This window comes from Cellulomonas terrae, assembly GCF_007990265.1.
GTDB classification, from domain to species: Bacteria; Actinomycetota; Actinomycetes; order Actinomycetales; family Cellulomonadaceae; genus Cellulomonas; species Cellulomonas terrae.
This window is the reverse complement of record NZ_BJWH01000003.1, coordinates 55659-169183: the sequence shown is the minus strand read 5'-3', so window position 1 is coordinate 169183 and position 113525 is coordinate 55659. Positions and strand designations below refer to the sequence as shown.

The 113525-nt window shown below is 71.1% G+C and carries 108 protein-coding genes, 1 tRNA gene, 1 pseudogene and 1 riboswitch (2 of these 111 cut by a window edge); of the genes and pseudogenes, 67 read left to right on the top strand and 43 right to left on the bottom strand.

All coding sequences use genetic code 11. The features are described 5' to 3' along the window. Window positions 1–440 carry the 3' portion of an ANTAR domain-containing response regulator gene (locus CTE05_RS04735; RefSeq protein ID WP_146844960.1) on the top strand. 250 nt of this gene lie to the left of the window's left edge, so 440 of the gene's 690 nt are visible here — the last part of the coding sequence; its start codon lies beyond the left edge, outside the window; its stop codon occupies window positions 438–440. Window positions 441–680: 240 nt separating this feature from the next. After that, complete coding sequence (locus CTE05_RS04730; protein WP_146844959.1) at window positions 681–1946, top strand: ABC transporter substrate-binding protein; 1266 nt, start codon at window positions 681–683, stop codon at window positions 1944–1946. A gap of 65 nt (window positions 1947–2011) precedes the next feature. Here the strand turns inward: CTE05_RS04730 and CTE05_RS04725 are convergent, their stop codons facing one another. Beyond that, window positions 2012–2773, bottom strand: coding sequence for an endonuclease/exonuclease/phosphatase family protein (locus tag CTE05_RS04725; RefSeq protein ID WP_146844958.1), 762 nt, complete (start codon window positions 2771–2773; stop codon window positions 2012–2014). A 59-nt stretch (window positions 2774–2832) separates the two neighbouring features. Here CTE05_RS04725 and CTE05_RS04720 point away from each other — a divergent pair, with 59 nt between their 5' ends. After that, complete coding sequence (locus tag CTE05_RS04720) at window positions 2833–3477, top strand: nucleotidyltransferase family protein (RefSeq protein ID WP_146844957.1); 645 nt, start codon at window positions 2833–2835, stop codon at window positions 3475–3477. Here CTE05_RS04720 and CTE05_RS04715 read toward each other — a convergent pair. From CTE05_RS04715 to CTE05_RS04700, 4 genes are read right to left on the bottom strand one after another with little or no spacing between them, the layout of a single operon-like run. Continuing rightward, a complete protein-coding gene (locus CTE05_RS04715) occupies window positions 3474–4358 on the bottom strand; it encodes an ABC transporter ATP-binding protein (protein ID WP_146844956.1) in 885 nt (294 codons plus the stop codon). The two genes, CTE05_RS04720 and CTE05_RS04715, sit on opposite strands and share 4 nt — an antisense overlap. Continuing rightward, window positions 4355–5287, bottom strand: a complete 933-nt coding sequence (locus tag CTE05_RS04710) for an ABC transporter ATP-binding protein (protein WP_146844955.1) — start codon at window positions 5285–5287, stop codon at window positions 4355–4357. The genes CTE05_RS04715 and CTE05_RS04710 overlap by 4 nt, the downstream gene beginning before the upstream one ends. Beyond that, entirely contained in the window at window positions 5277–6263 is a 987-nt protein-coding gene (locus CTE05_RS04705; RefSeq protein ID WP_146844954.1) for a branched-chain amino acid ABC transporter permease, read from the bottom strand. Before CTE05_RS04705 ends, CTE05_RS04710 begins: the two co-directional genes overlap by 11 nt. 12 nt (window positions 6264–6275) lie before the next feature. Next, window positions 6276–7721, bottom strand: coding sequence for a branched-chain amino acid ABC transporter permease (locus tag CTE05_RS04700; RefSeq protein ID WP_186814736.1), 1446 nt, complete (start codon window positions 7719–7721; stop codon window positions 6276–6278). Between the two features lie 329 nt (window positions 7722–8050). On the opposite strand from CTE05_RS04700, the gene CTE05_RS04695 reads away from it, so the two are divergent. After that, window positions 8051–8767, top strand: a complete 717-nt coding sequence (locus CTE05_RS04695) for a GNAT family N-acetyltransferase (RefSeq protein ID WP_246123266.1) — start codon at window positions 8051–8053, stop codon at window positions 8765–8767. Here CTE05_RS04695 and CTE05_RS04690 read toward each other — a convergent pair. Then, window positions 8683–9087 carry a PaaI family thioesterase gene (locus CTE05_RS04690; protein ID WP_146844952.1) on the bottom strand — a complete coding sequence of 135 codons (405 nt, stop codon included), beginning with the start codon at window positions 9085–9087 and terminating at the stop codon, window positions 8683–8685. The two genes, CTE05_RS04695 and CTE05_RS04690, sit on opposite strands and share 85 nt — an antisense overlap. Here CTE05_RS04690 and polA point away from each other — a divergent pair. The 3 genes from polA (at window position 9086) to CTE05_RS04675 (ending at window position 13988) form a co-directional block, all read left to right on the top strand. Then, window positions 9086–11845 carry a DNA polymerase I gene (gene polA, locus CTE05_RS04685; RefSeq protein ID WP_146844951.1) on the top strand — a complete coding sequence of 920 codons (2760 nt, stop codon included), beginning with the start codon at window positions 9086–9088 and terminating at the stop codon, window positions 11843–11845. The genes CTE05_RS04690 and polA overlap by 2 nt on opposite strands. Before the next feature lie 140 nt (window positions 11846–11985). Then, window positions 11986–12336 carry a DUF485 domain-containing protein gene (locus CTE05_RS04680; RefSeq protein ID WP_186814735.1) on the top strand — a complete coding sequence of 117 codons (351 nt, stop codon included), beginning with the start codon at window positions 11986–11988 and terminating at the stop codon, window positions 12334–12336. Next, complete coding sequence (locus tag CTE05_RS04675; RefSeq protein WP_146844950.1) at window positions 12333–13988, top strand: monocarboxylic acid transporter; 1656 nt, start codon at window positions 12333–12335, stop codon at window positions 13986–13988. Before CTE05_RS04680 ends, CTE05_RS04675 begins: the two co-directional genes overlap by 4 nt. A 41-nt stretch (window positions 13989–14029) precedes the next feature. Here the strand turns inward: CTE05_RS04675 and CTE05_RS04670 are convergent, their stop codons facing one another. Beyond that, entirely contained in the window at window positions 14030–14848 is an 819-nt protein-coding gene (locus CTE05_RS04670) for a class I SAM-dependent methyltransferase (RefSeq protein ID WP_146844949.1), read from the bottom strand. A gap of 105 nt (window positions 14849–14953) precedes the next feature. Between CTE05_RS04670 and CTE05_RS04665 the strand changes: the two genes are divergently transcribed. The 7 genes from CTE05_RS04665 to CTE05_RS04635 all read left to right on the top strand — a co-directional run bounded on the left by CTE05_RS04665 (window position 14954) and on the right by CTE05_RS04635 (window position 23553). Continuing rightward, window positions 14954–15979: a 6-phosphofructokinase gene (locus tag CTE05_RS04665; protein ID WP_146844948.1), complete on the top strand. Its 1026-nt coding sequence runs from the start codon at window positions 14954–14956 to the stop codon at window positions 15977–15979. A gap of 228 nt (window positions 15980–16207) precedes the next feature. After that, window positions 16208–17713: a 30S ribosomal protein S1 gene (gene rpsA, locus CTE05_RS04660; RefSeq protein ID WP_146844947.1), complete on the top strand. Its 1506-nt coding sequence runs from the start codon at window positions 16208–16210 to the stop codon at window positions 17711–17713. A 96-nt stretch (window positions 17714–17809) separates the two neighbouring features. Continuing rightward, complete coding sequence (gene coaE, locus CTE05_RS04655) at window positions 17810–18439, top strand: dephospho-CoA kinase (RefSeq protein WP_146844946.1); 630 nt, start codon at window positions 17810–17812, stop codon at window positions 18437–18439. Continuing rightward, on the top strand, window positions 18436–19074 hold the full coding sequence (pcp, locus tag CTE05_RS04650; protein ID WP_146844945.1) for a pyroglutamyl-peptidase I: 639 nt from the start codon (window positions 18436–18438) through the stop codon (window positions 19072–19074). The genes coaE and pcp overlap by 4 nt, the downstream gene beginning before the upstream one ends. Window positions 19075–19110: 36 nt before the next feature. Next, window positions 19111–21219 carry an excinuclease ABC subunit UvrB gene (gene uvrB, locus CTE05_RS04645; protein ID WP_146844944.1) on the top strand — a complete coding sequence of 703 codons (2109 nt, stop codon included), beginning with the start codon at window positions 19111–19113 and terminating at the stop codon, window positions 21217–21219. 203 nt (window positions 21220–21422) lie between these two features. Further along, window positions 21423–22433: a TerC family protein gene (locus tag CTE05_RS04640; protein WP_146844943.1), complete on the top strand. Its 1011-nt coding sequence runs from the start codon at window positions 21423–21425 to the stop codon at window positions 22431–22433. Window positions 22434–22443: 10 nt separating this feature from the next. Next, window positions 22444–23553 carry a TerC family protein gene (locus tag CTE05_RS04635; RefSeq protein ID WP_146844942.1) on the top strand — a complete coding sequence of 370 codons (1110 nt, stop codon included), beginning with the start codon at window positions 22444–22446 and terminating at the stop codon, window positions 23551–23553. On the opposite strand, the gene CTE05_RS04630 is transcribed toward CTE05_RS04635, so the two are convergent. Further along, on the bottom strand, window positions 23440–23724 hold the full coding sequence (locus CTE05_RS04630; RefSeq protein ID WP_146844941.1) for a YciI family protein: 285 nt from the start codon (window positions 23722–23724) through the stop codon (window positions 23440–23442). The two genes, CTE05_RS04635 and CTE05_RS04630, sit on opposite strands and share 114 nt — an antisense overlap. A gap of 37 nt (window positions 23725–23761) precedes the next feature. Between CTE05_RS04630 and CTE05_RS04625 the strand changes: the two genes are divergently transcribed. Genes CTE05_RS04625 through CTE05_RS04615 form a run of 3 tightly spaced genes read left to right on the top strand, consistent with a single transcriptional unit; the run spans window position 23762 to window position 27157 of the window. Continuing rightward, window positions 23762–24925, top strand: a complete 1164-nt coding sequence (locus tag CTE05_RS04625; RefSeq protein WP_146844940.1) for an acyl-CoA dehydrogenase family protein — start codon at window positions 23762–23764, stop codon at window positions 24923–24925. A 1-nt stretch (window position 24926) separates the two neighbouring features. Then, on the top strand, window positions 24927–25439 hold the full coding sequence (locus CTE05_RS04620; protein ID WP_146844939.1) for a GNAT family N-acetyltransferase: 513 nt from the start codon (window positions 24927–24929) through the stop codon (window positions 25437–25439). 29 nt (window positions 25440–25468) lie between these two features. Beyond that, on the top strand, window positions 25469–27157 hold the full coding sequence (locus CTE05_RS04615; protein WP_146844938.1) for an AMP-binding protein: 1689 nt from the start codon (window positions 25469–25471) through the stop codon (window positions 27155–27157). Between the two features lie 4 nt (window positions 27158–27161). On the opposite strand, the gene CTE05_RS04610 is transcribed toward CTE05_RS04615, so the two are convergent. Both CTE05_RS04610 and CTE05_RS04605 read right to left on the bottom strand, forming a co-directional pair. Beyond that, a complete protein-coding gene (locus tag CTE05_RS04610) occupies window positions 27162–27833 on the bottom strand; it encodes an MBL fold metallo-hydrolase (protein ID WP_146844937.1) in 672 nt (223 codons plus the stop codon). Further along, on the bottom strand, window positions 27830–29653 hold the full coding sequence (locus tag CTE05_RS04605) for a glycoside hydrolase family 15 protein (RefSeq protein WP_146844936.1): 1824 nt from the start codon (window positions 29651–29653) through the stop codon (window positions 27830–27832). Before CTE05_RS04605 ends, CTE05_RS04610 begins: the two co-directional genes overlap by 4 nt. A 107-nt stretch (window positions 29654–29760) precedes the next feature. On the opposite strand from CTE05_RS04605, the gene uvrA reads away from it, so the two are divergent. Beyond that, a complete protein-coding gene (gene uvrA / locus CTE05_RS04600) occupies window positions 29761–32652 on the top strand; it encodes an excinuclease ABC subunit UvrA (protein WP_146844935.1) in 2892 nt (963 codons plus the stop codon). Between the two features lie 45 nt (window positions 32653–32697). Here the strand turns inward: uvrA and CTE05_RS04595 are convergent, their stop codons facing one another. After that, window positions 32698–33210: an OsmC family protein gene (locus CTE05_RS04595; protein ID WP_146844934.1), complete on the bottom strand. Its 513-nt coding sequence runs from the start codon at window positions 33208–33210 to the stop codon at window positions 32698–32700. 73 nt (window positions 33211–33283) lie between these two features. On the opposite strand from CTE05_RS04595, the gene uvrC reads away from it, so the two are divergent. The 9 genes from uvrC (at window position 33284) to CTE05_RS04550 (ending at window position 42341) form a co-directional block, all read left to right on the top strand. After that, the gene (uvrC, locus tag CTE05_RS04590; protein WP_146844933.1) at window positions 33284–35302 is read left to right on the top strand and encodes an excinuclease ABC subunit UvrC; all 2019 of its coding nucleotides are present in this window, start codon (window positions 33284–33286) and stop codon (window positions 35300–35302) included. Then, the gene (gene rapZ, locus CTE05_RS04585; protein WP_146844932.1) at window positions 35299–36243 is read left to right on the top strand and encodes an RNase adapter RapZ; all 945 of its coding nucleotides are present in this window, start codon (window positions 35299–35301) and stop codon (window positions 36241–36243) included. The genes uvrC and rapZ overlap by 4 nt, the downstream gene beginning before the upstream one ends. After that, window positions 36240–37217 carry a gluconeogenesis factor YvcK family protein gene (locus CTE05_RS04580; protein ID WP_146844931.1) on the top strand — a complete coding sequence of 326 codons (978 nt, stop codon included), beginning with the start codon at window positions 36240–36242 and terminating at the stop codon, window positions 37215–37217. Before rapZ ends, CTE05_RS04580 begins: the two co-directional genes overlap by 4 nt. Before the next feature lie 50 nt (window positions 37218–37267). Continuing rightward, the gene (gene whiA / locus CTE05_RS04575; RefSeq protein ID WP_055914830.1) at window positions 37268–38248 is read left to right on the top strand and encodes a DNA-binding protein WhiA; all 981 of its coding nucleotides are present in this window, start codon (window positions 37268–37270) and stop codon (window positions 38246–38248) included. A 206-nt stretch (window positions 38249–38454) separates the two neighbouring features. Continuing rightward, complete coding sequence (gene gap, locus CTE05_RS04570) at window positions 38455–39459, top strand: type I glyceraldehyde-3-phosphate dehydrogenase (protein ID WP_146844930.1); 1005 nt, start codon at window positions 38455–38457, stop codon at window positions 39457–39459. Window positions 39460–39576: 117 nt separating this feature from the next. Further along, a complete protein-coding gene (locus CTE05_RS04565; protein ID WP_146844929.1) occupies window positions 39577–40776 on the top strand; it encodes a phosphoglycerate kinase in 1200 nt (399 codons plus the stop codon). Window positions 40777–40779: 3 nt separating this feature from the next. Then, window positions 40780–41574, top strand: coding sequence for a triose-phosphate isomerase (gene tpiA / locus CTE05_RS04560; RefSeq protein WP_146844928.1), 795 nt, complete (start codon window positions 40780–40782; stop codon window positions 41572–41574). Between the two features lie 165 nt (window positions 41575–41739). Beyond that, entirely contained in the window at window positions 41740–41982 is a 243-nt protein-coding gene (gene secG / locus CTE05_RS04555; RefSeq protein ID WP_056587873.1) for a preprotein translocase subunit SecG, read from the top strand. Window positions 41983–41993: 11 nt separating this feature from the next. Continuing rightward, window positions 41994–42341, top strand: a complete 348-nt coding sequence (locus CTE05_RS04550; protein ID WP_055914815.1) for an RNA polymerase-binding protein RbpA — start codon at window positions 41994–41996, stop codon at window positions 42339–42341. A gap of 97 nt (window positions 42342–42438) precedes the next feature. Here the strand turns inward: CTE05_RS04550 and pgl are convergent, their stop codons facing one another. The 5 genes from pgl to tkt form a co-directional block, all read right to left on the bottom strand. Then, a complete protein-coding gene (gene pgl / locus CTE05_RS20790) occupies window positions 42439–43887 on the bottom strand; it encodes a 6-phosphogluconolactonase (RefSeq protein WP_146844927.1) in 1449 nt (482 codons plus the stop codon). Further along, complete coding sequence (locus CTE05_RS04540; protein ID WP_146844926.1) at window positions 43884–44801, bottom strand: glucose-6-phosphate dehydrogenase assembly protein OpcA; 918 nt, start codon at window positions 44799–44801, stop codon at window positions 43884–43886. Before CTE05_RS04540 ends, pgl begins: the two co-directional genes overlap by 4 nt. Next, window positions 44798–46339 carry a glucose-6-phosphate dehydrogenase gene (gene zwf / locus CTE05_RS04535; RefSeq protein ID WP_146844925.1) on the bottom strand — a complete coding sequence of 514 codons (1542 nt, stop codon included), beginning with the start codon at window positions 46337–46339 and terminating at the stop codon, window positions 44798–44800. The genes CTE05_RS04540 and zwf overlap by 4 nt, the downstream gene beginning before the upstream one ends. Beyond that, entirely contained in the window at window positions 46336–47478 is a 1143-nt protein-coding gene (gene tal, locus CTE05_RS04530) for a transaldolase (protein ID WP_146844924.1), read from the bottom strand. The genes zwf and tal overlap by 4 nt, the downstream gene beginning before the upstream one ends. A gap of 63 nt (window positions 47479–47541) precedes the next feature. Next, the gene (gene tkt, locus CTE05_RS04525) at window positions 47542–49713 is read right to left on the bottom strand and encodes a transketolase (protein WP_146844923.1); all 2172 of its coding nucleotides are present in this window, start codon (window positions 49711–49713) and stop codon (window positions 47542–47544) included. 306 nt (window positions 49714–50019) lie between these two features. Here tkt and CTE05_RS04520 point away from each other — a divergent pair, with 306 nt between their 5' ends. The 13 genes from CTE05_RS04520 (at window position 50020) to CTE05_RS04460 (ending at window position 61771) form a co-directional block, all read left to right on the top strand. Then, window positions 50020–51012 carry a heme o synthase gene (locus tag CTE05_RS04520; RefSeq protein ID WP_371863347.1) on the top strand — a complete coding sequence of 331 codons (993 nt, stop codon included), beginning with the start codon at window positions 50020–50022 and terminating at the stop codon, window positions 51010–51012. A gap of 2 nt (window positions 51013–51014) precedes the next feature. Next, on the top strand, window positions 51015–51956 hold the full coding sequence (locus CTE05_RS04515) for a site-specific tyrosine recombinase XerD (protein WP_186814734.1): 942 nt from the start codon (window positions 51015–51017) through the stop codon (window positions 51954–51956). 115 nt (window positions 51957–52071) lie between these two features. After that, complete coding sequence (locus CTE05_RS04510; RefSeq protein WP_246123291.1) at window positions 52072–52887, top strand: ParA family protein; 816 nt, start codon at window positions 52072–52074, stop codon at window positions 52885–52887. After that, the gene (locus CTE05_RS04505; RefSeq protein ID WP_146845116.1) at window positions 52871–53779 is read left to right on the top strand and encodes a segregation and condensation protein A; all 909 of its coding nucleotides are present in this window, start codon (window positions 52871–52873) and stop codon (window positions 53777–53779) included. Before CTE05_RS04510 ends, CTE05_RS04505 begins: the two co-directional genes overlap by 17 nt. Further along, window positions 53776–54435: an SMC-Scp complex subunit ScpB gene (gene scpB / locus CTE05_RS04500; protein ID WP_146844920.1), complete on the top strand. Its 660-nt coding sequence runs from the start codon at window positions 53776–53778 to the stop codon at window positions 54433–54435. Before CTE05_RS04505 ends, scpB begins: the two co-directional genes overlap by 4 nt. 629 nt (window positions 54436–55064) lie before the next feature. After that, on the top strand, window positions 55065–55811 hold the full coding sequence (locus tag CTE05_RS04495) for a pseudouridine synthase (RefSeq protein WP_146844919.1): 747 nt from the start codon (window positions 55065–55067) through the stop codon (window positions 55809–55811). After that, complete coding sequence (locus CTE05_RS04490) at window positions 55808–56917, top strand: prephenate dehydrogenase (protein ID WP_146844918.1); 1110 nt, start codon at window positions 55808–55810, stop codon at window positions 56915–56917. Before CTE05_RS04495 ends, CTE05_RS04490 begins: the two co-directional genes overlap by 4 nt. Beyond that, on the top strand, window positions 56899–57609 hold the full coding sequence (cmk, locus tag CTE05_RS04485) for a (d)CMP kinase (RefSeq protein ID WP_146844917.1): 711 nt from the start codon (window positions 56899–56901) through the stop codon (window positions 57607–57609). The genes CTE05_RS04490 and cmk overlap by 19 nt, the downstream gene beginning before the upstream one ends. Continuing rightward, window positions 57606–58292: a lysophospholipid acyltransferase family protein gene (locus tag CTE05_RS04480; protein ID WP_146844916.1), complete on the top strand. Its 687-nt coding sequence runs from the start codon at window positions 57606–57608 to the stop codon at window positions 58290–58292. The genes cmk and CTE05_RS04480 overlap by 4 nt, the downstream gene beginning before the upstream one ends. Continuing rightward, on the top strand, window positions 58292–59107 hold the full coding sequence (locus tag CTE05_RS04475) for a class I SAM-dependent methyltransferase (RefSeq protein ID WP_146844915.1): 816 nt from the start codon (window positions 58292–58294) through the stop codon (window positions 59105–59107). Before CTE05_RS04480 ends, CTE05_RS04475 begins: the two co-directional genes overlap by 1 nt. A gap of 56 nt (window positions 59108–59163) precedes the next feature. Next, the gene (gene der, locus CTE05_RS04470) at window positions 59164–60639 is read left to right on the top strand and encodes a ribosome biogenesis GTPase Der (RefSeq protein WP_146844914.1); all 1476 of its coding nucleotides are present in this window, start codon (window positions 59164–59166) and stop codon (window positions 60637–60639) included. Then, window positions 60639–61670, top strand: coding sequence for a hypothetical protein (locus tag CTE05_RS04465; RefSeq protein ID WP_146845115.1), 1032 nt, complete (start codon window positions 60639–60641; stop codon window positions 61668–61670). The genes der and CTE05_RS04465 overlap by 1 nt, the downstream gene beginning before the upstream one ends. 27 nt (window positions 61671–61697) lie before the next feature. Further along, window positions 61698–61771 (top strand) — tRNA-Pro (locus CTE05_RS04460). Window positions 61772–62293: 522 nt separating this feature from the next. Here CTE05_RS04460 and CTE05_RS04450 read toward each other — a convergent pair. After that, window positions 62294–62596, bottom strand: coding sequence for a thioredoxin family protein (locus CTE05_RS04450; RefSeq protein ID WP_146844912.1), 303 nt, complete (start codon window positions 62594–62596; stop codon window positions 62294–62296). 693 nt (window positions 62597–63289) lie between these two features. Here CTE05_RS04450 and CTE05_RS04445 point away from each other — a divergent pair. Genes CTE05_RS04445 through CTE05_RS04435 form a run of 3 tightly spaced genes read left to right on the top strand, consistent with a single transcriptional unit; the run spans window position 63290 to window position 66682 of the window. Further along, window positions 63290–63769 (top strand): hypothetical protein, encoded by a 480-nt coding sequence (locus CTE05_RS04445; RefSeq protein WP_146844911.1) that lies wholly within the window; start codon window positions 63290–63292, stop codon window positions 63767–63769. A gap of 20 nt (window positions 63770–63789) precedes the next feature. Then, window positions 63790–65217: a 4Fe-4S binding protein gene (locus CTE05_RS04440; protein WP_146844910.1), complete on the top strand. Its 1428-nt coding sequence runs from the start codon at window positions 63790–63792 to the stop codon at window positions 65215–65217. Window positions 65218–65275: 58 nt separating this feature from the next. Further along, on the top strand, window positions 65276–66682 hold the full coding sequence (locus tag CTE05_RS04435; RefSeq protein WP_146844909.1) for an FAD-dependent oxidoreductase: 1407 nt from the start codon (window positions 65276–65278) through the stop codon (window positions 66680–66682). On the opposite strand, the gene CTE05_RS04430 is transcribed toward CTE05_RS04435, so the two are convergent. Both CTE05_RS04430 and CTE05_RS04425 read right to left on the bottom strand, forming a co-directional pair. Next, window positions 66673–68220 carry an ABC transporter permease gene (locus tag CTE05_RS04430; protein WP_146844908.1) on the bottom strand — a complete coding sequence of 516 codons (1548 nt, stop codon included), beginning with the start codon at window positions 68218–68220 and terminating at the stop codon, window positions 66673–66675. The two genes, CTE05_RS04435 and CTE05_RS04430, sit on opposite strands and share 10 nt — an antisense overlap. Then, complete coding sequence (locus tag CTE05_RS04425) at window positions 68217–68882, bottom strand: ATP-binding cassette domain-containing protein (protein WP_146844907.1); 666 nt, start codon at window positions 68880–68882, stop codon at window positions 68217–68219. The genes CTE05_RS04430 and CTE05_RS04425 overlap by 4 nt, the downstream gene beginning before the upstream one ends. 283 nt (window positions 68883–69165) lie before the next feature. On the opposite strand from CTE05_RS04425, the gene CTE05_RS04420 reads away from it, so the two are divergent. Then, window positions 69166–69543, top strand: coding sequence for a hypothetical protein (locus CTE05_RS04420; protein WP_246123262.1), 378 nt, complete (start codon window positions 69166–69168; stop codon window positions 69541–69543). A gap of 47 nt (window positions 69544–69590) precedes the next feature. Here CTE05_RS04420 and CTE05_RS04415 read toward each other — a convergent pair whose 3' ends face one another. From CTE05_RS04415 to merA, 6 genes are all read right to left on the bottom strand, one after another. Further along, a complete protein-coding gene (locus CTE05_RS04415; protein ID WP_371863346.1) occupies window positions 69591–71888 on the bottom strand; it encodes a heavy metal translocating P-type ATPase in 2298 nt (765 codons plus the stop codon). A gap of 20 nt (window positions 71889–71908) precedes the next feature. Continuing rightward, window positions 71909–72064: a hypothetical protein gene (locus CTE05_RS20145; protein ID WP_186814733.1), complete on the bottom strand. Its 156-nt coding sequence runs from the start codon at window positions 72062–72064 to the stop codon at window positions 71909–71911. After that, entirely contained in the window at window positions 72061–72285 is a 225-nt protein-coding gene (locus CTE05_RS04410; protein WP_146844905.1) for a heavy-metal-associated domain-containing protein, read from the bottom strand. Before CTE05_RS04410 ends, CTE05_RS20145 begins: the two co-directional genes overlap by 4 nt. Before the next feature lie 127 nt (window positions 72286–72412). Beyond that, window positions 72413–72670, bottom strand: coding sequence for a DUF2933 domain-containing protein (locus CTE05_RS04405; protein WP_146844904.1), 258 nt, complete (start codon window positions 72668–72670; stop codon window positions 72413–72415). A 133-nt stretch (window positions 72671–72803) separates the two neighbouring features. Continuing rightward, complete coding sequence (locus CTE05_RS04400; protein ID WP_246123260.1) at window positions 72804–73598, bottom strand: prolipoprotein diacylglyceryl transferase; 795 nt, start codon at window positions 73596–73598, stop codon at window positions 72804–72806. A 317-nt stretch (window positions 73599–73915) separates the two neighbouring features. Further along, window positions 73916–75289, bottom strand: coding sequence for a mercury(II) reductase (gene merA, locus CTE05_RS04395; RefSeq protein WP_146844902.1), 1374 nt, complete (start codon window positions 75287–75289; stop codon window positions 73916–73918). 55 nt (window positions 75290–75344) lie between these two features. On the opposite strand from merA, the gene CTE05_RS04390 reads away from it, so the two are divergent. The 3 genes from CTE05_RS04390 to CTE05_RS04380 all read left to right on the top strand — a co-directional run bounded on the left by CTE05_RS04390 (window position 75345) and on the right by CTE05_RS04380 (window position 76719). After that, the gene (locus tag CTE05_RS04390) at window positions 75345–75743 is read left to right on the top strand and encodes a heavy metal-responsive transcriptional regulator (RefSeq protein ID WP_186814732.1); all 399 of its coding nucleotides are present in this window, start codon (window positions 75345–75347) and stop codon (window positions 75741–75743) included. 494 nt (window positions 75744–76237) lie between these two features. Continuing rightward, complete coding sequence (locus tag CTE05_RS04385; RefSeq protein ID WP_246123258.1) at window positions 76238–76459, top strand: hypothetical protein; 222 nt, start codon at window positions 76238–76240, stop codon at window positions 76457–76459. Next, window positions 76456–76719, top strand: coding sequence for a hypothetical protein (locus tag CTE05_RS04380; protein ID WP_146844900.1), 264 nt, complete (start codon window positions 76456–76458; stop codon window positions 76717–76719). Before CTE05_RS04385 ends, CTE05_RS04380 begins: the two co-directional genes overlap by 4 nt. Before the next feature lie 70 nt (window positions 76720–76789). On the opposite strand, the gene CTE05_RS04375 is transcribed toward CTE05_RS04380, so the two are convergent. Then, a complete protein-coding gene (locus CTE05_RS04375) occupies window positions 76790–77863 on the bottom strand; it encodes a sensor histidine kinase (RefSeq protein ID WP_246123256.1) in 1074 nt (357 codons plus the stop codon). Window positions 77864–77904: 41 nt separating this feature from the next. Beyond that, a complete protein-coding gene (locus CTE05_RS04370) occupies window positions 77905–78630 on the bottom strand; it encodes a response regulator (protein ID WP_146845112.1) in 726 nt (241 codons plus the stop codon). Between the two features lie 146 nt (window positions 78631–78776). On the opposite strand from CTE05_RS04370, the gene CTE05_RS04365 reads away from it, so the two are divergent. From CTE05_RS04365 to CTE05_RS04350, 4 genes are all read left to right on the top strand, one after another. Continuing rightward, entirely contained in the window at window positions 78777–79088 is a 312-nt protein-coding gene (locus CTE05_RS04365) for a glutaredoxin (RefSeq protein WP_146844898.1), read from the top strand. Between the two features lies 1 nt (window position 79089). Beyond that, window positions 79090–80100: a cytochrome c biogenesis CcdA family protein gene (locus CTE05_RS04360; RefSeq protein WP_146844897.1), complete on the top strand. Its 1011-nt coding sequence runs from the start codon at window positions 79090–79092 to the stop codon at window positions 80098–80100. Continuing rightward, entirely contained in the window at window positions 80097–80723 is a 627-nt protein-coding gene (locus CTE05_RS04355; protein ID WP_146844896.1) for a peroxiredoxin family protein, read from the top strand. Before CTE05_RS04360 ends, CTE05_RS04355 begins: the two co-directional genes overlap by 4 nt. A gap of 383 nt (window positions 80724–81106) precedes the next feature. Further along, window positions 81107–83557, top strand: coding sequence for a heavy metal translocating P-type ATPase (locus CTE05_RS04350; protein ID WP_146844895.1), 2451 nt, complete (start codon window positions 81107–81109; stop codon window positions 83555–83557). Here the strand turns inward: CTE05_RS04350 and CTE05_RS04345 are convergent. Together CTE05_RS04345 and CTE05_RS04340 are read right to left on the bottom strand one after the other, a co-directional pair. Then, a complete protein-coding gene (locus CTE05_RS04345) occupies window positions 83535–84653 on the bottom strand; it encodes a sensor histidine kinase (protein ID WP_146844894.1) in 1119 nt (372 codons plus the stop codon). The two genes, CTE05_RS04350 and CTE05_RS04345, sit on opposite strands and share 23 nt — an antisense overlap. After that, window positions 84650–85381: a response regulator gene (locus CTE05_RS04340; RefSeq protein WP_146844893.1), complete on the bottom strand. Its 732-nt coding sequence runs from the start codon at window positions 85379–85381 to the stop codon at window positions 84650–84652. The genes CTE05_RS04345 and CTE05_RS04340 overlap by 4 nt, the downstream gene beginning before the upstream one ends. Before the next feature lie 132 nt (window positions 85382–85513). Between CTE05_RS04340 and CTE05_RS04335 the strand changes: the two genes are divergently transcribed. From CTE05_RS04335 to CTE05_RS20820, 7 genes are all read left to right on the top strand, one after another. After that, window positions 85514–86122, top strand: a complete 609-nt coding sequence (locus CTE05_RS04335) for a DUF305 domain-containing protein (protein WP_222595409.1) — start codon at window positions 85514–85516, stop codon at window positions 86120–86122. A gap of 106 nt (window positions 86123–86228) precedes the next feature. Then, on the top strand, window positions 86229–86507 hold the full coding sequence (locus CTE05_RS04330; RefSeq protein ID WP_146844892.1) for an SHOCT domain-containing protein: 279 nt from the start codon (window positions 86229–86231) through the stop codon (window positions 86505–86507). Window positions 86508–86679: 172 nt separating this feature from the next. Continuing rightward, a riboswitch (cyclic di-AMP (ydaO/yuaA leader) is annotated at window positions 86680–86830 on the top strand. Next, window positions 86831–87595, top strand: coding sequence for a C40 family peptidase (locus tag CTE05_RS04325; protein ID WP_146844891.1), 765 nt, complete (start codon window positions 86831–86833; stop codon window positions 87593–87595). A 1107-nt stretch (window positions 87596–88702) separates the two neighbouring features. Then, window positions 88703–89167: a M15 family metallopeptidase gene (locus CTE05_RS04315; protein WP_186814731.1), complete on the top strand. Its 465-nt coding sequence runs from the start codon at window positions 88703–88705 to the stop codon at window positions 89165–89167. 262 nt (window positions 89168–89429) lie between these two features. After that, window positions 89430–90134 (top strand): thioredoxin-like domain-containing protein, encoded by a 705-nt coding sequence (locus CTE05_RS04310; RefSeq protein WP_222595408.1) that lies wholly within the window; start codon window positions 89430–89432, stop codon window positions 90132–90134. A 535-nt stretch (window positions 90135–90669) separates the two neighbouring features. Beyond that, window positions 90670–91788 carry a M23 family metallopeptidase gene (locus tag CTE05_RS04305; protein ID WP_146844889.1) on the top strand — a complete coding sequence of 373 codons (1119 nt, stop codon included), beginning with the start codon at window positions 90670–90672 and terminating at the stop codon, window positions 91786–91788. A 548-nt stretch (window positions 91789–92336) separates the two neighbouring features. Beyond that, complete coding sequence (locus CTE05_RS20820; protein ID WP_146844887.1) at window positions 92337–92525, top strand: DUF1059 domain-containing protein; 189 nt, start codon at window positions 92337–92339, stop codon at window positions 92523–92525. Between the two features lie 76 nt (window positions 92526–92601). Here the strand turns inward: CTE05_RS20820 and CTE05_RS04290 are convergent, their stop codons facing one another. Further along, entirely contained in the window at window positions 92602–93951 is a 1350-nt protein-coding gene (locus tag CTE05_RS04290) for an alpha/beta hydrolase (protein ID WP_146844886.1), read from the bottom strand. Between the two features lie 185 nt (window positions 93952–94136). Between CTE05_RS04290 and CTE05_RS04285 the strand changes: the two genes are divergently transcribed. Beyond that, window positions 94137–95162, top strand: coding sequence for a GlxA family transcriptional regulator (locus CTE05_RS04285; RefSeq protein WP_146844885.1), 1026 nt, complete (start codon window positions 94137–94139; stop codon window positions 95160–95162). Window positions 95163–95474: 312 nt separating this feature from the next. Continuing rightward, window positions 95475–97013, top strand: coding sequence for a molybdopterin-dependent oxidoreductase (locus CTE05_RS04280; RefSeq protein WP_246123255.1), 1539 nt, complete (start codon window positions 95475–95477; stop codon window positions 97011–97013). A 272-nt stretch (window positions 97014–97285) separates the two neighbouring features. Here CTE05_RS04280 and CTE05_RS04275 read toward each other — a convergent pair. Further along, window positions 97286–97679 (bottom strand): annotated as a pseudogene (locus tag CTE05_RS04275) (transposase); the annotation flags it as partial. Window positions 97680–97798: 119 nt separating this feature from the next. Further along, entirely contained in the window at window positions 97799–99007 is a 1209-nt protein-coding gene (locus tag CTE05_RS04270) for a vanadium-dependent haloperoxidase (RefSeq protein ID WP_146844882.1), read from the bottom strand. A 171-nt stretch (window positions 99008–99178) separates the two neighbouring features. Here CTE05_RS04270 and CTE05_RS04265 point away from each other — a divergent pair, with 171 nt between their 5' ends. After that, a complete protein-coding gene (locus CTE05_RS04265; protein ID WP_146844881.1) occupies window positions 99179–99865 on the top strand; it encodes a helix-turn-helix domain-containing protein in 687 nt (228 codons plus the stop codon). 239 nt (window positions 99866–100104) lie between these two features. Here the strand turns inward: CTE05_RS04265 and CTE05_RS04260 are convergent, their stop codons facing one another. The 5 genes from CTE05_RS04260 to CTE05_RS04245 form a co-directional block, all read right to left on the bottom strand. Further along, window positions 100105–100374 carry a metal-sensitive transcriptional regulator gene (locus CTE05_RS04260; protein WP_146844880.1) on the bottom strand — a complete coding sequence of 90 codons (270 nt, stop codon included), beginning with the start codon at window positions 100372–100374 and terminating at the stop codon, window positions 100105–100107. A 54-nt stretch (window positions 100375–100428) separates the two neighbouring features. Beyond that, window positions 100429–100545: a DUF8730 family Cys-rich protein gene (locus tag CTE05_RS20840; protein WP_503826125.1), complete on the bottom strand. Its 117-nt coding sequence runs from the start codon at window positions 100543–100545 to the stop codon at window positions 100429–100431. 24 nt (window positions 100546–100569) lie between these two features. After that, window positions 100570–100929 (bottom strand): rhodanese-like domain-containing protein, encoded by a 360-nt coding sequence (locus tag CTE05_RS04255; RefSeq protein ID WP_146844879.1) that lies wholly within the window; start codon window positions 100927–100929, stop codon window positions 100570–100572. A gap of 15 nt (window positions 100930–100944) precedes the next feature. Then, entirely contained in the window at window positions 100945–102645 is a 1701-nt protein-coding gene (locus tag CTE05_RS04250) for an FAD-dependent oxidoreductase (RefSeq protein ID WP_146844878.1), read from the bottom strand. A gap of 89 nt (window positions 102646–102734) precedes the next feature. After that, complete coding sequence (locus CTE05_RS04245; protein ID WP_146844877.1) at window positions 102735–103766, bottom strand: aldo/keto reductase; 1032 nt, start codon at window positions 103764–103766, stop codon at window positions 102735–102737. 219 nt (window positions 103767–103985) lie between these two features. Here CTE05_RS04245 and CTE05_RS04240 point away from each other — a divergent pair, with 219 nt between their 5' ends. Further along, on the top strand, window positions 103986–105200 hold the full coding sequence (locus CTE05_RS04240) for an AI-2E family transporter (RefSeq protein WP_146844876.1): 1215 nt from the start codon (window positions 103986–103988) through the stop codon (window positions 105198–105200). A 38-nt stretch (window positions 105201–105238) separates the two neighbouring features. Here the strand turns inward: CTE05_RS04240 and CTE05_RS04235 are convergent, their stop codons facing one another. After that, a complete protein-coding gene (locus tag CTE05_RS04235) occupies window positions 105239–106489 on the bottom strand; it encodes an MFS transporter (protein ID WP_146844875.1) in 1251 nt (416 codons plus the stop codon). A gap of 105 nt (window positions 106490–106594) precedes the next feature. Between CTE05_RS04235 and CTE05_RS04230 the strand changes: the two genes are divergently transcribed. From CTE05_RS04230 to CTE05_RS04220, 3 genes are all read left to right on the top strand, one after another. Continuing rightward, a complete protein-coding gene (locus CTE05_RS04230) occupies window positions 106595–107107 on the top strand; it encodes an Lrp/AsnC family transcriptional regulator (protein ID WP_146844874.1) in 513 nt (170 codons plus the stop codon). A 122-nt stretch (window positions 107108–107229) separates the two neighbouring features. Further along, on the top strand, window positions 107230–107511 hold the full coding sequence (locus tag CTE05_RS04225) for a dsRBD fold-containing protein (RefSeq protein WP_146844873.1): 282 nt from the start codon (window positions 107230–107232) through the stop codon (window positions 107509–107511). A gap of 131 nt (window positions 107512–107642) precedes the next feature. Continuing rightward, window positions 107643–108698, top strand: coding sequence for a zinc-dependent alcohol dehydrogenase family protein (locus CTE05_RS04220; protein WP_146844872.1), 1056 nt, complete (start codon window positions 107643–107645; stop codon window positions 108696–108698). A 148-nt stretch (window positions 108699–108846) separates the two neighbouring features. Here CTE05_RS04220 and CTE05_RS04215 read toward each other — a convergent pair whose 3' ends face one another. Beyond that, on the bottom strand, window positions 108847–109722 hold the full coding sequence (locus tag CTE05_RS04215; RefSeq protein WP_146844871.1) for a universal stress protein: 876 nt from the start codon (window positions 109720–109722) through the stop codon (window positions 108847–108849). Between the two features lie 235 nt (window positions 109723–109957). Between CTE05_RS04215 and CTE05_RS04210 the strand changes: the two genes are divergently transcribed. Both CTE05_RS04210 and CTE05_RS04205 read left to right on the top strand, forming a co-directional pair. Then, complete coding sequence (locus tag CTE05_RS04210) at window positions 109958–110542, top strand: DoxX family protein (protein ID WP_146844870.1); 585 nt, start codon at window positions 109958–109960, stop codon at window positions 110540–110542. A gap of 100 nt (window positions 110543–110642) precedes the next feature. Beyond that, window positions 110643–111188: a flavodoxin gene (locus tag CTE05_RS04205; protein WP_146844869.1), complete on the top strand. Its 546-nt coding sequence runs from the start codon at window positions 110643–110645 to the stop codon at window positions 111186–111188. Window positions 111189–111232: 44 nt separating this feature from the next. Here CTE05_RS04205 and CTE05_RS04200 read toward each other — a convergent pair whose 3' ends face one another. The 4 genes in view from CTE05_RS04200 to CTE05_RS04185 are tightly spaced (at most 27 nt apart) and all read right to left on the bottom strand, a layout consistent with a single transcriptional unit that may run on beyond the window. After that, on the bottom strand, window positions 111233–111748 hold the full coding sequence (locus CTE05_RS04200; protein ID WP_146844868.1) for a DsrE/DsrF/DrsH-like family protein: 516 nt from the start codon (window positions 111746–111748) through the stop codon (window positions 111233–111235). A 27-nt stretch (window positions 111749–111775) separates the two neighbouring features. Next, window positions 111776–112090, bottom strand: a complete 315-nt coding sequence (locus tag CTE05_RS04195) for a TusE/DsrC/DsvC family sulfur relay protein (RefSeq protein WP_146844867.1) — start codon at window positions 112088–112090, stop codon at window positions 111776–111778. A 12-nt stretch (window positions 112091–112102) separates the two neighbouring features. Continuing rightward, window positions 112103–113338: a type III sulfide quinone reductase, selenoprotein subtype gene (gene sqr, locus CTE05_RS04190; protein ID WP_146844866.1), complete on the bottom strand. Its 1236-nt coding sequence runs from the start codon at window positions 113336–113338 to the stop codon at window positions 112103–112105. A gap of 5 nt (window positions 113339–113343) precedes the next feature. Further along, window positions 113344–113525 carry the 3' portion of a dsRBD fold-containing protein gene (locus CTE05_RS04185; protein ID WP_146844865.1) on the bottom strand. Its footprint extends 100 nt past the window's final position, so the window shows 182 of its 282 coding nt (coding positions 101–282); its start codon lies off the right edge, out of view — the gene reads right to left on this strand; it ends in the stop codon at window positions 113344–113346.

Here is a 113525-nt window from a genome sequence, read left to right as displayed (position 1 = left end):
CCGACGTCGTCGTGATGGACGTGAAGATGCCCGTCCTCGACGGCATCTCGGCCGCCGAGCGCATCGGCAAGCTGCACCTGGCGCCGGTGGTCCTGCTGACGGCGTTCTCCCAGAAGGAGCTCGTCGAGCGGGCGCGCGACGCCGGTGCGATGGCGTACGTGATCAAGCCGTTCAGCCCGGCGGACCTGCTGCCCGCGGTGGAGATCGCGATCTCGCGGTACGCGCAGATCAGCGCGCTCGAGTCCGAGGTCGCGGACCTGGCGGAGCGCTTCGAGACGCGCAAGCGCGTGGACCGGGCGAAGGGTCTGCTCATGACCAAGATGGGCTTGACCGAGCCGGAGTCGTTCCGCTGGATCCAGAAGACGTCGATGGACCGCCGCCTGACCATGCGCGAGGTGGCCGACGCGGTCATCGAGCAGGTCGGTGGCGCGTCCTCCTGACGCGCGTCGACGAGGCCGGTCCGGGTGATCCGGGCCGGCCTTCGTCGTGTCCGGGCGCTCCGGGATCTGTCGGGCACCTGTCCAGTTCGGAAGTTACCGGTTGGTCACAACTCGGCAACAACACGCCCTGAGACATGTCGATTCACATCGCGGACACAAACAATGAGTACTTTCGCGCCATACCTGCAGGAGCCCTACCGGGCTCTGCGGATCGCAGTACTTCACAGAGGGGTACCACGCATGATTCGTTCGACACACGCAGTTCGGGCCGCGGCCCTGGCCGGCGCAGCCGCGCTGGTTCTCGCCGCCTGCAGCTCCGGCGACAGCGGCGACGACGCGACAGACGGCGCCAGCGCCGAGTCCGGCAGCCCGCTGATCATCGGCACGCTCCTCCCGCAGACCGGTTCGCTCGCCCAGCTCGGCCCGCCCGAGATCGCGGGCGTGGACCTCGCGGTCCAGGACATCAACGCCGCAGGCGGTGTCCTCGGCCAGGACGTCCAGGTCGAGCACACGGACTCCTCCGACGCCGAGCACGCCGAGGTCGCCACCCAGTCGGTGCAGGACCTCATCAGCCAGGACGTCTCGGTCATCATCGGTGCGGCGTCGTCCTCGGTGACCCGCAACGTGATCGACGACATCACGGGCGCGAACATCGTCCAGATCTCGCCGGCCAACACCGCGACGGACCTCTCGGGCTACAGCGACTTCTACTTCCGGACCGCTCCGCCGGACACGGTCCAGGGTGCGGCGCTCGCCAACCTGATCCTCGGTGACGGCGCGGTGAACCCCGGCGTCATCGTCTTCAACGACGACTACGGCACGTCGCTGCGCAACGTCGTCGAGTCCGTCGTCACGGAGGCAGGCGCCACGCTGTCCTACGGGACCGCCGGTCAGGAGTTCGACCCGAACGAGACGAACTTCAACACGATCGTCAGCGGTGCGCTCGCCACGAGCCCCGACGCGATCGCGATCATCGCCTTCACCACGCAGACCCCGCTGATCGTCTCCGAGCTCGCCGCTCAGGGGTACGACATGTCGAAGGTCTACTTCGTCGACGGCAACCTCACGCAGTTCGGCGAGGAGTTCCAGGCCGGCCTCCTCGAGGGCGCGCAGGGCACGCTGCCGGGCGCCTTCCCGAGCGACGAGTTCCAGGCCCGCCTCCTCGAGGTGAACGACGGTCTGACGGACTTCTCGTACGCGCCGGAGTCCTACGACGCGACGATCCTCGCGGCCCTCGCGGCCGTGAAGGGTGGCGCCACGGACGGCGAGACCATCCAGGCCAACATGGCTGCGGTCTCCGGTGCCGACGGCGGCGAGAAGTGCGCCACGTTCGAGGAGTGCGTCGAGCTGCTCGACGCCGGCGAGGACATCGACTACGAGGCCCAGTCGGGTGTCGGTCCGTTCAACGCGGACAACGACCCGTCGTCCGCGTACATCGGCGTCTACACGTTCGGTGCCGACAACAAGTACACGTTCACGAAGTCGGAGTTCGGCGAGGTCGGCTGACCCCGCCTGCACGACTGACCGGAGGCCGGTGCGGAGCATTCCGCGCCGGCCTTCGGCGTGCCCGCTCAGTACGTGACGTCGACGACGAGCGCGCGGTGGTCGGACAACCCGGTGTCGATGGCGCGGGCGGCGCCCACAGGCTCCACGGGACCGTCCGCGAGGATGTGGTCCAGCTGCCGCAGCGGGTGCGACACGGGGAACGTGGCGGCCGTCGCGAGGGCGCGCATGCCCGACACGCGGGCCGGACGGTCGCCCCCGATGTTGAGGTCGCCCATGAGGACGAGCGGCCGGGGGAGACCGGAGACGTGCGACACGAGCGTGCGCAGCTGGCGGGTGCTCCACCCGGGGATGAACGTCAGGTGCGTCGCCACCACGGTCACGTCCCCCTGGGGCCCCTGGACGACCGCAGCCAGGGCAGCGCGGGGCTCGTCGCTGACGAGGGCCGGCCAGCGGTTGCCAGGCCACATCACGGGTGCCCGTCGACGCAGCACCGGCAGCTTCAGGACGCGCCACTCGCGTACCGGGTGACGGCTCAGCAGCGCGATGCCGTAGGACGCCGTCGCCGGCTGGTGGTCGCCGGTGGCGGCCGTCCAGAGGCCGGGCTCACCGTGCAGGACGGCCGCGAACCGGTGCTCCGGAGCACCCATCGCCTCGGCCGCCAGCACCGTCAGGTCCGCGCCGTGCGAGCGGGGCTGGTCACGGTCGACCTCCTGCAGCGCGAGGACGTCGGCGTCGAGGTCGCGGACGGCGGCCGTGAACCGGTCGAGGTCCACCTGCCCGTCGCCGAGCGAGCGCGCGTGCAGGATGTTGAAGGTGGCGAGGCGCATCCCGTCGATTGTCCCTGCCGACCTGCGAGCCCGCCCGTCGGCGTGTAGACACTGGAGCCATGACGCAGCAGGGCGCCCTCGCCGACCCCCCCGACGACCGCACCGCGCTCCAGGACGGGCTCCGGCTCACGGCGGTCGCGCTGATGAACGCGGAGATCCCCTTCGCGCTCGTCGGCGGCTACGCGTCGTGGGCGCGGGGAGCGCCCGAACCGAGCCACGACGCCGACTTCGCGGTGACCGAGAAGGACGTCGACCGCGCCAAGGAGGCGATCGCCGCAGCGGGGCTCGTGGTGGAGCAGCCGGCGGAGAACTGGCTCTTCAAGGCGTTCCACCACGGCCAGCTGGTCGACGTGCTGTTCCGGATGGTGGGGGAGCCGGTCACCGAGGAGCTCCTCGCGCGCGCCGACGAGCTGGAGGTGCTCGCGGTGCGCATGCCGGTGCTGGCCGCCACGGACATCGTCTCGGCGAAGATGCGGGTGCTGGGCGAGCACGCGTGCGACTTCGGCCGGCTGCTGGCGATCGTGCGGGCGCTGCGTGAGCAGATCGACTGGGACGTGATCCGCGAGGACGTGCAGGGGCACCCGTACGCCAAGGCGTTCCTCTACCTGGCGGACGAGCTGGGCATCACCGACGCACCGCGAGCGGCCGACGTCGACGTCGAACCCGGTCGGGCCGCAGCACCGACCGGGTCCGACGCGGACTAGGACGTCGAGGTCGGCGGGAGGAGCGGGCCGTGGCTCGCTGCCTCGACGTCCGTGGCGAGCGTGCCGAGGTAGAGCTCGATCACCTTGGGGTCGTGCATGAGCTGCCGCCCCGGTCCCGAGTAGGCGTTCCGGCCCTGGTCGAGCACGTAGCCGCGGTCGCAGATCTGCAGGGCGCGGCGGGCGTTCTGCTCCACGATGACCACGGAGACGCCCGCCTTGTTGATCTTCCGGGTCCGCAGGAACGTCTCGTCCTGCTTCACCGGCGACAGGCCTGCGGACGGCTCGTCCAGCAGGAGCACGGACGGCTCCATCATGAGTGCCCGGGCCATCGCGACCATCTGGCGCTCTCCACCGGACAACGAGCCGGCGCGCTGCCGGCGACGTTCCGCGAGCGTCGGGAACAGGTCCGCCACGAACGCGAACCGCTCGGCGAACTTCCGCGGCGCCTGGAACGCCCCCATCTGCAGGTTCTCCTCGATGGTGAGCGAGGGGAACACGTTGTTGTTCTGGGGGACGAACCCGACGCCACGCTGGACCAGGTGGTCGGCGCGCAGGTTGGTGATCTCCTCGCCCGCCAGCGTCACCGAGCCGGAGCGGACGTTGACCAGCCCGAACAGGGCCTTGAGCAGGGTCGACTTTCCGGCGCCGTTCGGGCCGATGATCCCGATCAGCTCACCGGGGTGCAGGACCAGGTCGCACCCGTTGAGGATGTTGACCCCGGGCAGGTACCCGGCCACGAGGTCGGTGGCCGCCAGGAGCGGCTCGCCCTCGGGTGCCCCGCGGTGCAGGCCGGCGCGGTCGCCGACCGAGACGGACGTGGACGCCGACGCCGGGGTGCCGTGGTCGTCGCGGGTGACCGCCTCCATCGCCTCGTCGCTCATCGTGCCTCCTCGTCCTCGGTGCGCAGCTGCTCGAGCACGGCGTCGTCCAGCAGGGCGTCGTCGCCGAGGTCGGTGTCGTGGTGCGCACCGAGGTACGCGTCGATGACCGCCGGGTTGTTCATCACCGACTCGGGCGGCCCCTCGGCCACGATCCTGCCCTCCGTCATGACGATCACCCAGTCGGAGATGTGCCGGACCATGTGCATGTCGTGCTCGACGAACAGCACGGTCATGCCGTCGTCGCGCAGCGCCTGGATGTGCCCGAGGAGCGACTGCGTCAGCGCGGGGTTCACCCCGGCCATCGGCTCGTCGAGCATGATCATCTGCGGCTTCGCCATGAGTGCGCGGGCCATCTCGAGCAGCTTGCGCTGACCACCGGACAGGCTGCCGGCGAAGTCGTCGCGCTTGGTGTCGAGCTTGAAGCGGGCGAGGAGCTCCTCGGCCTGCTCGGTGATCGCCTTCTCCCGCGGACGCCACACCGCGGGCACTAGCGCGGCGAAGAGGTTCTCGCCGGGCTGCGCGGTCGCGCCGAGACGCATGTTCTCCATGACCGTCATGCGGTTGAGCGCCTTGGTGAGCTGGAAGGTGCGGACCATCCCGGCGCGGGCGACCCGCGCGGCGGCGACGCCACCGAGCGAGCGACCGTCGAACGTCCACTTGCCGCTGTTGGGCTTGTCGAACCCGGTCAGCAGGTTGAAGAACGTCGTCTTGCCGGCGCCGTTGGGCCCGATGAGGGCGGTGATGGCTCCGCGCTGCACCTCGACGTGGTCGACGTCGACGGCGTTCACGCCACCGAACATCCGGCGGACGTCGTCGGCGATGAGGACGGGGTCCGGCTTGGGCGCTCCGGGGACGTGCGGGACGTCCCGGAGCGCGGCCGCGACGGCCGCGCGGGCGTCCGTGGCGGCGGGCGAGGGCTCAGTGGGCATTGATCGCCAGCTCCTTCTTGTCGCCGAGGATGCCTTGTGGTCGGAAGATGATCAGCACCATCAGGGCGACTCCCACGATGATCCAGCCGAACTGCTCGATCTGCTCGCTCCGCAGGATCGTCGTCGGCACGACGTCACGCAGCGTCAGCTTCACGATGGCGAGGACGGCCCAGAAGATGATCGAGCCGAGCACCGGGCCGAACACGGTCGCCGCCCCGCCGAGCAGCAGGATCGTCCAGATGAAGAACGTCATGGATCTGCCCATGGAGTCAGGTTGGACCGCTCGTGGGAGCACGTAGAGGATCCCGGCGAGGGACCCGATCACGCCGCCCAGCACGAGTGCCTGCATCTTGTAGCTGTAGACGTTCTTGCCGAGGGAGCGCACGGCGTCCTCGTCCTCGCGGATGCCCTTGAGGACGCGGCCCCAGGGACTGCGGATGAGCAGCCAGACGAGCAGGCAGGCGAGTGCGACGACCACCCAGCCGACGATCCGGATCCACCAGCTGTTCGACGCGTTCACGGCGTACTCGAACGGTCCGAGCGCCCAGGTGCCGTCGTCGAACGGTGAGGCGTCCTGGAACGTGTCCTTGTACTGGTTGCCCCGCAGGCCGCTGGAGGCGCCCGTGAGCTCGGTCAGGGCGGTCGAGCGGCCGACGAGCCGGACGATCTCGGCGGCGGCGATCGTGACGATCGCCAGGTAGTCCCCGCGCAGCTTCAGCGTCGGGATGCCGAGGATGAGCGCGAAGATCGTCGCCGCCGCGATGGCGATGAGCACCGCGGCCCACAGGGGCCAGCCGGCGATGGTCGCGATGGCGAAGCCGTAGGCGCCGAGCAGCATGAAGCCGGCCTGGCCCATGTTGAGCAGGCCCGTGAGGCCGAAGTGGATGTTGAGCCCGATCGCGGCGAGCGCGTAGGCGGCTGTCGTCGGGGCGAAGAACTCGCCGGCGACGTTGGTGAGGATGCGTGTCCAGTCCATGAGTGGTCTCCGTTATCCGACGCGCGTCGCTCGGCCGAGGATGCCCTGCGGTCGTACCAGCAGGACGAGGATGAGGATCACCAGCGCGGACGCGTACCGCATGTCCGTCGGGATCCAGAGGCTCGACAGCTCGACCACGAGGCCGATCACGATCGAGCCGGCGAGCGCCCCGAACGCGGCACCGAGGCCACCGAGCGTCACGGCCGCGAACATCAGCAGCAGGAGCGCACCCCCCGAGTACCAGGAGGTCGCGCCGAAGTAGAGGCCGATGAGGACACCGCCGAGCGCGGCCAGGCCCGCCCCGAGCGTCCACACGATCCGGATCATTCCGTTCACCGAGATGCCCGACGCCGCGGCCAGCGCGGGGTTGTCCGCGACCGCTCGCGTCGCGCGTCCCGCCCGGGTCCCGAGCAGGAAGAACGCGACACCGCCGAGCACGATGGCGGCGATGGCCAGTGACCACAGCGTCGTCGTGGTGATCCGGACCGGGCCGATGGAGACCGAGGTCGGGGTGTCCGTGACGATGCGCAGCGGGCCGGCGCCGAAGAAGAACTGGAAGACGTAGGAGATGGCCATCGACAGACCGATCGTGACGATCATCTGCTGGATCATCCCGACGCCTCGTCGGCGCAGCGGCTTCCACAGCCCCGCGTCCTGCAACCACCCGGTGGCCGCGCCGAGCGCGACCGCGATGATCGCCGACGGGATCAGCGGCAGCCCGACGAGCTGCGTGCCGACGTAGGCGAGGATGCCGCCGAGCGACACCTGCTCGCCGTGCGCGAAGTTGCTCAGCCCGGTCGTGCCGTAGATCAGCGAGAGCCCGACGCTCGCGAGAGCGAGGAGCGTGCCGAACACCAAGCCGTTCACGGTGAGCTGGGCGACGCGTGCGGCAGTCACGCCCGACCCGGTGGACCCGGGGGTCTCGGGGACCGCCGCACCGCCCTCGGCGTCGGTCGTCGGCGAGTCGCTCGGCTCGTCGCCGGTGTCGCCACCGCCACCGCCACCTGCGGGAGCGCCGAGCGGGAACAGCGCGGCCTGCGACGCTCCCAGGGCCACCGCGACGGTGCGCGGGTTGTTGGCGGGGTCGCGCAGCGTCTCGCCCGCGGGGATCGTCGCGACGTCGAGCGTGACCTCGTACTCGCCCGCCTCGGTGACGGCGACCGACCAGCGGCCGGTCGCGTCACTCGTCGCGGTGAGGTCTCCCGCTGGTCCCACGACGTCGAGGACGGCACCGACCACCGGCTCTCCGGCGGCGGTGCGCAGCGTGCCGACGATGCAGCCGGTCGCGGCGTCCGCGACGCACGCCGCGGTCGCCGAGGCGACCGGTCCCTGCGCGCGCGCAGGGGTCGCGACGAGCAGCAGGGTGATCGACGTCAGGGCGAGCAGGAGCAGGGCTGCGATGCGTCGGGCAAGTGGCGGCGTGGTGGTGCCGCCGGGGTCCAGGACGGCTGATCGCACCTGGGACCTCCGTCCGTCTGTTCGGGTGTGGCGTGTCGTGCGCAGCGGCGTCGTTGCCGCACACGTTCGACGTCTGCCGGGTGGCAGGACGATAGGCAGGGATTGTGTCGCGTTCATTTCGTGAACGCGAGGCCCTGGCGCGGGAGAGGCTCCGCGTGTCGGAGTTTTCTGGTCGTTCGTCCAGGTTACGGCCCCGTCATTCGGATGAGCGACGGCCCAGGACTAGCACCCGGGACCAGGCTGGTCCATGATCGAGGACGGCGCCATCCTCGACGAGGTGACGTCATCCTGACCGGATCCCCCTCGTCCCGTCTGGAGGTACCGCTGCCGTGCGACTCGGAGTGCAGGTCCGCGAAGCCCTGCCGGGCGACATGGAGAGCCTCGTCGCGCTCTGCCTCGCCGCGCGGCGGGAGGCCGCGGTCGGTGCCCAGCTGTGCACCGACGACGCCGAGCGGCTGCGTGACCAGCTGGGAGCGCTCCTAGCCGTGCGCGGCGGGCGCGTGCTGGTGGCCCTGCTCGACGACGAGCCGGCCGGCCTGCTGCTGGCGCGGGTGGTCGGTCCCGGACCTTTCACCGACCTGGTCAGCCTCGACATCGAGGCCGTCTACGTCCTCCCGGCGGCCCGCCGCCGCGGTCTCGGGCACGCTCTGCTGGTCGGCGCGACGGAGGTGGCCGACGAGGCCGGGGCGACCGAGATGTACTCCTCACCCCTCCCGGGTGCCCGGGGGATGCAGCGGTTCCTCGCCCGGCTGGGCTTCGCACCGGCCGCGTCCCACCGCGTCGTGACGACCGCGGCGCTGCAGCGCAAGCTCACGCACGAGCACGGCGGTGCCGCCGGATCGGTGCGTCGGTCGGGCCCCCGCGGGCTCGAGGACCTCATCGCCCGCCGCCGACAGGCTCGCGCCGCACGGCAGCCGGCCGTCGACGAGCCGGCGACCCCCGCTCGGTCGTCGGGCGCGGATCAGGGCCGCGCGTCGATCACCATGCAGGTCAGCCGCGCCGTGCAGAGCGGGCGGCCGTCCTCGTCCTCCACGACGACCTGGTAGCTCGCCAGGCGCCCGCCCAGGTGCAGTGCAGTCGCCGTCCCCGTGACGACGCCCGAGCGAGCGGCGCGGTGGTGGGTCGCGTTGAGCTCGATCCCGACCGCGGCACGACCCTCCCCGGCGTGGGCCATCGCGGCGATCGAGCCGAGGGTCTCGGCCAGGACGGCCGACGCGCCGCCGTGCAGGAGGCCGTAGGGCTGGGTGTTCCCCGCCACGGGCATCGTGCCGACGACGCGCTGCGCGGAGGCCTCGAGCACCTCGATGCCCATGCGCTCGATGAGGGTTCCTGCGTACGGGGGGACCGGTGCGGTCGTGTCGGACATGGCAGATAGGTTGGCACCCGTGAGCGACGCACTGCCAGCGGTCCCGCCGGCCACCTCCGGAACGCCTGCCCGACTTCTCCTCATCGACGGCCACTCGATGGCCTACCGGGCGTTCTTCGCGCTCCCTGTGGACAAGTTCGCGACGTCCGCCGGTGAGCCCACCAACGCCGTCTTCGGGTTCTTCTCGATGATCGCGAACCTGCTGCGCGACGAGGCCCCGACGCACGTTGCCGTCGCCTTCGACCTCGGGCGGACCACGTTCCGGACCGAGGTGTACGAGGAGTACAAGGGCAACCGCAACGCCACCCCGGAGCCGTTCAAGGGGCAGGTGGCGGTGATCCAGCGGGTCCTCGAGACGATGCACATCCCTTACCTGACCAAGGCGACCTTCGAGGCGGACGACATCCTGGCCACGCTGTCGGTCCAGGCCCGCGCGCAGGGCATGCAGGTCCTCATCTGCACCGGCGACCGTGACGCGCTCCAGCTGGTCAACGACGACGTGACGGTCCTGTACCCGGTCAAGGGTGTCTCGGAGCTCGCGCGCATGACGCCGGCCGCCGTGGAGGCGAAGTACGGCGTGCCGCCGCACCGCTACCCGGACCTCGCGGCGCTCGTCGGGGAGTCGAGCGACAACCTGCCGGGCATCCCGGGCGTCGGTCCGAAGACGGCGGCCAAGTGGATCGCGCAGTTCGACGGGCTCGACGGGATCCTCGCCGCCGCGGACCAGGTGCCCGGCAAGGCGGGGGAGTCGTTGCGCGACAACCTCGAGCAGGTGCGCCTCAACCGCCAGCTCAACGCGCTGCTTACGGACCTCGAGCTGCCGCTGGGCCCCGAGGACCTCGCTGCGCGGCCATGGGACCGGCCGGCCCTGCACGCGATCCTGGAGGAGCTGGAGTTCCGCGCGATCCGGGACCGCCTGTTCGCGATGCTTCCCGACGAGCAGGGCGAGGGACCGGGGACCGTCGCTGCGGCGCAGATCGACCACGCGGTGCTCGGTGCCGGTGAGCTCGCCGGCTGGCTCGCCGAGCGGGCGGGTCGCCCGCTGGGCGTCGACGTGCGCGGCTCCGGAGCGCCGGCGAGCGGCGATGCGTGGGGGATCGCACTGGCCGACCCCGACGGCCAGGCCGCGTCGTTCGACCTCGCCGAGATCCAGCCCGTCGACGAGGCCGCGCTGGCGGCGTGGCTCGCGGACCCGGCCGCACCCAAGATCGTGCACGCCGCCAAGGAGGCGTGGCACGCGCTGCGCGGGCGGGGGCTCCCCCTCGCCGGTGTGGTGCTCGACACCGAGCTCGCGGCGTACCTGTGCCAGCCGGACCGCCGGGCGTACGACCTGACCGACCTCGCCATCGGCTACCTGCACCGCGAGCTGGGTGCGGACGAGGTGTCGAGCAGCGGCCAGGGTGCGCTCGACCTCGAGCTCGACGGCACGGACGAGGGCCGACGGGCCGCGGTGCGGGCCGCGGCCGTGCGCGACCTCGCGGACGTGCTGAGCGGCGAGCTCGCCGACCGCGGCGCCACGGGTCTGCTGGAGAACCTGGAGCTGCCGCTGGTCGACGTGCTGGCGCGCATGGAGAGCACCGGCATCGCGATCGACTCGGGCTACCTCTCGAGCCTGGAGAAGTCCTTCGACGGTCAGGTGCAGAACGCAGCCGCCGAGGCGTACGCGGTGATCGGCCGGGAGGTGAACCTCGGTTCGCCCAAGCAGCTCCAAGAGGTGCTGTTCGACCAGCTGGGCATGCCGAAGACCAAGAAGATCAAGACGGGGTGGACCACCGACGCGGCGTCGCTCACGGACCTGTTCGCGCGCACCCAGCACCCGTTCCTCGAGCACCTACTCGCGCACCGGGATGCCATCCGGCTCCGTCAGACCGTCGAGGGTCTGCTGCGCTCGATCGCCCCGGACGGGCGTATCCACACCACGTTCCAGCAGACGATCGCGGCCACCGGCCGGCTGTCGTCCGCGGACCCGAACCTGCAGAACATCCCGATCCGCACCGAGGCGGGCCGGCAGATCCGGCGCGCGTTCGTCGTCGGCGAGGGGTACGAGACGCTGCTGACCGCCGACTACTCGCAGATCGAGATGCGGATCATGGCGCACCTCTCGGGCGACGAGGGCCTGATCGAGGCCTTCCGCTCGGGGGAGGACCTGCACAGCTACGTGGGTTCGCGCGTGTTCAACGTGCCGACCGACGAGGTCACACCGGCGATGCGCTCGAAGATCAAGGCGATGAGCTACGGGCTCGCGTACGGGCTGTCGTCGTTCGGGCTCTCGCAGCAGCTCTCGATCGAGGTGTCCGAGGCCGCGACGCTGATGCAGGACTACTTCTCGCGGTTCGGCGGCGTGCGCGACTACCTCACGGGCGTCGTCGACGTCGCCCGGCAGACCGGCTACACCGCGACGATCCTCGGCCGTCGGCGGTACCTCCCGGACCTCACCAGCGACAACCGTCAGCGCCGCGACGCGGCCGAGCGGATGGCTCTCAACGCACCGATCCAGGGGAGCGCCGCCGACCTGATCAAGGTCGCGATGCTCGGCGTCGACCGTGAGCTGACCCGTCGCGGGCTCGGTTCGCGGGTGCTCCTCCAGGTGCACGACGAGCTGGTGCTCGAGGTGGCTCCGGGCGAGCGGGCCGAGCTCGAGGCGCTCGTGCGCGAGCAGATGGGCGCCGCGGGGGACGCGGCGACGGACGGTCCGCTCGACGTGCCGCTCGACGTCACGGTCGGCGCCGGGGGCTCCTGGCACGACGCCGGGCACTGATCTGGTCGCCCGATCGTGGGGATTGCGCGGGTATCGGCCAGCTTGTCGTAAGTATCGGGTGCGCTCTGGGGTGATCTACGCCACAGTGTCGGGCACACAGTGGCGACGGAGCCGCTGACATCCCCACCCGGGAGGCGCTTGTGACCGACACCTTCGGAGAACGCGAGACCGACTACCAGCGAGTGCAGAGCAGCGAGGAGTTCCAGGCGCTGCGGCGTCGGTTCCGCCGCTTCGTCTTCCCCATGACGGCCTTCTTCCTGTCCTGGTACTTCCTCTACGTCCTGCTGGCCAACTACGCCCACGACTTCATGTCGACCCCGGTGTGGGGCAACGTCAACGTCGGGCTGCTGCTCGGCCTCGGTCAGTTCGTCACCACGTTCGCGATCACGATGATCTACGCGCGGTGGGCCAACAACCGGCAGGACGCCGTGGCCGAGCGTCTGCGTCTGCACATCGAGAACGGTGACTCGCTGGACGGTGGTGTCGCGTGAACGGGTTGCGCACAGCCGTGGAGGCCGCATCGTCCGAGGACATCGGCGACCCGTGGGTCAACATCGCGATCTTCGGCGCCTTCGTCGCGATCACGCTGGTGATCGTCTTCCGCGCCTCGCGGAACAACAAGACCGCCGCGGACTACTACGCCGCCGGCCGCTCCTTCACCGGCCCCCAGAACGGCACAGCCATCGCCGGTGACTACCTGTCGGCCGCGTCCTTCCTCGGCATCTGCGGGGCCATCGCGATCAACGGGTACGACGGCTTCCTCTACTCGATCGGCTTCCTCGTGGCGTGGCTCGTCGCGCTGCTGCTGGTCGCGGAGCTGCTGCGCAACACCGGCCGCTTCACGATGGCGGACGTCCTCTCCTTCCGGCTCAAGCAGCGCCCCGTCCGCATGGCGGCGGCGCTCGCCACCCTGACGGTCGTCTTCTTCTACCTGCTCGCCCAGATGGCGGGTGCCGGAGGCCTGGTGGCCCTGCTCCTCGGGGTCGACAGCCCGGCCGCGCAGGGGCTGGTCATCGCCGTCGTCGGCGCGCTGATGATCCTGTACGTCCTGGTCGGTGGCATGAAGGGCACCACCTGGGTCCAGATCATCAAGGCGGTGCTGCTGATCGCGGGAGCGGCCGTGATGACGCTCTGGGTGCTGGCGCAGTTCGGCTTCAACTTCTCCGACCTGCTGCAGGGCGCCATCGACATGGCCGGTGAGGGCGGCGAGTCCATCATCGAGCCCGGTCGGCAGTACGGCGTCTCGGCGATGAGCCAGCTGAACTTCCTGTCGCTGGCCCTGGCCCTGGTGCTCGGCACCGCCGGTCTGCCGCACGTGCTCATGCGCTTCTACACGGTCCCGACCGCCAAGGAGGCGCGTCGTTCGGTCGTGTGGGCGATCTGGCTGATCGGCATCTTCTACCTGTTCACGCTGGTGCTCGGCTACGGCGCCGCGGCGCTGGTCGGCCCCGACACGATCAGGGCGGCACCGGGTGGCGTGAACTCGGCGGCCCCGCTGCTCGCCTACGAGCTGGGCGGCACGATCCTGCTGGGCATCATCTCGGCCGTGGCCTTCGCGACGATCCTCGCGGTCGTCGCCGGCCTCACGATCACCGCTGCCGCGTCGTTCGCGCACGACATCTACGCGTCGGTGATCAAGCACGGCGAGGTCAAGCCCGACGGTGAGGTGCGCGTCGCCCGGATCACGGTGGTGGTCATCGGGATCCTGGCGATCATCGGCGGCATCTTCGCCAACGGCCAGAACGTGGCGTTCCTCGTGGCGCTGGCCTTCGCCGTCGCCGCCAGCGCCAACCTGCCGACGATCCTCTACTCGCTGTTCTGGAAGCGGTTCAACACCTCCGGCGCGCTGTGGAGCATGTACGGCGGGCTCATCTCCTGCCTCGTGCTCATCACGTTCTCGCCCGTGGTGTCCGGCAAGGTCGACCCGGTGACCGGCCTGAGCCTGTCGATGGTCAAGAACACGAACGTCGACTTCGCGATCATCCCGCTGGAGAACCCCGGCCTCATCTCGATCCCGCTGGCGTTCCTGCTCGGGATCCTCGGGACGTACCTGAGCAAGGAGCAGGCCCATCCCGAGAAGTTCGCCGAGATGGAGGTGCGGTCCCTCACGGGCGCCGGGTCCGAGAAGGCCACGGTGCACTGACCGGCCGGTCCGCCGGTCCGCTGACCTCGGGCGGCCGTCTCCTACCGGGACGGCCGCCCGAGGCGTGTCACGAAGATGGCCGTGCCGGGCAGGCGGGCGCCGCGCACGGGACCCCAGCCGCCCCAGGTGCGGTCGTGGCCGGCCGGCCACTCCGGCTCGACGAGCCCCTCGAGGACGAACCCGGCGGCGACCAGCTCGGCGACGTGGTCGCCGAGGGTCCGGTGGTACTCGGCGTACAGCACGCCGCCCGACTCGCCGAGCTCCGCGTAGGGCGTGCGGTCGAAGTACGAGCGCGTCGCGGTCAGACCGGCCTCCCCGGGATCGTCGGGGAAGGCCCAGCGCACGGGATGCGTCACGGCGAACACCCAACGGCCACCCGGTCGCAGGACCCGTGCGACCTCCGCGTGCACCCGGTCGGCGTCCGGGACGAACGGGAGCGCGCCGAACGCCGTGAAGGCCACGTCGAACGTGTCGTCGGCGAACGGCAGCGCGCGGGCGTCTGCCTGGACCAGAGGCGTCACCCGGCCCACGGCCGCGTCGTAGCGGGCACCTGCCGCGAGCATCCCGCCGGACACGTCCGTCGCGACGACCTCGACGCCCTCGCCGACGAGCCACCGTGCGCACTGTGCGGCGCCTGCGCCGACCTCCAGCACCCGCCGGCCGGACAGGTCTCCGAGGAGGCGGACGTCCCTCTCCCGCAGCCCTTCGGGGCACCAGCAGAAGTCCGCCGGGCCGAGGAACGAGCCGTGCTCCGCGAGGTACTCCTCGGCGTTGTCGTCCCACCACGGACGGCCCGCCGCTCCGCCGGCCGAGGGCGGGACATCGAGGTAGCCGGCCTCGGCCAGGGGATCGTCAGACACAGGACCAGTGTCCCCTCTCACGGCCTCGTGACGTCGATACGCTGGGCCTGCGGCAGCCCGACGACGCGCTCCGGCCCCTCAGTCCCTCGATCAAGGAGTTCCAGCGTGCGAGTCGGTCTGCTCACGGGCGGCGGCGACGTCCCCGGCCTCAACGCCGCGATCCGCGCCGTCGTCAAGCGCGGCGAGGGCGAGTACGGCCACACCATCACCGGCTTCCGCAACGGGTGGCGGGGGGTCGTCGACGGCCACAGCGTCCCCTTGACCCGCCAGCACATCCGCAACCAGCTCGCCGTCGGCGGCACGCTCCTGGGCACCGCCCGGTACCACCCGCACGCCGACGACGGCGGTCTCGACGCCGTGCTGTCCACGCTGGAGTCCGAGCGCATCGAGGCGCTCATCTGCATCGGCGGCGACGGCACGCTGCACGCCGCCAGCAAGGTCGCCGAGGCCGGCGTCCGCATCGTGGCCATCCCCAAGACCATCGACAACGACGTCTGGGGCACGGACCAGTCCATCGGGTTCGACACCGCCGTGGCCATCGCGACGGAGGCCATCGACCGCATCCACACCACCGCCGAGAGCCACAACCGCGTGATGATCGTCGAGGTCATGGGCAGGCACGCGGGGTGGATCGCCGCGACGTCCGGCATCGCCGGGGGAGCCGAGCTCGTCCTGGTGCCCGAGGCGCCGTTCGACATCGACAAGATCGAGCGGTTCCTCAAGCACCGGCACCGCGCGCACGCCAGCTTCTCGATCATCGTCGTCGCCGAGGGCGCGGTCCCCGCGGAGGGGACGTCGATGCACTACGAGACGCCGGTCGGGAAGTTCGGGGACATCGTCGCCGGCGCCATCGGCGAGCGGCTCAAGGCGGAGGTCGAGCGGCGCACGGGGTTCGACACCCGGGTGGTCGTCCTCGGGCACGTGCAGCGGGGAGGCATCCCGACGCACGTCGACCGGATCCTCGGCTCGAGGTTCGGGGTGGCGGCGATCGACGCCGCCAGCGGTGGTCAGTCGGACGTCATGACGGCGTTGCGCGGCGAGCGCGTGGAGATGGTGCCGCTCAGCGAGGTGGCGGGGAAGGTCAAGTACGTGCCGGACGAGCTGCTGTCCGTGGCGCGGGCGCTCGCCTGACCGACCGGCCTGACCGGCTTTGACCTGCACATCGTCGCCCCGATAGGGTAGACGGCGGTGCCGCGCGCCTTGTTGCGTCGGCGTGTCCTCGCTCGCACTCGTGCGGGGGCCCTCTCCGGAGGGTCGGGGACGTCCCATCAGAACGCGCTCACCACACGCATGTCACGTGCCGCCGGCACACACGTTCAGTCCTTCAACTTCCCTGTCCGCAACGGAGCCCATCCCTACATGAGCATCACCACCCCCGCGAAGCCCGCCACGCCGCAGGTCGCGATCAACGACATCGGCTCGGCCGAGGACTTCCTCGCCGCGATCGACGCCACCATCAAGTACTTCAACGATGGCGACATCGTCGAGGGCACCATCGTCAAGGTCGACCGCGACGAGGTCCTGCTCGACATCGGTTACAAGACCGAGGGCGTCATCCCCTCCCGTGAGCTGTCCATCAAGCACGACGTGGACCCCGGTGAGGTCGTCAAGGTCGGCGACGCAGTCGAGGCCCTCGTCCTCCAGAAGGAGGACAAGGAAGGCCGGCTGATCCTGTCCAAGAAGCGCGCACAGTACGAGCGCGCCTGGGGCACGATCGAGAAGATCAAGGAGGAGGACGGCGTCGTCACCGGCACCGTCATCGAGGTCGTCAAGGGCGGCCTCATCCTCGACATCGGGCTGCGCGGCTTCCTGCCCGCGTCGCTGGTGGAGATGCGTCGTGTCCGCGACCTCCAGCCGTACGTCGGCAAGGAGATCGAGGCCAAGATCATCGAGCTCGACAAGAACCGCAACAACGTGGTCCTGTCGCGCCGTGCCTGGCTCGAGCAGACGCAGTCCGAGGTCCGCTCCACCTTCCTGCAGACGCTGCAGAAGGGCCAGGTCCGCCCCGGTGTCGTGTCCTCGATCGTCAACTTCGGTGCGTTCGTGGACCTGGGTGGCGTGGACGGGCTCGTGCACGTCTCCGAGCTCTCCTGGAAGCACATCGACCACCCGTCCGAGGTCGTCGAGGTCGGCCAGGAGGTCACCGTCGAGGTCCTCGACGTCGACTTCGACCGCGAGCGTGTCTCCCTGTCGCTGAAGGCGACGCAGGAGGACCCGTGGCAGGCCTTCGCCCGCACGCACGCCATCGGCCAGGTCGTCCCGGGCAAGGTCACCAAGCTCGTCCCGTTCGGTGCGTTCGTGCGCGTCGAGGACGGCATCGAGGGCCTCGTGCACATCTCGGAGCTGGCCGTGCGCCACGTCGAGATCCCGGAGCAGGTCGTCCAGGTCGGCGACGACGTCTTCGTCAAGGTCATCGACATCGACCTGGAGCGTCGCCGCATCTCGCTGTCGCTCAAGCAGGCGAACGAGGGCTTCGACCCGGCCAGCGAGGACTTCGACCCCGCGCTGTACGGCATGGCGGCGGAGTACGACGAGGCCGGCAACTACAAGTACCCCGAGGGCTTCGACCCGGCCACGAACGAGTGGCTCGAGGGCTTCGAGGCGCAGCGCGAGGTGTGGGAGGCGCAGTACGCGCAGGCCCACGAGCGCTGGGAGGCGCACCGCAAGCAGGTCGCCGACGCCGCGAAGGCCGACGCGGAGGCCGCCAGCGGCGCCGCCGAGGGCGCGACGGCATCGTCCTCGTCGTCGAGCTCGTCGGCCGGCCCCGTGCCGTCGTCGTACTCGTCGTCCACCGAGGAGGCCGCGGGCACGCTCGCGTCCGACGAGGCGCTCGCCGCTCTGCGCGAGAAGCTCACGGGTAACTGAACCCACCCGCTCGATGGCCGGTCACCTTCCGAGGTGGCCGGCCATCGGCGTCCGTGGGCACCTGCGCTCCTGTGCCGGGCAGGGCAGGATGGACGGATGCAACGCATCGGTCTGACAGGCGGGATCGCGGCCGGCAAGTCCGTCGCGGCACGGCGACTGGCGGAGCTCGGGGCGGTGGTGATCGACTCGGACGTCCTGGCGCGCGAGGCGGTGGCGCCCGGGTCCGTCGGGCTGGACGCCGTGGTCGAGGAGTTCGGCTCCGGGGTCCTCGCCGGGGACGGGTCGCTCGACCGGGCGGCGCTCGCCTCGATCGTGTTCGCCGACGACGCCGCGCGTGCTCGGCTCGACGGCATCGTGCACCCGATCGTCCGGCGGCTCTCCGCCGAGCGGGAGGCCGCGTCTGCGACCACCGACCACGGCGCCGTCGTCGTGCACGACATCCCGCTGCTCGTGGAGACCGGGCAGGCGGACGCGTTCCACGTCCTCGTGGTCGTGCACACCCCTGCGGTGCTGCGCGTCGAGCGGCTCGTGCGGCTGCGCGGCATGGACCGGGCCGAGGCGGAGGCGCGCGTGTCCGCGCAGGCGAGCGACGACGAGCGGCTCGCGGTCGCCGACGTCGTGCTCGACGGCTCGGGCAGTGACGACGACCTGCGTGCGCAGGTCGACGACCTCTGGGACCGCCTCGCGGTCGAGCGTGCCGACGAGCTCGCGGCGGAGACCCCGTGACCCGAGTGCTGGTGACGGGCTTCGGCCCGTTCGACGGCCAGGCGGTCAACGCGTCGGGTCTCGCGGTACGTGCCCTCGCCGCACGGTGGACCGGCCCCGAGGAGCTCGTGGTGCGTGAGCTCCCGGTGTCCTTCCGGGGTGCGCGACAGCAGCTTCGCGTTGCTGTCGCCGAGGTCCACCCCGACCTCGTCGTGTGCGTCGGCGAAGCGGGCGGACGAGCAGCGGTCGGCATCGAGCGCGTGGCCGTCAACGTGATCGACGCCCGGATCCCCGACGTCGACGGGTCGGCTCCCGTCGACGTCCCGGTCATCGCGGGTGCGCCCGCCGCGTTCTTCACGACGCTCCCCGTCAAGGCGTGCGCCGCAGCCGTGCGCGACGTGAGCGTGCCGGTCGAGGTCTCGAACACCGCCGGGCTGTACGTCTGCAACGCCACGTTCTACGCGCTCCAGCACCTGCTGGCGTCCCGCCCGGAGGTCCGCAGCGGGTTCGTCCACGTGCCGCGCACACCGGCTCAGGTCGGCGCCGGCTCCCCGGCGATGGAGGTCGACGACGCGGCCACGGCCCTGGAGGCCGTCCTGCGGGCCGCGCTGACGACCACCGTGGACGTGCGGGAGTCCGCGGGCACCCTGGCCTGACCCGCACGTGTCGGTGGTGCCACGTACGGTTGTGGCATGCGTCCTGTCACCGATCTCCAGCGGACCGTCGCGCCCTTCGAGGTGATCTCCGAGTACACGCCGTCGGGCGACCAGCCGAAGGCGATCAAGGAGCTGACGGCGCGGATCCAGGCGGGGGAGAAGGACGTCGTCCTGCTCGGTGCCACCGGGACGGGCAAGTCGGCGACGACGGCCTGGCTCATCGAGCAGGTGCAGCGGCCGACGCTGGTCATGGCGCCGAACAAGACGCTCGCGGCGCAGCTGGCCACCGAGTTCCGGGAGCTGCTCCCGAACAACGCCGTCGAGTACTTCGTGTCGTACTACGACTACTACCAGCCCGAGGCGTACATCGCGCAGACGGACACCTACATCGAGAAGGACTCCTCGATCAACGACGAGGTGGAGCGGCTCCGCCACTCGGCGACGAGCTCGCTGCTCACCCGCCGGGACGTCATCGTCGTCGCGTCCGTGAGCTGCATCTACGGTCTGGGCACGCCCCAGGAGTACGTCGACCGCATGGTGACCCTCTCGGTGGGCGACCAGGTGGACCGCGACCAGCTGCTGCGCAAGTTCGTCACCATGCAGTACACCCGCAACGACATGGCGTTCACGCGCGGCACGTTCCGCGTGCGGGGAGACACGGTCGAGATCATCCCGGTGTACGAGGAGCTGGCGATCCGGATCGAGTTCTTCGGCGACGAGATCGAGGCGATCGCCACGCTGCACCCGCTGACGGGTGACGTCGTCCACTCCGAGCAGCAGATGCACATCTTCCCGGCCACCCACTACGTCGCCGGCCCCGAGCGCATGGAGCGGGCGATCACCGGCATCGAGCTGGAGCTGGAGGACCGGCTGGCGGAGCTGGAGCGGCAGAACAAGCTGCTGGAGGCGCAGCGCCTGCGCATGCGCACCACGTACGACATCGAGATGATGCGTCAGATCGGCTCGTGCTCGGGGATCGAGAACTACTCGCGGCACATCGACGGCCGCAGCCCCGGCTCGGCGCCGAACACCCTGATCGACTACTTCCCCGAGGACTTCCTGCTCGTCATCGACGAGTCGCACGTGACCGTCCCGCAGATCGGGGCGATGTTCGAGGGGGACATGTCCCGCAAGCGGTCCCTGGTGGACCACGGGTTCCGCCTGCCGAGCGCGACCGACAACCGTCCGCTGCGCTGGGAGGAGTTCGTCGAGCGCATCGGCCAGACCGTCTACCTGTCGGCCACGCCCGGCAACTACGAGCTGTCCATCTCCGACGGCGTGGTCGAGCAGATCATCCGCCCGACCGGCCTGGTGGACCCCGAGGTCGTCGTGAAGCCGACCACCGGTCAGATCGACGACCTCCTGGGGGAGATCCACGACCGGGTCGAGAAGGACGAGCGCGTCCTCGTCACCACCCTCACCAAGAAGATGGCGGAGGACCTGACGGACTACTTCCTGGAGAAGGGCGTCCGGGTCCGGTACCTGCACTCCGAGGTGGACACGCTGCGCCGCGTCGAGCTCCTGCGCGAGCTGCGGATGGGTGAGTACGACGTCCTGGTCGGCATCAACCTCCTGCGCGAGGGGCTCGACCTGCCGGAGGTGTCGCTCGTCGCCATCCTCGACGCCGACAAGGAGGGGTTCCTGCGGTCGGGACGCTCGCTCATCCAGACGATCGGGCGCGCCGCCCGCAACGTCTCCGGTCAGGTGCACATGTACGCGGACCGGATCACGGACGGCATGGCGCAGGCCATCGAGGAGACGGCCCGTCGCCGCGAGAAGCAGGTCGCGTACAACCTCGAGAACGGCATCGACCCCACGCCGCTGCGCAAGAAGATCGGCGACATCACCGACCTGCTGGCCCGCGAGGACGCCGACACCGCGGAGCTGCTGGGCGGCGCCGGACGGCAGTCCAGCCGCGGGAAGGCGCCGGTCCCCGGCTTCGGCTCGAAGAAGGGTGCCCCGCGCGACGAGCGCACCCGGCTCACCGGCGCGGCCGCCGGCGAGCTCGCCGACCTCATCCAGCAGCTCTCGGACCAGATGCACGCGGCGGCCGGGGAGCTCCAGTTCGAGCTCGCCGCACGGTTGCGCGACGAGATCTCGGGGATGAAGAAGGAGCTCCGTCAGATGCAGGCCGCCACGGCCTGAGCACCGCACCCGTGGACACGACACGAGCCCGACACATGCGTGGCTTATGCTTGCGCGCGTTGAAGGGGAGTACCCCAGTCACGATCCCGTCGTCATCACGGACCCGCTAGCGCGGTGCCCGGTGGGATCGGTCCGCAGCGGCAGGTCGCGCGGGCGGGGGAGACCTTCGGTACCGAAGCACATCTCGTACCGGAGGTTTCTGCATGGACGTGTCCGGCCTGGTCTGGGCAGCGACGGCGGTCTTCGTCGTCGGCCTGATCTTCTTCGACTTCTTCGCGCACGTGCGGACGCCGCACGCCCCGACCTTCCAGGAGTCGGCGCGCTGGTCGATCTTCTACATCGCCCTCGCGCTGGTCTTCGGCGTGGTGGTGGGCATGGTCTGGGGGTGGGGACCGGGCACCGAGTACTTCGCGGGGTACATCACCGAGAAGAGCCTCTCGGTCGACAACCTGTTCGTCTTCCTCATCATCATGACCAAGTTCGCCGTGCCGCGGGAGTACCAGCAGAAGGTGCTGCTGGTCGGCGTGGTCATCGCCCTGATCCTGCGGACCGTGTTCATCCTGGCGGGCGCCGCGGCGATCGAGCAGTTCTCGTGGGTCTTCTACATCTTCGGGCTGTTCCTGGTCTACACGGCCGTCAAGCTGGCCCGGGAGCACCACGACCCCGGCCACCACCCCGACCCGAGCGCGGAGCGGGACGGCATCGCGGTCCGCACGCTCAAGCGGGTGCTGCCGACGACCGACGAGTACCACGGCGACCGGCTGACGGTGAAGATCGACGGCAAGCGGTTCTTCACCCCGATGCTCGTGGTCATGGTGGCCATCGGGTCGACCGACATCCTCTTCGCGCTCGACTCGATCCCCGCGATCTACGGCCTGACCGAGGAGCCGTACATCGTCTTCACGGCCAACGCGTTCGCCCTGCTGGGCCTGCGGCAGCTGTACTTCCTCATCGGAGGCCTGCTGGAACGGCTGGTGTACCTCTCGCAGGGGTTGGCCGTCATCCTCGGCTTCATCGGCATCAAGCTCGTGCTCCACGCCCTGCACGTCAACGAGCTGCCGTTCATCAACAACGGGGAGCACGTCGAGTGGGCCCCCGAGATCCCCATCTGGCTGTCGCTCACGGTCATCCTCGGCACCCTTGCCGTGGCCACCGTGGCCAGCCTCCTGAAGACCCGCAACGACGCGCGCATCCCGTCGTCGAACGAGAGCTGAGGACTGCCCGGTGAATGTCGACCTCATGGTCTGGATCGTGTCCCTCGGGCTCGCGGGCGCCCTGCTCGTGGTCGACGTCGCCGTCGTCGCGCGGCGGCCGCACGTGCCGTCCACGGCCGAGTGCGTGCGGTACCTGGCGTTCTACATCAGCCTCGCGGTCCTCTTCGGCATCGGGGTGTGGGTCACCTCGGGTGCCGAGTACGCGGGCCAGTTCTACGCCGGCTGGCTGACGGAGTACTCGCTGTCGGTCGACAACCTCTTCGTGTTCCTGCTGATCATGAGCAAGTTCGCGGTGCCCAAGGCGTACCAGCAGACGGCGCTGCTCATCGGGATCATCTTGGCCCTGGTGTTCCGCGGCCTGTTCATCTGGGCGGGCGCGGCGGTCATCGACGCGTTCAGCTGGGTGTTCTACCTCTTCGGCGCGTTCCTCGTCTGGACGGCCTGGAAGGTCGGGCGTGAGGGCGAGGCCGGTGAGGACGACGAGTTCCACCCGCCGCTGATCCTGCGTCTGGTCCAGCGGTGGTTCCCGGCCACGCAGCAGTACCACGGGGTGAAGCTCACGGTCGTCGAGGGCGGACGCCGGCTGATCACGCCGATGTTCGTGGTCCTGGTCGCCCTGGGTGCCACGGACCTGCTGTTCGCGTTCGACTCGATCCCGGCGATCTTCGGGCTCACCAGCGAGCCGTACCTGGTGCTCATGGCCAACCTGTTCGCCCTGATGGGCCTGCGCCAGCTGTACTTCCTGCTGGGCGACCTGCTCAAGCGCCTGGTCTACCTGAACATCGGGCTGGCGGTCCTGCTCGGGTTCATCGGCGTCAAGCTGGTGATGCACGCGCTCCACGAGAACGAGGTGCCGTTCATCAACGGCGGCGAGCCTGTCTCGTGGGTGCCGGAGATCCCGATCGGGGTGTCCCTGGGGGCGATCGTCGTGATCCTGGGCGTCACCGCGATCGCGAGCATCCTCAAGGTCCGCAGCGACGAGCGCAGGGCGCTCACCGGCCTGGAGTCAGACGCTCCAGGGGCCGAGCACGACGTCCCAGCCGCGCACGTCAGCGTCCGCGACGATGCCCTCGCGGACGAAGGGGTCGTCCGCGAGGAGCGCAGCGACGACCTCCGCTGACGCGGCGCGGAAGACGAGCAGGGCTCCGGGGTCGCCGTCGGTGAAGGGACCGGAGCCGAGCAGCGTGCCGTGCTCGGCCAGCGCGGCCAGGTAGGTGCGGTGCTCGGCGCGGAAGTGGTCGCGCACGTCCGTGCGCTCGTCGTAGGTGTAGCGGACGGCATAGGTGGGCATGGCGTCATCCTGCCCGAGCCGGTGGCAGAGTGCAGACATGGCTCGGATCCTGAGGACCCTCCTGACCGACGACGTCCTGGCCCGCATCCACGAGCGCGCGCCGCTGCACGACCGGGAGAACACGTTCCCGTACGACGACCTCGCGGACCTGGTCGGGCTGGGGTACCTGACCGCGTTCGTGCCGGAGCGTCTCGGCGGTGCGGGGCTGACGCTCGAGGAGGTCGCGCGCGAGCAGGTCCGGCTGGCGGCGGCCGCACCCGCCACGGCGCTGGCGGTCAACATGCACCTGGTGGTCACCGGTCTGGCGGCTCTCCTCGTCAGCCGGGGTGACGACTCCGTGGAGTTCGTCCTGCGCGACGCGGCCGCGGGCGAGGTGTTCGCGTTCGGCAACTCCGAGCCGGGCAACGACCTGGTCATGTTCGGCTCACGCACCCGGGCCGAGCGGCAGGCGGACGGCTCGTACCGCTACACCGGCACGAAGATCTTCACGTCGTTGTCGCCGGTCTGGACCCGGCTGGCCACGTTCGGGCTCGACGACACGGACCCGGACGACCCGCGCCTGGTGCACGGCGTGGTCTCACGGGCGGACGGTGGCGTCGAGGCTCGCGACGACTGGGACACGCTCGGGATGCGCGCCACGCAGTCGGCCACGACCGTGCTCGACGGTGCCCGCGCGCCGGCCGACCGCGTGTACCGGTCCCTGCCGCCCGGGCCCAGCGCGGACCCTTTCGTGTTCGCCCTCTTCGCGGTGTTCGAGATCCTGCTCGGTGCGGTGTACACAGGCATCGGCCGGCGGGCGATCGAGCTCGGGGTCGAGGCCGCGCGGCGGCGGACGTCGATGAAGTTCGACGGGCGGTCCTACGCCCAGGACCCTGACATCCGCTGGCGGATCGCCGACGCGGTGCTGGCGCAGGACGGTGCGGAGCTGCAGGTGTTCGCGCTCGCGCGGGACGTCGACGAGCAGGCGGACCACGGCACGCGCTGGTTCGCGCAGCTGGTCGGGCTCAAGGTGCGCGCGACGGAGTCCGCGCGGGTGGTCGTGGACAACGCGATCCGCGTCTCCGGCGGTGGGTCGTACTTCGCCGGGAGCGAGCTGGGGAGGCTGTACCGGGACGTGCTGGCCGGGATCTTCCACCCGTCCGACGACGAGTCGGCGCACGCGACGCTCGCGACCTCGGTCCTCGGTCCGCCGGAGGGCTGACGTGGAGCTCCCTGACGAGCTGGCGCTGCCGGTGCCGGACGCCCGGCTGCGCGCGATGCGCGAGGACGACTGGCGGCTCGAGCAGACGCTGTCTCGGGTCCCCGACGTGCCGCCGTGGACGTACTACCCCGCGGACCTGACGTCCGAGGACGCCCGGGACCGGGTCGCGCGCAGCCTCGCGCTGCGGTCGCAGCGGCGTGGGGCCCGGTTCGTCGTCGAGCGGGAGGGTGCTGCCGTCGGGATGGTCGGGCTCGAGCTGCGCACCGACGTCCCGTCCGTGTACTACGCGTTCCTCCCGGCCGGTCGTCGCCTGGGGCTCGCGACCGAGGCGGTGCGTGCGGTCGCCCGGTGGGTCCTCGACCACGGTGCTCACGAGGTGCGGGCGTCGACCAGGCTCGAGAACGTGGCGAGCGAGCGGGTGCTGGAGCGTGCTGCGTTCCGTCGGGACGGTACCGGAGCCGGGCAGGACGGGACCGTGGTCACCCTCTGGGTCCGCGAACCTACTGTCGAGTAACTTACGCTTCCGTAGGTTACGCTCAACCCATGACCACCGTGGGCTCCGACCGTCCGTCCGCCGCCGCGTCCGGCGCCCCGCGAGAGGTCGCCATCCCCGACGAGCCCCTGACCGCGGCGCTCGACCGAGCAGCCCAGCGGTGGCCCGACCGGACCGCGGTGGACTTCCTCGGGGCGTCGACGACGTACCGCGAGCTCGCCGACGCCGTCGCGCGCGGGGCGCAGGTCCTGCTCGACCTCGGAGTCCGGCCTGGCGACCGCGTCGCGCTCGTGATGCCCAACTGCACGGGACACGTGATCGCGTTCTACGCCGCGCTGCGCATCGGCGCCGTCGTCGTCGAGCACAACCCGACGTACACGACCGGCGAGCTCGAGCACCAGCTCGCCGACTCCGGTGCCGTCGTCGCGCTCGTGTGGGAGAAGGCCGTGGAGCGTGTGCTGGAGTCCCTGCCGCGGACGGCCCTCAAGGCCGTCGTGGCCGTCGACCTGTCCGCGGACCTGCCCCGCGGCAAGCGGCTCGCGCTGCGGCTCCCGGTGCCGAGCGCGCGCCGCGCGCGGGAGGCCATGTGCGGCACGGTGCCGCCCGCCTTCCCGATGTGGCACCGGCTCGTCGCCAAGGCCACCCCCCTGGACCCGGCGCACCCGACGCCGTCCTCGTCCGAGGTCGCGCTGCTGCAGTACACCGGCGGGACCACCGGCACGCCCAAGGGGGCGATGCTCACGCACCGCAACCTCGTCGCGAACGCGGTGCAGGGGCACGCGTGGACAGGCGTCCAGCCGGGCACCGAGGTCGTCTACGGAGTGCTCCCGTTCTTCCACGCCTTCGGCCTCACGTTGTGCCTCAGCTACGCGATCCGCGTCGGAGCCACCCTCGTGGCCTTCCCGTCCTTCGACCCCCAGCGGGTGCTCGACGCGCAGCGCCGCCTCCCCGGGACGTTCCTGCCGGCCGTCCCGCCGATGCTCGACCGTCTCGCGGCTGCCGCGGAGGCGGCGGGCGCGGACCTCACGTCGTTCCGGTACGCGATCTCCGGGGCGATGGCGCTCCCGGCGTCGACCGCCCAGAAGTGGGAGCAGGTGACGGGTGGGCTGGTCATCGAGGGGTACGGCCTGACCGAGACGTCGCCGGTCGCTCTGGGCAACCCGCTGACCGACGCGCGCCGTCCCGGGACGCTGGGCCTGCCGTTCCCGAGCACCGGCATCCGTGTGGCCGACGTCGCGGACGTCACCCGCGACGTCGAGCAGGGCGAGCGCGGCGAGCTGCTGATCCGGGGCCCGCAGGTCTTCGCGGGCTACTGGGGGCGGCCCGACGAGACCGCCGAGCAGCTCCTCGACGACGGCTGGCTGCGCACCGGGGACATCGTCATGGTCGACGAGACCGGGTGGGTCGTGCTCGTCGACCGCATCAAGGAGGTCATCGTCAGCGGCGGGTTCAAGGTCTACCCGTCGCAGGTGGAGGACCACCTGCGCACCATGCCGGGCGTGGCGGACGTCGCCGTCGTCGGGATCCCCGGGGGCGACCTCGGGGAGACCGTCGTGGCCGCGGTCGTGCTGGAGCCGGGTGGCGGCGGCGTGGACCTCGAGGCGGTGCGCGCGTGGGGCGAACGGCACCTCGCGCGGTACGCCCTGCCCCGTCGGCTGGTCGTCCTGGACGAGCTGCCGCGGTCGCAGGTGGGCAAGGTCCTGCGACGCGTCGTCCGGGAGTCGGTGCTGGCGGGCTGACGGCTCACCAGCCGCGGGCGCGCCACTGCGGCAGCTGCCCGCGCTCGGCGCCGAGCGTCGTGTCGGGGCCGTGCCCCGGGTACACCCAGGTGTCGTCGCCGAACCGGTCGAAGACGCGTTCCACGACGTCGCGGTACAGCTGCTCGAACGCCTCCGGACCGGACGTCTTGCCGACGCCGCCCGGGAACAGCGAGTCGCCGGTGAACAGGTGCACGCGACCGCCCGGCTCGCGGTAGGCGAGAGCGACCGAGCCCGGGGTGTGCCCGCGCAGCCCGACGACGGTCAGGGTCACGTTGCCGACCCGCACGGTGTCGCCGTCGTGCAGGCGCTGCGTCACGGCGATGTCCGTCGACTCGGCGACCGCGTCGGCGTCGTCGGCGCCGGCCGCGACCCGCGCCCCCGTCACGGCGACCACCGACGCCAGGGCACGGCTGTGGTCCGCGTGCCGGTGGGTGGTCACCACCAGGTCGAGCTGGGTCGTCCCCTCCCGCAGCAGCGCGAGGAGGCGGTCGGGGTCGTCGGCGGCGTCGACCAGCAGCTGGGCGCCCACGACCCGGCAGGTCAGCAGGTAGACGTTGTTCTGCATCGGCCCGACCGCGGCCTTGCGGATCTCGAGCTCGTCGAGCACGCGGACGTCGCTGGGGCCGCCTACGCGGACGTCACCCGTGTACGTCATCGGGCTCGCCGCGCCAGGGCGAGGTCGTGGCTGTGGACCGCGCGGACGAGCGCGAGGTGCGACAGGGCCTGGGGCACGTTGCCGGCCATCCGGCCGCCGACGGGGTCGTACTGCTCCGCCAGCAGGCCGACGTCGTTGGCCAGGCCGACGAGGATGTCGAGGACCTTGGTCGACCCCTCGACGTCGTCGGTGCGGGCGAGCGCGTCGGCGAGCCAGAACGAGCAGGCGAGGAACGCGTGCTCGTCGCCGGCGAGGCCGTCGTCGGTGTGCTCGGTCCGGTAGCGCAGCAGCAGGCCGGGGGCGATCTCCAGCTCTGCGCGGATCGCTGCGAGGGTCGACAGGACCCGCGGGTCGTCCGGCGGCAGGAAACCCACCTGCGCGATCTGCAGCAGGGCGGCGTCGGTGTGCTCGGCGCCGTACGACTGCACGAACGTGTTGCGGGCCGCGTTCCACCCGTACGTCAGGACGTCCGCGTGGATGGCGTCGCGCTCCGCGCGCCACCGGTCCACTGGCCCGTCGAGCCCGTGCTTCTCCGCGGCCCGGACCGCGCGGTCGACCGCCGCCCAGGCCATCACCTTCGAGTGCGTGAAGTGGCGCGGGTCGCCGCGGACCTCCCAGATGCCGCGGTCGGGCCGCCGCCACCGCCCCAGCAGGTCGTCGACCAGGTGTCGCTGGAGCGACCAGGAGTCGTCCGTCTCGTGCAGGCCGGCCTCACGCGCGAGCTCGAGGGCGCACATCACCTCGCCGAGCACGTCGTTCTGCACCTGGCCGACCGCCGCGTTCCCCACGCGGACGGGACGCGAGCCGGCGTAGCCCGTGAGGTGGTCGAGCTCCCGCTCCGGGAGGTGCCGCCCGCCGTCGACGCGGTACATGATCTGCAGGTCCGACGACCGGCCGGCGACCGCACGCAGCAGCCAGTCCCGCCACTCGGTCGCCTCCCCGCGGTACCCGTGCTCGAGCAGCGCCTCCAGGGTCATCGCCGCGTCGCGCAACCAGCAGTAGCGGTAGTCCCAGTTCCGCTCGCCGCCGAAGTCCTCGGGCAGGGACGTCGTGGCGGCTGCGACGATCCCGCCCGTCTCGGAGTCCGTGAGCAGCCTCAGGACCAGCAGGGACCGCACGACCGCGTCCCGGTAGGAGCCCTGGTACTCGCAGCTGCCGGCCCACAGCCCCCACGAGATCCGGGTGGAGTCGATCCGGTCCGCGATGGTCAGCCGGGGCGGCACGGCGTCCCAGGACCGCGTCCAGGTCAGCGCCAGCTCGACCGACTCGCCCTCCTGCAGGGTGAACCGGTCGGCGTGCCGGTGGTCGACGGGACGGGGGAGGCGGTCACCGCGCAGCAGCAGCGAGTCCGGGCCGGCGATCGCCTGGATCGCGTCGTCCCCGGCGTCGTCGGTGATGTGCCGGACCCACGGCACGACCGCGCCGTACCCGAACCGCACCACCCACTCGTGCTCCACCTCGACGCTGCCGCGCGTGCAGACGAGCCGGCGCACCAGGTCCGCGCGGCCGTCGTTGAGGGGCATGGTCTCGTGCGCGACGGCGGTCCCCGCCGGTGTCTCGTAGGTCGTCTCCAGCACGAACGAGGAGTCGACGTAGCGCCGGGTGACGGTCGTCGCGTCCCTCACCGTCAGGAGCCAGCGTCCGTTGTCCGGCGTGCCGAGCAGGCGGGCGAAGCTGGCCGCCGAGTCGAACGTGGGCAGGCACAGCCAGTCGATCGAGCCGCGCAGGGAGACGAGCGCGGCGGTCTTGCCGTCCCCGAGGACGGCATAGTCCTCGATGGGTACCAGCGGGGGGTCGACTACGGCGTCTGGTCTCTCCACGAGGCGAGCATGACCCGGGAGCCGGGGACCGGCACGTCGACGCGGTGTGCTTACGCTCACGTCGAACAGATGTGCGATTGTCAGTGGGGCCACGTAGACTCCCCGCCGTGAACGAACGACTGGTGGTGCAGGGCGCCCGCGAGCACAACCTCCGTAACGTCGACCTCGATCTCCCGCGTGACAAGCTCATCGTGTTCACCGGTCTGTCGGGGTCCGGGAAGTCGTCGCTGGCCTTCGACACCATCTTCGCGGAGGGGCAGCGGCGCTACGTCGAGTCGCTGTCCGCGTACGCGCGGCAGTTCCTCGGGCAGATGGACAAGCCCGACGTCGACTTCATCGAAGGCCTCTCGCCGGCGGTGTCCATCGACCAGAAGTCGACCAACCGCAACCCGCGGTCGACGGTCGGCACCATCACCGAGGTCTACGACTACCTGCGGCTCCTGTACGCGCGGGCGGGCACCCAGTACTGCCCGGTCTGCGGCGAGCGCGTCACCGCGCAGACGCCCCAGCAGATCGTCGACCGGCTGCTCGAGCTGCCCGAGGGCACGCGCTACCAGGTGCTCGCACCGGTCGTCCGCGGTCGCAAGGGCGAGTACGCCGACCTGTTCAAGGAGCTGCAGAGCAAGGGCTTCTCACGCGCCCGGGTGGACGGCGAGGTCATCCAGCTCACCGAGCCGCCGACGCTCGAGAAGAAGCTCAAGCACGACATCGAGGTGGTCATCGACCGCCTGGTCTCCCGGGAGGGCGTCAAGCGGCGCCTGACCGACTCGGTCGAGACCGCGCTCGGGCTGGCCGGGGGCCTGCTCGTCGTCGAGCTGGTCGACGCCGACATCGACGACCTCAACCGCGAGCGACGGTTCTCCGAGCACCGGGCGTGCCCGAACGACCACGTGTTGACGCTCGACGAGATCGAGCCCCGCACGTTCTCGTTCAACGCCCCGTACGGCGCGTGCCCGGAGTGCACCGGCATCGGGTCCCGCCTCGAGGTGGACCCCGAGCTCGTGATCCCGGACGAGGACCTGTCGCTCGACGACGGCGCGGTCGCGCCCTGGTCGCAGATCTCCAGCGAGTACTTCGCCCGCGTGCTCAGCGCCCTGGCGTCGGACATGGGCTTCTCGACGTCCGTGCCGTGGCGGGCGCTCCCGCAGCGGGCGAAGGACGCGGTGCTGCACGGCCAGAACCACGAGGTGAAGGTCCGGTACAAGAACCGCTGGGGCCGCGAGCGGCAGTACTCCACGGGCTTCGAGGGCGTCATCACGTTCCTCGAGCGCCGGCACACCGAGACCGACTCGGACTGGAGCAAGGAGAAGTACGAGGCCTTCATGCGTGAGGTGCCGTGCCCGGTGTGCGAGGGTGCGCGGCTCAAGCCCGAGGTGCTCGCCGTGCGGGTCGGCGGGAAGTCCATCGCCGAGGTCTGCACGCTGCCCATCCGCGAGGCGCGCGCGTTCCTCGACGGCCTGGAGCTGGGGGAGCGGGAGCGCGCGATCGCCGCGCAGGTGCTCAAGGAGATCCAGGCGCGCCTCGGCTTCCTGCTCGACGTCGGCCTCGACTACCTCTCGCTGACCCGGCCGGCGGCGACGCTGTCCGGCGGCGAGGCGCAGCGCATCCGGCTCGCGACGCAGATCGGGTCCGGCCTCGTGGGCGTGCTCTACGTCCTCGACGAGCCGAGCATCGGCCTGCATCAGCGGGACAACCGCCGCCTGATCGACACGCTCACGCGCCTGCGGGACCTGGGCAACACGCTGATCGTCGTCGAGCACGACGAGGACACCATCCGCACGGCAGACTGGATCGTCGACATCGGCCCCGGTGCCGGCGAGCACGGCGGGCGCGTGGTCCACTCCGGGGACCTGGCAGGGCTACTGTCGTCCGCCGAGTCGGTGACGGGCGCGTACCTGTCCGGCCGGCGCTCCATCCCGATGCCGCAGCTCCGCCGACCCGTCGACACGAGCCGTCAGCTCACGGTCGTCGGCGCACGGGAGCACAACCTGCAGGGCATCGACGTGACGTTCCCGCTGGGAGTGCTCACGGCGGTCACCGGGGTGTCCGGGTCCGGGAAGTCGACCCTGGTCAACGCGATCCTGTACACGGTGCTCGCCAACGAGCTCAACGGGGCGCGCCAGGTCGCCGGCCGGCACAAGCGCGTGACCGGTCTGGAGCACCTCGACAAGGTCGTGCACGTCGACCAGGGCCCCATCGGCCGCACCCCGCGCTCCAACCCCGCCACCTACACCGGGGTCTGGGACCACGTCCGCCGCCTGTTCGCGGAGACCACCGAGGCCAAGGTCCGCGGCTACACGCCGGGCCGGTTCTCGTTCAACGTCAAGGGCGGCCGCTGCGAGGCGTGCTCCGGCGACGGCACCCTGAAGATCGAGATGAACTTCCTCCCGGACGTCTACGTCCCGTGCGAGGTCTGCCACGGCGCGCGGTACAACCGCGAGACGCTCGAGGTGCACTTCAAGGGCAAGACCGTCGCCGACGTGCTGAACATGCCGATCGAGGAGGCCGCGGAGTTCTTCGCCGCCGTCCCCGCGATCTCCCGGCACCTGCGCACGCTGGTCGACGTCGGCCTGGGTTACGTGCGGCTCGGCCAGCCCGCTCCGACGCTCTCGGGCGGCGAGGCGCAGCGCGTGAAGCTCGCCGCGGAGCTGCAGCGTCGCTCGACGGGCCGGACCATCTACGTCCTGGACGAGCCGACGACCGGGCTGCACTTCGAGGACATCCGCAAGCTGCTCGGGGTGCTCCAGTCGCTGGTCGACAAGGGCAACTCCGTGATCGTGATCGAGCACAACCTCGACGTGATCAAGAACGCCGACTGGGTCATCGACATGGGACCCGAGGGTGGCAGCGGCGGCGGACTCGTCATCGCCGAGGGCACCCCGGAGCACATCGCCTCCGTGGCGGCCAGCCACACCGGTCGCTTCCTCGCCGAGGTGCTCGAGCCGGAACCGCAGCCGTTGAAGCGCAAGCGTGCCGTCAAGCAGCCCATCCCGGCCTAGCAGTCGGGTGGGGCGACCGACGGCCGGCCCGGACGGGGTGGCGCGCTAGTGCGAGACGGACTGTGCTGTTCGCACCGGGACGGGCTCGTGCCGGACCGGGAAGTTCACGGACCGCGCGATGAAGCAGTGCTCGTGCGCCTGGTGGTGGATGTCGGCGAGCACGCCGTCGGTGACCGCCGCGCCCGTCGGCAGGTGCGCGCCCGCTGCGAGAGTCACGCGGGGGCGGAGCACGACCTCGCGGAACTGCCCCTGCCCCGCGGCCTCGATCCGCATCGTGCCCACGGCCTGGTCCTCGTAGCCCACCACGACGATGCCCGCAGCCGAGGCCAGGTGCAGGAACCAGAGCATGTGGCACTGCGCGAGCGCGCTGACCAGCAGCTCCTCGGGGTTGTACCTCGTCGGGTCGCCACGGAACGCCGGGTCCGACGAGCCCAGCAGCGGCGGCTTCGAGCCGATCCGGACCTCGTGGTCGCGGCTGTACGCGGTGTAGCTGGAGGTTCCGGTCCGGCCTGCGCCGGTCCAGGTGACGTCGACGGAATACGTGTGGAGGGGGCCCATCAGCCCACGGTAGCGGCGTCTGTCCGGCCCCGTGCGGTCGGTGGCGTCGGCGGTGCGAACTACGCTCGAGAACATGGCTGATCCCGCCACGTACCGGCCCGCTCCTGGCGAGATCCCCGACTCGCCGGGGGTCTACCGCTTCCGCGACGAGCACGGCCGCGTCATCTACGTCGGCAAGGCCAAGAGCCTGCGCTCCCGCCTGTCCAGCTACTTCCAGGACCTGTCGGGGCTGCACCAGCGGACGCGGCAGATGGTGACGACGGCGGCGTCGGTGCAGTGGACGGTCGTCGGCAACGAGGTCGAGGCGCTGGCGCTGGAGTACTCCTGGATCAAGGAGTTCGACCCCCGGTTCAACGTGAAGTACCGCGACGACAAGTCCTACCCGTACCTCGCGGTGACCCTGGCCGACGAGTTCCCCCGCATCCAGGTCATGCGCGGCGCCAAGCGCAAGGGCACGCGCTACTTCGGCCCGTACGCGCACGCGTGGGCCATCCGGGAGACCGTCGACCTGCTGCTGCGCGTGTTCCCCGTCCGGACGTGCTCGGCAGGGGTGTTCAAGCGGGCGCACCAGCAGGGCCGGCCGTGCCTGCTGGGGTACATCGACAAGTGCTCGGCACCCTGCGTCGGGCGGATCTCCCCGGACGACCACCAGCAGCTGGCCCAGGACTTCTGCGACTTCATGGCGGGCGACACCGCCAAGTTCACGCGGCGGCTCACCGCGCGCATGAAGGAGGCCGCGGCGGAGCTGGACTACGAGCGCGCGGCGCGCCTCCGGGACGACATCGCGACGCTTCAGCGCGCCACCGAGAAGAACGCGGTCGTCCTGGCGGACGGGACGGACGCGGACATCTTCGCGCTGGCCGGCGACGAGCTCGAGGCGGCCGTGCAGGTCTTCCACGTGCGCGACGGGCGCATCCGGGGGCAGCGCGGCTGGGTGGTGGAGAAGGTCGAGGACATCACCGACGCGGAGCTCGTCGAGCACCTGCTCCAGCAGATCTACGGCTCGGAGGCTGCCGCCGGTGACGGGGGCGCAGGGTCGTCCGCCGTCCCGCGCGAGGTGCTCGTCCCGGTGCTGCCGCCGGACGTCGACCAGGTGCAGGCCTGGCTGACCGGCCTGCGCGGCAGCCGCGTCTCGGTGCGCATCCCGCAGCGCGGGGACAAGCGCGAGCTCGCGGCGACGGTGCACCGCAACGCCGAGCACGCACTCGTGCTGCACCGCACCCGGCGCGCGGGCGACCTCACCACCCGCAGCCAGGCGCTCCAGGAGATCCAGGAGGCGCTGGACCTGCCGTCGGCACCGCTGCGGATCGAGTGCTACGACGTCTCGCACAACCAGGGGACGTACCAGTCGGCGTCCATGGTGGTGTTCGAGGACGGTCTGGCGCGCAAGAGCGAGTACCGCCTGTTCACCGTCCGCGGTCCCGAGGGCCAGGGCGCGCGCGACGACACCGCGGCGATGCACGAGGTGATCACCCGGCGGTTCCGGCGCTACCTGGCGGAGCGGTCGGACGCGCGTGACGTGGAGCTGGGCACGGGGGAGGACGACGACGGTCTGCCGGTGCGCTCGGGACCGATCGACGAGGTCACGGGCAAGCCGGTGCGGTTCGCGTACCCGCCGAACCTCGTCGTCGTGGACGGTGGCCCGCCGCAGGTCGCGGCGGCGAAGGCCGCGATGGAGGAGCTCGGGATCGACGACGTCGCGCTCGTCGGGCTGGCCAAGCGGCTCGAGGAGGTCTGGCTGCCAGGGGAGGAGTACCCGGTGATCCTGCAGCGCAGCTCGGAGGGGCTGTACCTGCTCCAGCGGCTGCGCGACGAGGCCCACCGGTTCGCGATCACCGCGCACCGCAAGCGCCGGAGCAAGGGCATGACCACGTCGGTGCTCGACGGCGTGCCCGGGCTCGGGCCGGCGCGTCAGGCCGCACTGCTGCGGCACTTCGGCTCGGTCAAGCGGCTGCGGGCCGCGTCCGTGGAGGAGATCGCCTCGGTGCAGGGGATGGGGGACCGCACCGCCGCCGCGGTCGTCGCCGCGCTGGCCTCCCCGGGAGTGGCGTCGGAGCAGGTCACCGAGTCGGCTGGCATGCTGGAGGCATGAGCGACGAGCCTTCGCCGATCACGGTGCCCACCGGGATCCCCGCCCTCGAGGCGGCCACCGAGGCGCCCCTCCTGAGCCAGCCACAGGTCCTGATCATCACCGGCATGTCCGGGGCGGGCCGGACCCGGGCGGCCGCCGTGCTCGAGGACCTCGACTGGTACGTCATCGACAACCTGCCCGCCCAGATGCTCACGCACCTGGTCGGCATGCTGACCAGCGGGCCGGCGGGCGCCCGCGCCCAGCGGCTCGCCGCCGTCATCGACGTGCGGGGGCGGGAGTTCTTCCGTGACCTCGCGCCGGTGCTGGCCGGGCTGCGCGAGTCCGGGGTCGAGTACCGCATCCTGTTCCTCGACGCGTCGGACGAGGTGCTGGTCCGCCGGTTCGAGCAGGTCCGCCGCCCGCACCCGCTGCAGGGTGAGGGCCGCATCCTCGACGGCATCGGGGAGGAGCGCGCCATCCTCGCCGACCTGCGGGAACGCGCGGACACGCTCATCGACACCTCCGAGCTGAACGTGCACGACCTCGCGCGCGAGGTCCGGGCCGTGGTCGCCAGCGGCGCCGAGGACGCGCTGCGGATCTCGATCGTGTCGTTCGGGTTCAAGTACGGGATCCCGCTGGACGCCGACCACGTCGTCGACATGCGGTTCCTGTCCAACCCGTACTGGATCACCGAGCTGCGGCACCTGACGGGTCGCGACGCCCCGGTGCGGGACTACGTCCTCGGGCTGCCCGGGGCGGTCACGTTCATCGACCGTTACGTCGACGCGCTCGAGCCGGTCCTCGCCGGGTACCTCAACGAGGAGAAGCGCTACGTGACGATCGCCGTCGGGTGCACCGGCGGCAAGCACCGCTCGGTCGCGGTCAGCGAGGCGATCGCCGCGAGGCTGCGGGAGCGAGGGCACCTCGTGGCCGTGTCGGCCCGTGACCTCGGCAAGGAATGAGGGCGGTCGCGCCGGCCGTCGTCGCCCTCGGTGGTGGGCACGGCCTGTCGGCGTCGCTGTCCGCGCTGCGGCTGATGACGGACCGGATCACCGCGGTGGTCACCGTCGCGGACGACGGGGGCTCGTCCGGCCGGCTCCGCAACGAGCTCGGGGTGCTGCCCCCGGGGGACCTGCGCATGGCGCTGTCCGCCCTGTGCGACGACTCCGACTGGGGCCGGACCTGGCGCGACGTGCTCCAGCACCGCTTCAGCTCGTCCGGGGACCTGGACCAGCACGCCGTGGGCAACCTGCTGATCGTGGCGCTGTGGGAGCTGCTCGGGGACACGGTCGAGGGTCTCGACTGGGTGGGCAGGCTGCTGGGCGCGCGCGGCCGGGTCCTGCCGATGGCAGCCGTCCCGCTGCGCATCGAGGCGGACGTCGTCGACGACGCGGGCACGTCCACCCGCGTCGTCGGGCAGAGCGCCGTCGCCGTGACGACGGGGCGGATCTCGCAGGTCCGCCTGGAGCCGTCCGACCCGCCGGCCTGCCCGGAGGCCGTGTCCGCGATCGAGGCGGCCGACTGGGTCGTGCTCGGGCCGGGCTCCTGGTACACCTCCGTGCTGCCGCACCTCCTCGTCCCCGGGCTGCGGGACGCGCTGCACCGCACGAGCGCGCGGACGATCGTGACGCTCAACCTCGCGTCGGGTGAATCGGGGGAGACGGCGGGCATGCGGGCGGACCAGTACCTCGAGGTCCTGCACTCGCACGCGCCGGAGCTGCGGGTCGACGCCGTCGTCGCGGACCCGAGCGCCGTCGAGGACGTCGCCGCGCTCGCCGCACGGTCCGCGGACCTGGGAGCCCGTCTCCTGCTGCGCCAGGTCAGCCGTGGTGACGGGACACCACGACACGACCCGCTGCGGCTCGCCGGGGCCTACTCCGACGTGCTCGACGGGTTTCTCGGGGACGTCGGGACGCGCGAGAAGGCACCCGAGTAGGTGACCGGACCGGTCCCGGACACGTGTCCCGCAATGGCAGGATGCACCCCATGGCGTTGACGGCACAGGTGAAGGACGAGCTCGCCCGTCTGAAGGTGGACAAGACGTCCTCACGGAAGGCCGAGGTCTCGGCCACCCTGAGGTTCGCCGGGGGGCTGCACATCATCTCGGGTCGGATCGTCATCGAGGCAGAGCTGGACACGGGCATCGCGGCCCGCCGGCTCCGGCAGGCGATCGCCGAGGTCTACGGGCACGAGAGCGAGATCATCGTCGTGTCCGGCGGTGGCCTGCGGCGCGGCAGCCGGTACGTCGTCCGGGTGGTCAAGGACGGTGAGTCGCTCGCGCGGCAGACGGGCCTGCTGGACAACCGCGGGCGTCCGGTGCGCGGCCTGCCGCCGCAGGTCGTGTCCGCGGGTGTGGCGGAAGCCGAGGCCGCGTGGCGCGGTGCGTTCCTCGCGCACGGCTCGCTCACCGAGCCCGGCCGGTCGTCGGCCCTCGAGGTCACGTGCCCGGGTCCGGAGGCAGCGCTGGCCCTGGTCGGCGCCGCGCGGCGTCTCGGGATCGCCGCCAAGGCGCGGGAGGTGCGCGGCATCGACCGCGTCGTCATCCGGGACGGTGACGCGATCAGCGCGATGCTGGCCCGGCTCGGCGCGCACGAGACGATGCTGGTCTGGGAGGAGCGCCGGGTCCGGCGCGAGGTGCGCGGCACGGCCAACCGGCTGGCGAACTTCGACGACGCCAACCTGCGCCGGTCCGCACGCGCCGCCGTGGCGGCCGGTGCGCGGGTCGAGCGGGCGTTCGAGATCCTGGGCGACGAGCTCCCCGAGCACCTGCGCGAGGCGGGGGAGCTGCGCCTGGCGCACAAGGAGGCGTCGCTCGAGGAGCTCGGCAAGCTCGCGGTGCCGACGCTGACGAAGGACGCGGTCGCGGGACGGATCCGGCGGCTGCTGGCGACCGCGGACAAGCGTGCGGTGGAGCTGGGCATCCCCGACACCGAGGCCGGCCTGAGCCCTGACCTGCTCGACCTCTGAGCGGCGCCGGGACCTTCGTCCTGACTCCGTGGACGCGGTCCGCGTGACCACCGTCACGGGTATAGGCTCGGGTCATCCGACCGCCTGACGTGCGTCCGTGCTGTGCACGGGAGCCCGGTGAGACGGTCGGAGCGCACAGCGGCGTGCGTGACCCCATCACCAAAATGTGTGCGCCGGCCCCCCGTCGGCGCTGCCGAGGAGGGCAAGTGACCATCCGCGTCGGTATCAATGGCTTCGGCCGTATCGGGCGTAATTTCTACCGGGCGATCATCGCGTCCGGCGCCGACATCGAGATCGTCGGTGTGAACGACCTCACGGACAACAAGACGCTCGCGCACCTGCTCAAGTACGACACCGTGCTGGGCCGGTTCCCGCTGAGCGTCGACTTCGACGACGAGAACATCATCGTCGACGGCAAGAAGATCCGTGCCCTCGCCGAGCGCGACCCCGCCAGCCTCCCCTGGAAGGAGCTGGGCGCGGACATCGTCATCGAGTCGACCGGCTTCTTCACGGACGCCACCAAGGCGAAGGCGCACATCGACGCCGGCGCCAAGAAGGTCATCATCTCCGCCCCGGCGAAGAACGAGGACGCCACGTTCGTCGTCGGCGTGAACCACGAGTCGTACGACCCCGCGACGCAGCACATCATCTCGAACGCGTCGTGCACGACGAACTGCCTCGCCCCGGTCGCGAAGGCGCTCAACGACTCGATCGGCATCGAGCGTGGCCTCATGACCACGATCCACGCCTACACGGGTGACCAGAACCTGCAGGACGGCCCCCACAAGGACCTCCGTCGTGCCCGCGCCGCGGCGCAGAACATCGTCCCCACCTCGACCGGTGCGGCCAAGGCCGTGGCGCTCGTGCTCCCGGAGCTCAAGGGCAAGCTCGACGGCTTCGCGCTGCGCGTGCCGACGATCACCGGCTCGGCCACGGACCTGACGTTCACGGCCTCGCGCGAGGTCACCGTCGAGGAGGTCAACGCTGCGGTCAAGGCCGCCGCCGAGGGCCCGCTCAAGGGCATCCTCGAGTACGTCGAGGACGAGATCGTGTCGAGCGACATCGTCACCAACCCGCACCAGAGCATCTTCGACTCCAAGCTCACCAAGGTGAGCGGCGACCTGGTCAAGATCATCGCCTGGTACGACAACGAGTGGGGCTACTCGAACAGCCTCGTCGCGCTCACCGAGTACGTCGGCGAGCGTCTCTGACGCTCTCGTCGCACCTGTAGTGACGGTCATGCGTCCGCGTGCGCCCCGGCCCCTGTGGCCCGGGCGCACGCGGACGCTGCCGTGTCAGCCCCTGCTCGAGTCACGGGAAGAAGACGCATGAAGACCATCGAGGACCTCGGCGACCTGCGCGGCAAGCGCGTGCTCGTCCGCTCCGACTTCAACGTGCCGCTCGACGGCACCACCATCACGGACGACGGCCGCGTGCGCGCGGCCCTCCCGACGCTCCAGGCGCTGCTCACCGCCGGTGCGCGCGTGGTCGTGACGGCCCACCTCGGCCGCCCCAAGGGCGCCCCGGAGGACAAGTACTCGCTCAAGCCCGTCGCCGACCGGCTCGCCGAGGTGCTCGGACAGCCGGTCGCCCTGGCGACCGACGTCGTCGGCGACTCGGCCAAGGCCACCGTCGCCGCGCTGCAGGACGGCGAGATCGCGCTGCTGGAGAACATCCGGTTCGACCCCCGCGAGACGTCGAAGGTCGACGCCGAGCGCGCCGAGCTGGCCGGTGAGCTCGCGGAGCTGGCCGATGTGTTCGTGTCCGACGGTTTCGGCGTCGTGCACCGCAAGCAGGCGTCCGTGTACGACGTCGCGCTCGTGCTCCCGCACGCCGTCGGCAAGCTCGTCCTCAAGGAGGTCGCGTCGCTGCGCAAGGCGACCGACGACCCGGCACGGCCCTACGTCGTCGTCCTCGGCGGCTCCAAGGTGTCGGACAAGCTCGGTGTCATCGCCAACCTGCTGACCAAGGCGGACCGCCTGCTCATCGGTGGCGGCATGCTCTTCACGTTCCTCGCGGCCAAGGGCTACTCGGTGGGCAACTCGCTCCTCGAGGAGGACCAGATCGAGACCGTCAAGGGCTACCTCGCGCAGGCGGAGGAGGCCGGCGTGGAGATCGTGCTGCCGACCGACATCGTCGTCGCCGACGAGTTCAAGGCCGACTCCCCGGCGCAGGTCGTCGCTGCGGACGCCATCCCCGACGGGAAGATCGGCCTCGATATCGGTCCCGACTCGAGCGCTCTGTTCGCGTCGAAGATCGTCGACGCCAAGACGGTCGTCTGGAACGGCCCGGCCGGGGTGTTCGAGTTCGAGGCGTTCTCCGGTGGCACCCGTGCCGTCGCGCAGGCGCTCGTCGACGCGGGCGCCAACGGCGGCTTCACGATCGTCGGCGGTGGCGACTCCGCCGCGGCCGTGCGCACGCTCGGCTTCGACGAGGCCGGGTTCGGACACATCTCGACCGGTGGTGGCGCGAGCCTCGAGTTCCTCGAGGGCAAGACGCTCCCCGGCATCGCGGTTCTGGAGGACTGAGCGTTGACCACTCGCACCCCGCTGATGGCGGGCAACTGGAAGATGAACCTGGACCACCACCAGGCCACGCACACCGTGCAGAAGCTCGCGTGGACGCTCAAGGACGCCCGGCACGACTTCGCGGCCGTCGAGGTGTGCGTGCTGCCCCCGTTCACCGACCTGCGCAGCGTGCAGACGCTCGTCGACGCCGACAAGCTCGAGCTCGTCTACGGTGCGCAGGACGTCTCGGCGCACCAGCTGGGCGCCTACACCGGGGAGATCTCGCCCCTGTTCCTGGCCAAGCTCGGCGTCACGTACGTCGTGATCGGTCACTCGGAGCGCCGCGAGTACCACAACGAGTCCGACGAGCTGGTCAACGCCAAGGTGAAGTCGGCGCTCGGCGCGGGCCTCACCCCGATCCTGTGCGTCGGGGAGGTGCTCGACGTCCGCAAGGCCGGCGAGCACGTCCCGCACACCCTCGCGCAGCTCGACGGCGCGCTGGCCGGTCTCACGGCCGCCCAGGTCGCCACGATCGTCGTCGCGTACGAGCCTGTCTGGGCCATCGGCACCGGCGAGACCGCGACGCCCGAGGACGCGCAGGAGCTGGCTGCGGCCATCCGTGCCCGCATCGCCGAGCTCTACGACGCCGAGACGGCCGACGCGGTCCGCGTGCTGTACGGCGGTTCGGTGAAGTCGTCGAACGTGGCGTCGATCATGGCCAAGCCGGACGTCGACGGCGCGCTCGTCGGCGGCGCGAGCCTGGATCCCGAGGAGTTCGCCGCGATCGCGCGGTACAAGTCGCACGCGGTCGGTCTCTGACCTGACCCCCGACGTGCCGGCAGGTTCCGGGGATCGTCCTGGAACCTGCCGGGGCACGGTGGTGGCTTATCGCCCCACTCGTCGCCTACCCTGTACCGCGGTCCACCGCAACGTCGCCGGCTCTACCGCCGTCGACGTGCCCGCCCAGTGAGGAACTACACCGACGTGACTGGCCTTCGTATCACCCTCCAGGTGCTGCTGGTGCTGACCAGCCTCCTGCTCGTCCCGCTCGTCCTGCTCCACAAGGGCAAGGGTGGTGGGCTGTCGGACATGTTCGGGGGTGGCATCACGAGCAGCGCGGGGAGCTCGGGCGTCGCGGAGCGGAACCTGAACCGCATCACGATCGGCACCGCCCTGGTCTGGACGGCGATCATCGTCCTGCTCGGTCTCATCGAGCGCACGGTCTGAGGCGGTAGACGATGGCGAGCGGGAGCGCGATCAGGGGGTCGCGGGTCGGCGCAGGCCCCATGGGCGAGGCCGAGCGCGGCGACACGGCCCCGCGGATCTGGGTGTCGTACTGGTGCGCCAACGGCCACGAGACGCGCCCCAGCTTCGCCGAGGAGGCCGCCCTCGAGGCCCCGGTGACCTGGGACTGCCCCCGCTGCGGGTTCCCCGCCGGCCAGGACCAGGAGAACCCTCCGTCGCCGTCGAAGAACGAGCCGTACAAGACGCACCTCGCCTACGTGAAGGAGCGGCGGTCCGACGAGGACGGCGCTGCGATCCTCGACGAGGCGCTCGCCGCACTGCGCGCCAAGCGCGGCGGCTGATCTCCCGAGACACCGCAGAAGGCCCTCGCATCGCTGCGAGGGCCCTCTGTCGTTCAGGCGTCCTGTCCCAGGGCGGACGCTGCGCGGTCGCCGACGGTCAGTCGCGGACCCGGAGGAGGGCGAAGCCGTCGTAGCCCTTGCTCCCGACCGTCTGCACGACCGTGGAGTCGTACCGCGGGTGATCGGTCAGCAGCTCGACCATCGAGCGCACGCCCTGCACGCGGTCGTCCGGGTGGTCCGCCTGGACGACGGCCCCGCCACGCACGACGTTGTCGACGACGACGACCGACCCCGGGTGCGTGAGGGCGAGCGTCTGCTCCAGGTAGCGGGGGATCGACTGCTTGTCCGCGTCGATGAAGACCAGGTCGTACGGCTCGGTCTCCTCCGCGACGAGTCTGTCGAGCGTCTCCGCCGCCGGCCCGACGAGAACGTCCACGAGCTCCGCGACGCCGGCCCGCGCGAGCGACTCGGTGGCGACGCGAGCATGCTCGGGCTCGAGCTCGAGCGTCGTCAGGCGGCCACCGTCGGCGAGCGAGCGAGCGAGCCAGAGCGTGCTGTACCCGCCGAGCGTGCCGATCTCCAGGATGCGGCGTGCTCCGGTCGCCCGCGCCAGCAGGTGGAGCAGCTTGCCCTGGTTGGCGGCGACGGCGATGTCGGGCAGGCCTCCCGCGGTCGCGGCCTTGCGGGTGTCGACCAGGGCCGCGTCCTCGCGTGCGAGGACCGAGAAGTAGTGGTCGACGTGCGTCCAGAGCTCGGGTCCCGTCTCGGGAGCTGCCGGGAACGCCGCGGTGGTGGTCGAGAGGGCCGCGGGAGTGCCTAGCGTCTCGGTCGCCGCGACGTCGACCAGCCAGAGCGTCCGCTCCGTGCCGATCGCGCCGGCCGCCGGGGTCGTCTCCACCGGAGCACCGCGGAGGGCGGAGGCGACCGCCTGCGCCTTCTCCGCTCCGGCGGCGACCACCCAGACCTCGCGGGCGCCGCGGATCGCGTCGTAGGTCAGCGAGACCCGCTCGGGTGGTGGCTTGGGGGAGCCGTGCACACCGACCGTCGGGCGGCCGGTGACCGCGAGCGCCTCGTGCCCCGGGAAGAGGGAGGCGACGTGCCCGTCCGGGCCCATGCCGAGCAGCAGCACGTCGAAGGCGGGGGAGCCGGCGTCCGCGAAGCTCTGCCCGTAGGCGTCTGCGGACGCCTCGGGCGTCGGGACGTCGTCGCTCCGCGCGGGCATCGGGTGCACGTTCTCGGCCGGCAGCGCGTCGCCGAGCGCGTCGATGAGGGCGGTGCGCGCCTGGGTCTCGTTGCGGTCGGGGTCCCCCTCGGGCAGGAACCGCTCGTCGCCCCACCACAGGTGCACGCCGGACCAGTCGACCGCGTCCCGCACGGGGCTCGCCGCGACGGCCGCGAGGGACGCGATGCCGACGGTCCCGCCCGTGAGGACGACGTGGACGGGGGAGCGGTGCGACTGGACGTCGACCAGGTGCGTGAGCAGCCGCGCCGCGACGGACTCGGCCAGGACCCGTGCGTCGGGGTGGACGACGACGTCGCGGGTCATGCGTCGATCCTCGCGAGGCCCTTCTGCAGCACCTCGCCGTAGACCTCGTCAGCGTCGAGCCGGCGCAGCTCCTCGGCGAGGCACTCGCGCAGCTGGCGGATCGGGAGCGCGATCCGGTGCTCCGGCTGGTCCGGCTGCCGCAGGGCTGCCGTCTTGCCGTCGGGCCGGTCCAGCACGATGTCGCCGGACGCACGTTCGAGCCGCACCTGGGTGATCGCCGGGGCGTCCTTGATCCGCTCGATCTCCACCGGGCACCTCAGGGCGTACGCGAGCCACGCCGCCATCAGGTCGACGGACGGGTGCGTGCTCTCCCCGGCGACGACGGCCTTGGACACCTGCTCGTAGGGCGGCTGGTCGAGAGTCGCCGCGATCAGGCCACGCCACAGTGTCGCGCGCGTCCACGCCAGGTCGGTGTCGCCGTCGTGGTGCGACGCCGCGAGGGTGCGGAGGGCGGCGTTCGGCTGTGCGCACTGGGTGGTGTCGGTGATCCGGCGGGTCGCCATCCGGCCGAGCGGGTGCTCGGCGGGGTTGTCGGGGATCTCGTACGGCCACCACGTGACGATGGGTGCGTCCGGGAGCAGCAGGGGGATGACGAGCGTGTCGAGGTGCCGTTCGAGCTGCCCGGACGGCCGCAGGACGAGCACCTCGCTGGCGCCGGCGTCGCCACCGAGCCGGATCTGCGCGTCGAGGTTCGACGCCCGGTCCTTGGTGTCGTTCGCGATGACGATGACGCGGCACGGGTGCTCGCGGCTGGCGTCGTTCGCGGCGTCGATCGCCTCGTCGGGGTCACGGTCGCCGACGGAAATGATCAGCGTGAGGACGCGGCCGAGCGCGATCGCGCCGCCCTCGTCCCGTTCCTTGAGCAGACGCTTGTTGATGTCCCGGGTCGTCGTGTCGGGCATCTCGATGATCATGGCCGCCTCCAGGCTCGCCCGTCGCGCGCCATCATCTTGTCCGCGGACTCCGGGCCCCAGGTGCCGGAGCGGTACTCCTCAGGCTTGCCCTTGCCGGCCCAGTACTCGGTGATCGGGTCGAGCACCTTCCAGGACAGCTCGACCTCCTCGTGCCGGGGGAAGAGCGGTGGGTCGCCGAGCAGCACGTCGAGGATCAGCCGCTCGTACGCCTCGGGCGACGACTCGGTGAACGCGTGGCCGTAGCCGAAGTCCATCGTGACGTCCCGGACCTCCATGGCCGTGCCGGGCACCTTCGCGCCGAACCGCAGCGTCACGCCCTCGTCGGGCTGCACGCGGATGACGAGGGCGTTCTTGCCGAGCTCCTCGGTGGCCGTCGACTCGAACGGCAGGTGCGGGGCGCGCTTGAACACCACGGCGATCTCCGTGACGCGACGTCCCAGACGCTTGCCGGTCCGCAGGTAGAACGGCACCCCCGCCCACCGGCGGTTGTCGATGTCGACGCGGATAGCGGCGAACGTCTCGGTGGTGGACTGCGGGTTGAAGCCCTCCTCCTCGAGGTAGCCGACGACCTTCTCGCCGCCCTGCCACCCGGCCGCGTACTGGCCACGGGCGGTGTGCTTGCCGATGTCGCGGGGCAGCCGGACCGCCGAGAGCACCTTGATCTTCTCGGCGGTGAGGCTGGCGGCCTCGAACGAGGCCGGCTCCTCCATGGCCGTGAGGGCGAGGAGCTGGAGCAGGTGGTTCTGGATGACGTCGCGCGCCGCGCCGATCCCGTCGTAGTACCCGGCGCGGCCGCCGATGCCGATGTCCTCGGCCATGGTGATCTGGACGTGGTCGACGTAGTTCGCGTTCCAGATGGGCTCGTAGAGCTGGTTCGCGAAGCGCAGGGCCAGCAGGTTCTGCACCGTCTCCTTGCCCAGGTAGTGGTCGATCCGGAAGATGTCGTCCGGGCGGAACACGCTGGAGACGATCTCGTTCAGCTCGCGTGCGCTGGCGAGGTTGTGGCCGAACGGCTTCTCGATGACCACCCGGCGCCAGGTGCCCTCCTGGGGCTGCGAGAGCCCCGACCGGGCGAGCTGCTTGCAGACGACCGGGAAGGCGCTCGGCGGCACGGAGAGGTAGAAGGCGTGGTTCCCTCCGGTCCCGCGCGAGACGTCGAGCTCCTCGACCGTCTCCCGGAGGCGGTCGAAGGCGTCGTCGTCGTCGAACGTGCCCTGGACGAACCGGATGCCCTCGGAGAGCTGGCGCCACGTCGCCTCGCGGAACGGCGTGCGCGCGTGCTCCTTGACCGAGTCGTGCACGATCTGCTCGAAGTCCTGCCGGGCCCAGTCCCGCCGGGCGAACCCGGTGAGCGCGAAGCCGGGCGGGAGCAGGCCGCGGTTCGTGAGGTCGTACACCGCAGGCATCAGCTTCTTGCGCGCCAGGTCGCCCGTGACGCCGAAGATGACCAGGCCGCAGGGCCCGGCGATCCGTGGCAGGCGGCGGTCGCGGGGGTCGCGCAGGGGGTTGTGCCCGGGGGCCACCTTGCTCGGGCTCACCTGGCGCCTCCGGCCGCGTTCTGCTGCGAGGCGCCGGCCAGGCCGTCCGAGACGGTCGTCAGGAGATCGCCCCAGCTCGCCGTGAACTTGTCCACGCCCTCGACCTCCAGCTGCTCGGTGACCTCGTCGATGTCGATGCCCAGGTCCCGCAGGGAGTCGATCACGACCTGCGACTCCGGACGTGTCCCCGTCACCGTGTCGCTGCCGTCGCCACCGTGGTCCGCGACCGCGTTCAGCGTGGCCTCGGGCATGGTGTTGACGACGCCGTCGACGACCAGCTCGTCGACGTAGAGGGTGTCGGGGTACGCCTTGTCCTTCACGCCCGTGGACGCCCACAGCGGGCGCTGCGGGTGCGCGCCCGACCGGGCGAGCGCCTTCCAGCGCTCGTCGGCGATGGCGTCCTGGTACAGCGCGTACGCGAGGCGGGCGTTCGCGATCGCGGCCTTGCCGCGCAGGGCGGCCGCCTCGGGCGTACCGAGCGCGTCGAGCCGGGGGTCGATCGCTGCGTCGACCCGAGAGACGAAGAACGACGCGACCGACTCGATGGGCGCCAGGTCGTGCCCGTTGGCCAGCGCCTGCTCCAGCCCGCTCTGGAACGCGTCGATCACGTCGCTGTACCGCTGGAGCGAGAAGATCAGCGTGACGTTGACGCTGATGCCCTCGGCGAGGACGGCGGTGATCGCGGGGAGGCCCTCGCGGGTGGCCGGGATCTTGATGAAGACGTTCGGACGGTCGACCGTCGCCCACAGCGCCCTCGCCGACGCGATCGTGCCCTCGGTGTCCTTCGCCAGGCGGGGGTCGACCTCGATCGACACCCGCCCGTCCACGCCGTCGGTGGCGTCGTACACCGGGCGCAGGACGTCGGCCGCCTGCCGGACGTCGTCCGTGGTGATACGGAAGACCGCCTCGTCCAGGTCGGCGCCGCCCGCGGCGAGCTCACGGAGCTGCGCGTCGTAGGCGTCGCCCTTCGCCAGCGCGCTCGCGAAGATGGACGGGTTCGTCGTCACGCCGACGACGCCCTTCGCCTCGACCAGCTCGGCGAGGTTCCCCGTGCGCAGACGTTCGCGCGAGAGGTCGTCGAGCCAGATCGCGACGCCGGCGTCAGCCAGCCGTGCCAGAGGGGTGCTGCTCGGTGCCATGGTCGATCCCCTTCTCCTGCGCGTCGGCCCCGGGGTGACCGGGGCCGACGCGCCCGTTCAGACTCAGACCTTCTGGTCGCCCGTCCCGCTCTCCGTGGGCACGGCGCCGTTGCTCTCGGGTGCAGCGTCTCCGCGTGCTGCCGCGATCGACTCGTGCGCCGCTGCGACGACCGCCTCCGGAGTGAAGCCGAACTCGCGGAAGAGGGTCGCCGCGTCCGCGGAGGCGCCGTAGTGCTCGATCGAGACCGAGCGGCCGGCGTCGCCGACGATCTTGTGCCACGACAGGGCGATGCCGGCCTCGACGGAGACCCGGGCACGCACCGAGGACGGCAGCACCGACTCGCGGTACTCCGCGTCCTGCTCGGCGAACCACTCGAGCGACGGCGCCGAGACGACGCGCGTCGCGACCCCCGCAGCCTCGAGCGTCTCGCGGGCGGCGACGGCGACCTGCACCTCGGAGCCGGTGCCGATGAGGATCACGTCGGGCGTGCCGCCGCTCGCCTCGAGCAGGACGTAGGCGCCGCGCGCGACCCCGTCGGTCGTCGCGAAGCCGTCCTCACCGCGCGGGAACGTCGGGACGTTCTGGCGCGTGAGGATGAGACCGACGGGACCGTCGGTGTGCTCGAGGATCGCGCCCCAGGCCGCCGCGGTCTCGTTGGCGTCCGCCGGGCGCACGATCGTCAGGCCCGGGATCGCCCGGACGGCGGCGAGGTGCTCGATCGGCTGGTGCGTCGGGCCGTCCTCGCCGAGCCCGATGGAGTCGTGCGTCCACACGTAGATCGCGGGCACTCCCATCAGCGAGGCGAGGCGGACCGAGCCGCGCATGTAGTCGCTGAACGTGAAGAACGTCCCACCGTAGGGGCGCGTCAGGCCGTGCAGCCGGATGCCCGACAGGATCGCGCCCATCGCGTGCTCGCGGATGCCGAAGTGCAGCGTGCGGCCGAACTGGTCGCCGGCGAACTCGTGCGTCGAGCGCTTCGCGGGGATGAAGGACGGCTCGCCCTTCATCGTGGTGTTGTTCGAGCCGGCGAGGTCGGCGGAGCCACCCCACAGCTCGGGAAGCACCGAGGCCAGTGCGCTGAGCACGTCGCCCGAGGCGGCACGCGTGGCGACGGACTTGCCGGCGGGGAACACCGGCAGGGCATCGGTCCAACCGTCGGGCAGGTCGCCGGCGACCAGCCGGTCGAGGAGAGCAGCGTTCTCGGGGTTCGCCGTGCGCCAGGCGTCGAACGCGCTCTGCCACTCGGCCTTCGCCGGAGCGGTGCGCGCGGACAGCCCGCGGGTGTGCGCCAGGACCTCCGGGTCGACCTCGAACGTCTTCTCGGGGTCGAAGCCGAGGAGCTCCTTCAGCCCGCGGATGGCGTCGCCGCCCAGCTTCGAGCCGTGCGAGGAGTGGTCGTTGGTCTTGGTGGGGGTGGGCCACGCGATGAGCGTGCGCAGGCCGATGAACGACGGGCGGTCGGTGACGGCCTTGGCCGCCTCGATCGCGGCGTGCAGCGCGTCGACGTCCTCGCGGTACCCGTCCGGGCCGCCGGTCCAGTCGACGAACTGCACGTGCCAGCCGTACGCCTCGTAGCGGGCGACGACGTCCTCGGTGAACGCGATCTCGGTGTCGCCCTCGATCGAGATGTGGTTGTCGTCCCACAGCACGATGAGGTTGCCCAGCTCCTGGGTGCCCGCGATGGACGACGCCTCGCTGGTCACGCCCTCCTGCAGGTCGCCGTCGGACGCGATGACGTAGACGAAGTGGTCGAACGGGCTGGTGCCGGGCGCGGCCTCGGGGTCGAACAGGCCCCGCTCACGCCGGGCCGCCATCGCGAACCCGACGGCCGAGGCGAGGCCCTGGCCGAGCGGCCCGGTGGTGATCTCGACGCCGGTCGTGTGCCGGAACTCCGGGTGACCCGGGGTCTTGGAGCCCCAGGTCCGCAGCGCCTCCAGGTCCTCGAGCTCCAGGCCGAAGCCGGCGAGGTACAGCTGGATGTACTGCGTGAGGCTGGAGTGGCCCGCGGACAGCACGAACCGGTCCCGGCCCAGCCAGTGCGGGTCCGCCGGGTCGTGCCGGAGCACGTTCTGGTAGAGCAGGTAGGCCGCCGGGGCGAGGCTGATCGCCGTCCCGGGGTGGCCGTTGCCCACCTTCTCGACCGCGTCGGCGGCCAGGACACGCACGGTGTCCACCGCCCGCAGGTCGAGGTCAGTCCAACCGACCGTCTCAGCCAGGGGAGCCTTCGCGTTCACCGAACCTCATTTCCACCCGGGCAGGGGTCCGGGTGTCGTCGGACGAGATCTGTACCGTGATCGAGCATCCGCGTCGGATGCCAGGCAGGTGGGACGTCACGCCGTCACGGCGGTCGTCGGACCGTGCAAACCGACCCTATAGCGCACGCGGGCAGGGATGCCGGGCGTGCTCACACCGCGGAGGAGCGACCGATCTCACACGGGCCGTCCGGCGATCCGGGCCCCGCGTCGCGCCCCGGTGCAGGCGCAGGCCGTAGCATGGCTGCGCGAACCACCCCCGCCGGAACACGAACGGAACCGCAGAGCGTGCGCCTCAGCAGCCCCCTGTCAGTCGACGACGCCGGAGCGTCGGCCGCGACGACCCCGGGTGCTGCGGACACGACGGTGACCGTCGCCCCGAGCGGACCGCTGGCACGGCTGCGTCGGGTCGTCGGGCCGTACGTCGCGCTGACCAAGCCGCGCGTCATCGAGCTGCTGCTCGTGACCACGCTCCCGACGATGATCCTGGCGCAGGGCGGGTTCCCCAGCCTCGGGCTGGTCGTCGCGACGCTCGTCGGCGGGGCGGCCGCGGCCGGCTCGGCCAACGTCCTGAACTGCTACCTCGACCGCGACATCGACAAGATCATGAACCGCACCAAGCGGCGACCGATCGTCACGGGCGAGGTCAGCCCCCGCGCGGCGCTGGTCTTCGGTCTCGCGCTCGGCGTGCTGTCGCTGGCGTGGCTCGCCGTCATGGTGAACCCCGCGTCGGCGTGGCTCACGGCGGCGGCGATCCTCATCTACGTCGTCGGCTACACCATGATCCTCAAGCGCCGGACTCCGCAGAACATCGTCTGGGGCGGCGCGGCCGGGTGCATGCCGGTGCTCATCGGCTGGTCCGCGGTCACCGGTGGCATCTCCTGGACCGCGGTGCTGCTGTTCGGCGTGATCTTCTTCTGGACGCCGCCGCACTACTGGCCGCTGTCGATGAAGTTCCGCCGGGACTACGCCGCCGCGGGCGTCCCGATGCTGCCCGTCGTGGCCAAGGACACCAAGGTCGCCCGCGAGATGATCGCGTACACGGTCGCGATGATCGCCTGCTCGCTGCTGCTGGTCCCCGTGCAGGGGATGACCTGGGTGTACGGCGTCGTCGCCCTCGCCCTCGGGCTCTGGTTCCTCTGGGCGTGCATCGGGCTGCTGCGCCGCGCCGAGCACCCGGAGGCCGGCAAGCTGCGCGCGATGAGCGTCTTCCACGCGTCGATCACCTACCTCACGCTGCTGTCCGTCGCGATCGCGGTGGACGTGTTCCTGCCGTTCTGAACGTGACCGTGTCGGCGATCGACGCAGCCGTCGAGCACTACCTCGCCCATCTGCAGGCCGAGCGCGGCCTGTCGACGAACACGCTGCTCGCGTACCGGCGGGACCTCACCCGCTACACGGCCTTCCTGCGCTCCCGCGGCCGTCGCGAGCCCACCGACGTCGCGGCGCCGGACGTCGAGGACTTCCTCCTCGCGGTGCGTGCCGGGTCCGACGGTCGTACGGCGCTGTCCGACTCCTCGGCCGCGCGGATCGTCGTGGCGGTCCGCGGGTGGCACAAGTTCCTGCTCCTGGGCGGCGTGACCGGCGTCGACCCCGCCCGCGCCGTGAAGCCCCCCGCTCCGCCGAAGCGGCTGCCGAAGGCGATCTCCGTGCACGACGTGGAGCGGCTGCTGGACGCGGCGGGGCTGGGGGAGGGCCCGGTTCCGCTGCGCGACCGGGCGCTGCTCGAGCTCGTCTACGGCACGGGCGCGCGCATCTCCGAGGCGGTAGGACTCGACGTCGACGACGTGGACAGCACCCCGGGTCGTGCGGCGGTACGGCTGTTCGGCAAGGGCCGCAAGGAGCGTGTCGTCCCGCTGGGCGCGTTCGCGCTCGACGCGGTGGAGTCCTACCTGGTCCGGGCGCGGCCGACGCTGGCCGGCGGCAGCACGGCAGGGTCGCCGGGGGTCTTCCTCAACACGCGCGGGGCCCGGCTCAGCCGGCAGAGTGCGTGGGCGGTGCTGCGGCTGGCCGCGCAGCGTGCGGGGCTGGCGGGTGCCGAGCAGATCTCCCCGCACACGCTGCGGCACTCGTTCGCGACGCACCTGCTCGCCGGGGGCGCCGACGTCCGGGTGGTGCAGGAGCTGCTCGGCCACGCCTCCGTGAGCACGACGCAGCTGTACACGATGGTCACCCCGGACACGCTCCGCGAGGTCTATGCGGCCTCGCACCCGCGCGCACGGTGAGCATCGGCCGTGCGTCGGACTGTCGCGCGGCCATCCGGCGCCCTGCTCCGGTAGGTTGTCCCGCGTGGTGAGCCAGCAGACGACCGACCCGCAGCTCGATGCCGTCGGGCGGCCGATGCCCGAGTTCCCCGAGCCTCCGCCCCTGGCGTCGCACGGTCCGGCGCGCGTGATCGCCCTGTGCAACCAGAAGGGTGGCGTCGGCAAGACGACGACGACCATCAACCTGGCGGCTGCCCTCGCGGAGTACGGCCGCAAGGTGCTCATCGTCGACTTCGACCCGCAGGGTGCCGCGTCCGTGGGCCTGGGCGTCAGCCCGCACGAGCTGGACCGCACGGTCTACAACCTGCTCATGGAGCGTGACGCCGACATCCGCTCGCTCATCCAGCACACGGCCACACCGGGTCTCGACCTGCTGCCGGCCAACATCGACCTGTCCGCCGCCGAGGTGCAGCTGGTCGGCGAGGTGGCCCGCGAGTCGGTGCTGGCCCGCACGCTGCGTCCGGTGCTCGACGACTACGACGTCGTGATGATCGACTGCCAGCCGTCGCTCGGCCTGCTCACCGTCAATGCGCTCACCGCCGCGCACGGCGTCCTCATCCCGCTGGAGTGCGAGTTCTTCGCGCTGCGCGGGGTCGCGCTGCTCGTCGAGACCATCGAGAAGGTGCGCGACCGGCTGAACCCGCGGCTCGAGGTCGACGGCATCCTGGCGACCATGTACGACCCGCGCACCCTGCACGCGCGCGAGGTCGTCGCACGCGTCAACGAGGCGTTCGGCGACACGCTGCTGCACACCGTCATCAGCCGCACCGTCAAGTTCCCCGACGCCACCGTCGCCGCGGAGCCGATCACCACCTACGCCCCGACGCACTCGGGTGCGGCGGCCTACCGTCAGCTCGCACGTGAGCTCGTCGCCCGTGGCGACGCCGCCTGACCAGCGCGCGGTCCCTGAGCAGCCCGTCGCGACGGCTTCTTCGGCCGCGCCCGTCGGGACGCAGGCCTTCGAGGTCCACCTCACCAACTTCAGCGGCCCGTTCGACCTGCTGCTCGGGCTGATCGCCAAGCACAAGCTCGACATCACCGAGGTCGCGCTCGCGCAGGTCACCGACGAGTTCATCGCGCACCTGCGCGGCGCGGAGAAGGAGTGGGACCTCGGCCAGGCCAGCGAGTTCCTCGTCATCGCCGCGACGCTGCTCGACCTCAAGGCGGCCAGGCTGCTGCCGTCCGCCGACGTGGAGGACGCGGAGGACCTCGAGCTCCTCGAGGCCCGGGACCTGCTGTTCGCCCGCCTGCTGCAGTACCGCGCGTACAAGCTGGTCGCGGCCGACCTGGCCGAACGGTTCGCGACCGAGGGTCGGCGCTTCCCGCGCCTGGTGACCCTCGAACCGCACCTCGCCGCGCTGCTGCCCGAGCTGGTCTGGCAGATCGGTCCTGAGCAGCTGGCGGCGCTGGCGGCGAAGGCCGAGCAGCCGAAGGCGGCACCTCCCGGTGTCGACATCAGCCACCTGGCCGCCCCGGCCGTCAGCGTGCGGGAGCAGGCGGCAGTGCTGGTGGACCGGCTGCGGCACGGCGGCGCGATGTCGTTCCGAGCGCTCACCGCCGACGCGGGCGCGACGGTCGTCGTGGTCGCCCGGTTCCTCGCTCTGCTGGAGCTGTTCCGGGAGGGTGCCGTCGCGTTCGACCAGGTCACGCCGCTGGGCGAGCTGACCGTGCGCTGGACGGGATCCGAGGAGGGCGAGATCGAGGTGTCCGACGACTTCGACACCCTCGACACCACACTCGATGCTGAGCTGGCCCGCGACGGGTCCGCCGAGGAGGACGCATGACCGAGCAGACGCCCGCGCAGACGCCGGACGAGGCGGTCGAGGAGACGGGGACGGCCGACGAGCTCGCCTTCGACGTCGACGACCTGCCCGGCGGTGCCCTGGCCGCGCTCGAGGCGGTCCTCATGGTGGCCGACGAGCCCATCGCCGCCGTCCGCCTGGCCACGGTGCTCGCCCTGCCGACGGCTCGGGTCGAGGCGCTCCTCGAGGAGCTCGCCGCGGAGTACCGGGGTGACGACGGCGGTCGGCCGCGCGGCTTCGAGGTCAGGCGCGTCGGGGACGGCTGGCGGGTCTACTCCGCACCGGTCTACGCGGACGTCGTCGGCCGGTTCGTGCTGGAGGGCCAGACCGCGCGGCTCACCCAGGCGGCACTCGAGACGCTCGCCGTCATCGCCTACCGGCAGCCCGTCACGCGCGGGCAGGTCTCGGCGGTCCGCGGCGTGAACGTCGACGGCGTCGTCCGCACGCTCACCACCCGCGGGCTGGTCGCCGAGGTGGGGACGGATCCGTCCAGCGGTGCCGTGCTCTACCAGACCACGGGATACTTCTTGGAGCGGATGGGGCTGTCCAGCCTGGACGAGATGCCCCCGCTCGCGCCCTACCTGCCGGACATCGACGCCTTCGACGGCGTCGACCAGGCGATCGGAGACAACAGATGAGCCCGCAGGAACGACGGTCAGGGGGCGCCGGCCCGTCCGGCGGCAGGGGCGGCGCACCGCGGGGCAGCGGCGGTTCCGGCGCGAGCCGCGGCGGCAGCGCCGGCGGCTCCCGGGGCGGCAGCGGCGGCAGCGCGGGCGGGGCCCGGGGCGGCAGCGGCGGCGGGTACCGCGGAGCCGGTGGAGGCGAGGGCTACCGCGGCAGCACCGGCGGCGGCGACGGGTACCGCAGCAGCGGTGGCGGCGGCTACCGGGGGAGCAGCGCCGGAGGTGACGCTCGCGGCGGGAGCGCCGGCGGGTCTCGCGACACCGGGGGATACCGCGGCGGTGCGAGCGGCGGTGGCTCGCGTGACGGCGGCGGGTACCGCGGCGGTTCGAGCACCGGCGGAGACTCCCGTGACAGCGGTGGGTACCGCGGCGGGTCGAGCAGCGGTGGCGGTTCGCGGGGCGCGACCGGCCGATCCCCCCGGGGCACGAGCGGTGGAGCCTCACGCGGTGGGCCGGGCGCGTCGTCGCGCGGCGGTGCCGCACGTCCGAAGAGCGGGAGCGGCTACCCGCGCAGCGCTGGCGTCGGCCGTCCGCGCAGCGACGGCGCGTCGAGCCGGCCGCGCAAGCCGAGCCGCACGCCCGAGGTGACGATCGACGTCCACGACCCCGACGGCGTGCGCCTGCAGAAGGTGCTCGCGGCGGCGGGCCTCGGCTCGCGGCGCGCGTGCGAGGACCTCATCGCGGCCGGCCGCGTGACGGTCGACGGCAACCGGGTGGACGAGCTCGGCGTGCGGGTCGACCCGCTCACGGCCGTGATCCACGTGGACGGCATGCGCGTGCAGCTGGACTCGTCGATCGTCACCATCGCGCTGAACAAGCCGAAGGGCGTCGTCTCGACGATGCACGACCCGGAGGGCCGGCCGTCGATCGGTCAGTTCGTGTCCGACCGCGAGGAGCGGCTGTTCCACGTCGGCCGCCTCGACGCCGAGACCGAGGGTCTCATCCTGCTGACCAACGACGGGGACCTGGCCAACCGCCTCTCGCACCCGTCGCACGGCGTCACCAAGGTGTACCTGGTGCAGCTCGAGGGGCGCGTGACGCCCTCGCTGGGCAACCGGCTGGTCAAGGGCGTCGAGCTCGAGGACGGGCTCGCCAAGGTCGACAAGTTCCAGATCGTGCAGACGACCCCGCAGGCGAGCCTGGTGGAGATCGAGCTGCACGAGGGCCGCAACCGCATCGTGCGGCGGATCTTCGACGAGGTCGGCTACCCCGTCACGCAGCTGGTCCGCACGCAGATCGGCCCGATCCGCCTGGGCGACCTGAAGCCGGGCCGCACGCGCGTGCTGTCGAAGACGGAGGTCGGCTCCCTGATGACGCGGGTGGGCATGTGACGCTCGCGACGCGAGGGCCGGTGCGCATCGTCGGCACCGGCCTGCTGGGCACGTCGGTGGGTCTCGCGCTGACCACCCACGGCGTCGACGTGGTGCTGCACGACCCGTCCCGGACGGCTCTGGCGCTGGCGCGGGACGTCGGCGCAGGTCGACCTGCGGGTCCTGACGACGTCGCGCCGACACTGATCGTCGTCGCGGCCCCGCCCGACGTGACCGCCGACGTGGTCCGCGCCGAGCTGGCGGCCTACCCGGACGCCGTGGTGACCGACGTCGCGAGCGTCAAGGGTTACGTGCTGGCGGAGCTCAGGGCCGCGGGTGCGGACCTCGCGCGGTACGTCGGCTCGCACCCGATGGCGGGTCGCGAGCGGTCAGGGCCGTCGGCGGCCGTCCCCGACCTGTTCCTGGGGCGCCCGTGGGTGATCGCTGACTCGGGATCGTCGCACCCGGACGCCGTGCTGGCGGTGCGCTCGCTCGCGGTCGACCTCGGCGCGGTGCCGGTGGCGATGGACGCCGACGCGCACGACGCCGCGGTCGCCGCCGTCTCGCACGTGCCGCAGGTGGCGGCGAGCCTCGTCGCCGCCCGGCTGCGGGGGGCCGACGACGCCGCGCTCGGGCTCGCAGGGCAGGGCCTGCGCGACGTGACCCGGCTCGCCGCCTCCGACCCGGCGCTCTGGACCTCCATCCTGGCCGCGAACGCGGACGCCGTGCGTGACGTCCTGCGGGAGCTGCGCTCGGACCTCGACACCGTGATCGACGCGCTCGGGCAGGCGGCCGCCGCCGACGGACCGGAGACGGTCGAGCTCGGTGCGCTGGCCACGCTGGCGCAGACGATCGCCGACGGGAACGCCGGCGTCGCGCGCATCCCCGGCAAGCACGGCGGCGCGCAGCGCGTCTACGGCGTGGTCACGGTCCTCGTGCCCGACGCGCCCGGCGAGCTCGCGCGGCTGCTGACCGAGGTGGGCGAGGCGGGGGTCAACCTCGAGGACCTGCACCTCGAGCACGCCGCCGGCCGGCCGGTCGGCATGGCGGAGATCTCGGTGCTGCCCGGTCGGGTCGAGCACCTCGAGGCGGAGCTCACAGCCCGCGGATGGAGACTGGTGAGTTGAGCAGGGCAGTGGTCGTCGCGATCGACGGACCCTCGGGGTCCGGCAAGTCGAGCGTGTCCCGCGGTGTGGCGAGCGCGCTCGGGCTGGCGTACCTCGACACCGGGGCGATGTACCGCGCGGCGACGTGGTGGTGCCTGCATCGAGGCGTCCCGCTGAGCGACGTCGACGCGGTCGCCGGGCAGGTGCGCACGTTGCCCCTGGTCATGGGGGTGGACCCGCAGCACCCGACGGTGCACGTCGACGGCATCGACGTCGGTGAGGCCATCCGCACCACGGAGATCTCCGCGGCGGTCAGCGCGGTCGCGACGAACCTCCAGGTGCGCGCCGAGCTCGGGCGCCTCCAGCGCGCCGAGATCGAGTCGGCGCGGGTCCGCGGGCGCGGGATCGTCGCCGAAGGTCGGGACATCACCACCGTCGTCGCCCCCGACGCCGACGTCCGCGTGCTGCTCACCGCGAGCGAGGAGGCGCGCCTGGCTCGTCGCGCCCGCGACGTGCACGGGTCCGACGACGCCGCGGCGGTCGAGGCCACGCGTGACCAGGTGCTGCGTCGCGACGCCGACGACTCGACCGTCGTGCAGTTCCACGTCGCCGCCGACGGGGTGGTGACCGTGGACTCGTCGCACCTGGACTTCGACCAGACCGTGCAGGCCGTGCTCGACGTCGTCGAGTCGGTCGTCGGCCCGCGCGCGTGAGCACGCCGACCGGCCCGTCCGAGCGCGGTCCGCGCTGGGCGCGCTGGATCGGCCGGTTCCTCGCGCGCGTCGTCTGGAACACCGAGGTGACGGCCGCCCACCTGGTGCCCGCCGACGGCCCGGTCCTGTTCGCGGCGAACCACACGGGCATCGTCGACGGGCCGATCCTGCTGGGCGTCTCGCCCCGGCCGTCGCACATGCTGGTGAAGTCGGAGATGTTCTGGGGGCCGGTGGGGTCGGTCCTGCGCGCGGCGGGTCAGATCCCCGTGGAGCACGACGGCGGGCGTTCCGCACTGAGCAACGCGCTCGTCGTGCTCAAGCGCGGGGGTGTCGTCGGCGTCTTCCCCGAGGGGAACCGCGGCAAGGGCGACGCGGCGAGCGCACGGGCCGGCATCGCGTGGCTCGCGCTGAACGGTCACGCGCCGGTGGTGCCCGTCGCGGTGCTCGGCACCCGGCGCACGGGGGAGTCCGTGGGGCACGTGCCCGGTCTACGGCGCCGGCTCGCGATCGAGTTCGGTGAGCCGCTGGTCCTCGAACGCGGAGCGGGCATGTCCGGCCGGGCCGCCCTCGAGGGCGCGAACGAGTCGATCCGGGCGGCGCTCGCCGAGCTCGTCGACCGGGCCTGCGCGCGCACCGGGCTCGCACTGCCGACCGACGACCCGAACAGGGAACGCGCGCTCTGATGGGCTGGTCGTGGGACCCGAGCCTCTACGAGGGCAGCGCCCCCCACTACGCGGTCGGCCGGATGGCCTACCCGGCGTCGCTCGGCGACGTCCTGCGCGACGCGCTCGGCCTCGACGGCACCGGTCGGCTGCTCGACGTCGGCTGCGGTCCCGGATCGCTGACCCGCCTGCTCGCACCCCTCGTCGCGACCGCCGTGGGGGTCGACGCGGACCCGGGGATGATCGCCGAGGCGCGGCGGTCGGGCGTGCCGGGTATCGAGTGGCGGCAGCTGCGGGCCGAGGAGCTGCCCGCCGACCTCGGGACGTTCCGGCTGGTCACGTTCGCGCAGTCGTTCCACTGGATGGATCAGGAGCGGGTCGCGCGGGCGGTCCGTCCGATGATCGAGACCGGCGGCGCGTGGGTGCACGTCGCCGCGGTGACGGACCGGGGTGTCCACGGCGACGACCCGCTGCCGCAGCCGCGGCCACCGTGGGACCAGGTCGACGAGCTCGTCGCCCGTCATCTCGGGCGCGTCCGGCGGGCCGGCCAGGGCCTGCTGCCGTCGGGAACGCGCGGCGGCGAGGAGGACGTCCTGCGCGGCGCCGGGTTCCGCGGTCCGCAGCGGCTCGAGGTGGTGCGCGGTGACGTCGTGGAGCGCTCCACGGACGAGATCGTGTCCGCGGTGCACTCGCTGTCCAGCGCGGCGCCGCACCTGTTCGGCCGGCGCCTCCAGGAGTTCGACGACGAGCTGCGCGCGCTCCTGCGCTCGGCGTCCCCCAGCGGCACGTTCGCCGAGCGGGCGCGTGACGTGGGCGTCGTCATCTGGCGTCCGTGACGGGGGTCTCGCGCGCGGAGTCGTCCGAGGGTCGGTCCACAGGGGACAATGGGTGCATGACTGAGCCCGATCCGACCTTCGCGCTGCCCGACGAGGCCTCCGACGCCGACCGTGAGCGGGCGCTGCGCGCGGGGCTCACCGAGTACGAGCTCGAGGACGAGGACCTTGCCCTGCTGCACCCGGGCGACGTCGGTGAGATCGGCGAGGAGCCGGTCGTCGTCTTCCCCGTGCTCGCCGTCGTCGGCCGTCCGAACGTCGGCAAGTCGACCCTCGTCAACCGCATCCTCGGCCGCCGCGAGGCCGTCGTCGAGGACAAGCCCGGCGTCACGCGCGACCGCGTGAGCTACCCCGCCGACTGGTCCGGCAAGCGGTTCACGCTCGTCGACACCGGTGGGTGGGAGGTCGACGTCGCCGGCATCGAGGCACGCGTCGCCCAGCAGGCGGAGGTCGCGATCTCGCTCGCCGACGCCGTGATCTTCGTCGTCGACGCCACCGTCGGCGTCACCGAGACCGACACCCAGGTGGTCCGCCTGCTCCGCAAGGCCGGCAAGCCGGTCGTGCTCTGCGCCAACAAGGTCGACGGTCCCGCGGGCGAGGCCGACGCCGCGAACCTCTGGTCGCTCGGCCTCGGCGAGCCGTTCCCCGTCTCGGCGCTGCACGGCCGCGGCACCGGCGACCTGCTCGACGCCGCGATCGAGGCGCTGCCCGAGGTCTCCGCGCACGGCACCCCGATCCCCGACGGGCCCCGACGCGTCGCGCTGGTCGGCCGCCCGAACGTCGGCAAGTCCTCGCTGCTGAACAAGGTGCTCGGCGCCGAGCGCGTCGTCGTCGACTCCGTCGCCGGCACCACGCGCGACCCCGTCGACGAGCTCGTCGCGCTCAAGGGCAAGCCGTGGGTGTTCGTCGACACCGCCGGCATCCGTCGCCGCGTGCACCAGACGTCGGGCGCCGACTTCTATGCGTCGCTGCGGACGCAGGCCGCGATCGAGAAGGCCGAGGTGGCCGTCGTCCTGGTGGACGCCTCCGTCAAGCTCACCGAGCAGGACACCCGCGTGATCACGCAGGTCATCGAGGCCGGCCGCGCGCTGGTCATCGCGTACAACAAGTGGGACCTCATGGACGAGGACCGTCGCCCGTTCCTGGAGCGCGAGATCGAGCAGGACCTCGTCCAGGTGCAGTGGGCGCCGCGCGTCAACATCTCCGCGAAGACCGGCTGGCACACCGACCGCATGGTCCCCGCGCTCGAGCGGGCCCTGGAATCCTGGGACACCCGCATCTCCACCGGACGCCTCAACGCGTTCCTCGGCGAGCTCGTCGCGGCCCACCCGCACCCGCTGCGCGGCGGCAAGCAGCCCCGCATCCTCTTCGCGACGCAGGCGTCCACACGCCCGCCGCGCTTCGTCATCTTCGCGACCGGCTTCCTCGACCCCGGCTACCGCCGCTACATCGAGCGCCGCCTGCGCGAGACGTTCGGGTTCGAGGGCACGCCCATCTCGATCTCCGTCCGGGTGCGGGAGAAGCGCAAGCGGTGATGGTCGTCGCGCGGCGCCGCCCTCTCCTGAGACTTGGCCTGCCGCGCGACCCCGCGTCGAGCAGCCACATCACCGGGTTCCTGGTGACCACGCTCGCCACGGTCATCGTCACGCGGCTGCTGCTGGAGCTCACCGGGTTCCCGCAGCTCGGTGGCGGGGGAGTGCACATCTCCCACGTCCTGTGGGGCGGGCTGCTCATGGCGCTGGCGTTCATCGGGCTCATGACGTTCATCGGGCCGGTCGCCCGACGCGTCTCCGTCGTCGTCTCCGGCATCGGCTTCGGGCTGTTCATCGACGAGATCGGCAAGTTCGTCACCTCCGACTACGACTACTTCTGGGAACCGACGGCAGCCCTGATCTACCTCGTCGTCATCGCCCTGGGACTGTTCGCCGACGTCCTGCAGCGGCGTCATCCGCGCGACCCCGCCGAGTACCTCGCCGCAGCCGCCGACCAGGCCGTCGCCGGCCTGGCCGGTGGCTTCAGCGCACGGGAACGCACCCGCGCGCGCTGGTACCTGTCCCGCGCCGGCGACGCACCCGGAGCCGACGAGGTCCGCGCCCTGCTCGACAGCGTCGAGCACGACGCCGACGAGGTCCCCGACCCGATCGGGGCCACCTCGACGTGGGTCGTCGCCGCGTCCCGCTGGCTGGTCCGCGCCCGCTGGGTCCCCTGGGTGACCGTCGCCATCCTCGTCGTGACGTCCGTCGTCACCCTCGCCCGCGGCATCTACGGCTGGACCGCCTCCGACGCCGAGCCCGTGTGGCTCGTCGCCGGCATCCTGCTCAGCGGCCTCGCGTCCACCGCGTTCGCCGTCGTCGGCCTCGTGCGTGTCCGCCGCGACCGCGAGGCGGGCTACCGCTGGTTCCGCCGCGCCGCCCTCGTGGCGCTGCTCGTCACCCAGATCTTCCTGTTCCGGCTCTCGCCCTGGGACGCCACGATCGGTCTGCTCGTCGACCTCGTCATCCTCGGGGTCGTCGCGGCGGAGCTCGACGTGATCGCCGATGACAGGACCACGTCGCCTGTGGGGTAGAGTTTCCGAGGCTTCTGCGGGAGCCATCGGGCTGTGGCGCAGCTTGGTAGCGCACTTGACTGGGGGTCAAGGGGTCGCAGGTTCAAATCCTGTCAGCCCGACAGTGAAAGCGCAGGTCAGGGGCTTCTAGGGTCATCCTAGTAAGCCCCTGACCTTCTCTTTTTGGCCCGGCGGGAAACATCTCGGGAAACATCTCGGCGCGTACGCAGGCGAACCTGGGCGGTTTCCAGTGGCCCGGCGGCGTACATCGCGCCCACCTCCAGGCGGGGGAGACCCGCAATCCCGACGATGCTCGCCCGACGGTCCGACGCCCCGCGGGGCGCGGCCGCGCTAGGGGAGGAAGCGGTCGATCCAGCGCAGTGCCGGACCGATGACGGGGCGCTCGTGCCACCGGCGATCGATCGCGAACTCCCGTGCCCGTCGCAGGATCGATCGTGCGCGAGTCGTGGCTGTGGGGTGCGCGCGATGGTGCTGGTCTCTCGCGCGTCGGTGCAGATCGCGGGCGCAGGCCCCGCAGACGGTCACCTCGGGGTGGTCGCCGAGCCTGACGAGCTCACCTTCGGGATACGCGGCGCCGCAGCACCAACAGCGGCCCTCCTCGGCTCGGGCCACATCGGGCTGGGTCATCGCAGCACGGACGACAGCTGCTCCACGGTGGGCGAGCCCGCCAGCCCATTCGGCGTGCTGAACAGGCGGCACGACAGACCACCGGGCGTCGGGCCGGGTGCTCGGAACGGATCGCGACCGTTCACCAGGATCGTCGGTGACCCTGCAAAGCCGGACCCCGCGGCATCCTCGGCCGTGTCCACCTGCACGTAGGAGATCGACTGATCTGCACGCCCGACCGCAGTCAGCGCCTCTCGCAGCCGCTCGTCGGCGAGTCGCCAGTGCGGGCACTGGTCGAAGTACAGCAGCTCCACGTCCATGGCGTCATCGTCCCACCCCGAGGCGACGGTGGGACCGCGCCCGCGCTCGAGCCGGACTCCGCGGGCGTCCAGGCGAGCCCACCGATGCTGGGCTGCACGTCGTGCCACCGCGACCCAGGATGCGTCTGGCCCCCTTCATCGACAGCAGCCACGCGGCCAGCATCGCGGAGGCGATTTCAACGAACCTTGATGCGATGACAACCGGGGACAGCTGGCGGTAGGGCGACCCTGGGCCTGCGGGCGTGCCTACCGCGCTCGTCTTCCCGTGCCCCGCCTGAGGCCCCCGACCCGGGCGGGGCACAGGTACGCCGCCGGAGCACCCGAGTCGGCGCCGCTCCTCGCGCGGGTATCTCTGCGTGATCCCGCCGCTCGTGCTGCCAGTGGAACCGACCAGGGGCGCTATCTGCGCGGAAGTGTCGGGCGCGGACGACTGCAGGACGCGTGCGAGCTCGAGGTCGTTGACGACCGTTCACCTGCAGGTACGCGGAACCGTCCGCAAGAGGCGGTCCACGTCGCGTGGGACCCCACAAACGTCGCTCGGTGGGACCCGGAAGCCCGCGTCATGGCGCGGTGCAGGTGGGCTACCTCGTCGATGAAGTTTCGATGGAGGTTGCCCCCCAGGACCTACAGGTCCCAGGTGTGCGGGCCTGCGGACATCGACAGTTCTGACGGAACCGTCTTCGAGGAGCTCACATGCACCCCACTCTTGTCCGTCTGCCCGCCGTCGTGGCGCTTGCCGCGTCGCTCACCGTCGTTCCCGCAGCGGCGTTCGCGACGCCGCCCGACGCCGTGCGGCAGGGCAACAGCTCGGGCTCCGACGCGGGAGCGGAACCCCAGGAGGCTGGGACAGGGTCCTCCACCCACGACATGGAAGACATGGAGGGTGCGGACGCCGTGGACGACATGGAGGGCATGCCGGACATGGAGGGGATGGACCACGGCGACGGCAGCACCGAGACCGACGACGAGCCGGCCGAGCACAGCGAGCACAGCCAGAGCACCGGCGGGGACTCAGACGCGACGACCTCGACCGCGCGACCGCGCACGGCCGTGCTGTCGGCATTCGGTGGCCTGAACGCGGCCGTCCTTGTCGGCGCGGCAGTACTGCGTCGACGTGACCGCGATCGACCACGCCACCGACCGCGCCCGTCCGCCACGCCCACCGCCGTCTGACCCTCGCGAAGGACATCACGATGACCACGCTCACACCGCCGCCGGCTCAGGTCGACGCCGTCGACCCGGACGTCACGCCCGGCCCCGACCTGAGCCCGCCGCCGGTCGGCCGCAACCTCATGACGATCCCGTGGGTCGCCAGGTCGCTGCGGTCCGGCTGGTACCCCAAGGTCTTCCAGATCCCCGTCGCGGCGGTCTTCGGGCTGGTCGCCTACCAGCTGCTCGTCGGCCCCGATGTCGCGCACGAGAACGCCGGCACCGCGCTGATGTGGGTCCTGTGGTGGCCCGTCATCCCGATCGTGTTCGTGCTGCTCGGACGGTTCTGGTGCGCCGTGTGCCCGTTCGGGGCGATCTCGGACTTCGTGCAGAAGTGGGTCGGGGTCAACCGGCCGGTGCCCAACTTCCTGAAGAACTGCGGCATCTGGATCATCGACGCGTCGTTCCTGGCCATCACCTGGGCGGACCACGTCTGGGGCGTCGTCGAGTCCCCGTGGGGCTCGGGCGTGCTCCTCCTGCTGCTGACCACCGCGGTCATCGCGTCGGGCGCCCTGTTCCAGCGCCGCACGTTCTGCCGGTACCTGTGCTTCCTCGGCGGTCTGTCCGGCAACTACGCCCGGACCGGCATGGTCGAGCTCCGCGCCGACTCCGGGATCTGCAAGACCTGCAAGGCCAAGGCCGTCTGCTACAACGGCAACGACAAGGTCGCCGGGTGCCCGCTGTTCACGTTCCCCCGCACCATGGAGGACTCGGCGAACTGCAACCTGTGCGCCAACTGCATCAAGTCCTGCCCCAACGACGCGATCCAGGTACGGTTGCGCAAGCCCACCAGCGAGCTGTGGTTCATCACCAAGCCGAAAATCGAGCAGTCGATGCTCGCCATGGCGATCATGGGTATCGTCCTGATCCAGAACATCACGATGCTCGAGGTCTGGAACAGCGTCCTCGCCCAGATCGAAGCGCTCACGGGGATCACCAGCTACGCCGTGATCTTCACCGTGGCCTTCGCGGTCGCCGTGTCGGTGCCCGTGGGTCTCCTCGCCCTCGCATCTCGCATCGCCGCCGGCCGCAACCTTGAAGACACCAAGATGAACTTCGCTCGCTTCGGGTATGCACTCATTCCCCTCGACGTCGCGGCGCACCTCGCGCACAACCTGTTTCACCTGCTCGCCGAGGGCGGCTCCGTGTACTACACGGTGGCCAACCTGTTCGGTGCCGGCGTCAGCGGCGACCCGGCGCTGGTGAGCACGGGAACCATCCAGGTCCTTCAGTTCGCACTGCTTGCCCTCGGGATCGCCGGGTCCGTCTACACCGCGAAGCGCATCGCCTACCGCCGCTACCGCACCGCCGCCCGCCGACGCTCCACCTTGACGCCCTACGTCGCGATCATCGCGCTGCTCGGCGCGATCAACGTGTGGATGTTCCTGCTCCCGATGGCACATCGCATGTGAGCAGTGGGCGCCGCCTTCGCAATCCTCACCCCGACACATCGACCCAGGAGGCCGACCCATGCCCGCACCCCGCGAGGCGGTACACGAGAAGCCCACGCACCAGTCCAGGCCGACAACGCTCCGTGTCGCCGTCGTCGGAGCCGGTCCCGCGGGCATCTATGCCGCCGATATCTTGTCCAGGGCTGGCCTGGAGGTCTCCATCGACCTCTTCGAGCGCCTGCCCGCGCCGTTCGGCCTCGTGCGCTACGGCGTCGCGCCGGACCACCCGCGGATCAAGCAGATCATCGTCGCCCTGCACAAGATCCTCGACCGTGGTGACATCCGACTTCTTGCCAACGTCGAGTACGGGACGGACGTCACGCTGGACGACCTGCGCCAGTTCTACGACGCCGTCATCTTCTCCACCGGCTCCATCCGCGACGCCGCGCTGCCCGTCCCTGGCATCGACCTCGAGGGGTCCTACGGCGCCGCCGACTTCGTCTCCTGGTACGACGGCCACCCGGACGTGCCGCGCACCTGGCCGCTGAACGCCCAGCACGTCGCCGTCCTCGGTGCCGGCAACGTGGCGCTCGACGTGGCCCGCATCCTGGCCAAGCGCGCCGACGACCTGCTGCCCACCGAGATACCCGCGAACGTCTACGACCAGCTCAAGGCCTCGCCGGTCACCGACGTGCACGTGTTCGCCCGTCGCGGCCCTGCCCAGGTCAAGTTCTCGCCGCTGGAGCTGCGCGAGCTGGGTCACGTGCCGGACGTCGACGTCATCGTGTACCCCGAGGACTTCGACTTTGACGAGGGCTCGATGGCGGCCATCCACTCCTCGAACCAGACCAAGCAGGTGGTCAAGACCCTGACGGACTGGACGCTCATCGAGGCCGAGGAGCTCACCGCGAGCCGGCGCATCCACCTGCACTTCCTGCACAAGCCCGCCGAGGTCCTCGGAGAGAACGGCAAGGTCGTCGGGCTGCGCACGGAGCGAACCGCGCTGAACGGCGACGGCAACGTCACCGGCACCGGCGAGCTGCACGACTGGCCCGTCCAGGCCGTCTACCGCGCGGTCGGCTACTTCGGCTCGCCTCTTGCCGACCTCCCGTTCGACGACACCGCGGGCGTGATCCCGAACCACGAGGGCCGCGTCGTTGATGCCGACGGCCAGCACCTGCCGGGCGTCTACACCACGGGGTGGATCAAGCGCGGACCGGTCGGGCTCATCGGGCACACCAAGTCCGATGCGTCGGAGACCATCAAGCACCTCGTCTCGGACATCGACCAGCTACGGCGAGCCGGGCATCCCGACCCGCGGGCTGTCACGGCGCTGCTCGTCGAACGAGGCATCGAGCACATCGAGTGGTCCGGCTGGCAGCTCCTCGACGCCTACGAGCGGACCCTCGGCGCGGCGCACGGCCGGGAGCGCATCAAGGTCGTTCCCCGAGAAGAGATGGTTGCCCTCAGCCGCGGTCAGGCGTGAGCGTGGGCGCGGTGGGTGGGAAGCGGTCCGCGCGCGGCGGACCGAGACCGCGGGCGCACCACCGCCGAGCTGCGCCGTAGCGCGATCCAGGCCCCCACCGCCAGCACCGCGAGCCAACCGAGTCCCAGCATCAGGTATCCGGTCTCGTCGAAGGTCGACGTCAGCGCGGCATCGGTCAGGACTCGGATGCCGCCGTAGCCCGGCAGGACCTCCGCCCACCCCGGAGGCGCCCCGCGGAGCATGGGGCTCTGGGCGATACCCAGGTCCAGGAAGGGCAGCAGGAATGCCACGAAGACTCCGCTCACACGGCCCAGGACGGGGCCGATGATCACTCCGACGAAGGCGTAAGTCAACGCGACCAGGAGGTTCGCCATGCCGTAGAGCACCCACTGGTGCGCATCGAAGACGAGCGCCGTCACCGCGAGCGAGACCGCTGTGGCGAGCGTCGCCGCCAGCGAGACGACCGTAAGGCGAGCGCCAGCGAGGGTGCCGGAGCGCATGCCGGCCAGGGCCAGCCGCTGGTCGCCGGATCGTGCGTCGAGCGCGAGGAACAGCCCCGCCAACGTCGCGAGCGATGCCACGGCGATCGGCGCCATGGTGCCGGCGTGCATGTGCGCGGGGTCCATCGCCCGGGTCACGAGCGTGCCGCCCTCGTTGAGGACGACGGGCGTCGAACCAGACGGCGTGATCGCGTCGGCGAGCAGGACGAACACCGCCGGCACGACCGCGAGGAGCACCCAGAGGACCGGGTTGCGACGCCACTCACGCACGCCGGTGCGCAGTGCCGCGAGCAGCTGGTCGGGTCGGGAGCCGGCGGCCAGCGTTCGCCGCGCGGCCGCGTGCCCCGGTGGCCGGAGGACCACAAGGGCTGCGGCGGCCGATGCGGCACTCCAAGCCAGCGCCCACCCCAGGTCCCCGAGTCGGCCCTCGTGCCCGGAGGGGACATCGACCATCCACAAGGACACGAAGTGCGTCGGGAGGGCACGGGAGATCAGTTCCGTCGACCCACTGAGCGTCGGGCCGAAGAAGACGTCGAGGATCCAGACGAACAGGATCAGCACCGTGCCGTTCACCGGGTTGCGCACCCGCGACCCGACCACCGCTCCGATGCCGAGATAGATCACGGCAAACATGACGGTCCCGGCGATCACTCGACCGGCATTCGTGACGCCCGTCGTCGTGAAGAGCGCCAGCAGGGCGGCCGCCGACGCGAGCGAGGCGATCGCCAGACCACACAGGACGCGCGCCTGCGCCAGCCGACGGCCGGGCAGACCGGCAAGCACGAGACGGCGATCGGTGTCGCGGCCGGCGGAGACCTGGAAGTACATCGCGAGTGCGGCGATGAACGCCGACGCCCATCCCGCGGTCACGGCCTCGATGGCGGGCGCTCCGCCTTGCCCTCCCAGAAGCCGAGCCGCGTCGGCGAGGGCGGGCGCTGCCGCGACCACGAAGGCCACAGGCACGAGGACCAGCACGAACAGGTTCGTCCCGTTGCGCGCGTAGTCGGCAAGGAATCGGCGGACCAGGACGCGGATCATCGTGGCACCGTCCGTCCGTCTCTCAGGTCGAGGATCCGGTCGAAGCGTTCCTCGTCGGCGACGAAGTGGCTGATGATCAGGACGCTTCGCCCGGAGATCCGACGCTCTGCGACGAGGTCCCAGAAGCGCAGGTAGGTGTCCCAGTCGAAGCCGGCGTACGGCTCGTCGAGGAGCAGGACGTCAGGGTCGGCAAGCAACGCGAGACCCAGATTGAGCTTGGCGACGGTCCCACCCGAGAGCTGACTCACTCGCACTCGTGCGTAGCGCTCGAAGCCCAGGGCCACGTAGATCGAGTGCCGTGCTTCTCGCTCGCGCCGGCTGTCGATCCCGTAGGCGTGGCCGAAGAGCTCGAAGTGCTCGTCGCACGTGAGCCGCTCGTACAGCTGTGGCGTCTGCGGGCAGTAGCCGAGCCGGGCTGCTCGCTCGACCTCACCGGCGTCCGGCGCGAGGGCCCCGACGAGGATCTTCATCAGAGTGGACTTGCCGGACCCGTTCTCGCCGACGAGGCCGACGACCTCGCCCTGGCGCAGCGAGAAGTTCACGTCCGCGAGAACCGGGAGCATCCGGCGGGCTGGCCACGGGCCTCGCTTGTACGCCTTGTCGATGCCGCGTGCCGCCAGGACGACGCGTTTGGAACTGGTGAGTTCTGACGTGGCATGCATGACTTCCACCACCTCTCGCATACCCCCTGGGGGTACCCATATGCAACGTAACACTCGGCGGCGAGGAGAGATGCCGAGGGGGCGATGAAGATCCGGTCAAGGTCGACGCAGGTCTCGCGACGCCCGGCCGTTGATCGGTTCACGTCAACAGGCGTCTACGGCGGCGTGTGGGCGAGGTGTCCGCGCTCGATGACGACCTTGATCGAGAGTTGATCGTCTCTCCATGAGGATCGCTGCCGGTCTCGCACATCCTGAGCACATGGAGGCTGTGAGAGAAGAGTCGATGGCTACACCCGTGCCGGCTATGGCCGCGCGCACGTCCGGCGGGCGCACCTTCTGGACCGCGCTCAACGGTGCTCTCGGCGCCGTCTCCGGTGCAGCGCCGCACATCCTGCACCACGTCGGTCCGCTCGTGGGCACGGCACTGGTAGCCGGAGCGGGCGGAACCGTCGTCTTCGGCGCGCTGGGCCTGGCGTTGTCCGTCCCGTTCCTGATCCGGCTCCGGCGGCGGTTCTCGAGCTGGTGGGCGCCCGCGATCGCACTGCTGCTGTTCGCTGGGATGTTTGCCCTGTCCACGTTCGTCATCGGTCCGCGCTTGAGCGGCGTCGACTCCCCAACGCAGGACGTCGCACCCACGGAGCACGTGGGTCACCACGGGTGACGTCTGAACTCTGGGGGCGGACCGTTTGCGGCTGGGATGAGGGGCCGTCAGCTCGATGCGGCCACTTCGAGCCGCGGCGGGACCCGCGTGCTCGCTTGCGCGAATGCGCCGACCGACACGGCGCGGAATCGCCGCAGTCGCAGGCTGTTGGTCACCACGAAGACCGACGAGAACGCCATGGCCGCCCCTGCGATCAGCGGGTTCAGCAACCCGGAGGCAGCGAGCGGGATCGCGGCGACGTTATACGCGAAGGCCCAGAAGAGGTTGCCCTTGATCGTGGTCAACGTCTTGCGCGACAGACGTACGGCGTCGACAGCCGCGCGTAGGTCACCGCGGACGAGCGTCAGGTCGCTCGCCTCGATGGCGACGTCGGTTCCAGTCCCCATCGCGATGCCCAGGTCCGCCTGAGCAAGTGCGGCCGCGTCGTTCACGCCGTCGCCCACCATCGCCACGACCCGTCCGCTGTCCTGCAGCTCGCGCACGACGCGAACCTTGTCCTTGGGCATGACCTCGGCAACGATCTCGTCGATCCCGACCTCGGCACCGATCGTCCGTGCGGCGCGGCGGTTGTCACCGGTCAGCAGAACCGGTCGCAGGCCGAGCGCCTTGAGCTCGGCGACCGCCTGACGGGACGTCGGCTTGAGCGTGTCGGACACGACCAGCAGACCGCGGACTGCGCGGTCCCATCCGACGGCCACGACCGTGCGCCCGGCCGACTCGGCGTGCTCGAGAGCCGCGTGCAGCTCGGGGTCCAGGTGCTGGGCCCACTGCTCCGCCGTCCACGACACCCGCCCCGCAGCGACGGCGTGTCCCTCGACGACTCCGGAGACCCCCAGCCCCTGGCTGTTCGAGAACTGCTCCACGGCCGGCAGGATGCCTAGCTCGCTCCGCGCACCTGCAGTGATAGCCCGGGCGATCGGGTGTTCCGAGGCGTCCTCCAGCGCACCGGCTAGCCGCAGCACGTCGTCCCGCGCCGTGCCCGCGGCGGGCCGCACCTCGACGAGCTGCATCTGCCCGGCGGTGAGGGTCCCGGTCTTGTCAAGGACGACGGTGTCGACCTGGCGGGTGGACTCGAGGACCTCCGGACCCTTGATCAGGATGCCCAGCTGTGCGCCCCGGCCGGTGCCCACCATGAGGGCGGTGGGCGTGGCCAGACCGAGTGCGCACGGGCAGGCGATGATGAGCACGGCCACGGCGGCGGTGAACGCCGACTCGGCCCCTGCTCCGGCACCGAGCCAGAACCCGAGCGTGGCGACGGCGAGCGCGATGACGATCGGCACGAACACGGCAGAGATCCTGTCCGCGAGCCGCTGTACAGGTGCCTTCCCGGTCTGCGCCTCCTCCACCAAGCGGGCCATCTGGGCGAGCTGCGTCTCGGCTCCGATGCGGGTCGCACGGACGAGCAGGCGGCCACCAGCGTTCACCGTGGCGCCGACGACGGTGTCGCCCGGCCCGACCTCCACCGGGACCGGCTCACCGGTGAGCATGGAAGCGTCGACAGCCGACGCCCCGTCCACGACGACGCCGTCCGTCCCGACCTTCTCCCCGGGTCGGACGACGAACTCGTCACCGACGGCCAGGTCGTCCACCGGGATCCGCACCTCGGCGCCGCCACGCAGCACCGCGACGTCCTTGGCGCCGAGCTCCATCAGCGCACGAAGCGCCGCGCCGGAGCGTCGCTTGGCGCGGGCCTCGAAGTAGCGACCGAGGAGGATGAAGACAGTGACTGCTGCCGCCACCTCGAGATAGATCTCGTGGCCGCCTCCACCGCGGTCTGGGATGATGTCGAAGGCCATCCGCATCCCGGGCCGGCCGGCCTCCCCGAAGAACAGGGCGTACAGCGACCACCCGAAAGCCGCCAGGACTCCCACGCTGATCAGCGTGTCCATGGTCGCGGCAGCATGCCGGGCGTTGGCCCAGGCTGCACGGTGGAACGGCCAGGCGCCCCAGACCACCACGGGTGCCGCGAGGGTCAGGGAGAGCCACTGCCAGTTGTCGAACTGCAGCGGCTCGACCATCGACAGTGCCAGTACGGGCGTGGTGAGGGCGGCAGAGAGCACGAGCCGGTGGCGCAGGGCGGCGGTCCCATCTCCGGCGCCCGCGGGGTCCGTCTCGGCAACCGGTGCCTGCTTGGCGGTTCGAGGGCGGGCCGTGTAGCCGGTCGCCTCGACGACGGCGACGGCTTCGTCGATCGTGGTGCCTTCGGCCAGCGTGACTGTTGCCTTCTCGGTCGCGTAGTTGACGCTCGCCTCAACCCCGGGCATGCGGTTGAGTCGCTTCTCGATCCGCGCGGCACAGGACGAGCAGGTCATTCCGCCGATCTCGAGCTCGATGGCCTGGGTCACCGGATCTCCGTTCTGGTGGGTCAGTCGTGGTCGGAAGGCATGTCACCGCTCTGATTCACGGTCGACGGTGACGGGGCCATGTCGATCGGCCCGACCGCGGCCCCGGCGCCGAGGCCGGCGCCGAGTGCCGCTGCGAGCGCGAGCCCGAAGGCTGCGAGCCGGCCGGCATCGTTCACGCCGACTCGCCGACGAGCTCGTATCCCGCCTCGTCCACGGCCGCGCGGACGTCGTCCAGCGAGAGGTGTGCGTCGCTGCTGACGACTACGCGAGACGTGCCGTCCCGCACCAGAGCGACGTCGACGCTCTGCACTCCGGCGAGCTTGGTGATCTCGGCCGTGACGGACGAGACGCAGTGGCCGCAGGTCATCCCGGTGACCTCGTAGTTGGTGGTGCTCATGGCGTACTCCTCTGGCGTGTGTGTGTGCTGACGATGCCCGACGATACCCCCTAGGGGTATGTGTCGAGACGGTTGACCCCACCAGGTGAGGTCAAGCGGGTGGTGTCCCGGCGCGGAGGCAGGGGTGCTACGAGGTGTGGCGGTGGCCGACGGGTTCGTCCACGTCGCCCTGCCGGGGTGCACTCGCCTCGTCGCTGCCCTGAGTGCCGTGTCCGGAGTGTCCGCCGAACATCATCCCGACCATCATGAGCGGGCAGGCGAGGAGGATGGCGTACCGCAGGGCCTCCCCAGCCGAGTTGCCGAAGAGCAGGAGGACACCGAACAACCCTGCCGCTGTCAGCGCCATCCACTTCACATGCCCGAGCCCGCTGTGGTTCATGGTCATCGACTCCTTCGATCTAGGTCCGCGGTCTGCTGTCGTTCACACGGTCGCCCGACTGCACAACACAGGAGAACCGGCTGCTTGCAGCGTCCTGCGTGAGGCACGCATGGAGTGCTGAGGTCGGGTCAAGAACCGCTCAAGAAACCGGCTGAACGCCGGACTCATGCGTGGGCGCCAACGTGGCGGGTGCGATCGGCCGCGACTGACGGTGTTCGACGCGCAGACCGGCCCGCGCGATTGCCACACCACCGACCACGACGCCGACCACCGCCCACAGCTGGGGTTGTGTCAGTCCGCCGAGCACCGGGGTGTTGATGCGCAGGAACTCCACGAGGAATCGGGAGATGCCGGAGAGCACGAGGTAGGCGCCGAAGACCCCGACCGGCGCCAGGCGGCGCTCGAGGCGCCAGAGGATCACAGCGATCAGCACGGCGGCGACGGTCTCGTACAGCTGCGTCGGATGCACCGGCACGGTCGACGGAACGACGCCGTCGGGAAAGGCGACGCCCCACGGCAGCGCAGTGGGTGTGCCGTAGGTCCCGTCTCCGGACAGGAAGCAGCCAATCCGACCGATGCCGTAGGCGAGGGCGAGCGGCGCTGCCGCGGCGCCCGCCACCTCGGCCGCGGGCAGGCCGTGGCGCCGGATGACCACGAGTGCCGCGATGACACCGCCGATCAGACCGCCGTACCAGGTGAAGCCCATGCCGCCCAGGTGGTGCAAGCTGAAGTCGGACAGGTGCTCCAAGACGTAATAGGCCTTGGCGCCGACGAACCCCCAGATGGTGGCCCACAGCACGAGCGTGGTCGCAGACTCCTTCGGCAGACGGAGGCGCGCGAACGCACGACCGAGCAGCCAGATCGCCACGATCGCAGCGACGGCCTTGCTGACGCCGTAGCTCTGGACGTGGAAGCTGCCGATCGAGAACAGCACCGGTAGCACGTGTCTCCCTCCTGGACCCGGCGGCGGTGCCGTCGGCCGATGGCGCGACGGGGCGCCCGACGACCACGCTGGGCCCTGATGCCCTCCGGTCCGGCTGGCGTGCGATCAACGTTCGATGAAAGTCACTCGAGCACGGGCGATGGCATCGTGTAGTCAGGCCATCGCCGTTCTGGCCGCGTTACCGGCCCTTGCAGGACGAACCAGCCCCGTTAGCCGCCTACGCGGCCGTCTCGTCCCGCAGGGGACGGCCTAGACGGCGAGCGCGAGCCGTCATCTGCCGCGGTCGGGCCGCCCTTGCTGCTTGTCGGTCACGCGCAGCAGCTCGTGGGCTTGTCGCTACGGAACAGTCCTGCGCAGATCCGCAGTGACTCGCTCATCGTCAGATATGGCGCCCAGGTGTCGGCGACGTCGTCGACGCTGAGGCCGTACTTGACCGCGTAGGTCGCGGCGAGAATCACGTCCCCGGCGCCGTCGAGTGCAGCGTGGACCCCGAGGATCTTGCGAGTGCGGGCGTCGACGACGAGCTTGAGGACCCCGTGGGGGTCGCGGTTGACGAGCGCCCTGGGGATGTCTCCGGCGCGGAGGACTCGGCAGTCGCAGTCGTGCCCGACCGCGAGAGCTTGGGCCTCGGTGAGCCCGACGGATGCCAGCTGGGGGTTCGTGAACGTCACCGCTGGCAGGCCGCGGTAGTCGACGGTGCCGGGTTCGCCGAGCGCGCCGGCGGCAGCGACGTGCCCAGTCTGAGCCGCGACGTAGACGTGCTGGGGAGCGCCGGACACGTCGCCAGCAGCGTAGATCCGCGGGTTGCTGGTGCGCTGGTGCTCGTCAACCGTGATGAAGCCGCGGTCGTTCGTCGTGACACCGGCGGCGTCGAGTCCAAGGCTGTCCGTGTTCGCGTGCCGGCCGGTTGCCACCAGGAGGCGCTGCCCGCTCACCTCGGTGCCCCGATCGGTGCGCACCAGCACGGTGCCGGCGGCGGTCTGCTCGACCTCGACCGCGCGCTCCTCGACGACCGCAATGCCGTCGTCGGCGAACACGGCCCGAAGCACGTCCGCGACCTCCGGTTCGGCGCGCGGCGCGAGCCGGCCAACCAGGGTGACCTGGACGCCCAGGTGCGCCCACAGCTGAGCCTGCTCCAGCCCGACGTCCCCACCGCCGAGCACCACCATCGACGCGGGGAGGGCAGGCAGCTCCATCGCCGTTGTGCTGGTCAGCGGATCCAGTGTGCCCATGCCCGGCAGGTCCGCCGTGTGTGCAGTCGACCCGGTTGCCACGACGTAGGCGGCAGCGGCGACCGTCTCGCCGCCGACCTGGAGCGTCTGCTCGTCGACGAAGCGGGCGTGGCCGGTGCGGATGGGGAAGCCGTGCGCGTCGGCGACGTTGGTGTACTTGGCCTGCCGCAGCCGGTCGATCAGCTCCTGCTTCTGTGCCATGAGCGCCTGGAGGTCCACGCCCCCGGCGTTGGTCGGTGTGCTCGGGAACGGGTTGACTGAGGCGCGGTGCCGACGCCCGGCGGCCGCGAGCAGGTTCTTGCTCGGCACGCACCCGACGTTGAGGCACGTCCCGCCCAGCGCTCCGTGCTCGACCAGGAGGACGGACCTTCCGCGTGAGCGTGCCTCGATCCCGGCGGCCATCGCCGCGCCTCCGCTGCCGATGACGACGAGGTCCCACATGGTGTCCATCGGCGGACCGTAGACGTTCCAGCGCAGGTCAAGGTCAAGGCCGTAGCATGCGGGGATGCAGATCGGGGAACTGGCGGAGCGCGCTGGCCTGACCACGAAGACGTTGCGGTTCTACGAGCAGGCCGGGCTCCTGCCCGGGCCCGCCCGGACCGCGTCGGGCTACCGGGACTACGACGAGCCCGCGCTTGCGCGCCTCCGCTTCGTCCGCGCCGCCCAGGCGGCCGGGCTCACCCTTGCTGAGATTCGTACGGTCATCGAGGTCCGGGACGACGAGGGCCCACCCTGCGGGCACGTCACCGCTCTGCTGAACCGGCACGCCGCCGCGCTCGACGAGCGCATCAGGGAGCTGGAGGCGACGCGCGTGGAGGTCCGGCGGCTCCGGGACCGCGCCGCCACCCTCGACCCGGCGACCTGCCGCGAGGACGGCGTCTGCGACGTCATACCGACCGTCTGACCTCGTCGGCGGCGCGCCGCCCGCCGCCACGCCCAGAGCGCGCACGGTCGGCAGATGAACAATCGGAGCGTCGACCCCAGCTCAGCAAGCCGGCTCGCCTCACGCCCACAGCAACCGCAGGCTGGCGTCGGTTGCAGCGCATCTTGACCGTTTCCCGCGTGCGTGACGCCTCCTCGTTCCCGCCAGGCTCGCACAAGCACGCGCGACACCCAAGGGCTCTGCCAGGCCGCTGGGCGCGGGTGTTCGCGAGTCGGTAGGGCGTCGCGCTGGTGTCGATCACGTTCCAACCGAGGTGAGCGGTCGACGATGGCGGCGCAGAGCCTGGGTCCGGAGAACCTCCTGGACGAGCCGGAAAAGGGACTCGTTGGAATCTTCAGCGCCTCTTCATCGATTGCCGCTCCGTTCTTGATGGCCGCTCGCGAGAGTGAGCCATAGATGCCGGACGGCGTCCGATCGAACGGGAGGAGATGGCCATGCTTCCGTGGTGCGCTCAGATGAGTGCGGGGGGCTGGGTGACGATGGTCGCGTTCTGGGCGGTCGTCGTGGGGCTCGCAGTGTGGGCGGTGAGTCGCATGTTCCCGACGCAGGGCGCCGGCGACGCCCGCACCACGCTCGACGGCCGTCTCGCCTCGGGAGAGATCGGTCCGGAGACGTACAGGTCACTGGTGGGCGAGCTCGACGCGGCGTCGACCGTAGCGAAGGAGGGGTACCGATGAAGCGTCACATCACGTACATGCTCATCGCGGGAGGCGTGGCCCTCGTCGGGCTTCTCCTCTTCGGCGTCAGCGCGACCGATGCGCTGCTCTGGGCGTTCGTGCTGGTCTGCCCTGCGATGTTGGTCGTGATGCTCTTCACGATGCGCTCTGAGGAACATCAGAGCGCCCCGGAGGACTCGGGGCGCGATTCGCGCAGGAACGGGACGCCCGAGCAGAAGGCCTTCGGCGCACGGCGTCCTGACGGGCGACTGCGCGGCTGACGCCAGACCGACCCGCCGAGAGGATTCCCGGCGCGAGCGCTACGGCCAGCGCCCATCGTCGGGCAGCCGATCAGCGCGGCGCGGCAGGCAGTTCGACGTCGAACGTCGACCCCTGGCCCAGCCCCGCGCTCTGGGCCGTCACTGTGCCGCCGTGCGCCTGGACGATCGCGCGAACGATCGCCAGGCCGATCCCCGAACCGCCGCGGTCCCGGTCGCGGGCCGTGTCCACCCTGTAGAAGCGTTCGAAGACGAGGCCCAGCTGGCCGGGGTCGATGCCCTCGCCGGTGTCAGCGACCGTCAGCCGGACGCGACGGTCCTCCGTCAGGCGGCCACCGAGGCGCACCGATCCGCCCTGCGGGGTGTGGCGCAATGCGTTGTCGAGCAGATTCCCCAGGACCTGGCTCATCCGATCGGCGTCGACCGCGAGGGTGGGCAGCCCCGGTTCGACGTTCAGGGTGAGATCGACACCCGCGGTGACGTACCGGCCCTTGGCGGCGTCGAACGCCGTGGTCAGGAGTGCGTCAGGGGAGGTAGGCGCGAGAACCAGGTTGCGCGCCCCCTGTTCCGCCTTTGTCACCGCCGCGAGGTCCGCCGCGAGGCGCGCCAGACGGGTGCCCTGGTCGCGCAGCACCCTCACGGTCTGCGGCGTCAGAGTGGCCACCCCGTCCTCCAGTCCCTCGAGGTAGGCGCCGATGACCGCGACAGGAGTGCGGACCTCGTGAGCCACGTCCGCGAGCAGGCGCTGTCGCAGCGCGTCGCTCTCCTCGAGCTGGCGCGCCATGTCGTTGAACGCATCGGCGAGCTGATCGAACTCGACACCGAGCGACGGACGGGCCACGCGTGAGTCGAGATGCCCCGCCGCGATGCGGGTCGTCGCCGCGGACAGGGTGCCGAGGGAGGACGCGATGCGCCGTGTCAGGAACAGGCTCACAGCCAACGACGCGACCACGGACGCCGCGAGCGCGATGGCGAGGGCCAAAGCGCTGGCCGACTGGAACGCTTCCTCGGCGTGCATTACGGCCATGGGCTCGGCCTCGACTCCGGCCTCGACCATGTGCTCGTGGAAGACCGCCGGGCCAACCGCTCCTGCGACGATCCACGCGGTGATCCCGCCTGCCACGACCACGAGGGTCAGCGCTGCCATGAGCCGGCCAGCCAGCCCCCGTCGGGACTCTCCCGGCCATCTCATCCGCCGGTTCCGATGCGGTAGCCGATGCCTCGGACGGTGCGGATGTACCGCTGGGCGTCCGCCGTGTCGCCGAGCTTCTGCCGCACGTGCAGCACGTGGACGTCGACCAGGTGCTCGTCGCCGACCCAGTTGTCCCCCCAGACGGCCTCGATCAAGACGCGGCGGGTGAAGACGATGTGCGGGCTGGCGGCAAGGGCTGCGAGCACGTTGAACTCCGTCCGCGTGAGTGGCACAGGCTGGCCCTCCAGGAGCACCTCGCGGGCGGGCAGGTCGATCGAGAGGGCGCCGATGCGCAGCGGGTCGCTCGGTGACTCGATGCCATGAGCAGCGCGCCGCGGACGGCGGAGCAGGGCGGCGATCCTCGCCTGGAGCTCGCGGGGGCTGAACGGTTTGGTCATGTAGTCGTCGGCTCCGACCGACAGGCCGATCAAGGTGTCGATCTCGTCGGCCCTGGCGGTGAGCATCACCACGTAGCAGTCGGAGAAGGTGCGCAGCTGGCGGCAGACCTCGACGCCGTCGAGCCCCGGAAGTCCCAGGTCCAGCACGACGACGTCCGGATCGACCGACCGGGCAGCGTCGAGGCCCTCGGGGCCGTCGTAGGCGAGGTGCACCTCGAACCCGTCCCGTTCGAGGTAGCCGGCGACGAGTGTGGCCAAGGCCTTCTCGTCGTCGATCACGAGTGCGCGTCGTGGCGACGGTGTCTGGATGGCCATGAAGCCCATTGTGGCTGGCACCGGCGGCCGCCTCGCGGGACCACAGAGCCCAGCTCGATGACTTCATCAAACGCTCATCGAACCGCGACGGCAGGCAAAGCGTGAGCCGGAGAGTGTGGTGCCAGTACTGAAACCCACCACCCGCTGGAGACCCCGTGAACGAGCCGACCTCGACCCCACCAGTACCGGTGGTCGTCGTCCACGCCGAGGCGTGCCATCTCTGTGACGACGCTGTCGAGGCGCTCGCCGACCTGTCCTCGACGCTGCCCCTCGCGGTGCGGGTGGTCGAGCTGGAGTCCGCGGAGGGGGCGTCGCTGGTCGCACTGCACCGTCCCGCGATGAACCCGCTCGTGCTGGTCGACGGTGCGTACTTCAGCGCCGGGCGGCTGCCGCGCAAGAAGCTGGCCAAGCTGCTTGATCGGCGCAATGCGGCCGCTCCGCAGCCCGCGTCGTCTGTGGGGGCATGAGGTGGGCGCCGAGCTCCTGACCACGGGGAGCATCCTGGCGGCGTTCTTCGCCGGTGGCGTGGCTCTGTTCGCGCCGTGCTGCATCGTGTTTCTCGCGCCCAGCTACCTGGCCGGTGCGATCAAGAACCGCCGGTGGCGCCTGCTGCCGCTGACCTTCATCTTCGCTGCGGGCTTGGCCCTGGTGCTGGTGCCGATCACGCTCGGGATGAGCCTGCTCTCCGGTGCGATCGCGAGATATCACGGCCCGCTGTACTGGGCGGGTGGGCTGCTCATGATCGCGCTCGCCGTGCTCGCGCTGTCGGGAAAGATGTGGTCGCTGCCCAGCTTCCTGCGCGCCCCGGACACCAGCCGCGGCGACTCGGCCAGCTTCTTCGCGCTCGGTGTCTTCTCCGGCGTGGCCTCCAGCTGCTGCGCGCCCGTGCTCGCCGGTATCATGACCCTGTCCGCGCTGTCCGGCTCGGCCATCGGCGGGCTGACCCTGGGACTGGCCTACGTGTTCGGCATGGTCTTCCCGCTGTTCGTGATGGCTCTCATCTGGGACAAGGCGAGGCTGGGGGAGCGCAAGCTCATGCGCGCCAAGCTGGTCCGCATCCGCATCGCCGGCCGCGTCGTCGTGACCAACACTCTGAACATCGCGGTGGCCGTCGGCTTCGTCGTGATGGGCGTGTTCATCATCGCGCTGGCCGGTGACGCCAACATGACCGGCGGCACACAGGCCCAGGACACGGCAGCGAGCACGCTCACCGACATCTTCCTGGCGGTCCAGCGGTTCGTCAGCCCCGTTCCGGAACCGATCCTCGGAGCAGCGCTGCTGCTCCTTGTGGGGGTTTTCGTGGTGGCGATGCTCTCCGAACGTCGCCGCCGGGCTGGTCGACCACTCGTGGATTCCACTCCTGACGTGCACACCGAGCCCGTTGATGGGCACCCGTCGCTGGCCGATGCGGCGATCGCCGACGTCCCCTCCTGCCATTCCCCGACCACCCCGACCTCACAGCAAGGAACAGCGCGATGACCTCCGGAACCGCCAGCCGTCGCCAGGCCGAGCACCAGCACCGACTCGAGGAGCTCAGGCAGATCGAGGCCCGCGCCAAGCGCCGGCGTCGACGCCTCGGCCTGGGCGCATGGGGTGCAGGCTTCCTGGTCGTCGCGGTCCTCGTGACGGCGGCGCTGCTCAGCTCGCGACCGGTCGTCTCGGCGGAGGCACGCCAGGCGCCCGGGTTCACCCTCCCGACCTCGGACGGGCAGACGGTCTCCCTCTCGTCGTTCCTGGGTGAACCCGTAATCCTGTACTTCAACGAAGGCGCGGGGTGTGATGCCTGCCTGCAGCAGATGGCCGAGATCGAGAAGGAGCCAGGGTTCGCCGCGGCCGGGATCACCGTGCTGCCGATCGTCATGAACACCGCCGTTCAGATCAACGCCGACCGCGACCGGCTCGGCGTGGCCAGCCCGTTCCTGCTGGACGACGGCAAGGTCTCGAAGGCGTACGGAACGCTCGGCACCGGCATGCACGAAGGCCTCCCGGGCCACGGGTTCGTCCTCATCGACGCCGACGGTGTCCAGCAGTGGTACGGGAACTACCCCTCCATGTGGCTGGAACCCAAGGAGCTGCTCGATGAGGCCACGAGCCGGCTCTAGGCACACTCAGCCTCTGACCGAACCCCACCTACGAGATCTCGGAGAATCTGACATGACCGGTTGCTGCAAGGAGAACGGCACGGCCGACCAGTGCTGCCGCGAGGAGTCCGCGGAACACGATGCCGCGGCGACACCCCCCAAGCAGGCTCACACGTGTGCGGGCCACCACGTGCTGGAGTCGGGCGCGCAGCCGTGACCAGTCGCGTCGCCGTCCGCGGAGGACAGATCGGCGGCGATTCGTGACCGTGCCCGCCACGGGACCGACTTCATGAGATCTTCAGAGTTCGACGGGATGTTTCCTGCTGTCGCCCGCGTTGTGCCAGGCAATGCATACCCCCTAGGGGTATGAAAGCACGCTGGTCCGACGAGACGTAGGAGCGGTCATGAAGGTGGAGACGACAGTCCTGGAAGTGGGGGGCCTGCACTGGGCAACCTCCGAGCCGATCGTGGAACGCGCGCTTGCCCGACGTCCCGGTGTCCTGGGTGTGGAGGCCAACGCGCTCGCCCAGACGGCGAACGTCACCTACGACGCCGACCAGACCTCGTTGGCCCAACTCGTGGGCTGGGTCACGGAGTGCGGCTACCACTGCGAGGGTCGCTCCGTCCCGCATCACATCTGCGAGCCGATGGACGATCCGGCCAGCAGCCGGATGACCGCTTCGAGCGGTGACGTCGCGCTGCAGCACCAGGGCGCCGGGTCTGCTCACGGGCACCACGGCGATGCGGGCGCGAGCCACGGTGCGACCGCGCCGATGTCTGCTCAGGACGCGATGGGGCACGGCGGTCACCACGTCGGTGGCTCGATGGCGGACATGGTGCGCGACATGCGCAACCGATTCCTCGTCGCGCTGCTGTTGTCGATCCCGATTCTGCTGTGGTCGCCGATCGGTCGGGAGCTCCTCGGGTTCTCGGCCGGAACCCCGTTCGGCCTGCGTGACGACGTGTTCAGCCTGCTGCTCTCCCTGCCGGTGATCTTCTACTCGGCGTGGATCTTCTTCGACGGTGCCTATCGGGCGCTGCGAGCGCGGACGCTGGACATGATGGTTCTGGTCGCGGTCGGTGTGGGCACCGGGTGGCTGTACAGCCTGTGGATCACCCTGACCGGCGGCGGTGAGGTCTTCTACGAGGCCGCCACCGTCCTGACCACCTTCGTCCTGCTGGGCCACTGGGTCGAGATGCGAGCGCGGGGCGGCGCGAATGACGCCGTTCGGACTCTTCTGGAGCTCGCTCCCGACACAGCCGTCGTGCTGCGCGACGGAACCGAGGTCGAGGTCCCCACTGCTGACGTGGTCGTCGGAGACCTGGTCCTCGTGCGGCCCGGTGCCAAGGTTCCCGTCGACGCGGTCGTCGAGGCGGGTGAGTCCGAGGTCGACGAGTCGATGGTCACCGGCGAGAGCCTGCCGGTGTCCAAGGCGCCGGGATCCGAAGTCATCGGCGCGTCGATCAACACCACAGGGACCCTCCGCGTCCGGGCGGCCAAAGTCGGATCGGACACTGCCCTCGCGAAGATCGTCGCGATGGTGCAGGAGGCGCAGAACTCCAAGGCGCCAGGTCAGCGGCTGGCCGACCGTGCGGCGTTCTGGCTCGTGCTCGTGGCCCTCGTGGGTGGAACGGCTACCTTCCTCGCCTGGACGCTGGCGGGTGCGAGCGTGCCGACGGCGATGCTGTTCGCCATCACCGTGGTAGTGATCACCTGCCCCGACGCCCTCGGCCTCGCCACTCCCACCGCGATCATGGTCGGCACCGGCCTGGGCGCGCGTCGCGGCATCCTGTTCAAGAACGCCACCGCGCTGGAGACCTCGGCACGCATCGACACCGTCGTGATGGACAAGACCGGCACCCTCACCAAGGGTGAGCCGGAGGTCACCGACCTGATCGTCGAGCACCTGTCCGAGCTGGAGGTCCTCGCGCTGGCGGCCGCCGTGGAACGCGAGTCAGAGCATCCCCTGGCGAAGGCGATCGTCGCGCACGCCGCTCAGCTGCACGCCCCCGTGCTCGTCGCCGACAGCTTCCGGAACGTGCCGGGTCACGGTGCTGGGGCCGTCGTGGGCGCTCAGCGGGTGCTCGTCGGAAACCGGCGGCTGATGATCGCGGAAGGGGTGGAGCCCAACGCGCTCTCCGACCGGCGCGACGAGCTCGCGGCGTCTGGCAGGACCGCAGTTCTCGTCGCGGTGGACGGCCGAGTCGTCGGCGTCATCGCGCTGGCGGACGCCGTCCGTCCCACTGCCGCCGGGGCCGTTGTCGCCTTGCACGATGCCGGAGTCGAGGTGGTCATGCTGACGGGCGACAACGAGGCGACCGCCCGTCGCATCGCCGGCCAGCTCGGCATCGATACCGTCGTGTCGGAGGTCCTGCCCGGAGACAAGGCCGACCAGATCGGTCGGCTGCAGGCCGCCGGCAGGAAGGTGGCGATGGTGGGCGACGGCGTCAACGACGCTCCAGCCCTCGCCAAGGCTGACATCGGGATCGCCATCGGCGCAGGCACGGACGTCGCGATCGAGACCGCGGATGTCGTCCTGATGCGATCCGACCCGCTCGACGTGGCGGTCGCACTGCGGATCGGCAAGGGGACCCTGCGCAAGATGCGGCAGAACCTGGGCTGGGCGATCGGATACAACGCCCTCGCCCTGCCCATCGCTGCAGGCGTGCTCTACCCGTCGCTCGGCCTGTCCCTGAGCCCTGAGATCGCCGCTCTGACGATGTCCGGGTCCTCTGTGATCGTGGCCGTCAACGCCCTGCTGCTCAAGCGGTTGCGGCTTCCCGCGACGGAGGTAGGCCGCGAGCTCACGCCGACGGCTGTGAAGGAGGCAGTCAGCGGGGGAGCAGGACGCTGAAGGTGCTTCCCTTGCCCGGTCCGGGGCTCGCGGCGGTGATCGTGCCGCCATGGGCGTGGGCCAAGGCGAGCGAGATGGCGAGCCCGATGCCCGAGCCGCCGTGCCCGCGATCGCGAGCGGTGTCGACACGGTAGAAGCGCTCGAAGACGTGCGGGAGATGCTCCGCGGCTATCCCGTCGCCCGTGTCGCTCACGCTGAAGCGGACCGCCCCGTCCGACGAGCACCCGGCCGCGACCGTCACACGCCCGCCCTCGGGCGTGTGACGGATCGCGTTGCTCACGAGGTTGTCGAGGACTTGACCGATGCGCAGCGGGTCCACCACCACGATGGGTAGGCCCTCACCGGCCTCTCCATCGAGGTGGACTGCACCTGCGGCGGCCCTCTCGCGGCCAGCACCGACGGCAGAGTTGACGAGGTCGATCGGCGCGGTGGCGCACAGCTCGAGCTCCAGCTCACCGTTCTCGGCCTGCGTGACCGCGGCCAAGTCCTCGGAGATACGAGCGAGTCGCATGGCCTGCGCTCGGAGCAGGGCGAGAGTCGTGGCATCGAGAGGGCGAACTCCGTCCTCCACCGCCTCGAGGTAGGCACTGATCGTGGCGACCGGGGTGCGGACCTCGTGCGCCACGTCGGCAAGCAGGCGTTCGCGCAGCTGATCGCTTCCCTGAAGCCGCTCGGCCATGTGGTTGAACGAGCCGGCCACGTCGTCGAGCTCCGGCCCCATCTCCGGCGGCGCGACGCGGGCGTCGTACCGACCGGAGCCGACGCGCGCGGCGGCTTCCGACAATGACGACAGCGACCGCCCGATCCGGCGCGTGAACACGAGGCTGACCGCCAGCGACGCAAGCGCGGCGGCCGCGATGGCGAAGGCCAGCGCGATGGCGCTGGCGTATCTGAATGCTTCCTCGGCGTGCAGGATCGCTTCGTCCTGATCCCGCAGGTCGGCGTGCAGCAGGTGCTCGTGGAAGAGCGGGGGCCCGACGAGTGTCACGACGATGGCCGCGGTGAGGGCACCGACCGCGAGGACGAGGACGCTCCCGACCTGGAGCCGAGTGGCCAGACCCCATCGTGCTGACCGGCGCGAGGTCTTGGCCTTCACGCGCCGGTGCCGATGCGGTAGCCGACGCCGCGGACGGTGCGGATGAACCGTTGTCGCCCGGACTGGTCGCCCAGCTTCTTTCGGACGTGGAGCACGTGCACGTCGACCAGGTGCTCGTCGCCCACCCACCCGGGACCCCAGACCTCGTCGATGAGCGACCTCCTGCTCAGCACGGTCTTCGGACGCCGTGCGAGCGCCCCGAGCACGTCGAACTCGGTGCGCGTCAGTAGGACGAGCTCGCCGCTCACGCGGACCTCGCGGCTTTGCGGATCGATCGTGAGCGATCCGATCTCGATGACCGACGACGCCTCGGGGCCGGGCCCTGGAACGCGCCGCGGACGCCGTAGGAGGGTGTTCGCCCGCGCGACGAGCTCGCGGGGGCTGAACGGCTTCGTCATGTAGTCGTCCGCCCCGACTCTGAGACCTCGCAGGGTGTCGACCTCCTTGGCCCGTGCGGTCAGCATGATGACGTAGCAGTCCGAGAACGTCCGCAGCTGCCGGCACACCTCGACGCCGTCCAGACCCGGGAGCCCGAGATCGAGGACGACGAGATCAGGGTCGATCTCGCGCAGGAGCGGGACGGCCTCGGCGCCGTCGTGGACCTGATGGACGTCGAAGCCGTCGCGTTCCAGATAGCCGGCGATGACGTTCGAGAGCGGCTCTTCGTCGTCGACGACGACCGCGCGGCGTACTGCCGCGCTCGGTGCTGGGCTGCTCACCAGACCCATTGTCGCGGAGCGGACTCCCACTTCGGGGACCTTCATCAAACCTTGACGCAATGACGACCCCCGTTGCGGCAGTACCGAGCGATGGTGGACAAGGCCTACGAACTCCGCAACCGCTCGAGGGAGACCTGACCGATGAACCCGATGCGCCGCCGCCTGACCGCTTCTGCCACTGCCGTTGCCCTCGCCGTCACCCTCGCAGCCTGCTCGAGCAGCACGGAGACGGGCGACTCGCCGACCACGGAAGAGAGCTCGCAGAGCACCGCGGCGACCCACAACGACGCCGACATCCAGTTCGCGCAGCTGATGATCATGCACCACCAGGGTGCCATTGAGATGGCTGAGGTCGCCATCGACCGAGCATCCACCCCCGAGGTGAAGGCTCTCGCCCAGCGGATCCAGGCTGCCCAGGGGCCTGAGATCGACCTGATGACCGGCTGGCTCGACAGCTGGGGCGAAGAGTCGTCACACGACATGGGCATGAACGATATGGACATGGGCGGAATGGACATGGACGGCATGAGCCAGGACGAGGTGATGGATGAGCTCGACGACCTCGACGGGGCTGAGTTCGACCGGGCGTTTCTCGAGCGCATGGTGGCGCACCACCGCGGCGCCATCGAGATGTCCGAGCAGGAGAAGGCCGAGGGCTTGAATCCCGACGCCATGGCCCTCGCGGGCACGATCATCGACGCCCAGACGGCGGAGATCACGGAGATGCAGAACCTGCTGGCCGGTCTCTGAGTGAAGCCCGGGACGTTCGCCCCTACGCGGACAGGTCCGGCCGGCGCAGCGTGGAACGACGAGGTCGGGGCGCGCCCCAGATCTCATGACCGAGAGGTGGTTCGCCATGATGTGGTGGGGACACGACGGATGGGGCGCCGGTGGCTGGGTGGCGATGGCGCTGATGATGCTGGTCTTCTGGGGCCTGGTCGCGGCACTCGTCGTCTGGATCGTGCGCAGCGCCTCCGGCAGCCAGTCGGCGCCGGGAGGCTCTGATCGCACGCTCCCGAGTCCCGACAGCGTGCTCGCGGACCGGTTCGCTCGCGGCGAGATCGACGAGGCCGAGTTCACCAGCCGCCGAGCCGCGCTGCACGGACCGGGGACGCGACAGCCGCGGGATCAGTGAGGCGAGCGAACGCGAGGCCGCGTGCCGCATCGCGCCCCGTTCGTCCGCCTCTGATGAAGGTTTCATGAAGTCAGGCAGGTGACGGCCTGACCCGCCCGGACCGATGCCTACCATCGTCGAAGCCGGGACACCCTGGCGCGGTCTTCTGGTGGGCGCCGAGCCCTGCCACCGCCCGAAGGCTCCGCAGATCATCGATGGCAGGGACGGGGGAACCAGGATCGTGGACGCTCAAGCAGCGTCCTTGGGGTGAAGCCAGCACCACTGGCCGGGCGACTCTCTCCCGAACCCGACAGCTCACCTCGCAGGCGTCCGAGAGGACATCCATGCCCGCACGCCACCGCGCCGCTCGCCGCCCGCTGACCGCCCTCGACGACCTCGCCGCGGCATCTGCCGACGGAATGGCGACAGCCGGGAGACGCTCAGCGGCCGCCGTCATCACCTCCGGCCTCGTCATGTCGATGTCCGGTACCCCAGCCTTCGCGGCGCGCACCTCGGAAGCCGGCGCACTGAGCGGCTCGGTGGACACCGCGCGACTCACGCAGGACGCTCGCGCGGTTCTCGAGCAGCAGGTGGTGGCCCCGTCGAACGTCGAATGGACATTCGAGGCGCCTGCCGTGACCGCCGTTGCGCCTGCCCCCGCGCCCGAGCCGGAGCCCGCGCCGGCGGCGCAGGCCTCTCGGTCCCGTGAGCGCGCCGCAGCACCCGCCGCCGCGACGGCGAGCGCCGAGCCCACGGTCGCCGTGCCGGCGAGCGCCAACGGCAACGCGATCGTCGAGATCGCCGCCCGATACGTCGGTGTGCCCTATGTCTACGGCGGCTCGACCCCCGACGGCTTCGACTGCTCCGGCTTCACGTCCTACGTCTACGCCCAGGTCGGCATCTCGCTGCCGCGCACCTCCTCCGCGCAGCGGAACGTCGGCACCGTCGTCTCGCGCGCCGACGCGCAGCCCGGCGATCTGATCTGGTCCCCGGGCCACATCGCGATCTACGCAGGTGACGGCCTCCAGGTCGATGCCCCTCGCCCCGGCAAGACGATCCAGATCAGGGAGATCTGGCAGTCGAGCCCGATCTTCATCCGAGTTGGCTGACGGTCATTGCCCAGCAATCTCGAGAGCGCACTTCAGGCTGCTCCCGGCACTGGCAGTGTCGCCGCTCCTCCGACTGCCAAGCCCGGCCTGACGGCGTGCTCACTCTGTGTGGGCGAGACGCTGGGCGATTCTGATCCGCGTGTAGGCGGACAGCTTGCTCGCCTCCGCGAGCTCGAGGCGCTCGGCGTCGCGCGCCTGACGTTGGCTGAGTGCCTCGACGAGTGCAATCGCGGCGACGTCATCGTGGCCAGGTCTCCGCGATCCGGGCGGCGCCGATCGGGCCGCCCGGTGTGGTTGGAGCGTGTCGCTGGTGATGAGCTGACCGGCGCGCTAGCGAGCTGGCTCGACCAAGGGGGACCTGGGCGGGCGCCCGTGCCCGCCGCCCTCGAGCCACTCGTCATCGACAGGTCGAATGGGCCCGCGGGCCAGGTGTCGCCCTAGACGTCCCGGCAGCAGCCCCTCGGGGTCTCCGCCTCAACTCACGCACATCACGCCAAGCCTGTCGGCGCCGCACGGCTTTGCGGACCGCTCGAAGCAGTTCCGGTCGGGCATCTTCATGGAACCTTGACGGCGTCGCAGGCAGGAGTTCGTCAGCGCCGTCGACGATCGAAGAGGCGCGACCGTCGCGCACGGCCGCTGCGGCCGATCCCTGTGAAGAGACAGGCGGGCCGTGACGACCACGACGCGAGTTCAGTGCGCACGCCGACCAGCTGGGTCGCTGCACCAGCGCCGCCGACACCTGTGCTGGCCGGAGTTCGATGGCAGCATCGCGTCGGCCCGACGGACGGCCGCGTGAGCTCGTCCGTCGGTGCGGGCCCGCTCCCGACCCGACGCTCCCTGCGAGACGGGGACCGTCGCTCCGTTCGCGCGCGAGTCGCTCAGAACCGGAGCTCTGCGTCCGTGGTGCGAGCTGGCTTGCTCGCGACGATGGTGGCTGTGTTCGTGGCACTGCAACCGTGGGGGGATCCGGGTCCTGCCCAAGCGTCCGCTGTCGCGGGCACCGGACCCACAACCCTGCAGGTGCTGAGCACTGCAGACTCTCTTGCGCCGCCTGCATCCTTGCTCAGCGCTGAGAACCCTCGCGAAGGCGGAGACGCCGCGTCGCGCATGGCCGACCGCACCGAGCTATCGGACTGCACCGGCATCTTCAGTGGCCGCGGGAGCAACGGGCGCCTGCTCAAGTCCGACCTGTGCGACCTGTGGCAAAAGCCCTACAGGGACCGTGCGGACGCGGTCGTCACGATCACCGACCTGAACTCCGTCTACACCGCCCGGTTCGGCGATCCGATCTGCCTGTCGTCCGGGTATCGCTCCATCGAGGAACAGGCAGCCCTTCGCTCCCAGAAGGGTGGGCTGGCGGCACCCGCCGGACAGAGCAACCACGGGTGGGGTCTCGCGGTGGACCTATGCCCGGAGGCGTACGCCGGAGAGCGGGGAAGGTGGCTCCATGACGTCGGGCCCGTCTACGGATGGGCGAACCCTGACTGGGCGCACCGAGGCGGAGACGGCCCCTACGAGCCTTGGCACTGGGAGTTCGTCCCTGGAGTGGAGGCGCTGGCCGACGGCTCCTGAACCTGGCAGGCGTCCGCCGCCTGACGCGGCTCGCCGGGCCGGACCGAGAGCGCGGCCCGCCCTGATCTCGCACGCCAGGTCCGGACAGCCCGGGCCCACAGGGGTTGAGTCTCGACGAGCGTCTTCAGCAGATCTTCGTCGTTCGGCAAGCGAAAGCGCTGTTCCGATGGCCGATCGTGGGCGTGCCCGACCACGTGTGCCCGGTCGGTGAGACCCGAACGCGTGTGGCGATAGCCACCGAGCACGACACCGAGGAGCCCACGTGAGCCCAGACGGCAAGCGATCCAACGACCGAGCAGCCCGCAAGGAACGCCTGCTGCAGCTCCAAGCCGCCCAGAGGCGCGCGGAGCGCCGTCGGACGTTGTTCATCGTCGGGATCGTGGCCGCAACGCTGCTCGCGCTGATCATTCCGACGGTCGTGATCCTCACCAACGAGGAGCGGCGCAATGACGCCGTCGAGGCGGTGGCGAGTTCACCCATCGAGGGTGAGCAGGACCTCCCCGTGTCGGAGGCCACGCACGTCCAAGGGGACGTGCAGTACGCGGACGTCACCGAGCAACCCGCAGAGCCCACGCCCGCACCAGAGGCCCCCGTCGAGCAGGGCACGCTGCTGCCTCCGGTCGGCGGAAACCACGACCCACTCCCGCAGACCTGCGGGTTCTACAGCGAGCCCATCCGCGACGAGAACGCCGTGCACTCCCTAGAGCACGGCGCCGTGTGGATCGCCTACCGGCCCGGCCTCGGCGACGCCGGTTCCGAGCGACTGCGCGCACTGGCTGACGAGAACCCCTATCTGCTGGTCAGCCCCTACGAAGGACTGGCAGCGCCGCTCGTCGCCACGGCATGGGGCGTACGGCTGGAGCTTCCTTCTGTCGATGACTCGCGACTGGAGCCCTTCCTCACCCGTTACCTCCAAGGAGAGCAAGCCCCCGAGCCCGGTGCCTCTTGCGAGGGCGTCGGTGGGTAGAGGCAGAAGACGCGCGGCAGGTGGCACGGCCGAGACGAAGAGCACCCTATTTGTGGATGTATTGGCTCCCGCAGTCAACGACTCGGCCGGCTCGGAGGTCGCAGCCGCGTGTCACGTCCGCGGGCCGGGACGACGCGCACGTAGCCTGCGGGCGGCCGCGCCTGATGCCCTGTCCCCGATCCCGGCCCCCGCACATGTCGATGCACTCCCGCGGTAAGCCGCCCCAATCAGCTGTGTCCACCCGTCGCCTGAGGCGGCGGGTCGGTGCGGTGCTTCTTGCCGCCGTGATCGCCCTGATGGGAACCGGAGGGGCGAGCTACGCCGACGGCATCGACGACCGACGCGCGGAAGCAGAGCGCCAGAGCGCCGCCGCGGAGCGACGCGCGGAGGAGCTCGAGCGTCCATCGAGGGCCTCAGCAGCGAGCTGAGTCAGGCGGCCCTCGACCTCCAGGCCACCGAAGCGCGTCTTCCCGATGCCCAGGCCGAGCTGGACACCGCACGCGCAACACTGGAGGCCACCCAGCGCGAGGCGGCCATGGCCGCTAGCCGGCTGCAGGACGCGACCGACCTGCGAGGCAGCCTCACGGCCACCATCGCTGCCGACCATGCCGACGAGGTCGAGCTGCGTGATGCCCTCGGCGCGATGGCGCGGGAGGCGTACCGCGGCGGACCAGGTCTCTCCGCCCTGGACGTCATCCTCGACGCCGAGGACGCCACCGAGTTCCTCGACAACGCCCGCCTCGTCGACGCCGCCCTGGCCAGCCAGTCGCGGATCCTGGACGAGCTGCGCGAGGTGGACGCCGCCAACCGCAACAGCGAGGCCCGCCTGAGCGCCGTGACCGACCGCGTCGCCGAGCTCAAGCAGCAGGCCGAGGCCAAGGTCGTCGCCGCCGACGAGGCCCGAAGCGTCGCGCAGGCGCACGAGGATGAGATCACCCAGCTCATCGCCGACCAGAGCGCCAAGCGGGACGTGATCGCGTCGCTGAAGGCGCAGGCCGAGACCGAGCAGGCCGAGATCGACGCCCAACAGGCGGCTCTCCAGCGCGAGCTGGTCGCGATCGTCGCCGAGCAGCGAGCTGCCCGCGAGGCGGCCGAGGCAGCGGCACGGGCTGCCGCTGAGGCGGCTGCGCGGGCTGCCGCTGAGGCAGCACGAGCTGCGGCAGAAGCGGCCGGGAGAGAACCGCCGCCGCCACCACCTCCGCCGCCGCCGGCACCGGTGCAGCCGCCCTCGGGCGCCGTCTCCGGCGCTCTGTTCGGCAACCCGACTGCCATCAACCCGATGTACGTCACGTCGGAGTACGGCATGCGGCTCCACCCGATCCTCGGCTACGTCCGCCTCCACGCCGGCATCGACCTGCGCACCGGGTGCAACACCGCTTTGTACGCGCCGCGCGCCGCGACCGTGCTCTGGTCGCAGTGGCGCAACGGCTTCGGGAACCAGGTCATGCTCGACTACGGGACGGTCCAGGGGAACGCCCTGATGAGCAGCTCCAACCACCTCACCCGCTCGGTCGTCAAGGCAGGACAGCGCGTCGACAAGGGTCAGCTCATCGGCTATTCGGGCAACACCGGACTGTCCGGCGCGTGCCATCTGCACTTCGAGGTCTACGTCAACGGGTCGACAGTGAACCCGCGACCACTGCTGGGCCTCTAGCCGGCGTCATCGCACTCGTCCTCTGGTCATGTCGAGCGTTGGTTAACCCGACGACGTGGCAAGCCCCCGGGGTAATCGGATCACCGGCGAGGTCGCGAGGACGGTTTCATCAAACCTTGATCGAACGTCGAGCAGTGGGTCGAAGACCGTGGGTGACACTGGGTTGATCAACGAGAGGCCAGGGAGCGCCCGTGTCTGTTCCACCCCGTCCACTTGTGCGGATCACCCTTGTGCAGACGTCTGGGTGCCACCTCTGTGACGAGGCGAGGACGATCCTGGCTGAGCTCGCCAAGGACCACCCGATCGAGGTCGACGTGCTGGGCGCTCAGTCCGACGTCGGGCGGTACCTCGTCAAACGACACCGTCCGCCACTCGCGCCGCTTGTCCTCGTCGAGGATGTGTACTTCTCCGCCGGCCGGCTCCCGCGCCGCAAGCTCGAGCGGACGCTCACGGCGCTGTCCACTCGCGACGCGAGAGTCGCAGGCTGAGGGGCCGGTCGGCTGCGCTGCTAGGTCGTCTCGCGCCCACTTCCAGCGCTTTCGAGCCGCATGTCATCGACAGACCGAAGGGTTGAACTGATGCCGCTTGAACTCACCTGCCACGCATGCGACGTCGTCTTGAGCGCCGAGTCCGAGGACGAGCTCGTCGACCTCGCGACCGCGCACGCGCTGAGCGTCCACGGACATACACCTCCACGTGACAACATCGTCACCCGCATCCGGCGGCACAACCCCTAGGTCCGGACCATTGTCGGGATGCCGACTGGGCACGTCCCCACCTCGGGTGTCCGCAGCCGCTGGAGTGGCCTCGGGGCTAGTCGGTCAGCGGCACGGCGGTCCGGATCGAGGCGACGACGTCGAGGATCGCCCGGGTGGTGGCGGCGGCGCCATCCTCGTCCACGATCATCCCCATGTGGTCGACGCCGTCGATGACGCGGTGGACGCTGCCGGTCGACAGCGTCGCCAGTGCCTCGTGTGCGGCGGACTCGCCGGGGTCGTGGCCGACGCCGGCGGTCAGGACGACCAACGGCTTGCCGGCGAAGTCACGCAGCGATGCCGCTTCCCGGGTGGAGGATCCGCCCTGGCCGTACTCCTCGATCGTGCTGCGCACGGCACTCGGCGTCGGCAGGCCGATCAGGCGAGTGATGCCGAGACGGGCGGAGGTCGAGACCAGGGTGACGACCCGATCCGCGAGGTCTGACGAGCCTCCTCCGTCGGTCACTGTCGCCGTCTGGCTTGCTCCGGATGCCGGAGCCGTAGAGTCCACCAACACCATGCCGGCGACCTCGTCGGGGTAGCGCGCGGCGAAGGACAGGACGTAGAGGCCGCCGAAGGAATGGCCGGCCAGCACATACGGTCCCGGGACGTGAGCGCGCTCCAGCAAGGTGTGCAGGTCGGTAGCGATCTGCGTCGCGTCCTGGCGGGTGTCGGCGGGTTCGCTCCAGCCCCGCCCTGCCCGGTCGTAGACGCAGACCCGGGTCTCGTGCGCGACCGTGGGTGTGATCAGGTCGAGTTGCGCGGAGACCATGCCGGCGCCTGGTTCCACGACGACTGTGGGGCTGCCGGAGCCCGTGCAGCTCAGGTGCAGGCTGTGTCCGCCGACGTCGAACAGCTGACCGGGCATGGCGTCGGCGGTCGCATCCACGGCCGTGCGCACAGTCTGGTATCCGCCGCCGAGCGAGGCGAGCGCCAGGACGGCGAGCACGGGGTAGACCAGCCGGCGTCGGCTCGGGCTGTGCAGGTGTCGACGGGCGGAGACGAGCATCCAGACGGCCAGGGCCAGCATGACGGGAGGCCACACCCAGCTGAGGAACCCGAGGGCCGAGGAGCCGAACGCAATCAGGAGCAGGCCGCTCAACCCCATGACCACGGCAGGTACGCCGGCCCATCGCTGTGGCTGGTCGGTGAAGCGCGTCGAGAGCACGGCCAGCGCTGCCCAGCCCAGAGCCAGCCCGCACAGGACCGCGCCAGTGAGCCCAGCCTCGGTCGGTGGGATGAACGGGGCAGCGACGAGGACCCCAGCCGCGAGGAGCCCGCTGGCGAGCGAACCGGCGACGATCCAGCCGATGCGCCCCCGGGACGAGCGAACGCGGGTGTCTGGGTGGCTCAGCGGAATCGGGGACGGCGCTCCTTCGGTAACGGGCGGAGTGGCGATGGTGGTCATGGCTGCCTTCTTCCGATGTCGAACGGACGTCGTGATGAGTTGCTGGGTCGATCAGGGAAAGGTCCGGAGGAGATCGGTGACCGTCTTCCCTCCAGCGTGGGGCTGCAGCAACCTGGCCACCAGGACACGTTCTTGACGTTTTCGGCCACCGGGTGCGCGGCGTACGGTCGGCGGATGGAGTCCCGATGACTGGGTCGACCGCCCTGGACGTGAGCGAGCCGGCGGTCGCCAGCGTCGTCCAGCGGGATGTGGTGATCGTGACCTTCGACGGAGCGCAGATCCTCGACGTCACAGGTCCGCTCGAAGTGTTCTCGACCGCGTCCCGCTTCCTGCCTGCAGCCCGGTACCGCACGCAGGTCGTGACCACCCGAGGCGGCCCGGTGCGTCCCAGCTGCGGGCTGGAGTTCGCGTCCACCACCGCCCGCGACGTCGTCGGCCCGATCGACACCCTGGTCGTCGCCGGCGGCACCGACATGGGCACGGTCGTCACGGACCATGAGCTGCTCGACGAGGTCCGACGGCTCGCCACCGACGCCCGTCGCGTGACGTCCGTCTGTTCCGGCGCGTTCGTTCTCGCGGCAGCCGGCCTGCTGGCGGGACGACGTGCTACCACCCACTGGGCGGAGTGCGGACTCCTCGGCGACACCTACGCGGACGTCACCGTCGACCGCGACGCGATCTACGTCCGCGACGGCAACGTGTGGACCTCCGCGGGCGTCACCGCCGGCATCGACCTGGCGCTAGCTCTGGTTGCCGACGACCACGGCCATCGGGCTGCGGCCACCGTCGCACGGCAGCTGGTCGTGTACCTGCAGCGCTCCGGTGGGCAGGCGCAGTTCTCCGCCCTGCTAGCCGGACAGACTGCCGACACGGAACCGGTTCGTGACCTCCTGGCGTGGATCCGCGACCACCTCGCCGACGACCTCTCCGTGCCCGCACTCGCCCAGCAGGTCAACCTCTCCGACCGGCAGTTCACCCGCGTCTTCAAGGCTGAGGTGGGGGAGACGGCGGCCTCCCACGTCGAAGCCGTCAGGCTCGAGTCCGCATGTCGGCTTCTCGAGACCACCAACAGGACCATCGAACAGATCGCCCATGCGTGCGGTTTCGGAACACCCGAGTCCATGAACCGGAGCTTCCGGCGACGGCTCAGCACGACGCCAGGCGCACATCGCCACCACTTCCGGGAGACATCCTCGGACCGCGACCGCTGACCTGGAGCGATCGTTGCTGGCCGCACTCGGGTTCAAGTCGAACCTTCGGCGCAGCGAGGCGCCCGAGCTGGGCCCACCGCGCGAGGTCCAGAGGTTCGCGCCGTCGGAGGCCCGTCCGGGCGAGCCTGCGTTCCGAACTCCCCGTGTCAGCAGCATCTCGATACGAGGCTCCTGTGGGGCCCGGCGCGAAACGGAGTTTCTTGTGGGTTTGCGTCACCAGCTCCAACTTGTCATCGCCAGCGCTGCCACCGTCTGGGCTGCCCTCTCCGTCCGTTGCGAGTGCCGGAGTTGAGCGCGGCACGACGAACCTGGGTGGGCCCGCGGCTTCTGGCTGCCCTGTCGGGGGTTCTGGCTGCTGCGACGACCCTCGCGGTCGCGCAGTTCATCGCCGTGCTCGTCTCGCCGCAGGCCGCACCGCTGATCGCCGTCGGCGGGGCCTTCATCGATGCGACGCCGCCGCCGCTGAAGGACTTCGCGATCGCGACGTTCGGCACGAACGACAAGCTCGCCCTCCTGATCAGCATGTCCGTGGTCATCGCGGGGGTCGCCGCCGTGGCGGGAGTGCTTGCGCGCCGGCGGTGGGTGCTCGGAGCGGGCATCGTCCTTGTCCTCGCGATCATCGGTGCGGTGGCCGCGGCTGCTCGACCGAGCGCGAGTGCGCTCGCCGTCGTGCCGAGCCTCGTCGGCGGCGCCGTGGGGCTGATCGTCCTGAGGATCCTCCTGTCCCGGCTGCCCGGTGCCCGCGCCCCGCAGCTGTCGGAAGAGCGAGCACCTGAGCACGGCCTCGGGCGGCGATCCTTCCTCACGGCTGCGCTGGTGACCGCAGCCGTCGCTGCGGCGGCCGGTGTCGGGGCGCAGCTGCTCGGTGCCGCCACGCAGACCGTCGAGGCGGCCCGTCGTGCCCTCCGGCTCCCGACGCCGTTCCGGAAGGCGCCGGCGTTGCCCGCAGGGGTCGAGTCGGGCGTCGCCGGCGCAGAGCCGTTCGTCACGCCGAACGACGGCTTCTACCGGATCGACACAGCGCTGGCGGTCCCCCAGGTCGATGCCGCGTCCTGGCGGTTGCGCGTGCACGGACTGGTGGAGGAAGAGCTCGAGATCTCCTTCCAGGACCTCCTCGAGGCCGACCTGGTCGAGTCGTGGGTGACGCTCACGTGTGTGTCGAACGTGGTCGGCGGCGACTTGGCTGGCAACGCCAAGTGGCTCGGGCTGCCGATCCGAGAGCTCTTGGCACGAGCCCGGCCGACCGCTGACGCCGACATGGTCCTGTCCACCAGCATCGACGGGTTCACTGCCTCGACGCCGCTCGCAGCGCTCACGGACGACCGCGACGCCCTGTTGGCGATCGGGATGAACGACGAGCCCCTCCCTGCGGTCCACGGGTACCCCGTGCGCATGGTCGTCCCCGGGCTGTACGGGTTCGTCTCCGCCACGAAGTGGGTCGTCGACCTCGAGGTGACCAGGTACGCCGACGCCCGGGCCTATTGGACCGACCGAGGCTGGTCGGAGAGGGGGCCGATCAAGACGGCGTCGCGCATCGAGGTCCCCGGCCCGTTCGCCCGCATCCCCGCCGGTCAGGTCGCGATCGGGGGCACAGCATGGGCCCAGCAGCGCGGCATCACCGCCGTCGAGGTGCGGGTGGACAACGGCGACTGGGCTCCGGCGACGCTCGCGACGGAAGCCTCCGTCGACACCTGGCGGCAGTGGTCGTTCCTCTGGGACGCCACCCCCGGCCTGCACCAGCTCACGGTCCGCGCGACCGACGCCACCGATGAGGTGCAGACGGCTGAACGTGTCGACACCGTGCCCGACGGAGCAACCGGTCAACACTCCGTCTCAGTCACAGTGGAATAGCAGCCTCAGGCCCGCCAGGTGCGGCGTGGCGTCGGCGGCCCGACATCGCTCCCCTCGGGGGTGACCTGGGTTGTCGTCCACCGTCGGTGTGAAGCACGCTGATGCCCGTCCCGATGATCCGGCAACAGACTCTCTGACCTGCCGCTGGAGTCGAACCCGTTACCTCTTTCGTGTCAGGCAGAAGAACGACGTCCGTCCACGTCCGCCAGCGATCGTCTGCGCAGGTCACCAGACTCCGCAGCCGCCGACGAATGCCCGCGGACACCGGCGAACGCGTTGTCGCCTGCGGAAGCGACCTGGCCCATCGACCCGATCAGTCGTGACGGGTCAGCTCGCGCAGGACCTTGCGGCTTCGGACTGGCTCCCGCGGTCGCCATGAACGATGCACCCGGCCGCGTCACCGCGGCGTTGGACGGCGCTGGCCAGCGCGTTCACCGCGATGTGTGAGGTCATCCGGTCGCCGATCGAGTAGCCGACGACCCGGTGGGAGAACACGTCCTTGATCGCGCAGAGGTAGACCTTGCTCTCGCTCGTCGCGTGCTCGGTGATGTCCCACAGCCACAACCGGTTCGGCCCGTCGGCGGTGAACTGGCGGCGCACGAGGTCGTCGTGCGCGGGCGGGCCGGCCTTCTTGCCGCCTCGCGGGCGTCTCTTGCCGAACACCGACCACCATCCGTTGTCCGCAGGCACGACTCGGCGATCCCGTAGTCGCGCTCGATCTGCTTGATCGGGCCTCGCCACGACGGGCGACGCCACGACGGCCGCAGCCATCCGCGACCCGGGCGTCAGTGGACAACCGCCATCACGCGGTCGGCCGTCGTGTGCCCGAGGTAGTAGCCGTCGTCCATGGCGTCTCGGAAGTGGAGGCCGCCCCAGATCCGGGCGTTGAGGGCGTCGTGCTCCAGCGCGGTCAACGTGGCATAGCTGCGCGTGATGGTCCCGGCCTTGAGGACCAGTGCGGTGTCGTCACCGAGCGTCCTGCGCAGCACCTGTGCGAACGGCGACGTCGCGCTGGCGTGCCCGCTCGTGTAGTCGGCGTACGCCGGGTTGGTCACCAAGGGCACCCAGTCTGCCTGGGGAGTGGTCGCGGGGTTGTCGTCCGTGTCCGCGCCCGCAATGGCCTGGAAGGGCCGCCAGTACCCGATCTCGTACTTGAGCCGCCAGGTCGCGATGAACGAGGTCACGAGGGCCGCGTCGATCCGGGCGAAGAGGCGGGTCGTCGGCAGCAGACCCAGCGGCTCGGCGGTGAGCAGGTCGCACACCGCCGTGCGGTACATGAACATCGGGTTGTTCGCGAAGAACTGCGCGATCTCCGTCTGGTCGCCGGTGCGGGTCGTCGAGCCGACGTTGCCGACCGCGCGGACCTCGTCGTAGTCCCGCGTGTAGGCGGCACTGGTGATGGGGTCCGGCCCGTCGAGGACGACGGGGCGGATGCGCACGACCGGGTCGACGTAGCCCAGCCAGGGCAGGGCCATCGCACCCCCCGGTGCAGGCTGCCAGACCCCAGGAGCGGGCGGCTTGCTGTAGACGTACGCGGGGTCGAGACGGCCGTCGTCGACGCGGGAGGCGATCATCCTGTCCGCGGCGGCGGCACCGATGGCCACACCCTTGTCCTGCTTCGCGCCGTCGCGGACCCTCGCCAGGCTCGTGGCCAGGTCGGTGTCGAGCGCCACCGCGGATGCCGGGAAGTACTCGATGAGCACGTCGTGCGCGGCCGTCGCTACCGCGGCCGCTGCTGTGTGCATGCCGTGCCGCTGCGCCTTCTTCGCAGCGTCGTGGACCGCGAGCGACGTGAAGGCGAGGTAGAGCGCGCCGAGCGGCGGCGCACTGCCGGCCTCGGTGTAGATGGTCCGGTTCGCCGTCCGCTGCCAGTCGACGGCGATCGATGATCCGAGCGGCTTGGCGCTCGCCGCCGATCCGACGACTGGCACCGTGATCAGGGGCGCGAGGAGGACTGCAGCGGCAGCCGCGACGATGCGACGACGTGGGCGCATGAGACGCACCTTTCCTCGAGGTTTCGTCCCAGTCTCGAACCGGCGGCGGGGTGACCACCATGCGCATTTCCGCGTATCTTCGCGGCGCTCGGTCCACGCTGGACGCCGGGGGGCATCGGGACGAGACTCGGGACGTCGCCCGTCGGGGCCGGCGGGCACGGAGAGCGAGCCATGGCCGACCTGCTGCTGCGCGAGAGGGAGCAGGCCGTCGTGCGCGCGCTGCTCGCCTCCGAGCCGGCGCCCGGCGCCGCCCTTCCGGGAGAGTGCGTCCTGCCCCACCTCGCCCGCCTGGTCGACTGCGACGCGCTCGGCATCACACTGCTCGACGGGACGGGTGCGGCGGTCGGTGGGGTGGGCATGCTCCACGATTGGATGAAGGGATATGCCCTGCGTGCCGGCGCCGGTCCGGTCCCGCTCGGCGACGACGATCTCCTGGGAGCACCTCCGCGCGACAGCCTGTCGGTGGGTTGGACCCCGCACCTGCTGACGGTCGGGGTCCGAGACGGCACTGGCCACGTCGTCCGGCTGTGGCTCGTTCGCCGGAGGAGTCGGTTCTCGGCTCGGGACCGAGACCTGCTCGGCCTCGTCGCCCCGGCGCTGGAGCGACTGCTGCGCGAGCGTCCGACTCCGGCGGCGCCGCTCTCGCTCACCGCGCAGGAGAGGCGCGTCCTGCGGATGGTGGCGGCAGGTCTCTCCAACGCCGAGATCGCGGAGCGGCTCTTCGTGGCACCGGCCACCGTCCGCAAGCACCTCGAGAACGCGTACCGGAAGCTCGGGGTCACCAACCGCCTCGCAGCGGTGTGCGTGCTCGAGGGCCGCCACCCGGCCGACGTCTACCGCGTCGACGTCCTCGCCTGAACGCCGCCCTCGCGGGTGCACGCGCTCCTCGTCGTCGACCATGTCGTGCCAATCCAGCCGAGATGCTCCAGCGCCCCTCCGGGTTGGAGCCCGGTCGGTACCCACAGCCCCTGATCCACGGTGGCGGTAGCGACGAGGAGTCGAGAGTCATCCGCCCACCGACGAGTCGTGCAAGCCCTGCACGACGCGCAGCCGCGTCCCTCGCTCGCCCGCCTCGGGCGGATGCGCGCCGTCGGGCGTCAGGCGAGTGAGAGGAAGAGCTTCTCGAGCTTCTGCACGTCGAGGGTGCCCGGCTCGCCGTCGTCCGGCTGGGTCAGGCACTGGCGCATGCCGGAGGCGATGATCGCGAACCCGGCGCGGTCGAGGGCGCGGGAGACCGCGGACAGCTGGGTGACGATGTCCTCGCAGTCGCGGCCCTCGTCGAGCATGCGCACGACGGCCGCGAGCTGGCCCTGGGCGCGCTTGAGCCGGTTGGACACCTTGGACATCTCGTCCTTGTCCAGCTCCATGGCGGTGTTCTCCTTCGTCGGGGGTGGGTCACGGTACCCGGGAGGTACCGATGCTCAGCGGCAGGTGCACCGCTGGGCGCGGGGCACGTCGGCCAGCACGGCGTCGACGTGCTCGCCGCAGCCGGCCCAGGTGACCTTGGCGCAGGTGGAGCAGAGGGCGGGTGAGCACATGGGGTTCTCCTTGCGTGGGGTGGGTCAGCGGCGGACGTCGCCGCCGGCGGCGCGCCAGGCGGCGATGCCGCCCGACAGGCTCGTGGCAGCGAAGCCGAGGGTGCGCAGGTGCTTGGCGGCCGTGCGGGAGCGCATGCCCGAGGCGCACATCACCACGACGGGTGCGTCCTGCTTCAGCCGTCGCGGTGCCTTCTCGATCTCGCCGAGGGGCACGTGCACGGCCCGGGGTGCGTGGCCGGCGTTCCACTCGGAGCGCTCGCGCACATCGAGCAGGGTGGCGCCGTCGCGGACGAGCTCGAGCGCGTGGGTGGCGTCGATGGTGGGCCGCAAGGTGTCGTCGTCGGAGCCGCCGAAGAGCCGGCGCAGGGTGCTGGTGAGGGACATGGGGATCTCCTGGGGTCAGGCGACGAGGTCGGGGCGGACGGCGGTGAGGGTGAGCCAGCCGCCGGAGAGGTTGCGGGCGTCCAGGCCGTCGGCGAGCAGGACGCGGGTGGCGATGTGGGAGCGCACGCCGGATCCGCAGTGCACGCTGACCGGACGGCCCGCCGCGGCCGCGCGGACCTCGGCCAGACGTGCGCGCAGCTCGGTGTGCGGGATGTGCATGGCGCCCTTGACGTGCCCGCGGTCGAACTCGGCCGTGGTCCGCACGTCCAGGACGAGCGTGTCCGCGAGGACGTCGTCCAGGTCGGTCGGGTGCCACTGGGGTGTGGTCCCGTCGAGGGCGTTCTGGGCGACGAACCCGAGCATGTTCACCGGGTCCTTGGCTGATCCGTACGGAGGGGCGTAGGCCAGCTCGAGCTCGGCGAGGTCGTCGGCGGTCATGTCGGCACGCAGCGCGGTGGCGAGCACGTCGATGCGCTTGTCGACGCCGGCGCGGCCCACCGCCTGGGCACCGAGCAGGCGGCCGTCCGGGGCGAAGCTGGCGACGAGGTGGATCTGCTCGGCGCCCGGGAAGTACCCGGCGTGGTGCCCGGGATGGATGCGGACCACCTCGTGCGGGATGCCCGCCCGGGCCAGTGTGCGCTGGTTCGCACCTGTCACGGCCGCGGTCAGGCCGAAGACGCGCACGATCGCCGTGCCCAGCACGGGCGCCCGCGGCGTGGTGCGACGACCGAGCATCGAGTCCGCGGCACGTCGGCCCTGCCGGTTCGCGGGTCCGGCCAGCGGCACGGGACCGACCGCTCCGGTGACCGCGTGGATGACCTCGACCGCGTCGCCGACGGCCCAGATGTGGGGGTCGGAGGTGCGCTGGTCGGCGTCGACCCGGACGGCACCTGTGGGCCCCACCTCCAGTCCGGCGTCGAGTGCCAGCCGGGTCGCCGGGCGCACGCCGACGTTGACCAGGACCAGGTCGGCGCTCAGGGTCGTCCCGTCCGAGAGGGCGACGTCGACGGCGCTGTCGGTGCCGGGTGTGATGGCGCGGGCGGACACGCCTGCGTACAGGCCGACGTCGTGGGCGCGGAGCTCGTCGGCGAGCAGGGGTGCCAGCTCGGCGTCCAGGGGCGGTAGCACGTGGTCGGCGAGCTCGACCACGTCGACCTCCAGGCCGCGCGCGACCAGCGCCTCCACGGCCTCGAGGCCGATGAAGCCGGCTCCGACGACGACGGCGCGGGCACGGTCGCGGCCGAGCCGTGTCACGTGCTCGTCGAGGGCGTCGAGGTCGGGGATGGTCCGCAGCGAGTGCACGGCGGGGTGGTCCAGGCCATCGATCGGCGGGCGCACCGCGACGGCGCCGGGGGAGAGCAGGAGAGCGTCGTACGTGAGGGTGTACGTGCCGTCGGCCGTGGTCACCGAGACGGTCTGCGCGGCCCGGTCGATCGCCGTGACCCGGCTTCCGGTGCGCACGTCGAGCGCGAGTGCGGCGCCGAGAGACTCAGGGGTGTTCAGCAGGAGGGCGTCCCGGTCCTTGATCTCGCCGGAGAGGTGGTACGGCAGGCCGCAGTTCGCGAAGGAGACGTAGTCCGACTGCTCGAGCACGACGATCTCCGCCTGCTCGTCCAGCCGCCGCGCTCGAGCGGCGGCGCTCATCCCCCCGGCCACGCCGCCGACGATCACGATCCTGCGGGGTCCGGGCGCGAAGCCTGGCTGTTCGATCTGCATGGGTGCCACTATACCCCAGGGGGTATCCACCCAGAATCCGAGGACGCGTGTCTCGCCTCACGCCGGCCCGCGGAGGAGGGTCGTCGCCGTCACCGCCCACCCGCGATGGTGCGGGAGCGCTGGGCGACCCCGGCGGCGCCGTACGGGTAGTCGTCGACGGACGGGGCGCTGGCGTCGGTCAGCCGCCCGAGCTCGTCCTCCGTGAGCCGGAGGTCGGCAGCAGCCAGGTTGTCGGTCAGCTGGTCGCGGGTGCGGGCCCCGATGATGACCGAGGTGACGGCGGGACGGCTTGCGAGCCACGCCAGTGCGACCTGGGACATCGTGACGCCGCGGCTCTCCGCGACGTCGCGGACGGCGTCGATGACACGCCACGTTCGTGCGTCGGCGTTCCGGGCGTCCCAGGCCTCCATGCCGCGTGCGGGGTTCTCGCCCAGCCGGGTCGCGCCCGTCGGTGGGACGTCTCGCTCGTACTTGCCGCTGAGCCATCCACCGGCCAGAGGTGACCAGGGCAGCAGACCGAGCCCTGCGTCGAGCGCCGCCGGGACCACCTCGTGCTCGATGTCGCGGACGAGCAGGTTGTACTGGGGCTGGAGGGTCACCGGGGGCGACCAGTGGTGCGACCGGGCGACGTGGACCGCCTTCGTCAGCTGCCATCCGAGGTAGTTCGAGAAGCCGTAGTACGAGATCTTTCCCGCGACGACGGCCTCGTCGAGGAACGCGAGCGTCTCCTCGACCGGGGTGAGCGCGTCCCACGCGTGCATCTGGTAGAGGTCGATGTGCTCGACGTCGAGCCGGCGGAGCGACGCGTGCAGGGCGTCGCGCAGGTGGCGACGGGACAGTCCGACGTCGTTCGGCCCGTCGCCCATGGGGAATCGGCCCTTGGTCGCGACGACGAGCTGGCGGGCGTCCGTCGGGTGCGAGGCGATCCACCGTCCGAGGATCTCCTCCGAGGCGCCGCCCGAGTAGACGTCCGCCGTGTCGACGAACGTGCCGCCGCGCTCGACGAAGGCCGTCAGCACCTCGCCGGATGCCGTCTCGTCGGACTCAGCCCCGAACGTCATGGTGCCGAGGCACTGCGTCGAGACGACCGTGCCGCTGTGACCGAGGGTGCGGTACTGCATCGGTGGGGCTCCTTCTGGGAGGTGACTGGGCGTCGACGGGCTTTGGACCCCGACCGACGTCTCGACTCTGCGCTCGGACGACGGTTCGCGCACGTGGACACCCCGTACCCACGACACGTCGGCGGCCGGAGGTGGGTGGGTGCCTATCGCGCGCAGGACGGTCGGCCGACGTAGCGTCGGGTCTCCGGCATCCGCCGTCCGCGCACTGGGAGGAGCCCGATGGGCCTGTTCGCTCGCCGACCACGACAGGACGCCCGTCCACGGGAGGTGGTGGAGCCGTTCGAGTCCTCATCGCCTCCGGGACGCAGTGCGACGGCGCTGTGGTCGGACGGATTCGGACGGGTCGGCACGAGGTCGTTGCAGGTGCTCGCGGTGCTCGCCGTCGTCGCGGTGTTCGTTCTCGTGGTGACGCAGCTGACCCTCGTGGTCATCCCGGTGCTCATCGCGCTGGTCCTCGCCGCCGCGATCTCGCCCCTGGTCTCGTTCCTGCGCCGCAAGGGCCTTCCGTCGGTGCTGGCGACGTGGGTCGCGCTGGTCGCACTCGTGGCGGTGCTGTCCGCGATCCTCTGGCTGGTCGTCGGCGCTGTCGTGAACCAGTGGGGAGACCTGCGCGACCAGGCGCTGGAGGGGTTCGACGAGCTGCAGGTCTACCTCCAGGAGCTGCCGTTCGACATCACCCCGGAGCAGATCGCCTCGGTCCGGGAGTCCGTCACGGGGCTGCTGCAGTCCGACGCGGTGAGCTCGGGTGCGATCGCGGGCGTGTCGCAGACCGTGGACTTCGTCGCCGGCTTCTTCATCATGATCGTGGTGCTGTTCTTCTTCCTCAAGGACGGTCCGCAGCTGTGGGAGTTCCTCCTGCGACCGTTCGAGGGCAGGCGCTACGAGCGCGGCGTGCGCATCGGCGACACGACGGTCCGCACGCTCGGCGGGTATATCCGCGGCACGGCGGTCGTCGCGGCGGTGGACGCCGTCGCCATCGGCATCGGGCTCGCGATCGTCGGCGTGCCGCTCGTCCTCCCGTTGTCCGTGCTGGTGTTCCTGCTGGCGTTCATCCCGCTGGTCGGCGCGACGGTGGCCGGCATCCTGGCCGCGCTGGTCGCTCTGGTGGCGGTCGGCCCCGTCGAGGCGCTGGTCGTCGTGGCGATCGTCGTGGTCGTGAACCAGCTCGAGGGCGACTTCCTCCAGCCCATCGTCATGGGCCGCGTGCTGCGGCTGCACCCGCTCGTGATCCTCTTCGCGCTCACCGCGGGGACGGTGCTCGCGGGCCTGACCGGTGCGGTGCTGGCCGTCCCGATCGCCGCGTCCATCTGGCGTGCTGTGCAGGTCTGGGACGGACCGGACCTTCCTGCCCGGTTCGCCAGGAAGAAGCGACCCGAGACGGGTCCGGCGGTCCGCCGGGACCAGGCCCGGGCGACCGTCGACGTGGCGCGCTAGACCCCGGGCGTCCGTGCCCGGTGTCTGGACGGCGTGGCTCACCGCCGGCCACCCTCGGACGAGCGAGGGGTCGCACCGGCCGGAGATGCAGCACGAGCGCCGGCGCCCGTTCCGGGCGCGGTTCGCTGCCGGTCGCGGAGCAGGAGCAGACCGGGGACGACGACGAGGGCCCCGGCCGCCAGCGTCAGGGCGGGCCACCCCGCGAGTGCGAGCACGATCGTCGACGTGAGCGTGCCGGCCGCGGCCGAGATCCACACGACTGCCTCGACCGAGCCCTCCACGTCAGCCCGCTGCTCGACCGGCAGCCCCACCGCCAGCGACGCGCTGCCGCCCACGAAGCACAGGTTCCAGCCGTAGCCGAGGACGAACAGGCCGATGGCCTGGGGGAGGAGCGCGCCGGATGCCGCCACGACGGTCGAGGTCAGCAGGGTCACGAGGCCGACCACCATCACCGGCACCGGTCCCAGGCGGTCGGCAAGACGTCCCGTGACGGGGGACAGGACGAACATGCCGAGCGTGTGGGCGGCGAGGACGAGCCCGACGACGTCCAGCCCGTGATGGTGCAGGTGGAGCTGGACGGGCACCGACGTCATCACGGCCGCCATGACGACCTGCCCGGTGACCATCACGGCGAGTCCGTCGCGTCCGGCCGGCGACCGCACGATCGTCCGGACGGGCACCCGGAACGTGCTGCGGGGTCGGCGGGCCGTGCGGAGTCCGCTCACCACCAGTGCCGCCAACAGGCCTGCGGGCACGCTGAGCAGGAACGCGCCGGAGAGCGCGGGCCGTCCGAGGGTCTCGGCGAGGCGCGCGGAGGGGAGCAGGAGCAGCGGGCCGCCGACCGCGCCGACGGTTCCGGCCCAGACGATCAGCCCGATCGCGAACCCGCGTCGCCGGGCGGGCACGAGCTCGGCGGCCGCGTAGCGGGACAGCTGCGCGGCGGCGTTCCCCAGCCCGATCAGGAGCATGCCGCCGACCAGCAGCACCACGTTGGCGAGCGGCACGGCGACCGCACCGACCGCGGCGCCGAGCGTGCTCGCGACGTACCCGAGCCGCAGGGCGGCCCGGGTGCCGGCGCGGTGGGTGAGCGCGGTGACGAGGAGAGCACCGAGTCCCGTGCCGATGACCGCCGCGGTGCCGGGCACTCCGCCCCAGGCCGGCCCCAGGGCGTCGACCGTGACGAGTGCGGCCACCGTGCTGGTGGTCGCGACGACCGCGCTGTTCAGGGCGGCGCCGGTGAACAGCGCGGACGTCGCCCGGGTTGCTGTGGTGGTGGGCTGGTCGGTCATGCAGTCGACGCTACGAAGGTGGACGGCTGCCGTGAATGGCACATCGAAGGCGTTGTGCGCCCTGCGCCTGTCGATCCAGAGGCATTCCGGCGCTACGGTTGATGGATGAGCAGATCGCTCGACGGTACGGACTGGCGCATCCTCTCCGAGCTCCAGGAGGACGGCCGACTGTCGTTCAACCAGCTGGGCCGCAAGGTCAACCTGTCCGCGCCTGCGACCGCCGACCGGGTCCGCAGGCTCGAGGAGGCCGGCGTGATCGCCGGCTACCAGGCCCGGATCGACGCCGCCCACGCGGGTCTCCCGCTCACCGCGTTCGTCAAGCTTCGGTGCTCACCCGGCCGGTGCCTGCTCCGGACCACTGCGTCGGACGAGTTCCCCGAGGTCGTCGAGATCCACAAGCTCAGCGGCAGCTCCTGCACCCTCCTGCGGGTGCGCGCTGCGTCGATGCCCCATCTGGAGGAGATCTTCGAGCGCATCGGGAGGCACGGCGAGATCGACACCCAGATCGTGCTGTCCACCCAGTACGAGGGCCGTCCTGTCACGGAGCCGCCGACCGAGAACCGGTCCGCAGAGCGGTCGCCGGGGTGGAGCCGGGGGACTCGCCCGGACGGCGCCTGAGGGGGCACGGCACCCGGGAAGTCGGGACCTTCAGACCTGGCCGTGCGAGGACCTCTGCTCGACGCTGGAGTCGGCGGAGGTCCGGTCCTGGCGGACCACGTGCAGAGGGAAGGTGTGGTCCGATGGCACGCACCTGGGGTGTCGCCGTCTACCTCTTCGACGTGGACGACCCGCCGCACGTCGGTGTGACCGAGGCGCACGCGGTGCTGTCGATGTCGAGCGGCGCCACGCTGCACGGCTACGGGCGCGTCCGTCGCGACCCGTCGCACGGTGGGAGAGGTGCCGAGGCGAGCGACCGGATCGCCGCCGCCGGGGCGCTGCGGGACCTCGCCCACCGCCTGCTGCGGGCGTGCTCCGAGGAGCTGTCCGAGATCGAGCAGGAGGACGTGGAGATCCTGCGGTGACCTCTCCCCGGGGTGCCGGCACGTCCTGACGTGCTCACGGGACCATCGGCCCTGCCCGCCCGCTGCGCCGCGGAGTATCGCTGGAGGTGCGCGGGCAACCGTGCCCGACGCGGTCGAGGTGAGGAGTCACCATGAAGGCGCTCGTGTTCCACGGTCCGAACACCATCGCGTGGGAGGAGGTCCCGGACGCGCGTCTGCTCGAACCGACCGACGCTGTGGTCCGGGTCGACACCACCACCATCTGCGGCACCGACCTGCACATCCTGCACGGCGACGTCCCGGCGGTCACCGACGGACGCGTGCTCGGCCACGAAGGCGTGGGGACCATCGTCGCGGTCGGCGACGGCGTGAGCAGCCACGCGGTCGGCGAGCGCGTGATCATCTCCTGCATCAGCGGGTGCGGCGTCTGCACCTACTGCCGGAGCCAGAACCCCTCGCACTGCCTGGCGCCCGAGGGGATGTCCGGCATCGGCTGGGTGCTCGGCCATCTGATCGACGGGACCCAGGCCGAGCTGGTCCGGGTACCGTTCGCCGACAGCTCGCTGCACCGCCTTCCCCCGAACGTGCCCGACGAGCTTGCGGTGCTGCTCTCCGACATCCTCCCGACGGGGTTCGAGATCGGTGTGCGGTACGGGCAGGTCCAGCCGGGTGACACCGTCGCCGTCGTCGGAGCCGGACCTGTCGGCCTGGCCGCGATCGCGACCGCGGGGCTCTACGGTGCCGCGCAGATCATCGCCATCGACACCGACGGCCACCGGCTCGACGTCGCGAAGCGGCTGGGCGCGACGGTCACGGTCGACCCCTCGGCGCCCGAATGGAAGGCGCAGGTGCTGGCGGTGGCCGAGGAGGGCGGGGTCGACGTGGCGATCGAGTGCGTCGGCATCCCGCAGACGTTCACCATGTGCACCGAGCTGGTCCGGCCCGGCGGGCACGTCGCGAACGTCGGGGTGCACGGCACACCGGCCGAGCTGGCGCTCCAAGACCTGTGGATCAGGAACATCACCATCACCACCGGCCTCGTCAACACGACCACGCTGCCGATGCTGCTTCGCCTGGTCGCGGCGGGGAAGCTGCCGGTGCAGGCGTTCGTCACCCACCGGTTCGACCTGGCAGACATCGTCTCGGCGTACGACACGTTCGGACGCGCGGCGCAGACCCAGGCGCTCAAGGTGCTCCTGACCCGGTGACAGGCAGCAGACGAAGGGCCCGGCTCCATGACGAGCCGGGCCCCCCTGCGCCGCGGTCGCCGACCCTGCCGATCGCTCGGGATCCGCGACCACCGCGCGGAGCGGGTGACCACCTGCATCGCACCGGTGGCGGCCCGCCCCAGGACCGTCATCCGTCGTCGCGAACCACGATCACCGGGACCGTCGCCTCGTGCAGCACGGCGTGGCTGACGGAGCCGAGCAGCATGCCGCGGAAGCTGCCCAGCCCGCGCGAGCCCACCACCAGGAGCGCAGCAGCCGCACCGAGATGGACGAGCGCGTCGGCCGGGTCGTCGTCGACGAGCGCGAGCTCGACGGCGAGCCCGTCGTTCTCGTCCCGCAGCCTGTCGGCCACGGCCTGCGCCGCCCGGTGTGTCGGGTCGCTCTCGTCGGCGGTCGCCAGCGGGGGGACGCTCCCGCGCCCGAAGGGATCGGGGATCGTCGGCCGGGCGTGCACGACGAGCAGAGGCCGCCCCCGCATCCACGCCTCCCGTGCCGCGACGCGCGCCGCCGCCAACGACGCCGACGAGCCGTCGACGCCGACCACGACCGCTGCCCTCGTCGGCGCCGGCCGGTCGGGGTCGGAGCGGACGACCACGACCGGGCAGCGAGCGTGCGCAGCGACGTGGGCACCCGTCGACCCGGTCCGTGCGCGGCCGGTGCGCACGTGTGCGCCGAGAACGAGCAGCTGGGCGCCGAAGCTGAGCTCCCGCAGGGAGGGCACCACCTGGCCGTGCAGCACGCGCGTCTCGACGTGCAGCCCTGGGTGGTGCTCCTCGAGCAGGCTCGCCTCGTCCGCCAGGTACTCCTTGGCCTCGAGGCCGAGGTCGCCGCTCGCGACGATCGGGTACCAGCTCCACGCGGTTCCCTGCCAGGAGTCCTCGACGACCCGGACGAGCAGCAGACTGGCCCGCCGCCGGACCGCCTCGTCGACTCCCCACCGGAGCGTCTGCGCGCTGTGTGCGGTTCCGTCGAGGGCGACGACCACGGGTCCGTCGGCACGCATGAGGAGCCTCCTCCGTCGGCGGCGGACGACGCCGACCTCGTGGCCGACCGCACCGCCCGCGCTCCCTCCACCCTCCGCCTCGCCGAGCCGCGGCGTCCCGGGACTTGAGTCCTGGATGTCCGCAGTGAGGACCTTCGACCCTGGGGCGCCACCACGACCCGGAGCAGCGTGGGGTCGTCAGAGTTGACGAGAACCCGGTCCCGACGGCGGGGCCGTGGGAGAAGGAGAAGGCATCATGGCCACCATTCATCCCGAGGCCAGGACGTCGACGCACCCGACCACCATGGTCGAAGACGACGTCGTCACCTCCGCGACGGGCCGCCGCTGGCTCGCCGCCACCCGGCTCGCCACAGGGTTCATCTTCCTGTGGGCGTTCCTCGACAAGACCTTCGGTCTGCACTACGCCACCGGCGCCCCCGTGACGGAGGGCGACCCGACGCTGTCCTGGATCGACGGCGGGACGCCCAGCCAGGGGTTCCTGCAGTACGGGACGACCGGCCCGTTCGCCGACACGTTCGCGTCGATGGCGAGCACGTGGACGGACTGGCTGTTCATGCTCGGTCTGCTCGGCATCGGTGTCGCGGTCATGCTCGGCGTCGGGCTGCGCATCTCGGCCGTCGCCGGCTCGATCATGATGGCGCTGATGTGGATCGCGGAGTGGCCGCTCGAGCAGGGCTCGAACAACCCCCTGATCGACTACCACATCATCTACGCCCTGGTCCTCGTCGTGTGCGCCGTCCTGCTCGCGGGCGACACCTGGGGCCTGGGACGCCGGTGGGCGCGCATCCGCGCCGTCCAGCGATTCGCCTGGCTGCGGTAGCCGGCAGCCGACGACCGCTGTGCCCGCCGCGCTCGCGCGCGACGGGCACGGCTTCTGACGGGCCGCCCGTCCTGGACGGAACCAGCGGAGGGTGAGGGTGATGAAGGCGCTGGTCGTGTACGAGTCGTCGTTCGGAAACACCGGGAAGGTCGCCCGAGCCGTCTGGGAAGGCCTCTTCAGCCGCCTCCCGGACGCGGTGCTCCTCGAGGTCGGCGCGGCCCCGACGCACCTCCCGCTCGATGTGCAGCTGGTGGTCGTCGGCGGCCCGACGCAGGCGTTCGGCATGAGCCGGCCCAGGACGCGCGCGGACGCTCAGGCCCAGGCCGGGACGGCTGTTCCCGCGCCCTCGACGGGGGTGCGGGAGTGGCTGGCAGCGCTCGAGCAGCCCGAGCAGCACGTGCGTGCGGCGACCTTCGACACACGGATCGCCAGCCCCCACCTGCCCGGTTCCGCCGCCGCCGGCGCGCGGCGCGCACTGCGGCGCGCCGGCCTCGACGTCACCGCCGGGGCCGAGAGCTTCTGGGTGCTCGGCACGAAGGGTCCGCTGCGCGACGGAGAGCTGGAGCGCGCCTACTCCTGGGGTGTCGGCCTGACCGACCTCCTGCTGGGTGGGCACGCAGAACCGGACCCAGCACCGTCACGGTGACGTCCCCGCTGCGGTAGCGGGGGACGGACCGCTCGGCCCGGCCGCTAGATGAAGAGCAGCTGCGCGCCCGCGGTCTTCTCGATGAAGTCGCTGGCGCTGATGATCCCCTCGACGTCCTCCATCAGGTCGGCGGGCGTCAGGTGGTTCATGTCCGCGGAGAGCCGGCACGCCCACAGGTGACCCCCGGAGGCCACGATCTGTTCGAGGAACTCCGGGACGTCGGGGACGTCGAGCTCCGCGATCGCCTTCCTCAGGCGTGACGTCGCCAGTGCGGTCATCCCGGGAAGCCCTCCGAGCCCCTGCGGCAGGTGGGTCGCCGTGTTCCCGAGCATGGTGAACTTCAGGTCGCTCATCCTGGCTGTGGTGATCATGTCGAGCCCCCAGAAGGTGAAGAACACGTGCGTCTCGACGCCTTCGCCGAGCGCGGCGTTCGCCAGGATCAGGCCGGGATAGGCCATGTCGAGGTTGCCCTTCGAGCAGATGATCGCGAGCTTGCGGCCCGAGGGGCCGTCGGTCTCGAACTGGGGCACGATCGCGGGTGCGGTCTCGGTGGAGGTCATGACAGTGCCTCTCGTCGTCAGTGCGGGTCAGACGCAACCCACGGGCTTGGGCAGGCCGGCGACGTAGGCCATCTTCTTCGCCGGCTTCTGCGGGAAGAGCCGGAAGAGCTCTTTGACGGGCACGCCGCTGCCGGCTGATGCTCGCCGGAGCGTCGGAGTCTCGCCGCGCTGGTGGAAGTCCGCTCGGAGGAACTCCAGGACCGCACGATGCTCGTCGGTGAGCGTGAGCCCGACCTGGGCGGCGAGGACGGACGCGAGCTCGTCGTCCCACTCGGAGGGATCGGTCAGGAAGCCCTCGTCGTCGACGTGGATCGTGTGGCCCGCGAGGGTCGTGACTGGCATGGTGCACCGCCTCTAGGACGTGGTGACGGGGGACTTCTTGCCGGCCATGGACATGGCGGGCGGGACGGGCATCGGCCGACCGGGGAGCAGGACGTTCCAGTACAGCCAACGGAACGCGAGCTTCCCCACGTGGTTGACACGGCTCTCGGTGAGCAGGCGCATCGGCCCGACGAACGGGACCGGGTAGGTCCCGGGCAGTGGCTCGGTGTCGTAGTTGAAGTCGAGCAGCAGAGCCTTACCGTCCCCGGACTCCACGAAGCAGTTGGCATGGCCGTCGAACGAGTGCGTGAGCTCCCGGCCGGCAGCAAGCTCCACCACGTTGTCGACCAGCACGTCGGCCGAGAAGTGGGCGACCGATCCTGCCTTGGAGGTCGGGAGGTCGGACGCGTCACCGATCGCGAAGATGTGCGGGTCCGCCGTCGACTGGAGCGTGTGCCGGTCGACCGGGACGAAGGCGAGCTCGTCGCCGAGGCCCGACCGCTCGACGAAGTCGGCGCCACGGTTCAGCGGCACGGTGACGAGCAGGTCGAACGGGATCCGCCGACCGCCGTAGGACTCCAGCGCGGTGCCGTCGATGCGTTCGACGAGGAAGTCCGGCTCCACCGTGATGCTGCGTTCGGCGAGCATCGAGCCCAGCCGCTGCGACGCGACGGGCTGGGTGAAGGCACCGTCCAAGGGGGTCGCATAGATCAGGTCCGTCGCGTCGCGACGCCCGCGCTCCCGCAGCCAGTGGTCCACGAGGAACGTGAACTCGAGCGGTGCGACGGGACACTTGATCGGCACGTCGGTCACGTGGACGACGAGGCGGCCACCCGTGAAGCGTCGCAGTGCGGTGGCCAGGGCCTTCGCCCCGTCGAGCGTGTAGAAGTCGAAGATGGTGCGGCGCCACTGCGGACCGAGCATCCCTGGCGTCTGGTCCGGGCGGGGCACGGCGCCGGAGGCGATCACCAGGAAGTCGTAGGGGAGCAGCCGGCCGTCCAGGAGCACGACCTCCCGTGCGGCGGGGTCTACGCGGTCGACCGCCTCCAGGACCAGCTCGATGCCGTCGCGCACGAAGGCGTGGCGTGACCGCACCAACGATCGGGTCGGACCACCGAACGGCACGAAGAGGAAGCCGGGCTGGTAGGGGTGCGCGTCGTCCCGGTCCACGACGGTGATCACCCAGGTGTCGTCGAGCCTGCGGCGGAGCTTGTTGGCCACCATCGTCCCGGCGGTCCCCCCGCCGAGCACGACCACGTGCCTGGTCACGGCTGTCAGTGCACGACGTGCACGTCGCCGTGCTCGATCGCGGAGATGTCGTCGGAGGTCGCGCGCAGGAGGCGGTCCGCGAGGTCACGCAGCGCGCGCGCGGCAGCCAGCTCCTCACCGATCTCGGGGACGTCGACGTCCTGCGGTGCACGTCGGGCGCGGCCGTAGCCGTCCAGGCGGGTCCCCG

Excerpts from the sequence above, each read along its gene's own strand:
- CTE05_RS04410 (WP_146844905.1), bottom strand. The coding sequence starts at position 72,285 with ATGAGCACCACCAACTACGAGGTCACCGGGATGACCTGCGGCCACTGC.
- CTE05_RS04220 (WP_146844872.1), top strand. The coding sequence starts at position 107,643 with ATGAAGGCGCTCGTGTTCCACGGTCCGAACACCATCGCGTGGGAGGAG.
- CTE05_RS04580 (WP_146844931.1), top strand. The coding sequence starts at position 36,240 with ATGAGGGCGGTCGCGCCGGCCGTCGTCGCCCTCGGTGGTGGGCACGGC.
- CTE05_RS04205 (WP_146844869.1), top strand. The coding sequence starts at position 110,643 with ATGAAGGCGCTGGTCGTGTACGAGTCGTCGTTCGGAAACACCGGGAAG.
- CTE05_RS04450 (WP_146844912.1), bottom strand. The coding sequence starts at position 62,596 with ATGGACGTGGAGCTGCTGTACTTCGACCAGTGCCCGCACTGGCGACTC.
- CTE05_RS04315 (WP_186814731.1), top strand. The coding sequence starts at position 88,703 with ATGGCCGACCGCACCGAGCTATCGGACTGCACCGGCATCTTCAGTGGC.
- rpsA (WP_146844947.1), top strand. The coding sequence starts at position 16,208 with ATGAGCATCACCACCCCCGCGAAGCCCGCCACGCCGCAGGTCGCGATC.
- CTE05_RS04210 (WP_146844870.1), top strand. The coding sequence starts at position 109,958 with ATGGCCACCATTCATCCCGAGGCCAGGACGTCGACGCACCCGACCACC.
- CTE05_RS20820 (WP_146844887.1), top strand. The coding sequence starts at position 92,337 with ATGTCATCGACAGACCGAAGGGTTGAACTGATGCCGCTTGAACTCACC.
- uvrB (WP_146844944.1), top strand. The coding sequence starts at position 19,111 with ATGCGTCCTGTCACCGATCTCCAGCGGACCGTCGCGCCCTTCGAGGTG.
- CTE05_RS04390 (WP_186814732.1), top strand. The coding sequence starts at position 75,345 with ATGCAGATCGGGGAACTGGCGGAGCGCGCTGGCCTGACCACGAAGACG.
- CTE05_RS04610 (WP_146844937.1), bottom strand. The coding sequence starts at position 27,833 with ATGACGTACACGGGTGACGTCCGCGTAGGCGGCCCCAGCGACGTCCGC.
- CTE05_RS04200 (WP_146844868.1), bottom strand. The coding sequence starts at position 111,748 with ATGACCTCCACCGAGACCGCACCCGCGATCGTGCCCCAGTTCGAGACC.
- CTE05_RS04595 (WP_146844934.1), bottom strand. The coding sequence starts at position 33,210 with ATGGGCCCCCTCCACACGTATTCCGTCGACGTCACCTGGACCGGCGCA.
- CTE05_RS04375 (WP_246123256.1), bottom strand. The coding sequence starts at position 77,863 with ATGGCAGCGCTGACCCTCGTGGTCGTGGCAGGCGGGATCACCGCGTGG.
- CTE05_RS04725 (WP_146844958.1), bottom strand. The coding sequence starts at position 2,773 with ATGCGCCTCGCCACCTTCAACATCCTGCACGCGCGCTCGCTCGGCGAC.
- CTE05_RS04340 (WP_146844893.1), bottom strand. The coding sequence starts at position 85,381 with ATGGGTCTGGTGAGCAGCCCAGCACCGAGCGCGGCAGTACGCCGCGCG.
- CTE05_RS20840 (WP_503826125.1), bottom strand. The coding sequence starts at position 100,545 with ATGTGCTCACCCGCCCTCTGCTCCACCTGCGCCAAGGTCACCTGGGCC.
- CTE05_RS04195 (WP_146844867.1), bottom strand. The coding sequence starts at position 112,090 with ATGCCAGTCACGACCCTCGCGGGCCACACGATCCACGTCGACGACGAG.
- CTE05_RS04380 (WP_146844900.1), top strand. The coding sequence starts at position 76,456 with ATGAAGCGTCACATCACGTACATGCTCATCGCGGGAGGCGTGGCCCTC.
- CTE05_RS04440 (WP_146844910.1), top strand. The coding sequence starts at position 63,790 with ATGACCACGCTCACACCGCCGCCGGCTCAGGTCGACGCCGTCGACCCG.
- coaE (WP_146844946.1), top strand. The coding sequence starts at position 17,810 with ATGCAACGCATCGGTCTGACAGGCGGGATCGCGGCCGGCAAGTCCGTC.
- CTE05_RS04565 (WP_146844929.1), top strand. The coding sequence starts at position 39,577 with ATGAAGACCATCGAGGACCTCGGCGACCTGCGCGGCAAGCGCGTGCTC.
- CTE05_RS04225 (WP_146844873.1), top strand. The coding sequence starts at position 107,230 with ATGGCACGCACCTGGGGTGTCGCCGTCTACCTCTTCGACGTGGACGAC.
- scpB (WP_146844920.1), top strand. The coding sequence starts at position 53,776 with ATGACCGAGCAGACGCCCGCGCAGACGCCGGACGAGGCGGTCGAGGAG.
- merA (WP_146844902.1), bottom strand. The coding sequence starts at position 75,289 with ATGGACACCATGTGGGACCTCGTCGTCATCGGCAGCGGAGGCGCGGCG.
- CTE05_RS04420 (WP_246123262.1), top strand. The coding sequence starts at position 69,166 with ATGGCTACACCCGTGCCGGCTATGGCCGCGCGCACGTCCGGCGGGCGC.
- CTE05_RS04615 (WP_146844938.1), top strand. The coding sequence starts at position 25,469 with ATGACCACCGTGGGCTCCGACCGTCCGTCCGCCGCCGCGTCCGGCGCC.
- CTE05_RS04430 (WP_146844908.1), bottom strand. The coding sequence starts at position 68,220 with ATGATCCGCGTCCTGGTCCGCCGATTCCTTGCCGACTACGCGCGCAAC.
- whiA (WP_055914830.1), top strand. The coding sequence starts at position 37,268 with ATGGCGTTGACGGCACAGGTGAAGGACGAGCTCGCCCGTCTGAAGGTG.
- CTE05_RS04540 (WP_146844926.1), bottom strand. The coding sequence starts at position 44,801 with ATGATCATCGAGATGCCCGACACGACGACCCGGGACATCAACAAGCGT.
- CTE05_RS04445 (WP_146844911.1), top strand. The coding sequence starts at position 63,290 with ATGCACCCCACTCTTGTCCGTCTGCCCGCCGTCGTGGCGCTTGCCGCG.
- CTE05_RS04715 (WP_146844956.1), bottom strand. The coding sequence starts at position 4,358 with ATGAGCGACGAGGCGATGGAGGCGGTCACCCGCGACGACCACGGCACC.
- CTE05_RS04425 (WP_146844907.1), bottom strand. The coding sequence starts at position 68,882 with ATGCATGCCACGTCAGAACTCACCAGTTCCAAACGCGTCGTCCTGGCG.
- CTE05_RS04370 (WP_146845112.1), bottom strand. The coding sequence starts at position 78,630 with ATGGGCTTCATGGCCATCCAGACACCGTCGCCACGACGCGCACTCGTG.
- CTE05_RS04240 (WP_146844876.1), top strand. The coding sequence starts at position 103,986 with ATGGGCCTGTTCGCTCGCCGACCACGACAGGACGCCCGTCCACGGGAG.
- CTE05_RS04630 (WP_146844941.1), bottom strand. The coding sequence starts at position 23,724 with ATGCCCACCTATGCCGTCCGCTACACCTACGACGAGCGCACGGACGTG.
- CTE05_RS04640 (WP_146844943.1), top strand. The coding sequence starts at position 21,423 with ATGGACGTGTCCGGCCTGGTCTGGGCAGCGACGGCGGTCTTCGTCGTC.
- CTE05_RS04330 (WP_146844892.1), top strand. The coding sequence starts at position 86,229 with ATGATGTGGTGGGGACACGACGGATGGGGCGCCGGTGGCTGGGTGGCG.
- rapZ (WP_146844932.1), top strand. The coding sequence starts at position 35,299 with ATGAGCGACGAGCCTTCGCCGATCACGGTGCCCACCGGGATCCCCGCC.
- CTE05_RS04435 (WP_146844909.1), top strand. The coding sequence starts at position 65,276 with ATGCCCGCACCCCGCGAGGCGGTACACGAGAAGCCCACGCACCAGTCC.
- CTE05_RS04355 (WP_146844896.1), top strand. The coding sequence starts at position 80,097 with ATGACCTCCGGAACCGCCAGCCGTCGCCAGGCCGAGCACCAGCACCGA.
- CTE05_RS04720 (WP_146844957.1), top strand. The coding sequence starts at position 2,833 with ATGACGCAGCAGGGCGCCCTCGCCGACCCCCCCGACGACCGCACCGCG.
- der (WP_146844914.1), top strand. The coding sequence starts at position 59,164 with ATGACTGAGCCCGATCCGACCTTCGCGCTGCCCGACGAGGCCTCCGAC.
- pgl (WP_146844927.1), bottom strand. The coding sequence starts at position 43,887 with ATGACCCGCGACGTCGTCGTCCACCCCGACGCACGGGTCCTGGCCGAG.
- CTE05_RS04325 (WP_146844891.1), top strand. The coding sequence starts at position 86,831 with ATGCCCGCACGCCACCGCGCCGCTCGCCGCCCGCTGACCGCCCTCGAC.
- CTE05_RS04215 (WP_146844871.1), bottom strand. The coding sequence starts at position 109,722 with ATGCGTGCCGACGGACCCGTGGTCGTCGCCCTCGACGGAACCGCACAC.
- CTE05_RS04550 (WP_055914815.1), top strand. The coding sequence starts at position 41,994 with ATGGCGAGCGGGAGCGCGATCAGGGGGTCGCGGGTCGGCGCAGGCCCC.
- CTE05_RS04405 (WP_146844904.1), bottom strand. The coding sequence starts at position 72,670 with ATGACCATGAACCACAGCGGGCTCGGGCATGTGAAGTGGATGGCGCTG.
- CTE05_RS04305 (WP_146844889.1), top strand. The coding sequence starts at position 90,670 with ATGGCCGCTAGCCGGCTGCAGGACGCGACCGACCTGCGAGGCAGCCTC.
- CTE05_RS04625 (WP_146844940.1), top strand. The coding sequence starts at position 23,762 with ATGGCTCGGATCCTGAGGACCCTCCTGACCGACGACGTCCTGGCCCGC.
- CTE05_RS04290 (WP_146844886.1), bottom strand. The coding sequence starts at position 93,951 with ATGACCACCATCGCCACTCCGCCCGTTACCGAAGGAGCGCCGTCCCCG.
- CTE05_RS04260 (WP_146844880.1), bottom strand. The coding sequence starts at position 100,374 with ATGGAGCTGGACAAGGACGAGATGTCCAAGGTGTCCAACCGGCTCAAG.
- CTE05_RS04465 (WP_146845115.1), top strand. The coding sequence starts at position 60,639 with ATGGTCGTCGCGCGGCGCCGCCCTCTCCTGAGACTTGGCCTGCCGCGC.
- CTE05_RS04510 (WP_246123291.1), top strand. The coding sequence starts at position 52,072 with ATGCCCGAGTTCCCCGAGCCTCCGCCCCTGGCGTCGCACGGTCCGGCG.
- cmk (WP_146844917.1), top strand. The coding sequence starts at position 56,899 with ATGGAGACTGGTGAGTTGAGCAGGGCAGTGGTCGTCGCGATCGACGGA.
- CTE05_RS04255 (WP_146844879.1), bottom strand. The coding sequence starts at position 100,929 with ATGTCCCTCACCAGCACCCTGCGCCGGCTCTTCGGCGGCTCCGACGAC.
- CTE05_RS04245 (WP_146844877.1), bottom strand. The coding sequence starts at position 103,766 with ATGCAGTACCGCACCCTCGGTCACAGCGGCACGGTCGTCTCGACGCAG.
- CTE05_RS04730 (WP_146844959.1), top strand. The coding sequence starts at position 681 with ATGATTCGTTCGACACACGCAGTTCGGGCCGCGGCCCTGGCCGGCGCA.
- CTE05_RS04710 (WP_146844955.1), bottom strand. The coding sequence starts at position 5,287 with ATGCCCACTGAGCCCTCGCCCGCCGCCACGGACGCCCGCGCGGCCGTC.
- CTE05_RS04235 (WP_146844875.1), bottom strand. The coding sequence starts at position 106,489 with ATGACCGACCAGCCCACCACCACAGCAACCCGGGCGACGTCCGCGCTG.
- CTE05_RS04270 (WP_146844882.1), bottom strand. The coding sequence starts at position 99,007 with ATGCGCCCACGTCGTCGCATCGTCGCGGCTGCCGCTGCAGTCCTCCTC.
- CTE05_RS04350 (WP_146844895.1), top strand. The coding sequence starts at position 81,107 with ATGAAGGTGGAGACGACAGTCCTGGAAGTGGGGGGCCTGCACTGGGCA.
- CTE05_RS04265 (WP_146844881.1), top strand. The coding sequence starts at position 99,179 with ATGGCCGACCTGCTGCTGCGCGAGAGGGAGCAGGCCGTCGTGCGCGCG.
- CTE05_RS04475 (WP_146844915.1), top strand. The coding sequence starts at position 58,292 with ATGGGCTGGTCGTGGGACCCGAGCCTCTACGAGGGCAGCGCCCCCCAC.
- polA (WP_146844951.1), top strand. The coding sequence starts at position 9,086 with ATGGCAGATAGGTTGGCACCCGTGAGCGACGCACTGCCAGCGGTCCCG.
- CTE05_RS04690 (WP_146844952.1), bottom strand. The coding sequence starts at position 9,087 with ATGTCCGACACGACCGCACCGGTCCCCCCGTACGCAGGAACCCTCATC.
- CTE05_RS04705 (WP_146844954.1), bottom strand. The coding sequence starts at position 6,263 with ATGGACTGGACACGCATCCTCACCAACGTCGCCGGCGAGTTCTTCGCC.
- CTE05_RS04230 (WP_146844874.1), top strand. The coding sequence starts at position 106,595 with ATGAGCAGATCGCTCGACGGTACGGACTGGCGCATCCTCTCCGAGCTC.
- CTE05_RS04385 (WP_246123258.1), top strand. The coding sequence starts at position 76,238 with ATGAGTGCGGGGGGCTGGGTGACGATGGTCGCGTTCTGGGCGGTCGTC.
- CTE05_RS04285 (WP_146844885.1), top strand. The coding sequence starts at position 94,137 with ATGACTGGGTCGACCGCCCTGGACGTGAGCGAGCCGGCGGTCGCCAGC.
- CTE05_RS04250 (WP_146844878.1), bottom strand. The coding sequence starts at position 102,645 with ATGCAGATCGAACAGCCAGGCTTCGCGCCCGGACCCCGCAGGATCGTG.
- CTE05_RS04335 (WP_222595409.1), top strand. The coding sequence starts at position 85,514 with ATGAACCCGATGCGCCGCCGCCTGACCGCTTCTGCCACTGCCGTTGCC.
- uvrC (WP_146844933.1), top strand. The coding sequence starts at position 33,284 with ATGGCTGATCCCGCCACGTACCGGCCCGCTCCTGGCGAGATCCCCGAC.
- tal (WP_146844924.1), bottom strand. The coding sequence starts at position 47,478 with ATGGCACCGAGCAGCACCCCTCTGGCACGGCTGGCTGACGCCGGCGTC.